This is a genomic window from Ancylobacter amanitiformis (assembly GCF_030814815.1).
Classification (GTDB): domain Bacteria; phylum Pseudomonadota; class Alphaproteobacteria; order Rhizobiales; family Xanthobacteraceae; genus Ancylobacter; species Ancylobacter amanitiformis.
The window spans coordinates 164,217-273,681 of sequence record NZ_JAUSVR010000004.1 but is presented as its reverse complement, the minus strand read 5'-3'; the positions used below and the strand labels follow the sequence as shown (position 1 = coordinate 273,681).

General features: G+C 67.8%; 115 protein-coding genes, 3 tRNA genes and 1 pseudogene (1 of these 119 running past the window's edge). 52 read left to right on the top strand and 67 right to left on the bottom strand.

Translation table 11 applies throughout. The features are described 5' to 3' along the window. From QOZ99_RS08815 to QOZ99_RS08720, 20 genes are all read left to right on the top strand, one after another. On the top strand, positions 1–386 hold the 3' portion of the coding sequence (locus QOZ99_RS08815; protein ID WP_306889591.1) for a phage tail protein I. The gene continues 274 nt to the left of window position 1, outside the view; only the last 386 of its 660 coding nucleotides appear in the window; its start codon lies beyond the left edge, outside the window; its stop codon occupies positions 384–386. A gap of 18 nt (positions 387–404) precedes the next feature. Next, positions 405–2,021 (top strand): phage tail-collar fiber domain-containing protein, encoded by a 1,617-nt coding sequence (locus QOZ99_RS08810; protein ID WP_306889590.1) that lies wholly within the window; start codon positions 405–407, stop codon positions 2,019–2,021. 140 nt (positions 2,022–2,161) lie between these two features. After that, entirely contained in the window at positions 2,162–2,623 is a 462-nt protein-coding gene (locus QOZ99_RS08805; protein ID WP_306889589.1) for a DUF4376 domain-containing protein, read from the top strand. 84 nt (positions 2,624–2,707) lie between these two features. After that, positions 2,708–4,141, top strand: coding sequence for a phage tail sheath subtilisin-like domain-containing protein (locus QOZ99_RS08800; RefSeq protein WP_306889588.1), 1,434 nt, complete (start codon positions 2,708–2,710; stop codon positions 4,139–4,141). A 63-nt stretch (positions 4,142–4,204) separates the two neighbouring features. Continuing rightward, complete coding sequence (locus QOZ99_RS08795) at positions 4,205–4,711, top strand: phage major tail tube protein (RefSeq protein ID WP_306889587.1); 507 nt, start codon at positions 4,205–4,207, stop codon at positions 4,709–4,711. 18 nt (positions 4,712–4,729) lie between these two features. After that, complete coding sequence (locus tag QOZ99_RS08790; protein WP_306889585.1) at positions 4,730–5,158, top strand: phage tail protein; 429 nt, start codon at positions 4,730–4,732, stop codon at positions 5,156–5,158. A 2-nt stretch (positions 5,159–5,160) separates the two neighbouring features. Next, on the top strand, positions 5,161–5,373 hold the full coding sequence (locus QOZ99_RS08785) for a tail protein X (protein WP_306889584.1): 213 nt from the start codon (positions 5,161–5,163) through the stop codon (positions 5,371–5,373). A 19-nt stretch (positions 5,374–5,392) separates the two neighbouring features. Beyond that, complete coding sequence (locus QOZ99_RS08780; protein ID WP_306889583.1) at positions 5,393–5,755, top strand: phage tail assembly protein; 363 nt, start codon at positions 5,393–5,395, stop codon at positions 5,753–5,755. Between the two features lie 151 nt (positions 5,756–5,906). Next, positions 5,907–8,891, top strand: a complete 2,985-nt coding sequence (locus QOZ99_RS08775) for a coiled-coil domain-containing protein (protein WP_306889582.1) — start codon at positions 5,907–5,909, stop codon at positions 8,889–8,891. Beyond that, positions 8,891–9,994 (top strand): phage late control D family protein, encoded by a 1,104-nt coding sequence (locus tag QOZ99_RS08770; protein ID WP_306889580.1) that lies wholly within the window; start codon positions 8,891–8,893, stop codon positions 9,992–9,994. The genes QOZ99_RS08775 and QOZ99_RS08770 overlap by 1 nt, the downstream gene beginning before the upstream one ends. Before the next feature lie 25 nt (positions 9,995–10,019). Next, entirely contained in the window at positions 10,020–10,205 is a 186-nt protein-coding gene (locus tag QOZ99_RS08765; RefSeq protein ID WP_306889579.1) for a hypothetical protein, read from the top strand. Then, complete coding sequence (locus QOZ99_RS08760) at positions 10,205–11,515, top strand: hypothetical protein (RefSeq protein WP_306889578.1); 1,311 nt, start codon at positions 10,205–10,207, stop codon at positions 11,513–11,515. Before QOZ99_RS08765 ends, QOZ99_RS08760 begins: the two co-directional genes overlap by 1 nt. A gap of 25 nt (positions 11,516–11,540) precedes the next feature. Further along, positions 11,541–11,738 (top strand): hypothetical protein, encoded by a 198-nt coding sequence (locus tag QOZ99_RS08755; RefSeq protein WP_306889577.1) that lies wholly within the window; start codon positions 11,541–11,543, stop codon positions 11,736–11,738. 30 nt (positions 11,739–11,768) lie between these two features. Then, on the top strand, positions 11,769–11,987 hold the full coding sequence (locus tag QOZ99_RS08750; protein WP_306889576.1) for a DUF7940 domain-containing protein: 219 nt from the start codon (positions 11,769–11,771) through the stop codon (positions 11,985–11,987). A gap of 1 nt (position 11,988) precedes the next feature. Continuing rightward, complete coding sequence (locus tag QOZ99_RS08745) at positions 11,989–12,582, top strand: lysozyme (protein WP_306889575.1); 594 nt, start codon at positions 11,989–11,991, stop codon at positions 12,580–12,582. Next, entirely contained in the window at positions 12,582–13,058 is a 477-nt protein-coding gene (locus QOZ99_RS08740) for a hypothetical protein (protein ID WP_306889574.1), read from the top strand. Before QOZ99_RS08745 ends, QOZ99_RS08740 begins: the two co-directional genes overlap by 1 nt. Positions 13,059–13,092: 34 nt before the next feature. Beyond that, on the top strand, positions 13,093–13,284 hold the full coding sequence (locus tag QOZ99_RS08735; RefSeq protein ID WP_306889573.1) for a hypothetical protein: 192 nt from the start codon (positions 13,093–13,095) through the stop codon (positions 13,282–13,284). 7 nt (positions 13,285–13,291) lie between these two features. After that, on the top strand, positions 13,292–13,660 hold the full coding sequence (locus QOZ99_RS08730; RefSeq protein WP_306889572.1) for a hypothetical protein: 369 nt from the start codon (positions 13,292–13,294) through the stop codon (positions 13,658–13,660). A gap of 210 nt (positions 13,661–13,870) precedes the next feature. Further along, positions 13,871–14,095 (top strand): hypothetical protein, encoded by a 225-nt coding sequence (locus QOZ99_RS08725; protein WP_306889571.1) that lies wholly within the window; start codon positions 13,871–13,873, stop codon positions 14,093–14,095. A 2-nt stretch (positions 14,096–14,097) separates the two neighbouring features. Continuing rightward, a complete protein-coding gene (locus tag QOZ99_RS08720; RefSeq protein ID WP_306889570.1) occupies positions 14,098–14,334 on the top strand; it encodes a hypothetical protein in 237 nt (78 codons plus the stop codon). A 65-nt stretch (positions 14,335–14,399) separates the two neighbouring features. Here QOZ99_RS08720 and QOZ99_RS08715 read toward each other — a convergent pair whose 3' ends face one another. From QOZ99_RS08715 to QOZ99_RS08700, 4 genes are all read right to left on the bottom strand, one after another. Then, positions 14,400–15,638 carry a tyrosine-type recombinase/integrase gene (locus QOZ99_RS08715; RefSeq protein ID WP_306889569.1) on the bottom strand — a complete coding sequence of 413 codons (1,239 nt, stop codon included), beginning with the start codon at positions 15,636–15,638 and terminating at the stop codon, positions 14,400–14,402. Positions 15,639–15,801: 163 nt separating this feature from the next. Continuing rightward, positions 15,802–15,891 (bottom strand) — tRNA-Ser (locus QOZ99_RS08710). An 84-nt stretch (positions 15,892–15,975) separates the two neighbouring features. Further along, the gene (locus QOZ99_RS08705; RefSeq protein WP_306889567.1) at positions 15,976–16,674 is read right to left on the bottom strand and encodes a hypothetical protein; all 699 of its coding nucleotides are present in this window, start codon (positions 16,672–16,674) and stop codon (positions 15,976–15,978) included. Between the two features lie 198 nt (positions 16,675–16,872). Next, positions 16,873–17,142 (bottom strand): hypothetical protein, encoded by a 270-nt coding sequence (locus QOZ99_RS08700; RefSeq protein WP_306889566.1) that lies wholly within the window; start codon positions 17,140–17,142, stop codon positions 16,873–16,875. A gap of 567 nt (positions 17,143–17,709) precedes the next feature. Between QOZ99_RS08700 and QOZ99_RS08695 the strand changes: the two genes are divergently transcribed. From QOZ99_RS08695 to rimO, 3 genes are all read left to right on the top strand, one after another. Next, positions 17,710–18,279 carry a hypothetical protein gene (locus QOZ99_RS08695; RefSeq protein WP_183191176.1) on the top strand — a complete coding sequence of 190 codons (570 nt, stop codon included), beginning with the start codon at positions 17,710–17,712 and terminating at the stop codon, positions 18,277–18,279. 211 nt (positions 18,280–18,490) lie between these two features. Then, a complete protein-coding gene (gene hmuQ, locus QOZ99_RS08690; protein WP_306889565.1) occupies positions 18,491–18,820 on the top strand; it encodes a heme-degrading protein HmuQ in 330 nt (109 codons plus the stop codon). A gap of 134 nt (positions 18,821–18,954) precedes the next feature. Beyond that, positions 18,955–20,313 (top strand): 30S ribosomal protein S12 methylthiotransferase RimO, encoded by a 1,359-nt coding sequence (gene rimO, locus QOZ99_RS08685; protein ID WP_306889564.1) that lies wholly within the window; start codon positions 18,955–18,957, stop codon positions 20,311–20,313. A 51-nt stretch (positions 20,314–20,364) separates the two neighbouring features. On the opposite strand, the gene QOZ99_RS08680 is transcribed toward rimO, so the two are convergent. The 9 genes from QOZ99_RS08680 to QOZ99_RS08640 form a co-directional block, all read right to left on the bottom strand. After that, entirely contained in the window at positions 20,365–21,129 is a 765-nt protein-coding gene (locus tag QOZ99_RS08680; protein WP_306889563.1) for a bestrophin-like domain, read from the bottom strand. 17 nt (positions 21,130–21,146) lie between these two features. Next, positions 21,147–22,364: an ArgE/DapE family deacylase gene (locus tag QOZ99_RS08675; protein ID WP_306889562.1), complete on the bottom strand. Its 1,218-nt coding sequence runs from the start codon at positions 22,362–22,364 to the stop codon at positions 21,147–21,149. Then, positions 22,361–23,641, bottom strand: coding sequence for an allantoate amidohydrolase (locus QOZ99_RS08670; protein WP_306889561.1), 1,281 nt, complete (start codon positions 23,639–23,641; stop codon positions 22,361–22,363). The genes QOZ99_RS08675 and QOZ99_RS08670 overlap by 4 nt, the downstream gene beginning before the upstream one ends. Before the next feature lie 241 nt (positions 23,642–23,882). Beyond that, positions 23,883–24,968 (bottom strand): BMP family ABC transporter substrate-binding protein, encoded by a 1,086-nt coding sequence (locus QOZ99_RS08665; RefSeq protein WP_306889560.1) that lies wholly within the window; start codon positions 24,966–24,968, stop codon positions 23,883–23,885. A 104-nt stretch (positions 24,969–25,072) separates the two neighbouring features. Continuing rightward, positions 25,073–25,996, bottom strand: a complete 924-nt coding sequence (locus tag QOZ99_RS08660) for an ABC transporter permease (protein WP_306889559.1) — start codon at positions 25,994–25,996, stop codon at positions 25,073–25,075. Then, complete coding sequence (locus QOZ99_RS08655; protein ID WP_306889558.1) at positions 25,989–27,065, bottom strand: ABC transporter permease; 1,077 nt, start codon at positions 27,063–27,065, stop codon at positions 25,989–25,991. Before QOZ99_RS08655 ends, QOZ99_RS08660 begins: the two co-directional genes overlap by 8 nt. Further along, complete coding sequence (locus QOZ99_RS08650; RefSeq protein WP_306889557.1) at positions 27,055–28,641, bottom strand: ABC transporter ATP-binding protein; 1,587 nt, start codon at positions 28,639–28,641, stop codon at positions 27,055–27,057. Before QOZ99_RS08650 ends, QOZ99_RS08655 begins: the two co-directional genes overlap by 11 nt. 204 nt (positions 28,642–28,845) lie before the next feature. Continuing rightward, positions 28,846–29,823 (bottom strand): quinone oxidoreductase family protein, encoded by a 978-nt coding sequence (locus QOZ99_RS08645; RefSeq protein ID WP_306889556.1) that lies wholly within the window; start codon positions 29,821–29,823, stop codon positions 28,846–28,848. Between the two features lie 61 nt (positions 29,824–29,884). Beyond that, positions 29,885–30,628 carry a CDP-alcohol phosphatidyltransferase family protein gene (locus tag QOZ99_RS08640; protein WP_306889555.1) on the bottom strand — a complete coding sequence of 248 codons (744 nt, stop codon included), beginning with the start codon at positions 30,626–30,628 and terminating at the stop codon, positions 29,885–29,887. Positions 30,629–30,823: 195 nt separating this feature from the next. Here QOZ99_RS08640 and QOZ99_RS08635 point away from each other — a divergent pair, with 195 nt between their 5' ends. After that, entirely contained in the window at positions 30,824–32,047 is a 1,224-nt protein-coding gene (locus tag QOZ99_RS08635) for a UbiH/UbiF family hydroxylase (protein ID WP_306889554.1), read from the top strand. 46 nt (positions 32,048–32,093) lie between these two features. Here QOZ99_RS08635 and QOZ99_RS08630 read toward each other — a convergent pair whose 3' ends face one another. Then, positions 32,094–33,053, bottom strand: a complete 960-nt coding sequence (locus QOZ99_RS08630; RefSeq protein ID WP_306889553.1) for an AEC family transporter — start codon at positions 33,051–33,053, stop codon at positions 32,094–32,096. A gap of 163 nt (positions 33,054–33,216) precedes the next feature. Between QOZ99_RS08630 and hspQ the strand changes: the two genes are divergently transcribed. After that, entirely contained in the window at positions 33,217–33,552 is a 336-nt protein-coding gene (hspQ, locus tag QOZ99_RS08625; RefSeq protein ID WP_306889552.1) for a heat shock protein HspQ, read from the top strand. A gap of 178 nt (positions 33,553–33,730) precedes the next feature. Here hspQ and QOZ99_RS08620 read toward each other — a convergent pair whose 3' ends face one another. Beyond that, positions 33,731–34,531 (bottom strand): invasion associated locus B family protein, encoded by an 801-nt coding sequence (locus QOZ99_RS08620; protein ID WP_306889551.1) that lies wholly within the window; start codon positions 34,529–34,531, stop codon positions 33,731–33,733. A gap of 332 nt (positions 34,532–34,863) precedes the next feature. Between QOZ99_RS08620 and QOZ99_RS08615 the strand changes: the two genes are divergently transcribed. Both QOZ99_RS08615 and QOZ99_RS08610 read left to right on the top strand, forming a co-directional pair. After that, positions 34,864–36,564, top strand: a complete 1,701-nt coding sequence (locus QOZ99_RS08615; RefSeq protein WP_370876824.1) for an extracellular solute-binding protein — start codon at positions 34,864–34,866, stop codon at positions 36,562–36,564. A gap of 201 nt (positions 36,565–36,765) precedes the next feature. After that, complete coding sequence (locus QOZ99_RS08610) at positions 36,766–37,098, top strand: hypothetical protein (protein ID WP_306889549.1); 333 nt, start codon at positions 36,766–36,768, stop codon at positions 37,096–37,098. A gap of 78 nt (positions 37,099–37,176) precedes the next feature. Here QOZ99_RS08610 and mfd read toward each other — a convergent pair whose 3' ends face one another. After that, the gene (gene mfd / locus QOZ99_RS08605; RefSeq protein ID WP_306889548.1) at positions 37,177–40,692 is read right to left on the bottom strand and encodes a transcription-repair coupling factor; all 3,516 of its coding nucleotides are present in this window, start codon (positions 40,690–40,692) and stop codon (positions 37,177–37,179) included. 13 nt (positions 40,693–40,705) lie between these two features. Next, a complete protein-coding gene (locus QOZ99_RS08600; protein WP_183191158.1) occupies positions 40,706–41,002 on the bottom strand; it encodes an FAD assembly factor SdhE in 297 nt (98 codons plus the stop codon). A 302-nt stretch (positions 41,003–41,304) separates the two neighbouring features. Between QOZ99_RS08600 and recG the strand changes: the two genes are divergently transcribed. The 3 genes from recG to mobA all read left to right on the top strand — a co-directional run bounded on the left by recG (position 41,305) and on the right by mobA (position 44,442). Continuing rightward, on the top strand, positions 41,305–43,386 hold the full coding sequence (gene recG / locus QOZ99_RS08595) for an ATP-dependent DNA helicase RecG (protein ID WP_306889547.1): 2,082 nt from the start codon (positions 41,305–41,307) through the stop codon (positions 43,384–43,386). 106 nt (positions 43,387–43,492) lie between these two features. Next, complete coding sequence (locus QOZ99_RS08590; RefSeq protein ID WP_306889546.1) at positions 43,493–43,834, top strand: YbaN family protein; 342 nt, start codon at positions 43,493–43,495, stop codon at positions 43,832–43,834. Then, positions 43,831–44,442, top strand: a complete 612-nt coding sequence (mobA, locus tag QOZ99_RS08585; RefSeq protein WP_306889545.1) for a molybdenum cofactor guanylyltransferase MobA — start codon at positions 43,831–43,833, stop codon at positions 44,440–44,442. The genes QOZ99_RS08590 and mobA overlap by 4 nt, the downstream gene beginning before the upstream one ends. Here mobA and mobB read toward each other — a convergent pair. Continuing rightward, complete coding sequence (mobB, locus tag QOZ99_RS08580) at positions 44,427–44,963, bottom strand: molybdopterin-guanine dinucleotide biosynthesis protein B (protein ID WP_306889544.1); 537 nt, start codon at positions 44,961–44,963, stop codon at positions 44,427–44,429. The two genes, mobA and mobB, sit on opposite strands and share 16 nt — an antisense overlap. A gap of 197 nt (positions 44,964–45,160) precedes the next feature. On the opposite strand from mobB, the gene QOZ99_RS08575 reads away from it, so the two are divergent. Then, the gene (locus QOZ99_RS08575; RefSeq protein WP_306889543.1) at positions 45,161–45,427 is read left to right on the top strand and encodes a sulfurtransferase TusA family protein; all 267 of its coding nucleotides are present in this window, start codon (positions 45,161–45,163) and stop codon (positions 45,425–45,427) included. A gap of 9 nt (positions 45,428–45,436) precedes the next feature. Here the strand turns inward: QOZ99_RS08575 and QOZ99_RS08570 are convergent, their stop codons facing one another. Next, the gene (locus tag QOZ99_RS08570; RefSeq protein ID WP_306889542.1) at positions 45,437–45,730 is read right to left on the bottom strand and encodes a DUF2218 domain-containing protein; all 294 of its coding nucleotides are present in this window, start codon (positions 45,728–45,730) and stop codon (positions 45,437–45,439) included. Between the two features lie 128 nt (positions 45,731–45,858). Here QOZ99_RS08570 and QOZ99_RS08565 point away from each other — a divergent pair, with 128 nt between their 5' ends. Next, positions 45,859–46,509 (top strand): alpha/beta fold hydrolase, encoded by a 651-nt coding sequence (locus QOZ99_RS08565; RefSeq protein ID WP_306889541.1) that lies wholly within the window; start codon positions 45,859–45,861, stop codon positions 46,507–46,509. Positions 46,510–46,520: 11 nt separating this feature from the next. Here the strand turns inward: QOZ99_RS08565 and QOZ99_RS08560 are convergent, their stop codons facing one another. Further along, the gene (locus QOZ99_RS08560) at positions 46,521–46,814 is read right to left on the bottom strand and encodes a hypothetical protein (protein ID WP_306889540.1); all 294 of its coding nucleotides are present in this window, start codon (positions 46,812–46,814) and stop codon (positions 46,521–46,523) included. Between the two features lie 132 nt (positions 46,815–46,946). Between QOZ99_RS08560 and QOZ99_RS08555 the strand changes: the two genes are divergently transcribed. Beyond that, positions 46,947–47,333 carry an A1S_2505 family phage non-structural protein gene (locus QOZ99_RS08555; RefSeq protein WP_306889539.1) on the top strand — a complete coding sequence of 129 codons (387 nt, stop codon included), beginning with the start codon at positions 46,947–46,949 and terminating at the stop codon, positions 47,331–47,333. Positions 47,334–47,558: 225 nt separating this feature from the next. On the opposite strand, the gene QOZ99_RS08550 is transcribed toward QOZ99_RS08555, so the two are convergent. The 3 genes from QOZ99_RS08550 to QOZ99_RS08540 all read right to left on the bottom strand — a co-directional run bounded on the left by QOZ99_RS08550 (position 47,559) and on the right by QOZ99_RS08540 (position 49,306). Next, a complete protein-coding gene (locus tag QOZ99_RS08550) occupies positions 47,559–47,741 on the bottom strand; it encodes a hypothetical protein (protein ID WP_306889538.1) in 183 nt (60 codons plus the stop codon). 467 nt (positions 47,742–48,208) lie between these two features. Next, entirely contained in the window at positions 48,209–48,685 is a 477-nt protein-coding gene (locus tag QOZ99_RS08545; protein WP_306889537.1) for a helix-turn-helix domain-containing protein, read from the bottom strand. A 545-nt stretch (positions 48,686–49,230) separates the two neighbouring features. Next, a tRNA-Lys gene (locus tag QOZ99_RS08540) sits at positions 49,231–49,306 on the bottom strand. A gap of 291 nt (positions 49,307–49,597) precedes the next feature. Here QOZ99_RS08540 and wrbA point away from each other — a divergent pair. Continuing rightward, the gene (gene wrbA / locus QOZ99_RS08535) at positions 49,598–50,197 is read left to right on the top strand and encodes an NAD(P)H:quinone oxidoreductase (RefSeq protein ID WP_306889536.1); all 600 of its coding nucleotides are present in this window, start codon (positions 49,598–49,600) and stop codon (positions 50,195–50,197) included. A gap of 92 nt (positions 50,198–50,289) precedes the next feature. Here the strand turns inward: wrbA and tgt are convergent, their stop codons facing one another. The 7 genes from tgt to gyrA all read right to left on the bottom strand — a co-directional run bounded on the left by tgt (position 50,290) and on the right by gyrA (position 57,951). Next, on the bottom strand, positions 50,290–51,435 hold the full coding sequence (gene tgt / locus QOZ99_RS08530) for a tRNA guanosine(34) transglycosylase Tgt (RefSeq protein WP_306889535.1): 1,146 nt from the start codon (positions 51,433–51,435) through the stop codon (positions 50,290–50,292). Then, positions 51,432–52,517, bottom strand: a complete 1,086-nt coding sequence (queA, locus tag QOZ99_RS08525) for a tRNA preQ1(34) S-adenosylmethionine ribosyltransferase-isomerase QueA (protein ID WP_306889534.1) — start codon at positions 52,515–52,517, stop codon at positions 51,432–51,434. The genes tgt and queA overlap by 4 nt, the downstream gene beginning before the upstream one ends. 78 nt (positions 52,518–52,595) lie before the next feature. Further along, entirely contained in the window at positions 52,596–53,057 is a 462-nt protein-coding gene (locus QOZ99_RS08520) for a peptidylprolyl isomerase (RefSeq protein WP_306889533.1), read from the bottom strand. A gap of 153 nt (positions 53,058–53,210) precedes the next feature. Next, positions 53,211–53,765 carry a peptidylprolyl isomerase gene (locus QOZ99_RS08515; protein ID WP_306889532.1) on the bottom strand — a complete coding sequence of 185 codons (555 nt, stop codon included), beginning with the start codon at positions 53,763–53,765 and terminating at the stop codon, positions 53,211–53,213. A gap of 41 nt (positions 53,766–53,806) precedes the next feature. Next, positions 53,807–54,316 (bottom strand): pantetheine-phosphate adenylyltransferase, encoded by a 510-nt coding sequence (gene coaD / locus QOZ99_RS08510; RefSeq protein WP_306889531.1) that lies wholly within the window; start codon positions 54,314–54,316, stop codon positions 53,807–53,809. A gap of 170 nt (positions 54,317–54,486) precedes the next feature. Further along, positions 54,487–55,068, bottom strand: coding sequence for an LOG family protein (locus tag QOZ99_RS08505; protein WP_306889530.1), 582 nt, complete (start codon positions 55,066–55,068; stop codon positions 54,487–54,489). A gap of 111 nt (positions 55,069–55,179) precedes the next feature. Continuing rightward, a complete protein-coding gene (gyrA, locus tag QOZ99_RS08500; RefSeq protein ID WP_306889529.1) occupies positions 55,180–57,951 on the bottom strand; it encodes a DNA gyrase subunit A in 2,772 nt (923 codons plus the stop codon). A 292-nt stretch (positions 57,952–58,243) separates the two neighbouring features. Between gyrA and QOZ99_RS08495 the strand changes: the two genes are divergently transcribed. Beyond that, the gene (locus QOZ99_RS08495) at positions 58,244–58,870 is read left to right on the top strand and encodes a MarC family protein (RefSeq protein ID WP_306889528.1); all 627 of its coding nucleotides are present in this window, start codon (positions 58,244–58,246) and stop codon (positions 58,868–58,870) included. Between the two features lie 335 nt (positions 58,871–59,205). On the opposite strand, the gene ssb is transcribed toward QOZ99_RS08495, so the two are convergent. Continuing rightward, entirely contained in the window at positions 59,206–59,787 is a 582-nt protein-coding gene (gene ssb / locus QOZ99_RS08490) for a single-stranded DNA-binding protein (RefSeq protein WP_306889527.1), read from the bottom strand. 286 nt (positions 59,788–60,073) lie between these two features. On the opposite strand from ssb, the gene QOZ99_RS08485 reads away from it, so the two are divergent. Further along, positions 60,074–60,232 (top strand): hypothetical protein, encoded by a 159-nt coding sequence (locus QOZ99_RS08485; RefSeq protein WP_306889526.1) that lies wholly within the window; start codon positions 60,074–60,076, stop codon positions 60,230–60,232. Between the two features lie 82 nt (positions 60,233–60,314). After that, positions 60,315–63,218 carry an excinuclease ABC subunit UvrA gene (gene uvrA / locus QOZ99_RS08480; protein ID WP_306889525.1) on the top strand — a complete coding sequence of 968 codons (2,904 nt, stop codon included), beginning with the start codon at positions 60,315–60,317 and terminating at the stop codon, positions 63,216–63,218. 798 nt (positions 63,219–64,016) lie between these two features. On the opposite strand, the gene QOZ99_RS08475 is transcribed toward uvrA, so the two are convergent. Continuing rightward, a complete protein-coding gene (locus QOZ99_RS08475; RefSeq protein WP_306889524.1) occupies positions 64,017–65,105 on the bottom strand; it encodes a COX15/CtaA family protein in 1,089 nt (362 codons plus the stop codon). Positions 65,106–65,327: 222 nt separating this feature from the next. On the opposite strand from QOZ99_RS08475, the gene QOZ99_RS08470 reads away from it, so the two are divergent. After that, positions 65,328–65,570 (top strand): DUF2842 domain-containing protein, encoded by a 243-nt coding sequence (locus QOZ99_RS08470; protein WP_306889523.1) that lies wholly within the window; start codon positions 65,328–65,330, stop codon positions 65,568–65,570. 20 nt (positions 65,571–65,590) lie between these two features. On the opposite strand, the gene QOZ99_RS08465 is transcribed toward QOZ99_RS08470, so the two are convergent. From QOZ99_RS08465 to QOZ99_RS08450, 4 genes are all read right to left on the bottom strand, one after another. Next, entirely contained in the window at positions 65,591–67,060 is a 1,470-nt protein-coding gene (locus QOZ99_RS08465; protein WP_306889522.1) for a tyrosine-protein kinase family protein, read from the bottom strand. A 284-nt stretch (positions 67,061–67,344) separates the two neighbouring features. Continuing rightward, positions 67,345–67,596, bottom strand: a complete 252-nt coding sequence (locus QOZ99_RS08460) for a GlsB/YeaQ/YmgE family stress response membrane protein (RefSeq protein ID WP_306889684.1) — start codon at positions 67,594–67,596, stop codon at positions 67,345–67,347. A gap of 131 nt (positions 67,597–67,727) precedes the next feature. Continuing rightward, positions 67,728–67,805 (bottom strand) — tRNA-Pro (locus QOZ99_RS08455). Between the two features lie 21 nt (positions 67,806–67,826). After that, a complete protein-coding gene (locus QOZ99_RS08450) occupies positions 67,827–68,357 on the bottom strand; it encodes a GNAT family acetyltransferase (RefSeq protein ID WP_306889521.1) in 531 nt (176 codons plus the stop codon). 110 nt (positions 68,358–68,467) lie between these two features. Here QOZ99_RS08450 and QOZ99_RS08445 point away from each other — a divergent pair, with 110 nt between their 5' ends. Further along, positions 68,468–69,184: a nitroreductase family protein gene (locus QOZ99_RS08445; RefSeq protein ID WP_306889520.1), complete on the top strand. Its 717-nt coding sequence runs from the start codon at positions 68,468–68,470 to the stop codon at positions 69,182–69,184. On the opposite strand, the gene amaB is transcribed toward QOZ99_RS08445, so the two are convergent. Continuing rightward, positions 69,154–70,704 (bottom strand): L-piperidine-6-carboxylate dehydrogenase, encoded by a 1,551-nt coding sequence (amaB, locus tag QOZ99_RS08440; RefSeq protein ID WP_306889519.1) that lies wholly within the window; start codon positions 70,702–70,704, stop codon positions 69,154–69,156. The genes QOZ99_RS08445 and amaB overlap by 31 nt on opposite strands. A 433-nt stretch (positions 70,705–71,137) precedes the next feature. Between amaB and QOZ99_RS08435 the strand changes: the two genes are divergently transcribed. Beyond that, positions 71,138–71,476, top strand: coding sequence for a septal ring lytic transglycosylase RlpA family protein (locus QOZ99_RS08435; RefSeq protein WP_183191131.1), 339 nt, complete (start codon positions 71,138–71,140; stop codon positions 71,474–71,476). Between the two features lie 932 nt (positions 71,477–72,408). Here the strand turns inward: QOZ99_RS08435 and QOZ99_RS08430 are convergent. From QOZ99_RS08430 to QOZ99_RS08405, 6 genes and pseudogenes are all read right to left on the bottom strand, one after another. Further along, positions 72,409–72,666 (bottom strand): annotated as a pseudogene (locus QOZ99_RS08430) (MerR family transcriptional regulator); the annotation flags it as partial. A gap of 23 nt (positions 72,667–72,689) precedes the next feature. After that, positions 72,690–73,001: an integration host factor subunit alpha gene (locus QOZ99_RS08425; RefSeq protein WP_306889518.1), complete on the bottom strand. Its 312-nt coding sequence runs from the start codon at positions 72,999–73,001 to the stop codon at positions 72,690–72,692. Between the two features lie 109 nt (positions 73,002–73,110). Next, entirely contained in the window at positions 73,111–74,085 is a 975-nt protein-coding gene (locus QOZ99_RS08420) for a beta-ketoacyl-ACP synthase III (RefSeq protein WP_306889517.1), read from the bottom strand. Further along, positions 74,082–75,161, bottom strand: a complete 1,080-nt coding sequence (gene plsX, locus QOZ99_RS08415; protein ID WP_306889516.1) for a phosphate acyltransferase PlsX — start codon at positions 75,159–75,161, stop codon at positions 74,082–74,084. Before plsX ends, QOZ99_RS08420 begins: the two co-directional genes overlap by 4 nt. Positions 75,162–75,293: 132 nt before the next feature. Next, positions 75,294–75,821, bottom strand: coding sequence for a YceD family protein (locus tag QOZ99_RS08410; protein ID WP_306889515.1), 528 nt, complete (start codon positions 75,819–75,821; stop codon positions 75,294–75,296). Further along, positions 75,818–76,381 (bottom strand): ubiquinol-cytochrome C chaperone family protein, encoded by a 564-nt coding sequence (locus tag QOZ99_RS08405; protein ID WP_306889514.1) that lies wholly within the window; start codon positions 76,379–76,381, stop codon positions 75,818–75,820. Before QOZ99_RS08405 ends, QOZ99_RS08410 begins: the two co-directional genes overlap by 4 nt. Positions 76,382–76,609: 228 nt before the next feature. Here QOZ99_RS08405 and QOZ99_RS08400 point away from each other — a divergent pair, with 228 nt between their 5' ends. Next, positions 76,610–77,107 carry an outer membrane protein assembly factor BamE gene (locus QOZ99_RS08400; protein ID WP_370876818.1) on the top strand — a complete coding sequence of 166 codons (498 nt, stop codon included), beginning with the start codon at positions 76,610–76,612 and terminating at the stop codon, positions 77,105–77,107. Between the two features lie 203 nt (positions 77,108–77,310). Here QOZ99_RS08400 and QOZ99_RS08395 read toward each other — a convergent pair whose 3' ends face one another. The 9 genes from QOZ99_RS08395 to glyA form a co-directional block, all read right to left on the bottom strand. Next, positions 77,311–78,549 (bottom strand): NAD(P)/FAD-dependent oxidoreductase, encoded by a 1,239-nt coding sequence (locus QOZ99_RS08395; protein ID WP_306889513.1) that lies wholly within the window; start codon positions 78,547–78,549, stop codon positions 77,311–77,313. Positions 78,550–78,618: 69 nt separating this feature from the next. Continuing rightward, positions 78,619–79,383 carry an ABC transporter substrate-binding protein gene (locus QOZ99_RS08390; RefSeq protein ID WP_306889512.1) on the bottom strand — a complete coding sequence of 255 codons (765 nt, stop codon included), beginning with the start codon at positions 79,381–79,383 and terminating at the stop codon, positions 78,619–78,621. 109 nt (positions 79,384–79,492) lie between these two features. Then, positions 79,493–80,524 carry a thiamine-phosphate kinase gene (gene thiL / locus QOZ99_RS08385; RefSeq protein WP_306889511.1) on the bottom strand — a complete coding sequence of 344 codons (1,032 nt, stop codon included), beginning with the start codon at positions 80,522–80,524 and terminating at the stop codon, positions 79,493–79,495. 10 nt (positions 80,525–80,534) lie between these two features. Further along, positions 80,535–81,047, bottom strand: a complete 513-nt coding sequence (gene nusB, locus QOZ99_RS08380) for a transcription antitermination factor NusB (RefSeq protein ID WP_306889510.1) — start codon at positions 81,045–81,047, stop codon at positions 80,535–80,537. Positions 81,048–81,054: 7 nt separating this feature from the next. Next, a complete protein-coding gene (gene ribH / locus QOZ99_RS08375) occupies positions 81,055–81,552 on the bottom strand; it encodes a 6,7-dimethyl-8-ribityllumazine synthase (RefSeq protein ID WP_306889509.1) in 498 nt (165 codons plus the stop codon). Between the two features lie 44 nt (positions 81,553–81,596). Next, the gene (locus QOZ99_RS08370; protein ID WP_306889508.1) at positions 81,597–82,187 is read right to left on the bottom strand and encodes a riboflavin synthase; all 591 of its coding nucleotides are present in this window, start codon (positions 82,185–82,187) and stop codon (positions 81,597–81,599) included. Further along, the gene (gene ribD / locus QOZ99_RS08365) at positions 82,188–83,288 is read right to left on the bottom strand and encodes a bifunctional diaminohydroxyphosphoribosylaminopyrimidine deaminase/5-amino-6-(5-phosphoribosylamino)uracil reductase RibD (protein ID WP_306889507.1); all 1,101 of its coding nucleotides are present in this window, start codon (positions 83,286–83,288) and stop codon (positions 82,188–82,190) included. 50 nt (positions 83,289–83,338) lie between these two features. Next, entirely contained in the window at positions 83,339–83,860 is a 522-nt protein-coding gene (gene nrdR, locus QOZ99_RS08360) for a transcriptional regulator NrdR (protein ID WP_370876817.1), read from the bottom strand. Positions 83,861–83,884: 24 nt separating this feature from the next. Beyond that, positions 83,885–85,192 (bottom strand): serine hydroxymethyltransferase, encoded by a 1,308-nt coding sequence (gene glyA / locus QOZ99_RS08355; RefSeq protein WP_306889506.1) that lies wholly within the window; start codon positions 85,190–85,192, stop codon positions 83,885–83,887. 245 nt (positions 85,193–85,437) lie between these two features. Between glyA and QOZ99_RS08350 the strand changes: the two genes are divergently transcribed. After that, positions 85,438–86,466: a histone deacetylase family protein gene (locus tag QOZ99_RS08350; protein WP_306889505.1), complete on the top strand. Its 1,029-nt coding sequence runs from the start codon at positions 85,438–85,440 to the stop codon at positions 86,464–86,466. A gap of 57 nt (positions 86,467–86,523) precedes the next feature. Here QOZ99_RS08350 and ldtR read toward each other — a convergent pair whose 3' ends face one another. From ldtR to QOZ99_RS08335, 3 genes are all read right to left on the bottom strand, one after another. Beyond that, complete coding sequence (gene ldtR / locus QOZ99_RS08345) at positions 86,524–87,096, bottom strand: transcriptional regulator LdtR (protein ID WP_306889504.1); 573 nt, start codon at positions 87,094–87,096, stop codon at positions 86,524–86,526. Positions 87,097–87,229: 133 nt separating this feature from the next. Next, on the bottom strand, positions 87,230–87,661 hold the full coding sequence (locus QOZ99_RS08340; RefSeq protein WP_183191115.1) for a DUF6163 family protein: 432 nt from the start codon (positions 87,659–87,661) through the stop codon (positions 87,230–87,232). Between the two features lie 25 nt (positions 87,662–87,686). Further along, entirely contained in the window at positions 87,687–88,748 is a 1,062-nt protein-coding gene (locus QOZ99_RS08335; protein WP_306889503.1) for an enoyl-CoA hydratase/isomerase family protein, read from the bottom strand. Positions 88,749–88,994: 246 nt separating this feature from the next. Here QOZ99_RS08335 and hemB point away from each other — a divergent pair, with 246 nt between their 5' ends. From hemB to QOZ99_RS08305, 6 genes are all read left to right on the top strand, one after another. After that, positions 88,995–90,056 (top strand): porphobilinogen synthase, encoded by a 1,062-nt coding sequence (gene hemB, locus QOZ99_RS08330; RefSeq protein WP_306889502.1) that lies wholly within the window; start codon positions 88,995–88,997, stop codon positions 90,054–90,056. A 167-nt stretch (positions 90,057–90,223) separates the two neighbouring features. Next, a complete protein-coding gene (locus QOZ99_RS08325; RefSeq protein ID WP_306889501.1) occupies positions 90,224–91,420 on the top strand; it encodes a branched-chain amino acid ABC transporter permease in 1,197 nt (398 codons plus the stop codon). A gap of 8 nt (positions 91,421–91,428) precedes the next feature. Beyond that, the gene (locus tag QOZ99_RS08320) at positions 91,429–92,655 is read left to right on the top strand and encodes a threonine ammonia-lyase (RefSeq protein WP_306889500.1); all 1,227 of its coding nucleotides are present in this window, start codon (positions 91,429–91,431) and stop codon (positions 92,653–92,655) included. A 94-nt stretch (positions 92,656–92,749) separates the two neighbouring features. Then, positions 92,750–93,268, top strand: a complete 519-nt coding sequence (locus QOZ99_RS08315; protein WP_306889499.1) for an RDD family protein — start codon at positions 92,750–92,752, stop codon at positions 93,266–93,268. A gap of 83 nt (positions 93,269–93,351) precedes the next feature. Continuing rightward, a complete protein-coding gene (locus QOZ99_RS08310; protein ID WP_306889498.1) occupies positions 93,352–94,101 on the top strand; it encodes an arginyltransferase in 750 nt (249 codons plus the stop codon). A 76-nt stretch (positions 94,102–94,177) separates the two neighbouring features. After that, on the top strand, positions 94,178–95,104 hold the full coding sequence (locus tag QOZ99_RS08305; RefSeq protein ID WP_306889497.1) for a hypothetical protein: 927 nt from the start codon (positions 94,178–94,180) through the stop codon (positions 95,102–95,104). Between the two features lie 25 nt (positions 95,105–95,129). On the opposite strand, the gene parC is transcribed toward QOZ99_RS08305, so the two are convergent. The 10 genes from parC to QOZ99_RS08255 form a co-directional block, all read right to left on the bottom strand. Next, entirely contained in the window at positions 95,130–97,361 is a 2,232-nt protein-coding gene (parC, locus tag QOZ99_RS08300; RefSeq protein WP_306889496.1) for a DNA topoisomerase IV subunit A, read from the bottom strand. A gap of 84 nt (positions 97,362–97,445) precedes the next feature. Then, entirely contained in the window at positions 97,446–98,195 is a 750-nt protein-coding gene (recO, locus tag QOZ99_RS08295) for a DNA repair protein RecO (protein ID WP_306889495.1), read from the bottom strand. 15 nt (positions 98,196–98,210) lie between these two features. Then, positions 98,211–99,125, bottom strand: a complete 915-nt coding sequence (era, locus tag QOZ99_RS08290) for a GTPase Era (protein ID WP_306889494.1) — start codon at positions 99,123–99,125, stop codon at positions 98,211–98,213. Next, positions 99,122–99,841, bottom strand: a complete 720-nt coding sequence (gene rnc / locus QOZ99_RS08285; RefSeq protein ID WP_370876823.1) for a ribonuclease III — start codon at positions 99,839–99,841, stop codon at positions 99,122–99,124. Before rnc ends, era begins: the two co-directional genes overlap by 4 nt. Continuing rightward, a complete protein-coding gene (lepB, locus tag QOZ99_RS08280) occupies positions 99,838–100,593 on the bottom strand; it encodes a signal peptidase I (protein ID WP_183191106.1) in 756 nt (251 codons plus the stop codon). Before lepB ends, rnc begins: the two co-directional genes overlap by 4 nt. Positions 100,594–100,709: 116 nt before the next feature. After that, on the bottom strand, positions 100,710–101,117 hold the full coding sequence (gene acpS, locus QOZ99_RS08275) for a holo-ACP synthase (protein WP_306889492.1): 408 nt from the start codon (positions 101,115–101,117) through the stop codon (positions 100,710–100,712). Next, positions 101,114–101,890: a pyridoxine 5'-phosphate synthase gene (locus QOZ99_RS08270; RefSeq protein WP_306889491.1), complete on the bottom strand. Its 777-nt coding sequence runs from the start codon at positions 101,888–101,890 to the stop codon at positions 101,114–101,116. Before QOZ99_RS08270 ends, acpS begins: the two co-directional genes overlap by 4 nt. Before the next feature lie 4 nt (positions 101,891–101,894). Continuing rightward, positions 101,895–102,488 carry an orotate phosphoribosyltransferase gene (pyrE, locus tag QOZ99_RS08265; RefSeq protein WP_306889489.1) on the bottom strand — a complete coding sequence of 198 codons (594 nt, stop codon included), beginning with the start codon at positions 102,486–102,488 and terminating at the stop codon, positions 101,895–101,897. Between the two features lie 78 nt (positions 102,489–102,566). Next, a complete protein-coding gene (locus QOZ99_RS08260) occupies positions 102,567–102,761 on the bottom strand; it encodes a CsbD family protein (RefSeq protein ID WP_306889488.1) in 195 nt (64 codons plus the stop codon). Positions 102,762–102,851: 90 nt separating this feature from the next. Continuing rightward, positions 102,852–105,056 carry a RelA/SpoT family protein gene (locus tag QOZ99_RS08255; protein ID WP_306889487.1) on the bottom strand — a complete coding sequence of 735 codons (2,205 nt, stop codon included), beginning with the start codon at positions 105,054–105,056 and terminating at the stop codon, positions 102,852–102,854. 212 nt (positions 105,057–105,268) lie between these two features. Here QOZ99_RS08255 and QOZ99_RS08250 point away from each other — a divergent pair, with 212 nt between their 5' ends. Beyond that, positions 105,269–105,514 (top strand): hypothetical protein, encoded by a 246-nt coding sequence (locus tag QOZ99_RS08250; protein WP_306889486.1) that lies wholly within the window; start codon positions 105,269–105,271, stop codon positions 105,512–105,514. 140 nt (positions 105,515–105,654) lie between these two features. On the opposite strand, the gene rpoZ is transcribed toward QOZ99_RS08250, so the two are convergent. Next, positions 105,655–106,044 (bottom strand): DNA-directed RNA polymerase subunit omega, encoded by a 390-nt coding sequence (rpoZ, locus tag QOZ99_RS08245; protein WP_183191099.1) that lies wholly within the window; start codon positions 106,042–106,044, stop codon positions 105,655–105,657. 261 nt (positions 106,045–106,305) lie between these two features. Between rpoZ and QOZ99_RS08240 the strand changes: the two genes are divergently transcribed. Next, positions 106,306–106,926, top strand: coding sequence for a LabA-like NYN domain-containing protein (locus tag QOZ99_RS08240; protein ID WP_370876816.1), 621 nt, complete (start codon positions 106,306–106,308; stop codon positions 106,924–106,926). Positions 106,927–106,960: 34 nt separating this feature from the next. Beyond that, the gene (locus QOZ99_RS08235) at positions 106,961–107,647 is read left to right on the top strand and encodes a uracil-DNA glycosylase (RefSeq protein WP_306889484.1); all 687 of its coding nucleotides are present in this window, start codon (positions 106,961–106,963) and stop codon (positions 107,645–107,647) included. 15 nt (positions 107,648–107,662) lie between these two features. Here QOZ99_RS08235 and epmA read toward each other — a convergent pair whose 3' ends face one another. Next, a complete protein-coding gene (gene epmA / locus QOZ99_RS08230) occupies positions 107,663–108,706 on the bottom strand; it encodes an EF-P lysine aminoacylase EpmA (RefSeq protein ID WP_306889483.1) in 1,044 nt (347 codons plus the stop codon). A gap of 125 nt (positions 108,707–108,831) precedes the next feature. On the opposite strand from epmA, the gene efp reads away from it, so the two are divergent. Beyond that, a complete protein-coding gene (efp, locus tag QOZ99_RS08225; protein ID WP_306889482.1) occupies positions 108,832–109,401 on the top strand; it encodes an elongation factor P in 570 nt (189 codons plus the stop codon). Positions 109,402–109,465: the final 64 nt, after the last annotated feature.

The window sequence follows — 109,465 nt, the reverse complement described above, 5'->3', positions numbered from 1 at the left end:
GGCTGAAGGGCACGCTCGGCGCGGTGCGCCGCGCGCTGGCAGCTTTCGATCTTGATGCCCGGGTTGTCGAGTGGTGGGAGGACGATTCCCGCCGGGGCACCTTCCGCGTCGAGATCACCTACCAGAACGGCAGCCCTGTCTTCGATCCGGTTGCCCAAGGCCAGGCGATTGAAGCCGTGCGGGCGGCCAAGCCGAAATCCCGGGTCTTCACGACCCGCGCCGTCCTCGGCGCCCGCGGCCCCGTCTATGTCGGCGCCCTCGCGCAATCCAGCCTTCTCGTGACCGCGCACCCGTTCGCGTTCACCCCGCCGACCGTGCGCGCCGCCGTCTACACGGCCGCGACGGCCGCGACCTTCGCCTCTGCGACGGCGCACCCCAAGACCTAGCGAACAACCGGGGACCAGATGGCCCAGACGTCTTTTGCTCTCCTGACCAACCTCGGTCGGGCGAAGGAGGCTGCCGCTTTGGCCGGCGGCACCGCTGTCGTCATCACCAATATCGCCATCGGCGACGGCGTCACGGTGCCGAGCGGCGGCGAGACCGCGCTCTATCACGAGGTCGCCCGCAAGGCGATCAGCGGCAGCGGCACGGTGGTCGGCTCTTCGAACGTCGCCTATTTCGACGCCTATCTCGCGGCCGGCGATGGCCCGTACACGATCCGCGAAGCCGGACTGATCGATTCCGCCGGCGATCTGATCGCGATCGCCTATTACGACCCCCCAATCAACAAGCCGGTCCCGTCTTCCGGCCAGACGGTCGAAGGCACGGTTCGCCTTGAGGTGGCGTTCTCCAACCTCGCGAACATTGCGATCACGATCGACCCGGCGATCAAGGTCGCTCTGCAGCGTCTTTCACGCCTGCCGTGGATCCCGATCCTGTCGATGACCACGACCGCGCCGCCGGGCTCCCCGGTGGTGGGCGACTGCTATCTCGTGCCAACGGGCGCGAGCGGATCTTGGTCGGGGCAGGCCGGCAAGGTCGCCGAATTCACCACAGCCGGTTGGGCTCTCCTGCCCCCGCCGGACGGCCACGGCGTCGGGCTGCCGGATGGCAGCGTCTACGTGCGCATCGGCGGCACCTATGTGAAGCGTGGGAAGGTCGAGCAGACGATCGTCAAGGCCGGCTTCACCTTCGCTGCCGCCAACCAGGATCAACTCGCGGTCGCGGTTCGATCGTTCGCTCTGAACTATGTCGCGGGTGGCGGGACAGCCAACGCCATCACAGCGACGCTCGACCCTCCGATCACGTCGTATAGCCAAATCCGGGCGCTATTCCTTGTCCCTGGATCCAGCAACAACGCCGGCTCCGTAACGATCAACGTCAACGGCATCGGCGCGATCCCGGTCAAGTCGCGCGGCGCGACCCTGCTCCCGGCCGCCACACTGCTCGCCGGCGTTCCGGTCGTTCTGCTCTTCGATGGCACGTCCGCACATCTTGACGGATATGTGCCGCAGAACGGCGAGGCCGCCTTCTATGTGAGCGGCAACTGGACGTGCCCTGTCGGGGTCGCCCAAGTCTATCAGATCGTGACCGGTGGCGGTGGCGGTGGTCTTGGATGCTCTGCGTCACAAGGCGGTGCCACGGGTGGCGGCGGTGGCACGGCAATGGGGTTCAAGCCCGTCACCCCGGGCTCGGTTTACCCAGCTGCAATCGGCGCCGGTGGAGCTGGTGGAGCCATCAATCTTGGCTCGAATGGCAGCGCCGGCGGAAGCACCACGTTCAATGGCATGCAGGGGAACGGTGGCGGAGGCGCGAATCTGTCCGGCATCGTCAATGGCGCCGGCGGTCTGGCATCTGGCGGCACGCTCAATATCTCGGGTAGCGACGGCATGGATGGTGTCACCGGCTCCAGCGACTGGGCCGGCAACGGCGGGGGTAGTTGGTGGGGAACCGGCCAATCGAGTGGCGTCACCACTGTTGGTCCCGCCGCAATCCCGGGCTCCGGCGGTGCCAGTGCCTATGGCACGACAGCGCGGGCGGGCGGCGCTGGTGCTGACGGCATCGTTTACCTGCGCTGGTGAGGAGCGTCATGGCTAAGACCATACAGATTTGCTCGGGCGGAGTGTCCGTAAACGCCCGTCGGGTTCCCGACGATGCCATCGTCGCGCCGGATAGATTGGAAGTGACGTGGCCGGGTGGCGGGCTTCCGGCCGAGGAGGGCGTGACCTATTGGGCGCAGGAAGGCGCGCAAATAGGCTGGCTCGTCAGCGGCAGCGAGCTTGTGGCGCCGCCTATACCCTTCTCGTTCCACCAGGCTCGTCGCGTGCGCGACGCAGATGCTCTGCGTGACGCACTCCTCGCGGCTGGCGCGCCGGCGGACGGTGAGCGCATCAAGGTCGATGACGGGGCTCGCGCCGACATAACCGCGATGGGCACGACGGCGCTCGGTGCCGCGGCGGGTACGATCCCGTGGCCCGCATCCTATGCGCTGGGCTGGATCACGATGTCCAACACAAGGATCGCACTGCCGACACCGGCGGCGGGGCTCGCTCTCGCGGCTGCCGTCGGCGCTTGGTACGCGGGCATCGTCCAGCACGCCCGCGATATCAAGGACGCGCTGCTGGCGGCCGAGGACGAAGCCGCGCTCGACGCCGTCGACATTGAGGCCGGCTGGCCGGACTGAAGTCCGCCCGAACTAGCACCAATCCCCACCGAATGGCCGCCCCGCAAGGGCGGCTTTTTTCGTTTGCGCACAAGGAGAGCCGAGATGGCTTCTGTGTCTTTCCACCATGGCACGCGCGTCTTCGAGAGCGCGGAGACGCCGCTGCTGGTGCGGATTGCGCGCACCGCCGTCATCGGCATCATCGGCACTGCGCCTGACGCGGATGAGACGGCCTTTCCGCTGAACATCCCGAAGCAGCTTCTTCGCGCCTCCGATGCGGCGCTGCTCGGCGTCGAGGGGACGCTTTCTCCGGCCATCGACAGCATCTTCGACCAGGTCGGCTGCCCGGTCATCGTCGTGCGCATCGAGGAGGGCAGCACGCCGGCCGAGACCTGGAGCAACGCGATCGGCTCTCAGGTCTCCTTCAGCGGCGTCCATGCCTTCCGCCGCGCGCAGCCGGACGGCCTCTACAAGCCGAAGCTGCTGCTGGCGCCCGGTCTCACCCAGACCTCGCCGGCCGACGGTATCCAGTCGATCGCGGTGACTGCTGGCGGCACGGGATACACGTCCGCGCCGACGGTCGCCATTGCCGGTTCCGGCGGGGCTGGCGCGACGGCTGTCGCCACCGTCGCCGGCGGCGTTGTGACGGCGATCACCGTGACCAACCCCGGCTTCGGCTATCCCACCTCCGGCCTCACGGTCACGCTGACGGGCGGTGGCGGCACCGGCGCGACCGCCACCGCGGCCCGTGGCTCGGTCATTAACCCGGTCGTCGCCGAACTGGCTGGCGTGGCCGACAAGCTCAAGGCGATTGTCTATGTCGACGGGCCCGACACGACCGACCAGGCGGCGGTCCAGTATCGCGCGCTGATCAATTCCGGCCGCATCTTCATTGCCGATCCGAAGACCCTGAAATGGGACACCGAGATCGACGCCTATGTGCCCCAGCCCTCTTCGCCGATCTGGGCGGCCTGCCAGGCAAAGATGGATCTGGAGCAGGGGTTCTGGGCGGCCGGCTCGAACATGGAGATCGCCGGGATCGGCGGCACGAACCGCCCGATCGAGTACGGCACGCAGGCAAACTACCTGAACGAAAACCGCATCAACACCATCGTCAACATCGACAACGACGGGTTCCGCCTCTGGGGTGTGTGGACCTGCGCCAGCGACCTGATGTGGCAGTTCGTGTCGGTCCGCCGGTGCGCCGACGCGATCAACGAGTCGCTCGAGAAGGCCTATATCGAGTTCAACGATCGCCCGTTCTCCAAGGCCAATCTGAAGTTCATGATCGAGGGAGGCCGGGCATTCCTCCGCCTCATGGAGAAGGAGGGAGCGATCCTTCCCGGGCACGACGTCTGGCTCCTCGACACGAACACGGAAGGGGAGATGGTGCAGGGCATCATCAAGCTCGGCGTCAAGTTCGAGCCGCCGGCGCCGATGGTCGATATCCGCATCACGGCCTACCGCAACATCGCCTCCTACACGCTGCTGCTGAACCAGGTCGCGCAGGAGATCAGCTCCGGGGCGCTGGCGGCCTGACGGCTGCCCTTCCCTGCTCGCCGGCCGGCCCGGCTTCCCCCTACCTTGTGAAGGAGATCGGCCATGTCCGATACGCCGAGCTATATCCTGCGCAACTGTGCGATCTTCGTGAACCGCGTATCGAAGATCGGACAGGCGAACGAGATCAACCTGCCGGTTCCCACCGAGAAGATGGAGGAGCTGCGCAACGCCGGCATGGTCATGCCGATCGATATCCCCCTGGGCTACGAGAAGCTGGAGGCGTCGTTCAAGCTGACGGCGTTCGATCCGCAGGTCATCACCCAGTTCGGCCTTGCCGTCGGCGTCGAGCGCGAATTCATGGTGACGGGCGCGCTCGCGCACGAAGACGGCACCATCTTGAACGCCACGGCCTACATTCGCGGCCGACTGACCCGGCCCGACCATGGCGGGTGGCGTCCCGGCGCGATGGCCGAGAACACCTTCTCGATCAGCATCCGCTACTACAAGCTCGAGGTGGCGGGCAGCGTACTGATCGAGATGGACCCGTTCAGCGTCTCGATCGGCGGCTCCTCGCAGACCGCCGCGATCCGTGCGGCGCTTCTCGCCTGATAGATCGGGAGCCGCACAATGCCGGTCCCCATGGCTCTCGGCCCCTTCATGTTCGAGAGCCTCAGCTTCGGCTTCAACGGCTTGAAGCGCGACCTCGACGTCCAGTGGGCGAGCAACCAGGTGCTCGGTAGCCTTGACCTCCTGCAATGGATGGGCGGCTCCGGCGATGCCGTCACCATCGAAGGCGTCATCTTCCCCGAGGAGTTCGGCGGGCTCGGCACCATGGAAGGCCTGCGCGCCATGTCCATCGGCGGCGCTGTCCTGCCCTTGGTCTCGCTCGCGGGCAACGTTTACGGGCTGCATGTCGTGACTTCGGTCGGCGAGGACCAGTCCTACCATGATCGATACGGCATGCCGCGCATGAACGTGTTCCGCATCGGCCTCCGGCGCTTTGCTGGCGGGAGCTTTTCGCCGGTGTCGATCGCGGGCGCGCTGTTCGGGGGCTGACGATGGCGAGCACCTACAAGACCCGGCAGGGCGAGATGATCGACATGATCTGCCGGCGCACCTACGGCGACGAGAGCACCTATGTCGAGGCTGTCCTCGAGGCCAATCCAGGACTCGCCGATCTGCCCTCGCCGCTACCGATGGGCACGACGATCACCCTCCCCGACCTCACCACCCAGACCACATCCAGAACAGTCGTCAGCCTCTGGGACTGACGGCACCCCGGAGATCCCTATGAGCGAAAAGAACACGCTGGAGCACCGCCCGGCGCCGCCCCGGTTGCTGGGCAACCGATCTGAACCCGTGCCGCTGGAGTTCCCCGTCGAATATGACGGGCGGACCTGGACCTCTATTACCGTGTCGCGGCTTTCCACCCCGCAGATCACGCAGTTCTTCGAGGCCGTTCTTGCCGATGACAAGACGGCCCGGCTGCCGATGTTCGATGCCCCGCCTGAAGTGATCGATGCGCTCGATCCCGACGATGCCGACAAGATCGAAGAGGTCGTTCAGCGTTTCTTGCCCCGCCGCTTGCGTCCGGCGGCAGGGCAGTCCCCGGAAGGTGGCGCGAGTACGTCACCTTCCTCCGAAGCATCCTGAACGCAAGCAAGGCCGAGCTGCTGCAGGAAGACTGGCTCGAGCTGCTGGCCGACTACAACGCGGCCTATGAGATCGAACGCAGCCGGGAAACTGCACGCGCCGAGCGCGTGCAGAAGGTCATCATCATGGTTCCGAAGAAGAGGTAGCGGCCGTGGCGCGCACGTACGAGGCCAACGTCATTCTTGGGCTGAAGGATCAGCTCTCGAAGGGCGCGCCGAAGGCTGCCGCCGCGGTCGATGCCCTCGGCAAGACCCTCGACCGTGCCGAGAAGAAGGCGCGGGAATTCGCCGCCACCGCCGGCAAGGCCCCGAACTGGGGCGGCGGCTTCCAGAAGCAGGTCGATCGTCTACGGCTGTCCGTGGCCGAGATGGAGCGCCTGAAGGCATCGTGGGTCTCCCTCAGCAAGGAGATCGGGGCCAACGGCAACAAGGCGTTCCAGACCGCCGCAGCGACCCGTTGGAAGAACGAGGCGCTCGCCAGCATTCTCTCGGTGCGCGAGGCGCAGCGGCAGCTATCCGAAGACGGGATCCGCGAAGCCAAGGCGCAGGCGGAGGCCGAAAAGAAGGCTGCAGCCGATGCAGCCAAAGAGCGCGCACGCTTAGCCAAGGATGAGGCGAAGGCGAGGGAGAAAGCCGCGCAGGATGCGGAGCGCGCAGCGAAGGATGCCGCGCGCGCGCAGGTCAAAGCAGCGAGGGAAACCGAGCGCGCGGCCAATGAAGCCGCGAAGGCCCAGGCGCGGGCAAGCCGAGAAGCTGCGAAGGAAGCGGCCAAGGCGGCAGCGGATGGCACCCGAGCGGCCCGCACGGCTTTTCAAGAGGCCACCCGAGCCGCGCGCGAATCCGCGAGAGAACAGGCGAGGCTCGCCCGCGAGACGACCAAGGCGCAGCGTGATGCCGCGAAAGAACAGGCTCGCATCGCTGAGGAGGCCGCGCGCGAGAAGGCGAAGCTCGCGCGAGACGCTGCCCGGATCGCCAAGGAGGAGGCGCGCCAGGCTTCCGCAGAGGCCAAGCGCCGTGATCGCGAGGCCTCTCATGCGCGCCGTGAACACCTACGCCAAGAGGCCCGCGAGCGTCGCCGGCTCGTCGGCTTCGGCAGCGATACCGTCCGCAACCTGGGCTATGCCGCCGGCCTCGGCGGTGGCACCTACCTTGCCGGTCGCGGCATCCGCGCCACGGCACTCTCCGCCGCGGAACTCGAGCGCGAGAAGGCGCGCGATTATCTCGGTGGCCTCTCGCCGAATGACACGGCCCGGATCCAGGCGCGGTCGTTCCAGACGTCCGCACAGGTCCGCGCCGTCGACGCGGCGACCATGCACAATCTGCTGCGCGAAACCTCGCTGACGAATGTGGGCGTCGATGGCGCGCTGAAGCTCGCGCCGGACCTCGCACGGGGCATGGCTGTCGTCAGCTCCATGAAGAGCCCGGACGAGGCCCTTTCTGCCCTCACACGCCTGCTTCGCGGCCTCGACACTCTGGGCAAGAACGTCGATATCGACGTCATCCGCACCCTGCTCGATGGCTTCATCCGCGCGCAGGGGGTCGAGGGCGCCGAGTTCAGCGTTGGCGATGTCTACACGACCGCCAAGCGCTCCAAGTCTGGAGGCTTCTCGCTCAACGACCGATTCCTGACGCGCATTCTCCCGGCCCTCATTTCCGACCTCGGACCGGACCAGGTCGGCACGGCGCTCGGTTCGAGCGTTTCGCAGGTCGTCGGCGGTCGCGCCACCAAGTCTTCGATGGCGGAGCAGCGTCGCTACGGGCTTCGCGGGAAGAACGGCGACTTCGTCAATCAGGATCTCTTCCTGAGCGATCCATTCGAATACACCGAGAAGGTGCTGATGCCGGCGCTGCGTAAGCAGGGCATCGATACCAACAACGACATGGCGGTCACGGCGGCCATGAGCAAGTTGTTCTCCAACCAGCGCGTCGCCGACCTGTTCGGCCGCATGGTGCTGCAGGCCGACCAGTATCTCAACAAAGAGAGGAAGATGAATCAGGCTCCCGGCTTGGCCGCCGGTGAGCAGATGTCGGAGAAGGACCCCTTCGTAGCCGGTGCCGGCGCGCTGGACCAGCTCAAGAACGCTGTCGGCGCCTTGGTCGAACCGATCACGCCAGCGGCTATCTCGGGGTTGAACGCGTTCGCTGATGTGCTTTCGCGCACTGCGGCGTGGCTCAAGGAAAGCGGCATGGCTGGCACCGTGCTGGGTGCGGGCGCGGGCGTGGCGGGCGTCGCGGGGGCCGGATATGGCGCCTACAAGATCTGGAGCACCCTGTCGGGTGGTTTCGGCCTGCAGTCCTCGGCCGTCGCCCTGAACGAGTCGGCCGCGGCTCTGACGGCTGCCGCCGCTCGTCTCGGCGGCGCTGGCGTATCGTCGGCAGCGACAACCGCCGCGGGGGCCGCTGCAGGCGGCAGCGCGGTTGCGGCTGGCGCGGTGGTCGGCGGCGTGATCGCGGGTGGTGCCGGTCTCGCCGCCGCAGCGACCAATATCGTCCAGCAGAACAGGGAGATGCTGGGCGCGATTCAGGACAACCCGATGCTGGGGGCCATGGACCCAGGCATGGGGCTTGCTGCAGCGGTCTATGGTCCGAACGGTCGGCAGGCCGCGCAGGACGCGGGTAGCGGCATCGGCAGCGACGTCGTCGCCGGGCTGAAGGCCCGCGCGCCCGAGATCGAGCAGGCGAGCCAGTCCATCTTCGACCGCATCCGGGCGATCTTCGGGTTCGGCGTGGACGTTCCGGTGCGCGTTCAGCCGTCCAGCATGGCGTTCCCGGGCGTCGGGATGAACCGCGCCGGCGCGCGCGGCCCGGAAGGTCTCGGCATTGATTCCGCCGGGCGCGCGACGGGCCCCGGACGCGCCTCCGGCGGTCACGTCTATGCCGGCGGGCTCTACATGATCAACGAACTGGGCCAAGAGGGCTTTGTGCCGGACCAGAGCGGCACCGTCGTGCCCGCCGACAAGATGGCCCGCATGGGACAGGGCGGGCGCGGCGCCGGCGCGCCGGCCGGCCAGGGCAGCCGCATCGGGCCCTTCACCTTCCACATCCACGGCTCTCGCGATGATGCGCAGGAGATCGCTGAAAAGATGACGCGGGAACTCGCCGGGGTATTCGGCGATTACGGGCTGGACTTCGCCTGATGTCGGCCTTCCCCGCCTTCAAAGTCGAAGTCAATGGCGTCGACTACACCTCGCGGTTTCGGCCTCTGGTCGTGAAAATCGATGTGACCGACCGGTCCGGCATCTCCACGGATAGCGCCTCTATCGTGCTGTCAGACCCCGAGGGATCGATCCTGCTGCCGCAGGAAGGGGCCCGGCTACGCATCCATCTGGGCCAGTCGGTCGCTGATGTCGCGCTGGTCTTCTCGGGCTTCGTTTCCGACGTCACCTCCACCGGCTCGAAGGGTGGCGGCCGGAATCTCGACATCGCGGCAAAGGGCATCGACCCAAAGTCGAACGCAAGGGACGCTCAGGGCGCTCATGTAGATGACGCTACATTTGAGGAAGCGGCCAAGCAGTTCGCTGACCTTGCCGGCATCGCTACCGTCACCATTGCCCCCGAACTCGCCAGTATCATCCGGCCGTATTGGGCAATGCAGTTTGAGTCCTTCCTGCACTGGGGAAAGCGCATCTCTGCGGAGATTGGAGCCACCTTTAAATTGCAGGACGGCAAGGCGATCTTCGTTCCCTCGAATGCCGGGAAGAGCGCCAGCGGCCAGGATCTGCCTGAGGTCGTGGCGACATGGGGCGTCAACCTCCTGAGTTGGTCGATCTCTCCCGTGTTCTCTCGTCCGCGCTTTCAGAAGGTGAGAGCGCGCTACTACGACGAATCGAAAGCCAAATGGCTGGAGAAAGACGTCGACGTTGATCAGGACGCGAGTGGGACCTTCGTCGATCGCTTCACCACCGGCGATGCTGAGCAGGCTGATCGCCGCGCGCAGGCCCTGAAATCCCGGGCCGAGCGCAACGGTGGCGAGGGCACGGTTACGATCGTCGGCACGCCGGCGGCGAAGGCTGGCGCTCCGATCAAGCTTTCCGGGGCGCGCCCGGGCATCGATGGCAGCTACATCATCGACAGCGTGCAGCACACGGTCTCGAAGCCCGGCGGTTACACGTCGACCTGCGAGGTGAAGAAGCCGGGCGACGGGGTCGGCAAGGACACGCGCACGCCGAATGCCACGACATCGCCGGTCTATGCCAGCAGTGCGCCGACGAATACCGGCCGGGCCGCGGGGCCGGTCTGACCCACCACACTCTCGGAGGCAGCCGATGTCTACGACCAGCAATATCGGCAGTCCTGCCGACATCGACTGGATGCCCACCAGCTATACCCGCGACGCCAACGGCAACGTCCTCACCGTTTCGAAGACGGACGGCATCAACACCTGGGTGCAGACCGTCACCCGCGACGCCAACGGCAACGTCCTGACGGTTTCGGCATGGGTGAGACAGTGATGAACGAAGTCGACATCGAGATTGCCGGCGGTGTCACGCGGCCGATGCTGCGCTCCCGGGCGCCCGGCCTTGTCGCCTACGGCCAGAGCCATGCTTACCCCTGGGAGATGTCAGCCTTTCTGGGCGCCAAGCCCCTCTTCGACATCGATCTTCGGGCGGGGCGAGCGCTTTGGTACGGCCGCAAGTTCTCCGCGGTTTCCAAGCTGCTCGACTACCTCGGCGTCGCGGCGACGGGCGGCAGCGGGGCGCGCGCCATTCTGGCCCTGCCGCTTCCAGCGGCCCTACCGGCAGCCTACACGTTGGTGGTGGAAGGCCGACACACCACGGCCAGCGTCGCCGCAGGCTCACGGCCCATGGTCTCGCTCGACGACGGCACGGCCAACAATCAGGTATTGTTCTTCAGGTCGGTCGGCTCGACGCAGCTCTCCACCATCATCAAGGTGGGCGGGACCACCTACGGCGGGGGGTCGACGACAACCTACGCGCCCGGAGCCTACGTCAAAGCTGCGGTCACGATCCAGTCCGGGTTCAATCGCACGGCCGGCATGGGGGTGAATTTGGGCAGCTCCGGCCCGGCTGCGGGCACGCCGGCCGTGACGCGGCTGGTCATCGGCTCGGGAGCCTCCGGCAGCCCCAACCCGAGCTATGACGACGATATCTACCGCGTGACGCTCTACCCTGTGGCCACGACGGATGCCACTGCGCTCGCCGACCTCTCGGTCCCGGCCTACAACGTGGTCGTCGTGGGCGACAGCTACGCGGCTCCGACCGGTGGCGTCGGGGTAGCCCCCAGCCTGTGTCAGTTGGGTTGGATACCGTACTTGGCGGCGATTGGCGGCTCTACGCTGACGCAGCAGCTCGGCTACCTCACGGCAGCTCCGGCGAGCGTCAAGGGGTTGGGGACAATCTGGTGGGACGGCGACAACAACGGAAACGGCGCGACGGCCGCCGACCTCGCCATCATCCAGAGCGCCATTTCTCAGCTGACGGGACCACTCGGGCCGGACGGATTGCCGCGCTTCCTCTGGATCCGCACAAATCGGCGCTATGGGTCGGCGGCTCCGGCGCTGGCGGCGATCGACGCGTTGGGCGCGGCTATCGGCGTGGCTTATCCCGGCCACGACTATGACCCCATGGGCAAGCTCAAGAGCATGGGCAACGGCGGTTCGGACGCCACTGCGGTCGCCGCGAATTGCTGCCCACCGAGCCTGCTGACCGATGGAGTGCACATGTTCCAGCCGCCCATGGATGGCGTCATCGCCGGCGCCTCCGACGTCATGGACGGCTGGGGCTGGCGTCTGGCGGCGTGATTGATCCCTCAACGGAGACAGAGGCATGACCACAACCCGCATGAAGGTAACCGCCATCGCTCTGGGAGACGCCAGCGCGACCGTCCAGCTCATGGCCGAGCGGAGCGATCCGCAGGCCGAGCCTGTCGACCTGACCGTGCTTTTCATGGGGCGCCTGGAGACTCTGGCGGCAATCGAACCCGGAGCCGAGATCGATGTGACCATCGCGCTGGTGCCGGCCTGACCTAACACCCCCGATAATCTGGAGACTTCCATGCGCCTTGTCCCGGACTGGCGGCGCGTGCTTCTGCGCGCGTGGTCCGTGCGTCTGCTCCTCCTCGCCGGGCTCCTGTCCGGCCTGGAGGCGGCGCTTCCGATCATCGGCGGGTACCTGCCGATCAGCCCCGGCGTGCTGGCCTCCGTCACCGTGCTGGTGGTGGCCGGCGCCTTCGTCGCGCGGATCGTCGCACAGCCTAAATCCCTTGGAGACTGACATGCCCATCAGCAAGCTCCGCCCCAGCAAGCGGGCAGCGGCGGCGGTCGCCGCCGTCGTCGCCATGTCGATCGGCGGCTACGCGATCATGCCCGGCACCGGCGAACGGGTGCCGGATGATGTCGTGCTCGCCGCGACCTATCTCGTGCGGCCGTGGGAGGGCCGCGAGTTGCGCGCCTATCCCGACCCGGCGACAGGCGGCGCGCCGTGGACGATTTGCGACGGCGACACCAAGGGTGTCCGCCCCGGCATGATGGAGACGCCGGCCGGCTGCGACAAGCGCCTGGTACGCCGGATGATGGAGTTCCGGGGCAAGCTGGTCGCCTGCATCCCCGGCTTTGGCGCGAAGCCGCTGTCGTGGCGCGCGATGATGAACGGGCTCACCTGGAATATCGGCCCCGAGAAGCCCCGCGGCTCGTGCGGCTCGACGGCAGCGCGGCTCGGCATCGCCGGCGACTACATCGGAAGCTGCAACGCCGCGACGGCCTTCAACAAGGCCGGCGGCAAGGTATGGGCCGGCCTCGTGAACCGCCGCGAAATGGGTGACGCCAGCCGCATCGGCGAAGGCGAGCTTTGCGTGACGGGGGTGCAGTGATGTTCCTCGGACATCTTTCCGAGTGGCTGCCTTTCGGCCTTCACATTCTCGGCGCCAGCGGGCTCGCCATCCTCGGCGCGGCGCTGCTGATCTATGCGGTGCTCCCGCTCTCCCGCTACGCGGCCGTCGCCCAGGTGCTCGGCATCGCCTCGCTTGGCGGCGCTGCCTACCTCGCCGCGCAGGCCTGGGGCGAAAGCCGCTACCTCGCTGGCGTCGCCGCCGAGCGCGCGGTCTGGACGCAGCAGCAGGCGATCACGCTGGCGCGCGAGGATGCGGCCCTTTCGGCCATCCAGTCCGTGGGCGACCAGATCGCCAGCCGCGTCACCGACACTATCGCCGCCCTGCCGGCATCCCTCGCCAAGGAGATCATCGATGCCGCGCGCACCGAGGACGACAAGCCGGTGCCTGACAATTGCCGGGATGTGTATCGCGGCCTTCCTCCTGCCGTCCTGCGCGGTCTCGACGCGATACGCTGATCCCGGCCGGCCGGCGGCGGTCCCGGCCGAGCTGATGCAGCCGGCGGAAGGGCCCGCGCCGGGATATGCTGCGGCCGTAGGCTCCGTCTCGAAACAGGCGGCCATTGCCGGCCATGACCGGCGCGAACTCGCCGTGTGCCGGGCGCGGCTGGACGGGCTGCAGGAGTTCGTGCGCACCGAGCGCGCGGTGCTGGAGCAGATCCGCGGGGGCGCCCTTGAGCGATAGCGACCCCATGCTCCTCAAGATCATGGAGAGCCTCGGCGCCTTGCGCGCCGACGTGCAGAACCTCAAGGACGACCAGGTGATCGAGCGGCAGACCGGCGCGGACTTCCGCCGGGAGGTGCGGGTTGAGATCGCCACGGTGAAGCAGAGCGTCTCGGGGATCGAGCACGCTATCAAGCCGGTCGCCGCTGCCGTCGAGCAGCATACCAAGACCATCGATAAGCATGCGCTGATGATCGCGGGATTTTCGCTTTTCCAGACCCGCCTTGGCACTATCGTCGGGCTGGGGGTAACCGGCTTCGGCTTCCTCTACTGGTTCGTCTCCCATTACTGGGCCGAAAGCCTGGCCTTCATCCGCAGCATTTTCACCAAGGCCTGAGACCACGTCCCCGACGACAGCGTGGGAGGGGCGACAGCCCCGCTTTCCTCTCTGGGACAACTGCCCCGCCCCTCCTTCGGGAGGCGGCGGGGCTCTTTTTTCGTTTCGGGCTTGAGGCGCGGCAATGCCCACCCTATTGGCCGCAGTCTCACCTCTTGTTCTTTTTTCGTTCTCATGGAATCAATCCATCAATCAAGAGGAGAGACGACCATGACGAGCGAGCAGCAGCCCGCCGAGCTGGAGACTATTGCCGTTTCGGAGGCCGATATTGACGAGGCAATCGAGGCCTGCGACGGCGACCTCAGGGCGACGATCAAGGCCCTGCTCGTCGGCCAGCAATATCTCGAGATCGCCCTGGAGATGTCCCGCCAAGAGGCCTCGTGGGGCTATGTGCGCGGCCGGCCAAGCCGGCGCATTCGAGTGCTGGAGGGTTGATCATGGTTCAGCGGACCAAGCGACACTTCACGCCATCCGATGCCGAGAACATGCAGAAGGACATCCGCGCATTCCACCACCTTGTTCGGACATGGGCGGGCCAGGTGCAGCCTGGCACAACGATCTATGCCCTCATCGAGGTGCTGAACGGCGACCTCATCGTTGCCGACGGCGTGCTCAACGCGACGATCCATCAGCAGGCATACGAATGGCCACTCGGGCGCGCGGGGTTGCCGTGAGCGTTTCGGCTACGCCGGCCGGTCGACGCAGCCATCCGTCGCGTTCTTAGACCGTGGCGCGACGCCTACCTTCGAGGTCCCGTGACAATGTCCTTCAGGGTCGCCTGCCCGTCCAGCAGGAGATCCGCCCATTCCTGCAGAAGCTCCCGCCGGCGGTCGAGATACAGCGCGCGGTTATAGGCTGCGGCGACCTTGTTCTCAGGGGTGTGAGCGAGGATCATCTCGATCACCGGCCGATCGGCGGGGTGGCGCTCATTCATAATCGTCGAGAACGTCGCGCGCCAGCCATGCGGGACATGGCGCTGGTGGAAGCCTGCCCTGTTCAACAGGTAGCCGAGGGCATTCTCGCTCATGTGGCGATGGTGAAAGCGCACGTTCGGGAAGACGAACGGCGAGCGATGGTTGTCTACCCGAAGAACCTTCAGGACATCCACCGCCTGCCCTGAGAGCGGAACCATATGGTCGCGGCTGTCGTCCCGTTTGAGGTGGCTCTTCAGCTTCATCCGCTCGGCCGACACGCGCCAGACCGGCAGATCCGACGACAGCACGGGCAAGACCTCTTCCCACGGCGTCGTGACGATCGTACCGGAGCGCACGACCGTCAGCGCGAGCAAGCGCAGAGCGAGCTTCGTGGTCGGATGGCCCGGGATCGCCTCGGCTGCGCGCAGCACCTCGCGCGCCTCGTCCAGGGTGACGACCGCCGGCTGCCGGCCGCGCCGGACCGGCTTGAGGGCCTTCCTCACCACGATCGCCGGATTGTCCTCCGCCAGCCCCATCCCCATAGCAAAGGCGAAGATCTCCTCGATCCGCTGGCGCAGCCGGTGCGCCGTCTCGACCGCCCCGCGCCGCTCGACACGCCGCAGGGCTTCGAGCACATCCCGCGGCCGGATCTCGTTCATGTCGATCTGGCCGATCTCGGGGATCACGTCGCGCTCAAGGCTGCTGATCACATCGTGGGCGTGGCGGTCGACCCATCCAGATTTGCGGCTCTCGTACCACTCCCGCGCCATGTGGGCGAAGGTGCTGTTCAGCTTCCGCTCGATCTGGCGCTTGCGCTCCAGGTTCGGATCCTTGCCTGATTTCAGTGCGGAGCGGGCCGCATCGCGCTCGCGGCGCGCCTCAGCGAGCCCGACCTGGGGGTACGCGCCAAGAGACAGCGCTCGGTCCTTGCCCCCATGCCGATACTTCCACCGCCACTGCCGCCCGCCCGTCGGTGATATCGCGAGATAGAGCCCGCCGGAATCGGTGAGCTTGAAAATCCTATCGCGCGGCTTCGTCCGACGGATCTCGATGTCCGTGAGCATGCGCCCTGGCCCCCATGTTGGTGATGACATGGGGAATATACGGCCCCCAAGGGGACGGCTTCAAGACGACGCAACACGACTGCAACCGATTAAAGTTGCATTTGCGCTGCATACTGCGCTTTTTGGTTAATCTAAGCGCTGCATATCTGTTGCATTTGTTGGTTGGCGGAAGAGGTGGGATTCGAACCCACGGTGGGCTTGCACCCACGGCGGTTTTCAAGACCGCTGCCTTAAACCACTCGGCCACCCTTCCGCGCTGCGTCGCGACGCCGGTTCTTGTTTCCCAAAATGGGCCGGTTTGGCAAGCGGCTCTTGATCCTGTCGCTATGCCAAACGCTCAGCCGCCGTTCGGCGACGTGTTGACGGATCCCCAATTCGGCATGGTCCAGCCGGGAACGCTCCACATCTGCGGCGTGGAGCGGGATGTCGAGGTTGCGGGCGCGGGCGAACGCGGGCTGCGCGCGCGCGTTCGGTCCGCCTCCGCCGTCGTCGCGGCCGGGGTGAGCGAGGTCGTCTTGCGGCGCTGGTTCATGAAGGCCTGGGTCTGCTCAAGAATGATGCCGCGCACGGCCGGCGTGGTCGGCAACTGGGCGTGGGTGGAGAATCGGGCGCCGGATGCCCAGGCGTCGATGTTCACGGCGCCGCGCACATTGGCGAAGCCCGGGCCATGAATATTCGTGCAGCGCGGCACGCTGCAGACCGGCGGAGTGGGCGCCGCGTCGATGGTGATGACCATCGGGGCCGGCCGGCCCTCGCGTGTGAGTTTGCGCGCGTAGCGCAGCGCTGTCTCCCCACCCATGGAGTGACCGATGATGATGTCCGGCACCACGCCGCTGGTGCGCGTCATCAGATGCGAATCGGTGAGCGTGCGGAACCCCTGCGACTGAAGCGGCCGTGCCAGCGAGGAAACGCCGATATAGTTGCTCTCGACATAGACCCCCAGCCCATCCAGCAGCAGCACCAGGGGTGGCGCGGCCGCGGCCTGAGCCTCGACGGATGTCTGGGCGCGCGCCGCGCTCGCCGCGGATAGTGCCAAGGTTGCCGCCATTGCGGCCACTGCCAGTCTCGCCAACGTCACGTGAAAATCGACGCCTCCTGCCTGCACGCGACCGCGCACGATCGCCGCCCCACCACGAACGAGACGGGAGGCATTTTCAAGGCAAAGGGCGGGTCACCTTCATGGAGACCCGCCCTTGACAGGGTGGAGAGCGGTGCCGCCGGGCGGCGGCGCGGCTCAGGCCGCGTGCTCCAGATCGCCATGATGCGGCTGAAGTCCGCAGGCGAGCGACCAGGTTTCAAAGGCGATCCAGGCATCGCGCCTCTGCTGCGGCGCCCTGGCCGCCTCCATCTGGGTGAGGAGCATTTCCGCGAAACGGCCGAGGCGGTCATGCCGCAGCGACCGTATGAGGTTGATCGCACAATCGAGCGAGGCGACCTCGATCTCCTCGCTGCCGATCCTGACGATCAAGGGCACGGGTTGGAAATTCACGCTTTCGTTCAGCATGCGTGCAGCCTCCCTGCTGTATCGGCTTGTTCTTGGGTGTCTCGCGCGACCGCGCCGTTCGGCTCGGCGATGACGATCATCATCGGCGCAAGTCATGGCGCCAAAATGACACTGTCAAATAAATACGTTGAATCGGCCCGGGAGGAAAGCGGGACGTGCCGATGGTCCACGGCATTCTCTGCAAAGCATGATGTGGCGCATGAAGAATATGGCGCATCGTACATGTAATTTGTAATGCCAGCGAACCCTTCGAGGCTTTCAACTGCGCCGCGAGGGCGCGAAAATCCACGATCTCATGTATTGATTACGTATTGACCATCCATCTCCGCCTCGTGTCATTTATTTTCGAACGGGCCTCATCCGACATATCGCAAAAGTCGGGACAGATGAATTGTTATGTGATTTTATTATTTCATTTTTGAATTCACGATATTTCATTTATCGCTATTGCGAATTGATACGATTTGTCGTGCTGCCTTGCAGCGACGAATACATATTGCGGATTCATAGATACATCATGTTACGTTACGGATGGGCGGCGCCAAGACCGCCCATGGAGGAAACGCCATGATTATCCGTTTGAAGGCCGCCGCGCTTGCCGCGGTGGTGAGCCTGGCCGTCGCGGCGCCGGCTTTCGCGCAGGAAGAGGCGGCGCACGTAAAGCCGGCGACCGCCTATGTGAAGCAGAACATCGAGGCCTGGCTCGGCGATCCCGTGATCGTCACCGCCGTGATCGAATCGAACAAGAAACATGCCCGCCTGATGCAGGAGGACATCGACAAGCTCGACAAGGCCTGGGTCGCCAAGGACCCCGCGCTGATCGATTCCATCCGCAAGAACAAGCTGTCCGAATTCCTCATCAAGAAAAAGGACGCCTCGGGCGGGGTGATCACCGAAGTGTTCGTCATGGACAATCGCGGGCTCAATGTCGGCCAGACCGACGGCACGTCGGATCTGTGGCAGGCGGATGAGGCCAAGTGGCAGAAGACCTATGCCGCCGGTCCCGGCACCATTTTCGTCGACAAGGTCGAGGAAGAGGACGGCAAGAAGATCGCACAGGTCAGCGTCACCGTTTCCGACAAGGATGGAGCCATCGGCGCCGCCACCTTCGGCATCGATGTCAGCAAGCTGAAATAACCCGCTTTCGATCGTCTCTCCCGGATCCTGGAGGGCGGCGCAAGCCGCCCTTCTTTTTGCCGCGCGCGGACCGGTACCGGCGCGGGCATCCGCAGGCGCCCAGGCTTTCAAGGAGTGGGCTTTTAATGTTTGAGCTTTTAAGGCTCGGGCTTGGGCTGACCGACCGCTTGGAGTAAGTGTCGCGGGCCGGAAGCCAACAGGAGATAGCCATATGTTTCTCGCCATGAACCGCTTCAAGGTAAAGCTGGGATCGGAGGCGGAGTTCGAGACCGTCTGGCGCGAGCGCGACAGCCATCTGAAGACCGTGCCGGGCTTCAAGGCCTTCAATCTTCTGCGTGGCCCCTCGAAGGAGGACTACACGCTCTATGCCTCGCACTCCGTGTGGGGCTCGCGCGAGGATTTCGAGGCGTGGACGCGCTCGGAGGCATTCCGCCTCGCCCATCGCAGCGCGGGGGGCAACAAGCCGCTCTATGTCGGGCATCCCGAGTTGGAGCTGTTCGACAGCGTCATTGCTCTCTCGGTGGGCGACGCGGCGGCCTGAGACGAGCCCCGAGGCGGCTGCCCTGGCCGATCACATGGATGTCACGCAGGGCTGCCGGGCGCGCGCCGCAGTTGACGGAAAGGGTCGCGTGCCGTAACCGCTCGCGATCCTGACATTCCGGGTCCCGATCGCTCATGGCCGACATTGCGGCGTCCGACGCCTTTTCTTCCGCGCGCACCGATGCGCCGCGCATCTCGTTCGTCTCGCTCGGCTGCCCCAAGGCGCTGGTGGATTCCGAGCGCATCATCACCAGCCTGCGCTCGGAAGGCTATGAGCTGTCGCGCCGCCATGAGGGCGCGGACCTCGTCATCGTCAACACGTGCGGCTTTCTCGACAGCGCCAAGGCCGAGAGCCTCGCCGCCATCGGCGATGCGCTGAAGGAGAATGGCAAGGTCATCGTCACCGGCTGCATGGGCGCCGAGCCCGAGCAGATCCGCGCCGTGCATCCGGGCGTGATGGCGATCTCCGGTCCGCAGCAATATGAGAGCGTGCTGGCCGCCGTACATCAGGCGGTGCCGCCGACGCATGATCCGTTTGTCGATCTCGTGCCGCCGCAGGGCATCAAGCTCACGCCGCGCCACTACGCCTATCTCAAGATTTCCGAGGGCTGCAACAATCGCTGCACCTTCTGCATCATCCCCAAGCTGCGCGGCGACCTGGTCAGCCGCCCCGCCGGCGACGTGCTGCGCGAGGCCGAACGGCTGGTGGCTGCGGGCGTGAAGGAACTGCTGGTGATCTCGCAGGACACCTCGGCCTATGGCGTCGACATGAAATACGCCGCCAGCCAGTGGAAGGACCGGGAGGTGCGCACGCGCTTTCTCGATCTCGCCCGCGAGCTTGGCACGCTCGGCGCCTGGGTGCGCATGCACTATGTCTACCCCTACCCCCATGTCGACGAAGTGATCCAGCTGATGTCGGACGGGGTGATCCTTCCCTATCTCGACATTCCCTTCCAGCATTCCTCGCCCACCGTGCTGAAGCGCATGAAGCGCCCGGCGGCGCAGGAGAAGACGCTCGCCCGCATCCTGTCCTGGCGCGCCGCCTGTCCCGAACTGACGCTGCGCTCCACCTTCATCGTCGGCTTCCCCGGCGAGACCGATGCGGAATTCGAGGAGCTGATTTCCTTCCTCGACGAGGCCGAACTGGACCGCGTCGGCTGCTTCAAATACGAGCCCGTCGCCGGTGCCCCGGCCAATGACCTTGGCGTGGCGATCCCCGACGAGGTGAAGCAGGCGCGGTGGGAACGCTTCATGGAAGCGCAGCAGCGCATCAGCGCCCGGCGCCTCAAGCGCAAGGTCGGCACGCGCCAGCAGGTGATCATCGATTCGGTCGGCCCCACCGTCGCGATCGGCCGCTCCAAGGCCGACGCGCCGGAGATTGACGGCGTGGTGCACGTCGCCTCGCGCCGGCCGCTGCGGGTCGGCGAGATCGCCACGGTCAAGATCGAGCGCGCCGACGCCTACGACCTGCACGGCACCGCGGTCGGCTTCTGAGCACGCCGGCTTCGACGTGGGCGAACGGACCGGCCTCGGCCGCGTCGGCGCTCATTCGAGGATCCGGCGCAGTTCCTCGGAGGGGATGATGCTCTCGTCCACCGTCGGCCAGGCGAGCGCCACGGTGTAGGCGAGCGTCACCGCGAAGGCGAGCGAGAACGTCACCATGCCCAGCACCAGTTGCGGCCGCTTGCCGACATGCAGCGCCGCTAGGCCGACCTGCGACAGCACGCCGAGGATCAGTACGATGATCCAGCGGTGTGGCGCCAGATCGGTGTGGAGGATGAAGTAGCGGTCGGTCCGCAGGCGCCGCAGATCGATCTGCCCGCTGAGCAGTGCGCTGCGCATGTGGCTGGCCACGCTCGTATCGGCTTCGGCGGCGGCGATGGAGGCAATCAGGCCGTCGAAAGCCTTCGAGACCTGCGTCTCGGGATAGACCCAGCCTTCATCCCACTCGTATTTCGAGAGCGCTCGCGCATAGACGTTCACCGCCTCGTCCACCGGCGCGCAGGTTGGCCCGCACACACGCGCGATGTCGAGCATGGCGTCCAGCTTCTGCACTTCCTGCAGCACCGTCTGGGCATAGCGCGTCTCGCGGCCCCAGATATCCGTCACCATGAAGGCGAGGAACAGCGCGAAGGGCAGCGTCAGCGCCCCGAGATAGGAGGTCTGCAGATCCTTCGGGTGGAACACCGCGACGGCACGCGGGCGCATCGCCGCCCAGTAACAGAGCCATCCCGTCAACAGGGGAATAATGCCGATGAGGACGACAAAGACCGAGAAGAAGTCACCTGTGATGATACGCGACCAGCTCACCGCTGCGCCCCCTGCCCTCAGGCCTTGAGTAGGTCGCGCAATGTCGCCTCGATAACCCGGGTGGCGGCGGCAAGGTCGCTGATGCGCACATGCTCGTCGGCGGCGTGGGCATTGGCTTCGAGGATCGAGCGCGGCCCGGCGCCGTACAGCACCGTGGGAATGCCGGCGGCCGTATAGTGGCGCGCATCGGTATAGAGCGGCACGGCGGTTGCCGGCGGCACGGCGCCGAGCACCTCGGCGGCATGCTTCTGAATGGTCTCGACCAGCTTTTCCGTGCCCGGCAGGGTGCGCAGCGGCTCGGCGAGGATGATGCGCCGGCACTCGATCTCGATGCCGGGCCAGCCGGCCACCGCCTGCTCGATCCGCGCGGTGAGTTCGGCCTCGACATTGACCCCGTCCTCTTCGGGCGTGAGGCGACGGTCGACGCGCATGACGATGCGGTCCGGCACGACATTGGTGTTGATGCCGCCCGAGATGAGCCCGACCGTGATCTTCGGCGAGCCGATGCCGGGGGTCGCGCTGGTGATGCCATAGAGGCGCGCGCGTTCGGCATAGATCGCGGTCAGGATGGCATTGGCCGCCTCCAGCGCGTCGGCGCCGGTTTCCGGCATCGCCGCGTGCGCCTGCTTGCCGCGCACCACGATTTCAAGGTGCAGCGCCCCGTTATGGGCGATGACGACGGCATAGGAGAAGCCGGCCGAGATGGCGAGATCGGGCTTGGTAAGGTCCTGCTCGATCAGCCATTTCGGCCCGACAAAGCCTCCGGCCTCCTCGTCATAGGTGAAGTGCAGCTCCACCGTGCCGTTGAGCCCTTCCGGCTGCTCCTTGAGGGCCAGCAGGGCGAAAGCATAGGTCGCGAAATCGGATTTCGACACGGCGGCGCCGCGGCCATAGATGGCCCCGCCCTTCTCTTCCGCGCCATAGGGATCGAACGTCCAGCCCTCGCCCGGCGGCACGACATCGCCATGGGCGTTGAGCGCGACGACCGGGCCGCCCGTACCGAACCGCTCGCGCACCACGAGATTGACCACCGACTTCATGCCATAGGTCTTCACGAAGGGCTCGGGCACCGGGTGGCGCTCCACGGTGAAGCCGAGTTCCTCCAGCAGCCGACCGGCGACCTCCGCATGCGGGGCGCAATCGCCCGGCGGATTGTCGCTCGGCACGCGCACCAGCGCCTTGAGGAACTCGACCTCAAGGGCGAGCCGCGCTTTATCGTCAGCAGCAAAGGTCACGTCTGTACTCCGCCCGTGGCGTCGGTGAGTTGCGGAAGCTGGAAGCGCTCGATGAAGCGCACCAGCGCGGCGGCGGCAAGTCCCATATCGTCGGGGGAGGCATATTCCGCCGGATTGTGGCTGATGCCGCCCCGACAGCGAACGAACAGCATGCCGACCGGGCAGAGCTTCGACATGGCCTGCCCGTCATGGCCGGCGCCGGACGGCATGGAAGGCGCGGAATGGCCGAGATCGGCGACGGCATTGCGCAGGCGCAGCTGCAGGTCGCGGTAGCATGGCACGGTCGCCACCTCGTGAAAGGCGGAGATCACCACGCCGAGCCCGCGCAGATCGGCGATGCGGTGCGCCTCGCGCTCGAAGCGCTCCAGCGCCTCGCGGCGGGACACGTCCGACCCCGAACGCAGGTCGAGCGTGAAGACCACGCGCGAGGGAATGACGTTGATCGAACCGGGCTCGATATGCATGCGCCCGACGGTCGCCACCATGCCGTGGCGGTCCGCCTTGGCGATCTTTTCCGCCGCCAGCGCCATTTCAGCGGCCCCGAGCAGCGCGTCGTGGCGCATGCGCATCGGCACCGTGCCGGCATGGCCCGCCTCGCCCGTCACCGTGATCGACAGGCGCGAAGCCCCGGCAATGGCGGTAACGACGCCGAGCGGCTCGCCATCGGCTTCCAGCACCGGCCCCTGCTCGATATGCGCCTCGACATAGGCGATGACCTTGTTCGGGTCATAGGCGGCGGCGGGGATGTCGTCGGGGTTCTTGCCATAGGCGATCAGGGCGTCGCGATAGCTCACGCCATCGGCGTCGCGCATGGCGAGACTGGCCGGCGCGAAGATTCCGGCGACGGCGGCGGAAGCCGAAAGCGTGGTGGGAAAGCGCGTGCCCTCCTCATCGCCGAAGGCCAGCACGTCGATGCCATAGGGCCGGGACAGGCCGGCCTTGCTGATGATGCCAAGCGCGAGGATGCCCAGCACGACGCCCATGGCGCCGTCATATTTTCCGGCCTCGGCCACGGTGTCGATATGCGAGCCGATCAGCAGGCGCGGCGCGGCGGGCCCGGCGGGATGCCAGTGGCCGCGCACCGTGCCAAGCGCATCCTCGCTGACATCAAGGCCCGCCTCACGCATCCAGGTGGCCACCAGGTCGGCGGCGCGGCGGTGCTGCGGCGTGAGGAAGAAGCGGGTGAGGTGATCCGGGCTCTCGGAGATGGCGCCGAGTTCCTCGATCATCGCCGCCGCGCGGGCTCCCAGCGCGGCGATGTCCAGCGGAACGCTCATGGTCTCGTGTCGACGCCTCCGGCCCTGCGAAGCCGGCCCATCCGTCGCCCCGCGCCACCTTTGCTGCGCAATGGCACATGAGCGCCGCTTTGGCAACGATGGCCCGGCGGCACTGCCCCGCCAGACCGCCCCGCCGCGCGCCATCGGGCGCGCTGCGGGGCGGCGTTACGGGCAAGGCCATCACGGATCCGGCCTGCCCCGCGCGCCTGCCTGTCCGACCTGCCCGCCCTACTTGCCCGCCCTACTTGCCGGGCACCTTGTCGTCGATGCCCTTCACGTACCAGTTCATGGAGAGGATGCCCTTGTCCGGCAGCACTTCGCCCTCCTTCACCACCAGCTTGCCGGTCTGGTCGTAGATCGGGCCCTTGAACGGATTCAACTCGCCGGACTTGATCTTGGCTTCGGTCGCCTGCGCCATCGCCTTCACGTCGTCGGGCATGTTGGTATACGGCGCCATGACGACCTCGCCGTCCTTCATGCCGCTCCAGGTGTCGGTCGACTTCCAGGTGCCGTCCATGACCTCCTTGACGCGCTCGATATAGTAGGGCGCCCAGTTGTCGACGATCGAGGTCAGCTGCGCATGCGGGCCGAAATTGATCATGTCCGAGGCCTGGCCGAACGCCTTGACGCCGCGCTGCTCGGCGGCCTGCATGGCGGCGGGGCTGTCGGTGTGCTGGGAGATCACGTCGGCGCCCTGGTCGATCAGCGCCTTGGCGGCGTCCGCCTCCTTGGCCGGGTCGAACCAGGAATTCGCCCACACGATCTTCACCTTGATATCAGGGTTGACCGACTGCGCGCCGAGCATCAGCGCGTTGATGCCGGAGATGACTTCCGGGATCGGGAAGGAAGCGATGTAGCCGATCGTGCCGGTCTTCGACGTCTTCGCCGCGATCTGGCCGAGGATGTAGCGGCCTTCGTGGAACTTGGAATTGTAGGTCGAGACGTTCTTGTCGCGCTTGTAGCCGGTGGCGTGCTCGAAGAACACTTTCGGGTTGCGCTTGGCCACCTTCAGCGTCGGCTCCATATAGCCGAAGGAGGTGGTGAAGATCAGCTTGTTGCCGGCGCGGGCGAGTTGCTCGATCACGCGCTCGGCGTCCGGGCCCTCCGGCACGTTCTCGACATAGGTCGTCTCGACCTTGTCGCCGAATTCCTTCTCCACCGCCTTGCGGCCCTGGTCGTGCTGGTAGGTCCAGCCGAAATCGCCGACCGGGCCGATATAGACCCACGCCACCTTGAGCTTCTCGGCGGCCAGCGCCCCGGTGGCCGCGGCGCCGGCAAGGCCGAGGCCCGCGGCGATGGCGACCGCCATTGAGAGAATCTTGCGCATGAACGTCTCCGCTCCATCATTCCGCGGCCGAAATCCTGTCACCGGCAGCGCGCGGCCGCACCACGCGCCGGGCGGCCGCCAGCGCGGCCGGTCGGGCAGCCCGCTCAGCGATCGGGCACGAAGGGCACGCCAAGCGAGGCCGGAGCCCCCTGCCCGCGTTTCAGCGCCGATATCGCGACCAGCGCCGCGATCGTCGCGAGATAGGGCAGTGCCGAGAGCAGTTGCGAGGGAATGCCGAGGCCGAAGCCCTGCACATGCAGCTGCAAGATCGATACCGCGCCGAACAGATAAGCGCCGGCGAGCAGCCAGAGCGGCTTCCACGCGGAGAACACCACCAGCGCCAGCGCGATCCAGCCGCGCCCGGCGGTCATGTCGCTGGCCCAGAACGGGGTATAGGCGAGCGAGAGATGCGCCCCCGCCAGCCCCGCGCAGGCCCCGCCGAACATCACGGCCAGCGTGCGGATGCGCCGCACCGGGTGGCCCAGCGCATGCGCCGCGGCATGGCTCTCGCCCACCGCGCGCAGCACGAGACCGATCCGCGTGCGGGCGAGGCCGTAGGTGACGGCGGCGAGCAGGGCCAGCGAGGCGTAGACGAACGCATCCTGCCCGAAGAGCATCTGCCCGATCACCGGCAGGTCGGTGAGGCCGGGCACCTTGAGCGCCGGCGCGCCATCCAGCCGGGTGCCGACGAAGGGCGCGCCGATCAGCCCGGCGACGCCGAGGCCGAGTATGGTGGTGGCGAGGCCCGAGGCCACCTGGTTGGTGGCGAGCCAGATGGCGAGGCCGGCGAAGACCAGCGAGATCGCCATGCCGGCCAGGATGGCGGCGAGCGTGCCGAGCAGAAGGCTTCCCGTGCCGTAGGCCGTGGCGTAGCCGACCGCCGCGCCGACGATCATCATGCCCTCGACGCCCAGGTTGAGCGTGCCGGCGCGTTCCGCCACCAGTTCGCCCAGCGAGGCGAGGAGCAGCGTCGTCGCTGCCGCCACGATGCTGGCGAGCACGGCGCCGAGGATGGCGGCATCAAGCATGGCTCGTTCCCTCAACCCGGCGCACGCGATAGCGCACCATCACATCGGCGGCGAGAATGGCGATCAGCAGCGTGCCCTGGAACACGCGGGTCACGTCGAACGGCAGGCGCATGGATATCTGCGCCGCCTCGCCGCCGATATAGGTCAGCGCCAGCACGAGGCTCGCCACCACGATGCCGACCGGGTGCAGCCGGCCGAGCATGGCGGCGATGATCGCGGTGAAGCCGTAGCCCGGCGAGATGGATGGTTGGAGATTGCCGATCGGTCCCGCCACCTCGATGATGCCGGCAAGGCCCGCCAGCGCGCCCGACACCGCGAACACGCCATAGGTCACGCGCCGCTCGTCAAAGCCGGCAAAGGCGGCCGCGCGCGGAGCCGAGCCGCCCAGTTCGATGGAATAGCCCACCAGCGTGCGCCCGAGCACGAAGGTCGCCACGACAACGGCGACGAGCGCGAGAATGATGCCGCCATGCAGGCGCCCCTCGTCCATCAGCAGCGGCATCACGGCATTGGCGTCGAACGTCACGCTCTGGGGGAAATTGAAGCCGTCCGGGTCCTTCCACGGGCCGCGCACGAGATAGTCGAGGCCGAGCTGGGCGACATAGACCAGCATCAGCGAGGTCAGGATTTCGCTGGAGCCGAAGCGCACGCGCAGGAAGGCCGGGATGAGCCCCCACAGCGCGCCGCCCAGCGCGCCCATGACCAGCATGGCCGGCAGCACCCAGGGGCCGGCATCGGTTCCGTGGGTGACGAGCGCCAGCCAGGAGCCGACCACGGCGCCGGCCACATATTGCCCCTCCGCGCCGATGTTCCAGCGATTGGCGCGGTAGCAGAAGGCGAGGCCGGTGCCGATCATCAGCAGCGGCCCGGCCTTCACCACCAGTTCCTGCAGCGTGTACGTATCGAGCAGCGGCCCGACGAAATAGATGCCGAAGGCGCGGATCGGGTCGTGGCCGAGTGCCACAAACATCACCGCGCCGACGATGAGGGTGAATACCAGCGCCAGCAGCGGCGCCAGTGCCAGCCTGAGGCCGGAGACGTTTTCCTGCCGTTCGAGCCTAAGCGGCATGGGCGCCCTCCCCGGAAGCATGCGCCCCGCCCGTCTGCGCCCCGCCCGTCTCTGCCCCGCCCATGGCGAGGCCGATCGCCTCGCGCGAGGTCTCCGCCACCGGCACCGGCGCGGTGAGCCGGCCCTCGCTCATCACGGCGATGCGGTCGGTGAATTCGAGCAGTTCGTCAAGATCCTGGCTGATCACCAGCACGGCGCAGCCTTCCGCCGCCTTTTCCCGCAAGGTGGTGCGGATGAACGCCGCCGCCGCCGCGTCGACGCCCCAGGTCGGCTGATCGACGACGATCAGCACCGGCTCGCGTAGCACCTCGCGGCCGATGACGAATTTCTGCAGGTTGCCGCCGGACAGTCGCCGCGCCTTCGGGTCCTTGCCGCCGAAGCGCACGTCGAAGCGCCGGACGATTTCCTGGAACCGCGCCAGCAGAGCGGAGCGGTGGATGATGCCGAGGCGCACGATCGCGCCGTCGCCATGGGTGGTCAGCAGCACGTTGTCGGACAGGCGCATGTCCGGCGCGGCGGCGTGGCCGAGCCGCTCCTCCGGCACGAAGCCGGCCTTGAGCGCGCGCCGTTCGGTCGGCCCGAGGCCGCCAGCCGCGACCTTGTCGATGATGATGGCCTCTTGGTCCGCCACCGGCTTCTCGCCGGACAGCGCCTCGAACAGCGTGGTCTGGCCATTGCCGGCGACACCGGCAATGCCGACGATCTCGCCGGCGCGGATCTCGAGATTGATGTCGTGCAGTGCCGAGCCGCGCGAGCCGTCGCCGGCCACGTTGAGCTTGTTGACCAGCAGCCGCGGCTCGCCAAGCTGGTGCGTCACGGTGCGCGGCGTGCGCGGCACCTCGGCACCAACCATCAGCCGGGCGAGGCTGGAGGCGGTCTCGGTCTTGGGATCCACCTCGGCGATGAACTTGCCGCCCCGCAGCACGGTCGCGCGGTGGCAGAGGCGGCGCACCTCGTCGAGCTTGTGGCTGATGAACAGCACCGCCCGGCCCTCGCCGGTCAGCAGGTCGACGGTGCGGAACAGGCTCTCCGATTCATCGGGCGTGAGCACCGAGGTCGGCTCGTCCAGAATGAGCACGCGCGGGTCGCCGAGCAGGCAGCGCACGATCTCGACCCGCTGGCGCTCACCCACCGAGAGTTCGCCGACCCGCCGGTAGGGCTCGACGGACAGGCCGTAGCGATGCACGCAATCCTCGATCCGCGCCGCGAGCGTCGCCAGCGGCTCGTGACCGGCCAGCCCGAGTGCCACATTCTCGACCACGGTGAGCGCGTCGAACAGCGCGAAATGCTGGAACACCACGCCCACCCCCCGGGCGCGGGACGTGGCGGGGTCCGGGAAGACGATCGGCGCGCCGTCATAGAGCAATTCGCCCGAATCGGGCTGCAGCAGCCCGCACATCATCTTCACCAGCGTCGACTTGCCGGCGCCGTTCTCGCCCAGCAGCGCGTGCGTCTCGCCCGCGCGGATGGCGAGGCTGACGTGATCATTGGCGACAAGGGCACCGAACCGCTTGGTGAGGCCGACCGCTTCCAGAAGCGAGGCCGGCAGCGCGTTCGCCGGGGCGTTCTCAGCCATGCGCGGCATCCCGGAAAGCGCGGCAGGGCGAAGGGCTCAGTCGGGGCGACTTGCCTGAAATGGCGTGCGGCGCGCTGCTCATGCGGTCTCAGGGTACGGAGGGACACGCGGAAAGCATGGCACGCTCCGTTGCCGGAGCAAGCCTAAAGTCTGGTCCGTCCGGTCCGATTTCTGACGCGTTTTTCGCCAGAAGCCACATGTGGCTCAGGGCAGCAGAACCGTCGAGCCCGTGGTGCGCCGCCCTTCCAGGTCGCGATGCGCCTCGGCCGCGTCGGCTAGCCGGTAGCGCTGCTCGATGGTGATCTTCACCACGCCCGAACCCACCGCCTCGAACAGGTCATTGGCATTGGCGAGCAGCGCCTGCCGCGTCGCCACATGGGTGGCGAGGGTCGGCCGCGTCGCGTAGAGCGAGCCCTTCTGCGACAGCGTGAGCAGGCTGAAATTCTCGATCGCGCCCGAGGCGTTGCCGAAGCTCGCGAACAGGCCACGCGGGCGCAGGCAATCGAGCGAGGCGGGATAGGTCGCCTGCCCCACGCCATCATAGACCACGTCGCACAGGCCGCCCTCGGTGATCTCCTTCACGCGGGCGGCGAAATCCTCCTCGCGGTAGTTGATCACATAGGCAGCCCCATTGGCGCGGGCGAGTTCGCCCTTCTCGGCCGAGCCTACCGTGCCGATGACCGTGGCGCCCAGATGCGCCGCCCACTGGCAGAGGATGAGACCGACGCCGCCGGCGGCCGCGTGAACGAGAATGGTATCGCCGGCCTTCACCGGGTGGGTCTGGCGCAGCAGGTAGCGGGCGGTCATGCCCTTGAGCATCATTGCCGCCGCCGTCTCGTCGGAAATGGTCTTCGGCAGCTTGAGGATCTGCGCGGCGGAGACGAGGCGCTCGGTGCTGTAGGCGCCGAAAGCGGTGCCATAGGCGACGCGGTCGCCCGGCACGAAGTCGCTCACGCCCTCCCCGACCTCCAGCACGACGCCCGCCGCCTCGCTGCCGGGGATGAAGGGCAGCCCGTTCGGGGCCTTGTAGAGGCCGCTGCGGAAATAGGTGTCGACGAAGTTGAGCCCGATGGCGGTGTGGCGCAGCTTCACCTCGCCGGGCCCCGGCGCGCCGACGGTGATGTCCTCGAAGCTCAGAACCTCGGGGCCGCCGATCTGGTGAACACGTATCGCTGCAGGCATCGTCACTCTCCGGATGGTCCGGTCGGGATGGGATAAGGCGAGCGGCCGGCCGCACGGGCTGTCAGGTCGACGCCTTGCGACGGAAGGGAATGAGGCCGAACAGCAGGAAATAAACGGCGCACAGGCCCAGACCCACCGTCACCCAGACCGGCGGCTTCAGCCCTTCCACAACAGCAGTAACGCCGAGCACGGCCCACAGCGCCAGCAGCGCGATGGTGACGAAGCGCAGCCGTACCACCCGGAAGGGATGCACGAACTTGATCGGCAGGAAGGTGGCCACCGACAGCCCGGCGATGATGAGGGCGATGACCCAGGAGTTCATCGGAATGAGGAAGAAATAGAACACGACGAGGTTCCACACGGCCGGAAAGCCCTGGAAATACAGGTCGTCGGTCTTCATCTCGGTGTCGGCGAAATAGAGCGCGCTGGTCAGCAGGATCGCCGCGCTGGCGGGCACCGCCATCCAGGCCGGCATCAGCCCGCCCATGGCGACGGCGAAGGCCGGCACCAGCACATAGGTGAGATAGTCGACGACGAGATCGAGCGTCTCGCCGGACCAGCGCGGCAGCACTTCTCCCACCCGCGCCTTGCGGGCCATGCTGCCGTCGATGCCATCGACGAACAGGGCCGCGCCGAGCCAGGCGAACATCAACGCCCAGTTGCCTTCGACCGCCGCGATCAGCGCCAGCAGCCCGCACACCGCGCCCGAGGCGGTGAACAGATGCACGGCAAAAGCGACCGTCTGCCGACGGGTCGGACGCTCGGCCAGCGCCTTGTCCACCAGCGATTTGGTCGTTACCGCCATGGCATCTCCTCCCGCGGCCGGTCGCTTGCTCCGGTCGTCATTGCTTGGTTCATCGTCCTGCATATAGCACGTGCCCGCATTGATCCGCATTGCCAGACCATGCGGCCCTGCTTATCCCACACTTCGGCCTATGCTTATAACCAGTTTTGGTCCGGGGCGAAGGTGGAGCGCGTAACGATGATACGGAGCGGCGCAATGACATCAGCAAACCCAGCCGGGGATACCGGCATCGGTAGCGTTGCCGTCATCGGCGCGGGGGCGAGCGGGCTCGTTGCCGCCCTCGCCTTTGCGGCCGCCGGCCTGAATGTCATGCTGGTGGCGCCGCGCCGCGCGCCGGACCCGCGAGCGACCGCGCTGATGGACGGCTCGGTGATGGCGCTGCGCACCCTGGGCGTGTGGGACCGGCTGCGCCCGGATGCCGCCCCGCTGCGGGTGATGCGGCTCATCGATGCAACACAGCGCCTGCTGCGCGCGCCCGAGGTGGATTTCCGCGCCGGCGAGCTGGGGCTCGAAGCTTTCGCGTGGAACCTGGAGAATGAAACGCTGCTCGCCGCGCTCGACGCGGCGGTGGCCGACGTGCCCGCCATCGCGCGGCTGGAGGCGAGCCTCCTGCGCATCACCGATGCGGGCGATGCCGTGCGGCTCGAACTCGATGACGGGCGCGAGGTGGCGGTGGCGCTGGTGGCTGCCGCGGACGGGCGCAATTCACCCTGCCGGCAGGCCGCGGGCATCGAGCTGCGCGCGCATGATTACCCGCAGGTGGCCGTCACCGCCACGCTCGCCCATACGCGCGCCCATGGCGAGGTCTCGACCGAGTTCCACACCGAAACCGGCCCGTTCACGCTGGTGCCGCTGCCGGGCAACCGTTCCAGCATCGTCTGCGTGGTGTCGCCGCGCGAGGCGAAGGAACTGATGGCGCTTGACGAACCGGGCTTCGCGCGGGTGATGGAGCGCAAGGCGCGCTCGGTTCTCGGCGCCATGCGACTCGATTCGCCACGCGGCGCCTTTCCCCTCAGTGCACGTACCGCCAAGAGCTTCGCCAGGGGCCGCATCGCGCTCATCGGCGAGGCGGCGCATATCATCCCGCCGATCGGTGCGCAGGGGCTCAATCTCGGCATACGCGACGCGGCGACGCTGGCCGAACTGGCCGGCGCCGCGGCGAAGGCGGGCGAGGATATTGGCGGACCGGGTGTGAGCGAGGCCTATGAGCGCCGCCGCCGCGCGGATGTGGAGAGCCGCAGCTTCGCCGTCGACCTGTTCAACCGCTCGCTGCTGACCGGCTTCCTGCCCGTCGCCGGCATGCGCGGGCTCGGCTTGTGGTTGCTCGGCCGCTCGCCCGTCCTGCGCCGCGCGGTGATGCGACAGGGCGTGGGCCCGACGCGCGACCTGCCGCGCCTCGTGGCAGGCAAGCCGCTCTAACGCGCGTTCCGCGAAAGGCGCTGAACTTTCGCGATTGGAAAGCGCGTCAGCGCAGGGCCAGCGGCAGCATGTCGTGCTGGAGCACATAGAGCATCAGCGTCACGGTCAGCACCGAGACGACGGTGCCGATGAGCACGCCGCCGGAAGCGCCCTCGACATAGGTATCGTACTGCTTGGACATGATGAAGGCGTTGAGCGCGGGCGGCAGGCAGGCCATCAGCACCGCCGTGGCGATCCACACGGGATCGAAGCCGCCGACCGTCGTCAGCACCAGCCAGACCAGCCCGGGATGCACCACGAGCTTGATGAAGAGCAGCGCCGGCACCTCGCTCGCCATGCGGTTCATCGGCCGTAGCGCCACCGAGACGCCGAGCGTGAACAGCGCGCAGGGCGCAGCGGCGTTGCGCAGGAATTCCAGCGTCTTCTCGATCGCCGCCGGCGGGTGGAACTCGATATAGGCGGCGAACACGCCGAGAAAGGTGGCCACATTGAACGGGTGCGTCACCACCCGGCGGACCACAAGCCACGCGGTCGCCCCCAGGCTGTGCCGGTCGCGCCCGCCGATCGCCATCAGGATCGGCACGATGGTGAAGAAGAACAGGCTGTCGAACACGAAGATCAGCGCGGTGGGCACCGACGCGCCCGCGCCCAGCGCGCCGAGCGTCAGGCCGGGGCCCATGTAGCCGACATTGGCATAGGAGCCCAGAATCGCGGCGATCGTCGCCTCGGGCAGGTTGCCGCGCCGGAGCCACAGGCCGACGGCGAGCGAGAGCGCGAAGCAGGTCGCCGTCGAGAGCGTGGTGGCGGCGATGAAGCGGCCATTGGTCAGTTCGTGGAACGGCGTGCGCGCCACCAGGGAAAAGAACAGCGCCGGCAGGGCGACATAGATGATGAAAAAGCTCAGCCAGGCGAGCCCGCTCTCGGGGATGCGCGCGAACCGGCCGCAGCCGAGGCCGAGGAAAATGACTCCGAAAAACGGAAGCGCTAGCGCCAGGACGTCGGCCATGGCGCTTGGCTACCGAGTTACCCCGGAACGGTCAATTGCTGTTTGAAAGGCGGTGCAGGGCACGCTCGTTGCATGATCATTGGGCATGGGCGCAGAACGGGCTGCCCGGTTGACAGGCCCCCACACGACCCGTACGGGTCGCGCCACAGGAAAGGCGGACGGGATGATGAAGGAGCGGCAGGCGAAATATCGTATCGGACAGGTTGTCCGCCATCGCCACTATTCCTTCCGCGGCGTGGTGTTCGACGTCGATCCCGAATTCTCGAACACCGATGAGTGGTGGGATTCGATCCCCGAAAACATCCGCCCGTCCACCAAGGACCAGCCCTTCTACCATCTGCTCGCCGAGAACGCGGAGACGGAATACGTCGCCTATGTCTCCGAGCAGAATCTCGAACTCGACACCTCGGGCGAGCCGGTGCGCCATCCGCAGGTCGAGGAGATGCTGGTGGCGGATGGCGATGGCGGCTGGCGGGTGCGCAGCGAACGGCTGCAATAGCCCGCCCGGCACGGCCGCCCGGGCGCGGGTGGCTGGCCCGAAATGGGAATCGACTGCCGCAAAATGAAAACGCCCGGCCAGCTGGCCGGGCGTTCATGTTCGTGAACCCGGGAAGCGCCCCTTTGGGAGCGCCCCTTTGGAAGCGCTCCTTGGGGAGCCACCTCGGGGAGCGCGAAGCTCACTGCGCGGGCTGGGCGCCCTTGAGCTTCTCGGCGCCGAGCTTCTCGAGGCCGGCCTTGGTCTGCTGCTCGCGGGCCTCGGCTTCGGACTTCACCTGGTCCTGGCGGGCCTTGACCTGGTCCTGGATCTTCTTGACCTGCTCGTCGAACACCTTCGGGTCGGTCTGCGGGCCGTCATAGATCTTGGCGAAGTCACCGAGACCGATCGGGTAGCTGATGATGCGGCCGACCGCGTTGGCGACCTGCAGCGTCAGGCCGGGCGCCTTCTTCATGCGGTCGATGAAGCCCTGGTCGACCTGGATGTCGCCGCGGCAAACCTGCTGGTCGCACATGATGAAGGTGCCGAGCACGGGCTGCTCATTGGCGAGCGCGACGCGGAAGCCGTTGCGCAGCAGGAGGCCGGTCGGGAAGGAGACGATGAACGCCTTCTTCGGGTCGTCCTTGATCTCGAAAATGCCGAAGCGGACGAGGAACTGCCCGGTATCGGTGATGATGGTCTGCTCCATGTTGCAGACCTCCTTCTTGATCGACGGCTCTTCCTGGCAGCGCTTCACCCACGGGATCGGGATCGCCGGGATCTGCGGCGCAGCGGCCTGCTGCTGGCCGGCGGGGGCCGCCGGCTGGGCCTGGGCGGGCGCCGGGGCATTGGCGGCCGGCTTGGTCTGCGCGGTTTTCGCCGGAGCAGCGGGTTTCGCGGGCTGGGCGGGCTGCTGAGACTGGGCGTAGGCGGCGGTGCCGGTGAGCGCCAGCACCAGAACGGCGCCAGCCACATTGCGCGCGAGTGTCGAGCGTTTGATCATATCTTATTCCTGTCGTTCGGCCCGCAACGGGATTGAGGTTGACGGACGTCTCGACGCCAGCGTGGGGACACGGGGTGTCTCGGGCCCAATTGAGGCGAGACAGTGACCCGTGGCCATGTGCGGACATCCGTTCGTGCTAGACATGCTGACGTAAGCGCGAGTCGAATCTGTGGTGGCCAAGGAGCGGAAGCGTGTCCGATATCACCCGACGCGCCTTCCTGCGCAATGGTTCAATTGCCGGCGCGGGCGTGCTCATGAGCGGTTCCGCGCGCGCGCAGGTTGTCGCGACATCCCGGCCCGCACCTCTCGCGGGCCCGCAGCACGGCCTTGCGATGCACGGGGCGCCGCTCTACCCGCCCGGGTTCGCCCATTATGCCAGCGTCAACCCGCAGGCGCCACAGGGCGGGCGGCTGGTTCAGGGCGTGGTCGGCGGCTTCGACAGCCTGAACCCCTTCATCGTGCGCGGCACGGTTCCGCCCATTGTCGGCTGGAACGTGGTCGAGGCCCTCATGGCGCGCTCGCCGGACGAGGCGTTCACCTGCTACGGCCTGATCGCCCGCACGGTGGAGACCGACGAGGCCCGGCGCTATGTCGCCTTCACCCTCGATCCGCGCGCGCGTTTTTCCGACGGAGCCCCGGTGACGGCGGAGGACGTACTGTTCTCCTTCCACCTGCTGCGCAGCAAGGGCCGGCCCAACCATCGCAGCTTTTACGGCAAGGTGGCGCGGGCCGAAGTGACGGGACCGCTGTCGATCCGCTTCGATTTCACAGGGGAGGACCGCGAACTGCCGCTCATCCTCGCGCTGATGCCCGTGCTGGCCCGCCACGCGACCGACGAGGCGAGGTTCGACCAGACCAGCTTCACGCCACCGCTCGGCAGCGGGCCCTATACCGCCGTGGAGGTGAAGCCGGGCGAAAGCGTGACGCTGGCGCGCAACCCCGCCTATTGGGGCCGCGACCTGCCGGTCAATCGCGGTAATTTCAATGTCGACACGCTGCGCTATGATTTCTACCGCGATGTGAACGGCCAGTTCGAGGCGTTCAAGCGCGGGCTCTACGATATCCGCTTCGAGACCGACCCCGGCCGCTGGAAGACCGGTTATGACATTCCCGGCGTGCGCGACGGGCGGATCGTCACCGAGGAGGTCGGCAACGGGCGGCCGAAGGCCTATTCGGCGCTGCTGTTCAACATGCGGCGCGAGATGTTCACGGACGTGCGGGTGCGCGCGGCGATGGTGGAACTGTTCGATGCCGAATGGGCCAACCAGAACCTCTATTTCGGCCTCTTCCGGCGCAATGGCAGCTTCTATGACGCTTCCGAGCTTTCCGCGCTGGGCCGGCCGGCGGAGCCGCGCGAGCGCGAGCTGCTTGCCCCGTTCCCGGATGCGGTGCTGCCCGCCGTGATGGACGGCACGTGGCGCCCGCCGGCCTCCGACGGTTCGGGGCGCGACCGGGGGCAGCTCAAGCGGGCGCTGGATCTCTTTGCCGAGGCGGGCTGGCAGTTGCGCCGGGGCACGCTGCTGGATCCGCGCGGCCGGCCGTTCGCGCCGGAGGTTCTGGTCGGCACCAAGGACCAGGAGCGCCTCGCCATCGCCTATCAGAGCATGCTGCGGCGGGCCGGCGTCGGGCTGAACATCCGGCTGGTCGACAATGTGCAGTTCGAGAGCCGCAAGCGCAGTTACGATTATGACATGGTGCCCTATATCTGGAGCCAGTCGCTTTCGCCCGGCAACGAGCAGGCCTTCTATTTCGGCTCGGAGGCCGCCGACACGCCGGGCACCCGCAATTTCATGGGACTGAAGAGCCCCGCCGCGGACGCGATGATCGCGGCGCTGCTGGCGGAGCGCGAGCGCGACGGTTTCGTCGCGGCGGTGCGCGCGCTCGACCGGGTGCTGATCTCCGCCCGCTTCTCGCTGCCGCTGTTCTACACGCCGGGCGACTGGATCGCCCGCTGGCGGCGGATCGAGCGGCCGAAGGATGTTTCGCTCAACGGCACGCTGGCGGAAAGCTGGTGGCGCATGCCGGGCAGCTGAGCCCCAAATTGCGCGTGCGGCATGACCCGAGGGGATGGGAGGGATGAGGAAAGCGGGCCACGGCGCGCCGGTTTCGTTGACCCTCTTGCCATGAAGGGCTGGACAGCCTCGCCGGAAAAGGTTCCTTAAGGGCGGCTGCAGCACGCCCGCCGCAAGGCAAGGGCGGCATCGGCCAGCCTCGCGATGATGTGGAGTTCGCCCATGCGTTACGCTGCGCTTTTCGTGATCGGGCTCTGCGCCGCCGGCGCGGTTCCCGCGAGCGCCCAGCAGTCGATCACCGTCCATCCCCATGCCCAGCCGCAGCCCGGTGGCGAGGGCGGGGTGGAGATCAAGATCCCGACGATCAACAACCCGAACTATCTCGATTACGGCCCGCTGCCGGACAAGCCCGGCTCCGACAAGAGCCAGGACTACATGAACCAGGCCGGCGGCGACACGCCCGACTTTTCCGGGCCCGGCTCGGACAATGACGCGGACATCCTGCCCGACAGCGACGGCGCCTATGACGGGCCAATCTCCGGCACGCCGTTCTGAGGCCTCCCGCGCGTCCTTGCGCGAGCGATCCCGGATCGGCCTGCCGGCCGTCCGGGACGACGCCACGGCGTCAAGACATCAGGCGGCCCGGGCGCCCTGCTCGGCGATTTTCGCCAGCTCCCGCAGGATCTGCGTCGTTCCCTTGAGGCGCGCATTGGCGTCCGGCCAGTCTTCCGAGAACACGACCTTGCCGTCCGGCCGCATCTTCGCCACCACATGCGGCTTGCCGACATAGGCGATGAAGCCCGCCGGGTTGGGGAAGCGCCCGTCGCGGAAGGTGAGCACCGCCCCGCGCGGGCCGGCATCGACCTTCTCCACATTGGCGCGGCGGCAGAACGCCTTGATCCGCACCAGCTTGAGCAATTGGTCGACCTCCTCGGGCGAGGGCCCGAAGCGGTCCACCAGCTCGGCGCCGATCGACTCGATCTCCGCCTCGGTCTCCAGATCCGCCAGCCGGCGGTAGAGGCTGAGCCGCACATGCAGGTCGGCGACATAGTCTTCCGGGATCAGCACCGGCGTGCCGATGGAAATCTGCGGCGACCACTTGTCGGCCACCGGCGCGGTGATGCCCGCCTTGAGGTTGGCGATCGCCTCCTCCAGCATCTCCTGGTAAAGCTCGTAGCCGACTTCCTTGATGTGGCCCGACTGCTCGTCGCCGAGCAGGTTGCCGGCGCCGCGAATGTCGAGATCGTGGCTGGCCAGCTGGAAGCCGGCGCCCAGCGTATCGAGCGACTGCAGCACCTTGAGGCGGCGCTCGGCCTGCGTGGTCAGCGCCTTCTCGGTGGGCAGGGTGAAGATGGCGTAGGCGCGCGTCTTCGAGCGGCCGACGCGCCCGCGCAGCTGGTAGAGCTGGGCGAGGCCGAACATGTCGGCGCGGTGGATGATCAGCGTGTTGGCGGTCGGGATATCGAGGCCCGATTCCACGATGGTGGTGGAGAGCAGCACGTCGAACTGCCCGTCATAGAAGGCGGACATGATCTCTTCCAGCTGCGACGCCGCCATCTGGCCGTGCGCCACCGCCACCTTCACCTCGGGCACCTGCTTGTCGAGGAAGTCCTTCACCTCGCCGAGGTCCTCGATGCGCGGGCACACATAGAAGCTCTGCCCGCCGCGATAGCGCTCGCGCAGCAGCGCCTCGCGCACGATCAAGGGATCGAACGGGGTGACGAAGCTGCGCACCGCCAGCCGGTCGACCGGGGGCGACGCGATGATGGACAGCTCGCGCACGCCCGTCATGGCCAGTTGCAGCGTGCGCGGGATCGGGGTGGCGGTAAGGGTGAGCACGTGCACATCGGCGCGCAGCTGCTTCAGCTTCTCCTTGTGGGCGACGCCGAAATGCTGCTCCTCGTCGACGATGACGAGGCCGAGATCCTTGAACGCGATCGACTTGCCGAGCAGCGCATGGGTGCCGACCACGATGTCGACCGTGCCGTCCGCCAGCCCCTTCTTGGTGTCGGAAAGCTCCTTGCCCGTCACCAGCCGCGAGGCCTGCCGCACCACGACGGGCAGCTCCTTGAAGCGCGCGGAGAAGGTGCGGAAGTGCTGGCGCGCGAGCAGCGTGGTGGGCACCACCACGGCCACCTGCTTGCCGTTCAGCGCCACCGCGAAGGCGGCGCGCAGGGCCACCTCGGTCTTGCCGAAGCCGACATCGCCGCACACCAGCCGGTCCATCGGGTGGCCGGAGCCGAGATCCTCGAACACCGCCTCGATGGCAGCTTCCTGGTCTTCGGTCTCCTCATAGGGGAAGCGGGCGCGGAATTCGTCATAGATGCCGGTCGCGGGCACGAGGCGCGGCGCCTCGTGCAGCTGACGCTGCGCGGCGATCTTGATCAGTTCGGCCGCCATCTCGCGGATGCGGCTCTTCATCCGCGCCTTGCGCGCCTGCCAGCCGCCGCCGCCCAGCCGGTCCAGTTGCGCCTCGGTGTCCTCCGAGCCGTAGCGCGACAGCAGTTCGAGGTTCTCCACCGGCAGGAAGAGCTTGGAGCCCTCCGCATAGTGGATTTCGAGGCAGTCGTGCGGCGCGCCCATCGCCTCGATGGTCTTCAGCCCGACGAAGCGGCCGATACCGTGGTCGACATGCACGACGAGATCGCCCGCGGTGAGCGAGGTGAGTTCGGCGATGACATCCTGCGGCCGGCGCGCCTTGCGCTTGGGGCGCACGAGGCGGTCGCCGAGAATGTCCTGCTCGCCGATCACCGCCAGCTGGTCGGTCTCGAAGCCGCTCTCGATGCCCAGCACGCCGAGGGCGATGACGCCCTTGGGCAGGGCCTCCGCGGCGTCGCGCGTGCCCACCGTCTGCGTGCCCTTCAGCCCGTGGTCGGCCAGCACCGTGGCGAGGCGATCGCGCGAACCGTCCGACCACGCGGCGAGAATGGTGCGCTTCTTCCGGGCCGTGTCGCGCAGATAGTCGGCGGCGATCTGGAACAGCGCGGCGTCGGGATCCGCCCGCTCGGGCGCGAAGGAGCGCGCGGGGCGGCCGTCGAGGTCGAGCACGTCCTTCGATTCGGGCAGCGCGAAGGCGCTCAGCGCGATGTTGGCCGCCGCCCCACGCCGGCGCTCCCATTCCTCGGCGGTGAGGTAGAGCGCGTTGGGCGGCAGCGGCTTGTAGGGCGAGGCGCCGCCGCCGTGCTCCAGCCCGTGGCGGCGGGCGTCGTAATAGTCGGCGATCTGGTCGAGCCGGGAGGTGGCCGCCTCCCCGCCCTGCGCTTCCATGACGATGGGCGCATCGGGCGCGTAGTCGAACAGCGTGTCGAGCCCCTCATGGAACAGCGGCAGCCAGTGTTCCATGCCGGGATAGCGCCGGCCCTCGCTCACGGCTTCATAGAGCAGGTCGCCGCGCTGGGCCGCGCCGAACTGGGCGATATAGGCCATGCGGAAGCGGCGCATGGTCTCGGTGGTGAGCTGCAATTCGCTCATCGGCACCAGATCGAGCGCGCGCAGTTGCATCGCCGTGCGCTGGGTCTCGGGGTCGAAGGAGCGGATCGATTCCAGCGTGTCGCCGAAGAAGTCCAGCCGCACCGGCGCCGCCAGTCCCGGCGGGAACAGGTCGACAATGCCGCCGCGCACGGCATATTCGCCGGTGTCGCGCACGGTCGAATTGCGCATGAAGCCGTTCACCTCGGCCCAGGCCACCACCTCGTCGAGCGAGAGCGCATTGCCCGGCGCCGCCGAGAAAGACTGCGTCGCCACCATCTGGCGCCGCGGCACGCGCTGCAGTACCGCGTTGACCGTGGTCAGCACGATGGAGCCGGCCGCACGGCCCTTCACGCGGGCAAGGCGGGCCAGCGTCGTCATGCGGCGGGCGACGATGTCGCCATGCGGCGAGGCGCGATCATAGGGCTGGCAGTCCCAGGCCGGGAATGGCAGCACCTCGACGCCGGGCGCGAAGAAGGACAGCGCGCGCTCCAGTTCGCCCATGCGCTCGCCATCGCGGCAGATGACGATGAGCGTCGGCCAAGGGGCATCCTCGCGGGCGGCCAACGCGCGCGCGAGGTCGGCCACGACCAGCCCTTCCATGCCGCCCGGCACATTGGCGAGCGTGAGGGTGCGGCCCGGCGCGAGGCGGGTGGAGAGGGTGGAGAGCGGCGTCTTCATGCGTGCGGGGTCTTCATATCTCGGGAACGCCCTCACCCGACAGGTGGAACTGCCGGAAGCGGTGGAAAACGGGTGTGTCGAAACCGGGCTCCGGCGTGCCGCTGCCGAGCCAGCCGAACAGGTCCGGGTCCTCCACCTCGATCAGCAATTCGAAGTCGGCGACGTCCGGCTCGCTGAGCGTGGGCAGGTGCGCGTCGGCGAAACGCCCCATCAGCAGATCCATCTCGCGCGTGCCGCGATGCCAGGCGCGAAACAGGATGCGGCGGCGGCGGGGATCCAGCCCCGCGCTGGAAAGGGTGGTTCCGGTCATCTGTGCTCGCTGCTCGTGCCTCAAGGCCGGGAAAGGGCGAGTGTTTAGCGCGCCCTGCCCGCTCTGTCAGGTAGGCATTGGGCGAGGACCTGCATTCATCTGACCACGGCAATGCAAAAGGGTTTCCGCTGGATCCCGGATCGACGCGCCGCCTGCGGCGTCGCGTGTCCGGGAAATGGGGTCCTCTGCTTCCCGGACAAGCCGTACGCGCCCCGCATCGATGCGGAATTCCGCGCAGGATTCCTCACGCCGTTCCCCCGCCGCATTGCACCGGGCGCCGCCTTCGTCCACCTTCCCCGATCATGCGGCCGGACATTCTCAATTCCTATTTCGCCCCGATCACCGGCCTGCCGGGCATCGGCCCGAAGCTCGCCAAGTCGTTCAACCGCCTGCTCGGGCGGGAGGAGGGCGCGCGGGTGCTCGACCTGCTCATGCATCTGCCGGCCTCCACCATCGACCGGCGGGCCCGCCCCACACTTGCCGAGGTGGTGCCCGATACGGTGGTGACGCTGGAAATCCATGTGGACCGCCACGCCCCGACCCCGCCCGGCTCGCGCGCGCCTTATCGCGTCTATGCCCATGACGCGACGGGTGACATCGTGCTGGCCTTCTTCAAGGCCGATCGCAGCTGGATGGAGCGCCTGCTGCCGGTCGGCGAGACGCGCTGGATATCGGGCACCGTCACGCTTTATGACGGCATGATGCAGATGACCCATCCCGACCGGGTGGTGGATGCCGCCGGGCTGGCCAAGCTGCCGCCGATCGAGCCGGTCTATCCGCTGGTGGAGGGGCTCGGCCACGGCCATGTGCGCCGCGCCGTCGAGGCGGCGCTGGCGCACACGGGCGACCTGCCGGAATGGCAGGCAGCCGAGCCGGCCTACGGCTTCCACGCCGCGCTCGCCAAGGTGCACCAGCCGCACGATTCGCAGGACGCCGCGCCCGAGGGCCCGGCCTGGCGCCGCCTCGCCTATGACGAGCTGCTCGCCGGGCAATTGGCGCTGGCGCTGGTGCGGGCACGCACCACAAGGCAGGTCGGCCGTCCCAGCCTCGGCGATGGCCGGCTGGCGCGCGCCATTCTGACCGCCCTGCCCTTCTCGCTCACCGGATCGCAGAGCGAGGCGCTGGCGGCGATCCGCGCCGATCTCGCCTCGAATGACCGCATGCTGCGCCTGCTGCAGGGCGATGTCGGCTCCGGCAAGACCGTGGTGGCGCTGCTCGCGGCCACCACGGTGATCGAGGCCGGCCGGCAGGCGGCCTTGATGGCGCCGACGGAAATTCTTGCCCGCCAGCACATGAAGACCATCGCCCCGCTGGCGCAGGCCGCCGGGCTCACGGTCGCGCTGCTGACCGGGCGGGAGAAGGGGCGCAGCCGCGACGCCCTTCTCGCGGCGCTGGCGCAGGGCGAGGTCGATCTCGTCATCGGCACGCATGCGCTGTTCCAGGAGGGGGTGCGATTCCGCGATCTCGCGCTGGCCATTGTCGACGAGCAGCACCGGTTCGGCGTGCACCAGCGACTGGCGCTGGCCTCCAAGGGGGAGGCAGTCGACGTGCTGGTGATGACGGCGACGCCGATCCCGCGCACGCTGGTGCTCACCTATTTCGGTGACATGGATTCCAGCGAGCTGCGCGAGAAGCCGGCGGGGCGAAAGCCGATCGACACCCGCGCCATTCCTTCCGACCGGATCGACGACGTGGTCGCCCGGCTGGGCGTCGCGCTGGCCGAAGGGCGGCGGGCCTACTGGATCTGCCCGTTGGTGGAGGAATCGGAGACTTCCGATCTCGCCGCCGCGGAGGCGCGCTTTGCCGAACTGGCCATGCATTTCGGCGACAAGGTCGGCCTCGTGCACGGCAAGATGAAGGGCGCCGGGAAGGATGCCGCCATGGCCGCCTTCGCGGCCGGCGAGACCCAGCTTTTGGTGGCGACCACCGTGGTCGAGGTCGGGGTCGATGTGCCGGAGGCCAGCATCATCGTCATCGAGCATGCCGAGCGTTTCGGCCTTGCCCAGCTGCACCAGCTGCGCGGGCGGGTCGGGCGGGGCGATGCCGCCTCGACCTGCCTGCTGCTCTACCGCCGCCCGCTCGGCGAAATCGCCCGCCAGCGGCTGGAGGCGCTGCGCCATTCCGAGGACGGCTTCTTCCTGGCCGAGGAGGATCTGCGGCTGCGCGGCGAGGGCGACGTGCTGGGCACCCGGCAGAGCGGCTTCCCCGGCTTCCGCCTCGCCCGGCTCGATGTCCATGGCGATCTTCTCACCCGCGCCCGCGAAGACGCGGCAGACGTGGTTCGGAATGATTCCGATCTAGTCGGCGAGCGTGGAGCCGCGCTCCGAGTTTTGCTACACATCTTTGAGCGTGATGTCGCCGTGAAGCTTCTCGGTGCCGGCTGATGAGTGTGAGACAACGATGGAAGGACTTGCGCGCACGGCTCAGATGGATCCCCGCGATGACAAAAAGCAGAATGAATATTCCGTAACGTCACCCATGCGCTGGGCGATGTTTGCGCTTGGCTGGGTGTGCGTTGGCGTCGGCATTCTCGGCATCATCCTGCCGGGCCTGCCGGGCACCGTGTTCCTCATCCTCGCCGCCTGGCTGTTCTCGCGCTCCTCGCCGCGCTTCGAGAACTGGTTGCTGACCCATCCGCGCCTCGGCCCTTCCGTCGTCGCCTGGCGGGAGAACGGCGCGGTGCCGCGCTGGGCGCAATTCGTGGCCACGGGGAGCATGGCGGCGAGCTTCGGCGTCCTGCTGCTGCTCGGCCTGTCGACCCCGGTGCTCGGCATGATCGGCGCGACCTTCGTCGCGGTGTCCGCCTTTCTGCTCACCCGGCCGACCCGGTGACATCAGGACCGGTCGGCCTCATCCTCGCCGGCGGCCTGTCGCGGCGCATGGGCGGCGGCGACAAGACGCTGCGCCCGCTCGGCGGCGCCACGGTTCTGGCCCGAATCCACCGCCGCATCGGCCCGCAGGTGGATGCGCTGCTGCTCAACGCCAATGGCCCGGCGGCGCGCTTCGGCCTCGATCTGCCGCTGGTGCCGGACAGCCTGCCGGATACGCCCGGGCCCCTGGCCGGCATCCTCGCCGGGCTCGACCATGTGGCCGAGCATATGCCGCAGGCGCGTTACCTGCTCACCGTGCCGGCCGACTGCCCGTTTCTCCCCGCCGACCTCGTAGCGCGGCTGGCGGCGGCGGCCGCTGACGGAGCGGCCTGCGCGACGTCCGGCGGGCGGGCGCATGGCGTGATCGGGCTGTGGAATATCGCGGCGCGCGGGGCGTTGCGCCACCTTCTGGTCGAGCAGGGCATCCGCCGGGTGGATGCCTGGCTGGCGCGCGCGGGGGCCGTGGCCGTCGACTGGCCCGTCATGCCCTATGATCCGTTTCTCAACCTCAACACGCCGGAGGATTTCGCGGCGGCCGAGCAGATCCTGCAAGCTTATCCCGCCGCGTGATCGGCGACACGCCATGCGATGCTGTCGAGCGTCACGGCGTGATGCTCGACAGCATCGGCCACCGCCTCGGCATCGTTCAGATCGAGCACGGGCAGCGCCGCCTCCGGCAGCGGGCTGTCCGAGGCGATGGCCACGATATGGGGGTCGTCGGGGTGAATGAACGGCTTGCCGATTTCGGCGCGGTGGATCTCGATCTTGGGATGATGGTCGCGCTTGAAGCCCTCCACCAGCACGAGATCGACCGGGGCGAGGTGGGCCAGCAGGTCCGGCAGCTCCGGCTCCGGCGCGCCGCGCAGTTCGTGCATCAGCGCCCAGCGATTGGCGGAGGCGACCAGCACCTCGCGGGCGCCGACGACGCGGTGGGTGTGGGAATCCTTTCCCGGCGTATCGACATCGAAATTGTGATGCGCGTGCTTGATGGTGGAAACGGTGAGCCCCCGCGCCACCAGCACCGGGATCAGCCGCGCCAGCAGCGTGGTCTTGCCGGCGCCACTCCAGCCCGCAAAGCCGATCAGCCGCATGTCATTCTCCCCGTGTCTCCCGCGCCAGCGTCTCTCCCGCCAGTTCCTGCGCCGGCGCCACCAAGTCAAGGCGTGGATCGCCATGACGCCATCGGCACGGTCGATGAAGCCTCGACGCCGCGCCCCTTCTTTGCGGTTGCCGAACGCGCGGACATGCCCGACATCGATATCGGCCGCAGCGAGAAACGGGGAGCGGAATGAGCGAGAGCAGCGCGGAACGGCCGGCCCTGCCCGGCGACATCGTCCGGCTGGACCTGCGGGGGCTGAAATGCCCCCTGCCCGCGCTGCACACGGGCCGGGCGCTGGAACGCGCCGCGGCGGGAACCCGTATTCGTGTCGAATGCACCGACCCCATGGCGGTGATCGACATTCCCCATCTGGTGCACACGACCGGCCATGTGCTCGAAGCGCAGGAAACCGCCGCGCTGCCGCTGGTCTTCCATATCCGCAAGGCCGGCCCGTAGGCCGATGGTTCACGCCCCGTCGCGCCAGTCGAACGGCAGCGGCGCCTCGCGGAAGGCGAAGCGGTCGAGATGGCGGGCGACGACATCCTTCATCCGCTCCAGCACCGGCCCGTCCGGCGCCTCGATGCGCAGGTCCAGCGCACCGGGCAGCGCCCGCATGTGCACCCGCGCGCCCTCCGGCAGCGTCACCTGCCCCTGTTCGGGCGTGAACGCGACCTCCAGCTTGTGCGCCCAGTGTTTGCACAATTGCTGCAGGTAGCGGCTGGCATGAAGAGTGGGCACCTCGGCCTGTGTGATGGGCATGGGAATTCCTCGAAGCAATGCCCTGGGGCGGGCGCGGGAAGGTAGCCCGGCGCGCGGGGGATGGTGGACAAAATCCCGTGCGCACGGCCACATGGTGGCAAAATGGATATCGCGCCTCGGGGAGCGGAATGAAACCGTCACGCCGTGCCTTTGCCCTCGCCCTGCTGATCGCCGCTGCCGGCCTCGCCTCCCCGGCCGAGGCCCAGCCGAGCCTGACGCGCCCGCCCTGGGCCGGTGCCCCGCCCACCGCGAAGGGCAACGCGCCGCTGCCGACCCGCGCCGATACCCATGTCTATCTCCTGCGCGGTCTGTTCGGCGTGTTCTCGCTCGGCATGGACAAGCTCGCGCAGGAACTCGCCGCGCGCGGCTATACCGTGGAAATCCAAAACTGGGACGAAGCCGAAACGGTGATCCAGCAGGTCGCCGCACGGGCGTCGGGCGGGCACACCGGCCCGGTGGTCCTCATCGGCCATTCGCTCGGCGCCAACGCGGTCATCGAGGTGGCAACCGCGATGCGCGCGCGCGGGGTGCCCATCGTGCTCGGCGTGACCTTCGATGCCACCGAACCGGGGCCGGTGCCGGACAATGTCGCGGTGTTCATCAACTTCTGGGCCAAGGACGGTTTCGGCCGCCCGGTCCAGGCGGTGCCGGGCTATGGCGGCCAGCTGGAGAATTTCGATCTCTCCGACGTGCCGGACATCAGCCACACCAGCATCGACACGATGGACAGGTTCCACCAGTTCGTCATCACGACGCTGGATTCGATGACGCGACACTGAGCGGACAGTGATCAGCGCCTGGCGCGTGCGGGGCCCATGATCAGCGGCGTGCCGCAACTGGGTGGGGAGCAGTCGGGTAGCATGACCTGCGCCGCCGCGCCCTGCGGCGCCGGGCCGGGGGGCGGCTGGCGAACGCCGGTACGGGGCACGGGGCGCGAGGGCGCGGTCGACGTGCCCGCCGAGAGATCGGGGGTGGAGCCACCCGCCCCGGTGGAACCGCCCGCATTCTGGGCGAGCCCGGCGCCGGATGCCAGCACCATCACCATCGCGCCCGCCCACAGCCCAGCCACAATCCTGGCATTCATGGCCCCCTCCACCGCTGCTTGCTCTAACGCCGCAGCGGCCCGAAAAGTTTCCCGCTGGCCTTGCCCCGCCAACGGCCAACCCTTGAGCCCGGCCCCTGCCACGGGGCTCAGCTAGACTGACGGAGGCAGACGATGGCGCGGCCGGTTTTTGTATTCGGATCGAATCTCTCGGGGATTCATGCCAGCGGCGCGGCGCGCTGGGCCTATGAGAATCGCGATGCCGAATGGGGCGCGGCCTTTGGCCTCACCGGCACCAGCTTCGCCATTCCGGTCATGGATTGGGACATCCAGCGGCTGCCACTCAAGGAGATCCGCAAATATGTACGCCGCTTCCTTACCTTCGTCGCGGCGCGGCCCGACCTCACCTTCGAACTGACGCCGATCGGCTGCGCACCCGGCGGCTATACGCCGGCAGAGATCGCGCCGTTGTTCCGCGACGCGCCGGCCAATATCGCCCTGCCCGAGGAATTCCGCACCATCCTCGCCCCGTCCCCCGCTGCCGATCCGGCGCGGACTTAAGGCCGGCCCGTATAGGGGGCCCGTTCATTTGGCAGTAGAGAGCGCCAGCGCAGAGGCGACGGAAACCATTGAGGCGCAAGGGTGCGCGCGACAATCCCCATAGGGTGCACCTTTGGCAGCGACGGCGCCAAATCCGATCAAAAATGACAGAACCTTTGGCAGTGGACCGTCAGAATGGCCGGCGGGCGACCATCCAGCGACCGAAATGGCCGTGATCGTGATCGCTTATGGCGTCAAAGCCTTGAGATAGACGTAGCCGAGGCGGCGATTGTGGGGTTCGCCGGGCGCGGAGCCGGCGCCAGCGAAGATCGTGGCCGAGTGCAGGCCGGGACAGGTGCCATTCCAGCCGAAACTGTCGACGGCGGCGGTGATCTTGTTGGTGTCGACAGGGCAATCGAGGCCGAGCATCGTCAGCGCGGCGGGATAGAAGCCGACGCCGGCCGGATCGTTGTAGGTGATCCAGTCCGCGCGACCGTCGATTTAGACAATCTCCACTTGGCCGCCGCGATACTGGCACTTTTCGCCGTATTTTCCCTTTGCGCAGGACTTCGGGGCGCCGAGAACCTTTGCAACGTCCTGTTTGGGCTTGAGAATGATGCGGGGCAGAAAACGCTCTGCCGGCGCGCGCTACGGCATTGCCTCTGCCGCAGACTGAGGTCGGATCACGCCATCAGCGCCCATTACACCCATGTCCTCAGCGGCGATCGGCAGTGAAGAGCCGGCGAAGAACAGTGTGGCAGCAAAAGCAGCAAGCCTCATGGGCGGTTTCCTTTTCGCACGATCAAGCGGGCCTATCTAATGCATAGGCAGTGGGCATTTAAACCAACAGGATACCATCGCTCTCGTAATGGTTGACTGCTGGGCAATGATCAATCTCAGGCCAAGCGTTTGCCGGTGCCGGGTTCGGATGTCGTGAGCTCGTTGCGCAGCTGAACGCCGACCAGCTTGACCATTGTAAAGCGCTCGGCCGCGTCTTCCGTCGCCTCGGTGATAACGGCGTATTTCTGCGCGGTCATGCGGCCGAGATCGACCGGCGCCAGCGGAATGTTGAGGTCACGATAGGTCCGGACGATCATGTCGGTGATGCGCCCGAACAACTCGGCGTCGGGGGAAAAACGCTGCCACGGTTCCGGCCGATCATCGGTCGACCCCCGAACGCCCGTCAGCAGCCAAGCCGCATCGCATCCAAGCCGAACGAGGGCTTGAAGGAACTCGGCGTCAGGCTGTCTCGCGCCCCGCTCATAGCGCCCAAGTGTCTGCGTCGAGATATCAATATCCAAACGGTCGGCGAGATCGGCGAGCGTGAGCTTCTGCCCCTCTCGCCACGCCCTGATTCGCGCTCCAACCGTCACGGGCGGTCCCTTCGCATAAAAAACACCGTTCTGCAAAGTACGCGAGGCGATTTCGCCTCATATTTCGCAAAGGCAAAATGCTGAACGTAATCAAAAGCTTGATGAGGCATTGGTCGCGATAGACCGTTCAGTCGTTTTGCGAAGCGACTGAACATCATTGACACGACCAAATGGTCACGGCAAGGAAGTAGGAGACGGCATCGCCCGCCATCCGCCGCGCGCGCTCGGGGTCCTCAGGTACCGTCTTGTTTGCCTCGCTCACCGTACCCTCCGGCCGTTGGGTCATTATTGTTATGTGCATGACGTTACGTCTGGCAACCGCCTGTGCGCGGCGGGTTACAAGATTCGGAGCGCACCCCGTCGCCATTGGCCTTTGGGACACTACGCGGCGCTGCATGACACTTCAAAAAATGCCGGCACGCCATACCGGCGCGCTATAGCCACTGCCAAAGGTACCGGCGATCACTGCCAAAGGCGCCGGCTCGCTATAGCCCGCCAGGACGAGGGCGCTCCTGTTCGACGGGAGATATTCGGCGGGCAAAACGTGGTGAGCCCGTCGGGATTCGAACCCGAGACCCCATGATTAAAAGTCACGTGCTCTACCGGCTGAGCTACGGGCTCCCACGCACAGGGGGCTTAAGGGTTTCCCCGGCGGATGGCAAGCCGGGCGAGGCGCGGCTTTGTCGCAACGCACAGGCGAGCACGAGGCCCGGCCCGCCGACGGGCGGCGGCGGGCCCGGAGTAGGCGCGTCTGCCCGCACTTTTCGCAATTGCATTATCGCAAGGATGTCCTGTCGGACATACCGCTTCCGGTATGCCTGCAGCGCGGCTAGCTTTCGGCCATCGAATTTGGCGGGGCCACGGCCAATATCCCGTAACCCGATCCCCGCGACCCGATCCAGGAGCTGCAAAATGGCTAAAGTCCTCGTCCTTTATTACTCGTCCTATGGTCACATCGAAACGCTGGCCCATGCGGTGGCCGAGGGTGCGCGCGAGGCGGGCGCCACGGTCGACGTGAAGCGCGTGCCCGAGACCGTGCCGGAAGAGGTCGCCAAGGCGAGCCACTTCAAGCTCGACCAGGCCGCCCCGATCGCCACGGTCGACGACCTGAAGAATTACGACGCCATCATCTTCGGCTCGGGCACCCGTTTCGGCACGGTGACCTCGCAGCTGCGCAGCTTCATCGACCAGACGGGCGGGCTGTGGTTCACCGGTGCGCTGGTCGGCAAGGTCGGGTCGGTGTTCACCTCTTCGGCCACCCAGCATGGCGGCCAGGAATCCACCATCCTCGGCTTTATCCCCACCCTGCTGCATCACGGCATGGTCGTGGTCGGCCTGCCCTACGCCTTCCAGGGCCAGATGGGCCTGGATGAAATCAAGGGCGGCTCGCCCTACGGCGCCGCGACCATCACCGATGGCGACGGTTCGCGCCAGCCCTCGCAGATCGAACTCGACGGGGCCCGCTTCCAGGGCAAGCATGTCGCCACCATTGCCGGCAAGCTGCACGGCTGATCGGCCTCAGGCCTATCGGCCTGAAACCTTCGGGCTGAGTGACATCCAGGAATGGCCGGGCCCTGCGCCCGGCCATTTTCGTTGAGGCGGGCTCAGCGGGCGGGAATATCGCCGCTCGCCCAGCCTTCCTTCACCTGCGCCTTGAAGGCCTCGAACCGGCCTTCGGCAATCGCCGCGCGAATGCCCTTCATCAGGCTCTGGTAATAGGCGAGGTTCACCCAGGTCAGCAGCATGGAGCCCAGCATCTCGTCGCAGCGGATGAGGTGGTGGAGATAGGCGCGGGAATAGTCGCGCGCGGCCGGGCAGTCGCTTTCCTCGTCCAGCGGGCGCGGGTCGCTGGCGTGGCGCGCATTCTTCAGGTTGATCTTGCCGAAGCGGGTGAAGGCCTGCGCGTGACGGCCGGCACGGGTCGGCATCACGCAGTCGAACATGTCGACGCCGCGCGCCACGCTCTCGATAATGTCGTCGGGCGTGCCCACGCCCATGAGGTAGCGCGGCTTGTCGCTCGGCAGGATCGGCGCCACCGCCTCGATCATGGCCAGCATGACCTCCTGCGGCTCGCCGACCGCGAGGCCGCCGATGGAATAGCCGGGAAAGCCGATATCGATGAGCCCGCGCGCGGATTCCTCGCGCAGCGCCGGCACGTCGCCGCCCTGCACGATGCCGAACAGCGCCCGGCCCTTCGGCTGGCTCTCGAACGCCTTCTTGGAGCGCTCGGCCCAGCGCAGCGACAGTTGCAGCGCGCGGGCGATTTCCTCCCGGCTGGCGGGCAGCCGCACGCACTCGTCCAGCTGCATCTGGATGTCCGAGCCGAGCAGGCCCTGGATCTCGACCGAACGCTCGGGGGACAGTTCGTGATAGCTGCCGTCAATATGCGAGCGAAAGGTGACGCCCTTCTCGTTCATCTTCCGCAGGCTGGCCAGCGACATGATCTGGAAGCCGCCGGAATCGGTGAGGATCGGGTGCGGCCAGCGCATGAAGGCATGCAGCCCGCCAAGTTCGGCGATCCGCTCGGCGGTGGGGCGCAGCATCAGGTGATAGGTGTTGCCGAGCACGATGTCGGCGCCAAGCTCGCGCACCTGTGCGGGATACATGCCCTTGACGGTGGCGGCGGTGCCGACCGGCATGAAGGCCGGCGTGTGGACGATGCCGCGCGGCGTCACGACCTCGCCGAGGCGCGCCGCGCCGTCGGTGGCATTCAGGCGGTAATGGAATTCAGTTGGAACAAGGTTGGTCATGAGCGGGCTTGTGGCAGCAAAAGGCAGGCGTCGCCATAGGAATAGAAACGGTAGCCGGTGCGGATGGCGTGGGCATAGGCGCGCTTCTGGGGGCCGTGGCCGATGAAGGCGGCGACCAGCATCACCAGCGTCGAGCGCGGCAGGTGGAAATTGGTCAGCATCCCCTCGACATAGCGGAAGCGGTAGCCCGGCGTGATGAAGATGTCGGTCTCGCCGCGCCAGGGTGCCAGCGTGCCATCCTCCGCGGCCGCGCTTTCCAGAAGGCGCGTCGCTGTCGTGCCGACCGTGACGACCCGCCCGCCCCGCGCCTTCACGGCGTTCAGCGCATCGGCGGTCTCAAGCGAGACCTCGCCCCATTCGGCATGCATGCGGTGACCGCCGGTGTCGTCCGCCTTCACGGGCAGGAAGGTGCCGGCGCCCACATGCAGGGTCACGCGGTGGGTGGCAATGCCGCGCTCCTCAAGCCGGCGGACCAGTTCCGGCGTGAAGTGCAGGCCGGCGGTGGGCGCGGCGACCGAGCCCTCCTGGCTGGCGAACATGGTCTGGTAATCGGCGCGGTCGCGCGCATCGTCGGGGCGCTTGGCGGCGATATAGGGCGGCAGCGGAATATGGCCGATGGCGGCGATGGCGGCGTCGAGCGCCACGCCGGCCAGCGCGAAGCGCAGCGTGACCTCCCCGCCCTCGCCCTTGGCCTCCACGTTGGCCACCAGCCGCTGCACCCCTTGCGGCGGTGCAAACTCGATGACGTCGCCGACCGCGAGGCGCTTGCCCGGGCGGGCCAGCGCCAGCCACAGATCCGGGCCGAGGCGCTTGTGCAGCATCGCTTCCACCTGCACGCCCTCGCCCTGCGAAGTGGCGCGCCGGCGGATGCCGTCGAGCCGCGCGGGGACGACGCGGGTGTCGTTCACCACAAGCGCGTCGCCGGGGGCCAGCAGGTCCGGCAGGTCGCGCACCTGCGCGTCCGTCAGCTCGGGCTCGGCGCCGGGGCGCACCACCAGCAGCCGCGCCGCATCGCGCGGCGCAGCGGGGCGCAGCGCGATGCAGTCGGGCGGCAGCTCGAAATCGAACAGGTCGACGCGCATGATCCGGCAGTTCCAGAAACAGCGATCCCGGAGCACGCTCGCGCGTGTCCGGGATGACGCAACGGCGGAGGGGCGCGATCAGGCGGCCGAGACGCTCGCCGTGACGATCTTGTCCGGGTTCGACACCGGCTCGCCGCGCTTGATCTTGTCGACATTCTCCATGCCTTCGACCACTTCGCCCCACACGGTGTACTGGCCGTCGAGGAACGAGGCATCGCCGAAGCAGATGAAGAACTGGCTGTCGCCGGAATCGGGGTTCTGCGCGCGCGCCATCGAGGCGGTGCCGCGCACATGCCGGCCCTTGTTGAACTCGGCCTTGAGCTTCTTGCCCGAGCCGCCGGTGCCGTTGCCGAACTGGCCGTCGCCGGTCTGGGCCATGAAGCCCTCGATCACGCGGTGGAACGGCACGTTGTTGTAGAAGCCTTCAGTGGCGAGCTCGGCGATGCGGGCCACGTGGTTGGGGGCGAGATCCGGACGGAAGCGGATCTTGACCGGGCCCTGCGTCGTCTCAAGCAGCAGGAAGTTCGCGGTATCGGACATGTGTCTCTCCTTGGAAATTCGGGCACGTCGGGCGCACGAGGCCCCCTTCGCGCGGTAAAGGGAAAAAGCCGGGCGCCGGCGCGCCCGTCAGCTGGGAAGCGGGACGCTGGCCCCCCTCGGCGGGAAGGCGAGCCTGCCGGGCGCAGGCGCCCGTCACTTGGCGTCGGCGGCGACCTTCATCGAGATGATCTTGTCCGGGTTGGAGACCGGCTCGCCGCGCTTGAGCTTGTCCACATTCTCCATGCCGGAGACCACCTGCCCGATCACGGTGTACTGGCCGTTGAGGAAGGAGGCATCGCCGAAAGTGATGAAGAACTGCGAATTGGCGCTGTTCGGGCTGGAGGCGCGCGCCATGCCGACGGTGCCGCGCGTGAACGGCACCTTGGAGAATTCCGCCGGCAGGTTCGGGTAGCGCGAGCCCCCGGTGCCGTTGCCGAACTGGCCGTCACCGGTCTGGGCCATGAAGCCCTCGATCACGCGGTGGAACGGCACGTTGTTGTAGAAGCCCTCGCGCGCCAGCGTCTTGATACGCTCGGCATGCTGGGGGGCGAGGTCGGGGCGCAGCACGAAGATCACGGGACCCTTGGTGGTCTCCATGATGATCGCGTTCTGCGGATCGACATTCGGCGGCAGCTTCGGCGCCTGCGCGGCCGCCGGCAGGGCGAGCGCGAAGGTCAGGGCCAGAGCGGCGAAAAGGCTGCGGATCATGCGGGAAACTCCGTTGAGCGGGTCGCGGGCGGCGCCCGCCGCTAGTCGGCGCGCGCGAAGCGCACCTTGAGCCGGGCAAGGACGGCGGGCGGCACGAAGGCGGAAACATCCCCACCCATGGCGGCGATCTGCCTGACCAGAGTGGCGGTGATGGGGCGGGCCATGGGCGACGCGGGAAGGAAGACGGTCTGCACGCTCGGCTTCAGCGTCGCGTTCATGCCGGCCATCTGCATCTCATAGTCGAGATCGGTGCCGTCGCGCAGGCCGCGGATCAGCAGATGCGCGCCATGCGCCTGCGCGGCGTCCACCACCAGATTGCCGAAGGTCACGCAGTCGAGAGCGGCGCCTTCCTCTGCGGCGATCGGAGCGAACACCTCGCGCAGCATGTCCAGCCGCTCGGCCGCGCTGAACAGCGGCGTCTTGCCGGGATGGATGCCTACGCCAATGACCAGCCGGTCGGCCAGGCGCGCGGCGGCGCGGGCGACTTCCAGATGGCCGTTGGTCGGCGGGTCGAACGAGCCGGGATAGAAGGCGATGCGCGTCGCGCTCATGAGCGATCTCTCATTGCGCGGCCAGCGTTAGCCGCCTCCGGCGCCGGACGCAAGTCACGGACGCACGTCACGGGCAACAGACGCGCGCAACAGACGCGCGCGGAAGGCGGATGCGGAAGGCGGATGCGGAAGAGGCGGGCGGAAGACGTGTGCGCGTGGCCGCGCAGCCCTCAGCGCTCGCCGTGCGCGATCCATTTGACCACATTCGGCGCGCGGTAGTCGCGCATGCGGGCGATCAACTGCTCGGGCGTCTGCGCGACCAGCAGCATGTCGCGATGCGCCCCGCGCATGAACCCCTCGTCCACCACGTGATCGACGAAGGACAGCAGCCGATCGTAATAGCCGTCGATATTGAGCAGCGCGCACGGCTTGCCGTGGCTGCCGAGCTGGGCCCAGGTCCACACCTCGAACAATTCCTCCAGCGTGCCGATGCCACCCGGCAGGGCGACGAAACCATCCGCCAGTTCGGCCATCAGTGCCTTGCGCTCATGCATGGAGCCGACCACGCGCAGGTCCGAGAGGCCCTTGTGCGCGATCTCCTTCTCGACCAGCCGCTGGGGAATGATGCCGATGACCTCGCCGCCGGCCTCCACCGCCGCGTTGGCCAGCGCGCCCATCAGCCCTACCGAGGCGCCGCCATAGACAAGGCCGATTCCCTCGCGCGCCAGCAACCCGCCGAGCGCCGTCGCGGCATCGAAATAGGCCGGGCGGCGGCCCGCGTTGGAACCGAGAAAGACGCAGATGCGACGCATGTCAGGCTTCCCGAAATTGTGCCAGGGATGGCTTTGAAACGGCAACGGCGCCGTGGGGCGCCGCTGCGTGATACCCCTCAGGGCGGGAAGACGGCGTGGCGGGACGGGCGATCAGCCCTCCGCCCCCTCGCCTTCCTCGCCCTCTTCCTCGGTCACGTGCTCGACCGACACGACCTTCTCGTCCTCGGCGGTGTCGAACACGATGACGCCCTGGCTGCCGCGCCCGACGATGCGGATTCCGTTCACCGGGCAGCGGATCAGCTGGCCGCCATCGGTCACCAGCATGATCTGGTCCGCCTCCTCCACCGGGAAGGACGCGATCAGCGGGCCATTGCGATCGTTCACCGCCATGGCGACGATGCCCTTGCCGCCGCGGCGCGTGGTCCGGTACTCGAAGGACGAGGTACGCTTGCCGTAGCCATTCTCGGACAGGGTGAGGATGAACTGCTCGGCCGCGCCCATGGCCACGTAGCGCGCCTGGTCGATCTCGGCGGGCGCCGCCGGCTCCTCACCCGAAGCTCCCTCGCCCGGCGCCTCCTCGGCATCGAGGATCGCCTCGCCTTCCTCGCCCGCGCCGTCAACGCCGTTCTGCGCGCGGCGCAGCGCGTTGGCCAGCTTGATATAGGCGGTGCGTTCCTCGGAACTGGCCTCGATATGATGGATGATGGCCATGGAGATGAGCTTGTCGCCCTCCTCCAGCTGGATGCCGCGCACGCCCATGGAATCGCGGCCCTTGAACACGCGCACCTCCGTCACCGGGAAGCGGATGCACTGGCCCTTCGCGCTGGTCAGCAGCACGTCGTCCTGCTCGGTGCAGAGCTGGACGTCGGCAATCGCCTCGCCTTCCTCCAGCTTCATGGCGATCTTGCCGTTGCGATTCACATTGGTGAAATCGGACAGCTCGTTGCGCCGCACCGTGCCGCCGGTGGTGGCGAACAGGATCTGTAGCCGGCTCCACGTCTCCTCGTCAGGCAGGGCCATGATCGAGGTTATGCGCTCGCCTTCGGTGAGAGGCAGGATGTTCACCAGCGCCTTGCCGCGCGCCTGCGGCGCCGAGATTGGCAGGCGCCACACCTTGAGCTTGTAGACCTGGCCCTTGGAGGAGAAGAACAGCACCGGCGCATGGGTGGAAGCGACGAACAGCCGGGTGACGAAATCCTCGTCGCGCGTCTGCATGGCCGAGCGGCCCTTGCCGCCGCGCCGCTGCGCCCGGTAGGTCGAGAGCGGCACCCGCTTGACATAGCCCGCATGCGACACGGTAACGACCATGTCCTCGCGGGCAATGAGGTCCTCGTCCTCGAAATCACCTTCGGCCTCGACGATCTCGGTCTTCCGGGGCGTGCCGAATTCCGCTTTCACAGCAAGGAGTTCGTCCTTGACGATGGTACGGATGCGCTCGCGGCTGGCGAGGATGTCGAGATATTCGCGGATCTCCACCGCGATCTTGTCGAGTTCGTCGGCCACCTCGTCGCGCCCCAGCGCGGTGAGGCGCTGCAGGCGCAGTTCGAGAATGGCGCGGGCCTGTTCGGCGGAGAGCCGGTAGGTGCCGTCCTCGGCCAGCTTGTGGCGCGGGTCGTCGATCAACTCGATGAGCGGGGCGACGTCCATCGCCGGCCAGTGCCGCGTCATCAGCGCCTCGCGCGCGGTCGCGGGGTCGGGCGAGGTGCGGATGGTGTGGATGATCTCGTCAATATTGGCGACCGCGATGGCGAGGCCGACCAACACATGCGCCCGGTCGCGCGCCTTGCGCAGCAGGAATTTCGTGCGCCGGCTAACAACCTCCTCGCGGAAGGCGACGAAGGCGGTGAGCAGGTCCAGCAGCGTCATCAGCGCCGGCCGGCCGCCGTTCAGCGCCACCATGTTGGCGCCGAACGAGGTCTGCAGCGCGCTCATGCGGTACAGGTTGTTCAGCACGACATCCGCCTGGGCGTCGCGCTTGATCTCGAACACGACCCGCATGCCCTCGCGCGAACTCTCGTCGCGCATCTCGGCGATGCCTTCCAGCCGCTTCTCGCGCACCAGTTCGGCGATGCGCTCGATCATCGTCGCCTTGTTCACCTGGTAGGGAATCTCGGTGACGATGATGGCGTCTCGGTCCTTGCGCAGTTCCTCGATCGTGGCGCGCGAGCGCATGACGATGGAGCCGCGGCCGGTGAGATAGGCTTGCCGGATGCCGCTGCGGCCGAGGATCAGCGCGCCGGTGGGAAAATCAGGTCCCTGAATGAAGTCCAGCAGTCGCTCGATATCGATCTCGGGATCGTCGATCAGCGCGACGCAGGCATCCACCACCTCGCCCAGATTGTGCGGCGGAATGTTCGTCGCCATGCCGACAGCGATACCGCCGGCACCATTGACCAGCAGGTTGGGGAAGCGGGCGGGGAGCACGGTCGGCTCCTGCTCGCGCCCGTCATAATTCTCCTGGAAGTCGACCGTGTCCTTGTCGAGGTCGTCGAGCAGGTTCATGGCCGGCTTGGCGAGGCGCACCTCGGTGTAGCGCTCGGCCGCCGGGGGATCGCCGTCGACGGAGCCGAAATTGCCCTGCCCGTCGATCAGCGTCACGCGCATGGAAAAATCCTGCGCGAGCCGCACCAAGGCGTCGTAGATCGCCTGATTGCCGTGCGGATGGTACTTGCCCATCGTGTCGCCGGTAACGCGGGCGGATTTGTTGTAGGGCCGGTCCGGCGTGTAATTATTCTCGCGCATCGAGAACAGGATGCGCCGATGCACCGGCTTCAGCCCGTCGCGCACATCGGGCAGAGCGCGCGACACGATGACGCTCATCGCATAGTCGAGATAGCTGCGCGAGAGCTCCTCGGTGATGGAAACGGGCCGGATATCCGAAGGGCCGCCGCCCTCCGGCTTGATGGTATCGGAATCGGACAAGGAACCACTTTCCGTAGTTGCCGAACAGGTTCAACTGTCTAGCCGATTCCGCGCCCGCGCGCCAGCATAGACGACATTTTGCGGTCGCGAAATCACTCGATAACTCAATATGTTACAAGTTTTTTCCTGCCGTCGCGGCCGATCATGGCGGAAGCGTGGCGCGAGATGCCGCCGGGCGCTGCCCGCGCGACGTCAAATGAGGTGTCATGATACGCCTGACCGCGAGGCTGAGCGGGTGCTTGCGCGGCGATCCGGGGCATGTGCAGATGCGCTGGGGTGGGGGGATTGCGCGATGCTCGACTACGTATTCTCGGCTGCCGTCACCATGCTCGTCGTGATCGACCCGATCGGCCTTGCGCCGCTCTTCCTGGGAGTGACGGTCGATCTGTCGGCGCAGGAGCGGCGGCTGGTGGCCTGGCGCTCCTGCGCCATCGCGCTCGCCATCCTGGTGCTGTTCGGCGCGGTGGGGGCGCCGCTGCTCGGCGCGCTGGGCATTACCCTGCCGGCCTTCCGCATCGCGGGCGGCCTGCTGCTCTTCGCCATCTCGTTCGAGATGGTTTTCGGGCGGCGCACCGAGCGTAAATTCGACGTGACGGATGGTGAGATGCGCGCGCAGGTGCTGCGCACGCTATCCGTGTTTCCGCTGGCCATCCCGCTGATGGCGGGGCCGGGCGCGATCACCGCCATGCTGCTGCTCGCCGGCGAGGCCCGGCACGACCCCGCCAGGCTGGCGGCGCTGTTTGCCATCACCGTTCTGGTGATCGCCAGCTGCCTCGTCGTCTATCTCGCGGCCGAGCGGGTGAACCGCTGGCTGGGCGTGACCGGCAACGCCATTCTCTCGCGCCTGCTCGGCGTGCTGCTGACAGCGCTTGCCGTGCAGTTCGTCATCGACGGCATCCGCGCCTCGTTCCCCGGCTGACCGGCCGCGGAAGGGCTCAGCCGGGTGGAAGGACTCGGCCGGGTGGAAGGGCTCGGCCGGCAGTCCGTGACCGAATCCGCACTCGGTGCCGGCGCCGGCACGAACGAACCCGCCGACGATCCTCACCACCCCTCGCCGCAGAGAGAACCCGACAGGCGGGCCAGCCCCCCGTCCGGCGTGGCTGGCATCCCCCATCGACGACACCCGGTGAGCGACAATCCGCCGCCCACCGCCTGCCGCCCACCGCCTGCCGCCTGCCGCCACGCGCGGCAGCCACGGAGCCGGCATTCTCCGCGCGCCTGTACCGGGAGCTGTTCGACCGATACCAAGCCGCGTCAGAACGGGATTTCGTCGTCGAGGTCGCCGCCCCCGCTGCTGCCGCCACCGCCGCCGAATTTTCCGCCGCCGCCGCCGCCGCTCGCCGGCGCCGGCCGACGCTCGCCGCCGAAGGAGCGCCCGCCCGAGCCGCCACCGCCCGCACCACCGCCGCCGGAATAGCCGCCGCCGGAACCGAAATCGCTGCTCCCGGAACTGAAATCTTCCCCGCCCTCGCCGCCGCCACTGCCGCGGCTGTCGAGAATGGTCAGTTCACCGCGGAAGGGCCGCAGCACCACTTCGGTGAAATAGCGCTCGCCGCCCGACTGGTCGGTCGCCTTGCGGGTTTCCAGCTGGCCTTCGATATAGACCTTGCTGCCCTTGCGCAGATATTGCTCGGCGACCCGCAGCAGGTTCTCGTTGAAGATCACCACGCTGTGCCACTCGGTGCGCTCCTTGCGCTCGCTGGTGGCCTTGTCGCGCCAGGTCTCAGAGGTGGCGATGCGCAGGTTGCACACCCGCCCGCCATTCTGGAACGTGCGCACTTCCGGATCGCGGCCGAGATTGCCGATCAGGATCACCTTGTTGACGCTGCCCGCCATCATCTCCTCCGAAGTCCGGCGCCCACCGCGGTGCGCGCCCTGCCAAAACCAGCCATTACCAAAACGCGTATTCTATAGCCCAGCTCGCCACCGCCGCGCGCCCTGCCCGCGCCCTGCCCGCGCCTTGTCCACACATTGCCGCGCCCGCCCCGCGACATCAGCAGCAAACTGTTCTTGTTATGTTCCTAGCATTATGATTAACTCGATGCAACATACGGAGTCACCGGATTGCGCGGCGCGGGATGCGCACTATGTTCTCCTCGTGAAGCAACCAGAGCGTCGTGCCATGATGAACGATCCGCGCAACCGTCGCCGTGCCCAGCCCCGTGTTTTGGCGATCCGTATGGAGGACCTGCGTCAGGCGATGATCCGCCGGGCGTTCATGGCCGTATCCGCCGGACTTGCCGTGGCTGCAGGTCTTGCCGTGGTGTGGCACGGTTTCTGAGCTTCGTCGGGACGGGCGGCCGCCCCGCGATAGGTTTGCGTCCAGCCGCCCGTTTTAGTTGACCCGGCAAGAAGAGCTCGGAATGAAGGAACGCGCGATTTCTCCGCGTCGCGATGCGCGATCGATTACCATTCGTGGCGCGCGCGAGCATAATCTGAAGAATGTCGACCTCGAGATCCCGCGCGACAGCCTTGTCGTGTTCACGGGCCTGTCGGGTTCCGGCAAGTCGTCGCTTGCCTTCGACACGATCTATGCCGAGGGTCAGCGGCGCTATGTCGAGAGCCTCTCGGCCTATGCGCGCCAGTTCCTCGAAATGATGCAGAAGCCGGACGTCGACCAGATCGACGGCCTGTCGCCGGCCATTTCCATCGAGCAGAAGACCACCTCGAAGAATCCGCGATCGACGGTCGGCACCGTCACCGAGATCTACGACTACATGCGCCTTCTCTGGGCGCGGGTGGGCGTGCCCTATTCCCCCGCCACCGGCCTGCCGATCGAGAGCCAGACCGTCAGCCAGATGGTCGATCGCACGCTCGCCCTGCCCGAGAAGACCCGGCTGTTCCTGCTGGCGCCGGTGGTGCGCGGGCGCAAAGGCGAATATCGCAAGGAACTCGCCGAGTTCCAGAAGAAGGGCTTCCAGCGCGTCAAGATCGACGGCGAGTTCCACGAGATCGCCGACGCGCCCGCGCTCGACAAGAAGTTCAAGCATGACATCGACGTGGTGGTCGACCGGCTGGTGGTGCGGGGCGATATCGCCGGGCGCCTCGCGGATTCGCTGGAGACCGCGCTCGGCCTCGCCGACGGCATCGCCGTGCTGGAATTCGCCGACGAGAAAGAAGAGAACGGCGAGGCGCGCCGCATCCTGTTCTCGGAGAAGTTCGCCTGCCCGGTCTCCGGCTTCACGATTTCCGAGATCGAGCCGCGGCTGTTCTCCTTCAACAACCCGTTCGGCGCCTGCCCGGTCTGCGACGGGCTCGGCCATGAGAGCAAGATCGACCCGGACCTCGTGGTGCCGGACAAGACGCGCTCGCTGAAACAGGGCGCTCTGGCTCCATGGGCCAAGTCCTCGTCGCCCTATTACGGCCAGACGCTCGATGCGCTGGCCCGCCATTACGGCTTCAAGCTGAGCGTGCCGTGGGCGGATCTTCCGGCCAAGGCGCAGCAGGTGATTCTCCACGGTTCCGGCGCGGAGGCGATCCGCTTCGTCTATGATGATGGCATGCGCGCCTACGAGACCTCGAAGACCTTCGAGGGCATCATCACCAATCTCGAACGGCGCTGGCGGGAGACCGAGAGCGACTGGGCGCGCGAGGAGATCGGCAAGTATTTCTCCGCCGTGCCCTGCGCCGCCTGCCATGGCTTCCGGCTGAAGCCCGAGGCGCTGGCGGTGAAGATCGCCGGCCATCACATCGGCCAGTCGGCGCAGCTTTCCGTGCGCCACGCGCTGGCGTGGTTCACCGATCTGCCGGCCCGGCTGACCGACAAGCAGAACGAGATCGCCGTCCGCATCCTCAAGGAAATTCGCGAGCGCCTCGCCTTCCTGCTCGATGTCGGGCTGGATTACCTCACCCTCGCCCGCGCCTCCGGCACGCTGTCCGGCGGCGAGAGCCAGCGCATCCGCCTTGCCTCGCAGATCGGATCGGGGCTCACCGGTGTGCTCTATGTGCTGGACGAACCCTCGATCGGCCTGCACCAGCGCGACAATGAGCGCCTGCTCGGCACGCTCAAGCGCCTGCGCGACCTCGGCAACACGGTGCTCGTGGTCGAGCATGACGAGGACGCGATTCTCGCCGCCGACTATGTCGTGGATGTCGGGCCCGGCGCGGGCGTGCATGGCGGGCGCATCGTCGCCCAGGGAACGCCGCAGGAGATCCTCGCCAACCCGAATTCGCTCACCGGCAAATACCTGACGGGCGAACTCACCGTGCCGGTGCCCAAGCGCCGCAAGCCGAACCCCAAGCGGATGCTGCGCGTGGTGAATGCGCGCGGCAACAATCTGAAGAATGTCACGGCCTCGATTCCGCTCGGCCTGTTCACCGCCGTCACCGGCGTGTCGGGCGGCGGCAAGTCGACGCTGCTGGTCGACACGCTCTACAAGGCGGTGGCGCGGCGGCTGAACGGCGCGTCCGAGCCGCCCGCGCCACTTGACGGGCTGGAGGGGCTGGAACATCTCGACAAGGTGATCGACATCGACCAGTCGCCGATCGGCCGCACGCCGCGCTCGAATCCGGCGACCTATACCGGCGCCTTCACGCCGATCCGCGAGTGGTTCGCCGGCCTGCCCGAAGCCAAGGCGCGCGGCTACGGGCCGGGCCGCTTCTCGTTCAACGTGAAGGGCGGGCGCTGCGAGGCGTGCCAGGGCGACGGCGTCATCAAGATCGAGATGCACTTCCTGCCGGATGTCTACGTCACCTGCGACGTCTGCAAGGGCAAGCGCTATAATCGCGAGACGCTGGAAGTCGCCTTCAAGAACAAGTCCATCGCCGATGTGCTCGACATGACGGTCGAGGAAGGGGCGGAGTTCTTCAAGGCGGTGCCGGCGGTGCGCGAGAAGCTGGAAACGCTGGCGCGCGTCGGGCTCGACTATATCAAGGTCGGCCAGCAGGCGAACACGCTCTCGGGCGGCGAGGCGCAGCGCGTGAAGCTTTCCAAGGAACTGTCGCGCCGGGCCACCGGGCGCACGCTCTATATTCTCGACGAGCCGACCACCGGCCTGCATTTCGCCGATGTCGCCAAGTTGCTGGAAGTGCTGCACGAACTGGTCGAGCAGGGCAACACGGTGGTTGTGATCGAGCATAATCTCGAGGTCATCAAGACCGCCGACTGGGTGATCGACCTCGGTCCCGAGGGCGGCGATGGCGGCGGCGAGATCGTCGCGGCCGGCCCGCCGGAAGTCATCGCCACGACCGAGCGCAGCCATACCGGGCGATTCCTCGCCGATGTGCTGGCACGCCGGCCGATGAAGCCGCGCACCGCGGCGGAATAGCCGGGCGAGGAGCGGGCGACGCCGGGTGGGGCAGCGTTTCGGCGTTCCCCCGCGCCGAGGCGGGCACGTTCGTGGCTAGCGGTACGGAGGCTGACGCGATTGCCGCCGAGATGGGACATCGGACGGTCGAACGGTCCGAGCGCGGCGGCTGAAGTCGCATTTTTTCGGGAATCGGGGGGTGGTCGCCGGCGCGGCAACCTGACGTGGCTTGCCGATCCGCCGTTTCCCGGCAGTTCCGTTGAGCGGCGAGCCGATGGCGGGGCAATGGGAGCGGCGGGCGCTGATAGCCTCGCACGCGGCTGAATGAGAGCGTTTCGAGCGAGATGGCTGTCGGTTGGCGTGCAACAATGCGTCGAGACAAACATCCTGCGAGCCTCGTTTCGAGGCTCCTCCACGCGCGTCATCCCGGAAGCAGCGCAGGCCATCCCAGCGCCGACCATGTCAGCGCAGGCCATATCCAGGATCGTGACGCGGGGTTCTGGCGGAGGATCCCGGCTCTCCGTCTCCACCCGCGGCCGGGGTGACGGTTGCCTGAAGGCTTTTGTCAGACAGGCTTGCAACTCGCGGCAGCCGAGAGGCAGCCGAGGGGGTGGGCATGGGGTGGGCATGGGGTAGCCGCGCTGCGCGGAACGGCCGACACCCTGGATGCCAAGTCCCGAAGACGGCGCCGATCTCGCGGATTCCGGGATGCCGGATCAAGCGCCGCCCGGCTCGGGGGAGCGGACCCGTTCAACCCCACGGTCTCGCGCCCGCCGGAGGCGAACGCTCCATCCCGCCGCCTTCGCTTCGGTCCGGCCCTCAGCGCGCCTCGCCGAGCCGCACGATGTTCACCGTCGCGACGATCAGCACAAGCGTCGCGCCGAACTGGTGGGCGAGAGCGAGGTCGAGCGGCACCTGACGGAGCAGCGTCAGGATGCCCAGGCACCCCTGCGCCGCCACCAGGGCGAGGAGCAACAACGCCCGCCGGCCCACCGCGCCGCCGACACGCCGCGCGCTGAGCCACTGCCCGATGGCCAGCGCGAACAGCAGATAGGCCACCATGCGGTGATTGAACTGCACGGTGAGAACGTTTTCGAACAGATTCCGCCAGGCCGGCTGCTGGATGAACAGATTGCCGATCGGGGGAACGATATGCCCGTCCATCAGCGGCCAGGTCGTGTAGGTCAGGCCGGCATCGAGCCCGGCGACCAGCCCGCCGAGAAAGATCTGCAGCAGCACCACGGCGAAGAACAGCCGGCCATAGCTGCGCAGCCAGTCCGGCGCGGCGCGGGTGTCGCGCGGCGGCTTCAGCGAGACGGCGACCGCCACCGTGGCGGACAGGATGATGCAGGCGAGCGTGAGATGCGTGGCCAGCCGGTACTGGCTGACATCGACCCGGTTGACCAGGCCGGACGCCACCATCCACCAGCCGACCGCGCCCTGCAGCCCACCGAGGGCGAACAGCCCGGCCAGTTTCCAGCCGAGCGCCCGGTCGATCCGCCCGCGCCACAGGAAGAACAGGAACGGCAGCAGGAAGACGAAGCCGATCAACCGACCGAGCAGCCGGTGCCCCCATTCCCACCAGAAAATATACTGGAACGCCGAAAGGCTCATCCCCTGGTTGAGTTCGCGATATTGCGGAATCTGCTGGTATTTCTCGAACTCGGCCTGCCATGCGGCCGTGCCGAGCGGCGGCAGGATGCCCGTCACCGGCTTCCACTCGGTGATGGAGAGGCCCGATTCGGTCAGCCGCGTCGCGCCGCCGACCACCACCATGAGCACGATCATCGCCGCCACGAGGTAGAGCCAGCCCCGCACCGGGCGCAGCCGGTCAGCCCGCGCGCCGGCACCGGCCGGGGCGATCTGCTGCGTGGAGCGTTGATCGAGTGTGGTGTGATCCGAGGCCATGCCTGCACTCCTTGCGACGGCGCGCGCCGGCGCGGCGGCGATCGCCTGCCGCGTTTGCGCCGGTCATTCGCTTCCCGCGCGCCGCGCTGACGCGTTATCCGCCGGGCCGCTTTCCCCCCGGCGCGGCCAGCGATATAGAGGCCGCATCGCGCGCGCAACGGGACTCTTTGTCCCGTCCCGCCGCGTCCCGTTCGACCCCATCCGTCCGCCGGAGACCCGCACATGGCCGATCACGGTTCCCGCCTGCCGCCCCGCCTGCGCAAGTTCATCGGCACGGTGGCGTTGGTGGTTCTCGTCGTGACATGGGCACTCGGCGCCATGGCGCTGGCCCAGGGACGCGTCACCACCCTGCCCGGCTTCTGGCAGTTCGTCGCCTATGTCATTCTCGGGACCGGATGGGTGCTGCCGGCCGGATGGCTGATCGGCTGGATGCTGAAATATGACCGGCGGCCGGAGAGCCTGTAGACGGAAAGCCTGTAGGCGGCTCACGCTGCCCGCTGCAGGTGCGACACCGGCACGGCGAATGTCACCATGGCGATCTCGCCGAAGCCCTGTTCGGCAAGCTCGTCAAAGGCCTGTACCGCGTCGGTGGCCGCCCCGCCCGGCCGGGTCACGAGGATGACGGTCGGCTTCAGCGCGGCGATGCGCTGCGCACCCTCGCACGGCCCCAGCGGCGGGGCGGCGACCACCACATGGTCATAGGTCTGTTCCAGCGCGCGCAGGATGAGCACCAGCCGGTCGGCTGCCACCAGGCCATCGGCTTCACGGGCGCCCCGACCGGGCGGAATCACATGACAACGCGAGGTCGGCTCGCGATGGATGGCGTCCGAGAAGCTGGCGACGCCGAACAGCAGATCGGTGAGCCCTGGCGCGCGCGGATCATCCGTCAGTTCGTCGAGCGGCGACGCGGCGACATCCAGGCACACGATCACCACCCGCCGCTCGGTCGAGGCGAGGGCGCGGCCGAGCGCCAGCGCGCAGCGGGCGATGCCGTCATCGGGCGCGGCGCCCGTCACCACCACGAGACGCGCGGCCTCCCCGCGCAGTTCGACCAGGCGGGCGAGATCCGCCAGTTCGCCATCGCGCGAAAGGCGACGGCGCGGCACCGGCTCCTCGCCATCATCGAAATCGAGCGTTTCGCCACCGATCCACGGCAGGTGCTGCACGAGGCCCGACGCGGGAAGCTCGGGCGCGCTCAGCTGCGGGGCGGGCCGGGCAATGACCGCGCGGCGGCGGCGCAGCAGGGCCTCGCCGGCCAGCGTCACGCCGAACCCCGCGAGGGCCGCCAGAAGCGTGGCCGCGCCGCGCGTGGGCGGCAGGGCCGAGGCGAGTTCGGCCCGCGCCGCCAGCCGGGGACCGGTCGATATCGGGCCGCCCGGCTCCATGTTGAAGGCGGCCTTGGCCTGACGCAGCCGCACATAGCCATCCGCGAACGCATTGGCCACATCGGTGGCGAGCGCGGCGTCGCTGGCCACGAAGGACACCGCCGTCGTCCCGTCGCGGCGATCGGTGACGGTGAGGCCCTGCTCCACCGCGCGCAGGGCCGCGGCATCGGAGGAGCCCGCCGCGCCATCCACCATGCCGGCCAAATTGGCGAGGCGCACGGTCAGCGCGTTGTCGCTCAGGATCTGCCGGGCGAATTCGCGTGAGGAGATGATCTGCGAGCGGCTGCCGAGTCCGTCGGCCGGGCGGATATCCGCCGAGAGCAGGGTCTGCGCGAGATAACGCGGCGTCATCAGCAAGAGACACGCGCCACCCGCCAGCAGGCCGATGAGCGCCGGCAGCACGAGATGGCGGCGCCAGCCGGCATGCGCGGGGCGCGAGGGCGCAAGCGCCACTGTATCGCCATTCCCGGAAGGAAGCGGCGCGCGGGCGGCCGGCGGCGCGGCGGCGAGCACCTGCGCCGGCGTGCCCTCGGCCGCCGCCTCTTCCGCCTTGTTGCCCTCATGCATCATGAGGCCATTAGGCGGTCATTGTGGTTTCCACCGTGTTAAGAGGCGCCCCGCGTCCCCATCCCCACAGGCAGGCCGAAGGAGCGTGATTGCGGGAAGGCGGCTACCGCTGGCCGGGCCGGGGCGCGGGAGAACGCGCCTTTCGCGCTTCACCGAGGCGGGCGGTTCACCGCAAAGCCGAAAGCCGGACGCGATCCGGTTGAACCTACCTGATCGGATCCGGCGTTAGACGATTGATGGAGAAGGCGCGACCCGACCGGATCGGCCTGCGATCACACCGACGCGCTCTAGCCGCGTATGGCCCGTACCAGCCAGATGAGGATGCAGGCGCCGATCACGCCGGCGATGAGATAGCCGAACCAGCCGCCGAATCCCACGCCGAGAAAGCCGAACAGGAAGCTCGCGACGGAGGCACCGATGATGCCGAGAACGATGTTGAGTAAAATGCCGGTGCCGGTTTTCATGATCGAGGAGGCGATCCACCCGGCGAGGCCACCGATGATAATGGCGGCGATCCAACCAATCTGCGCGTCTTCCATGGCTAACTCCCAGCTATCGAGCCGCCATCTTAACGAGATTATCGGGATTTGGTTCCTGCCGATACCACCGGCCCAGGGCGGGCGGCGCTCTTTGCCGCTTTCCGCCAAGGCCATGCTCGGTTTGGAAAAAATGGTCGGAGCGAGAGGATTTGAACCTCCGACCCCTAGTCCCCCAGACTAGTGCGCTAACCGGACTGCGCTACGCTCCGATGCCCGAAGGCGTCGCCTGTCTAGCCATTTGCGCCGCGTGACGCAAGCGGGCGCTTGGTGGAAGCCTGTGGGGAACCCTCCGCGACCTCCTCTTCCGGCTCGGGACCGACCTCTTTCTCGGTCGCGGCGCTCAGGCGCTGGAACAGGCCGAGCGCCAGCAGCGTGGCGCAGGCGGCAGCGACCAGCAGCACGGGATAGACCATATGCGTGGGATCCTCGCGCGCCGTCTCGAACACCAGAACCAGCGCCTCAAGGAACAGGGCGATGACGATGGTGGAGAGAAACTTGGTCAGGCCGCGCCGGGTGTCGGAGGGCGTGCGCTTCTCGCGCCCGGCGGGCACCTCCTCCTCGAAGAAATATTTGGCGACATCGAACAGCGCGATGGCGACGATGAGATAGCCGACCACCTCCAGCAGCGGCGTGTGCAGCGGCGTGCCCTCGGCCAGGGCATGGGTGATGACGCTATAGGGCGCATAGGTCATGAGCACCGCCGCCACCGCCATGAGGGCGCAGGCGGCGATGGCGAAGACGGCGCGGATGAAAAGGCTCATGGCGGGTACTCTGTGGCGGTGCGCCGGTAACTAGGCCCCGCCACGCCGCCGGCAAGGGTGCGCACCTCTGGCGCACGCCGATATAATGGCGGCACGCCAAGGAGACGCCGATGCCCTCGCATGCTCACACTCACCACGCGGCACAAGGCCCGGAGGCCGGTGCGGAATCGGTTGCCGAACCGCTTATGCTCCCCCCGGCGCAGGAGATGCTCGCCCGGCTGGAGCAGCGCCGCTCGGCGCCGCTGCGCGGGCTCGCCGAGCCGGGGCCGACGCGGGAAGAATTGGTGCGCCTCGTCGCTCTCGCCGCCCGCGTGCCCGATCACGGCCGGCTGGCGCCATGGCGTTTCATCCTCATCGAGGGGGATGCGCGGCAGGCGCTCGGCGCGCAGCTGGACGCGCTCTATGCCCGGCAGAATCCGGAACTGCCGGCGGCCAAGGCCGACATGTGGACGCTGTACCTGTCGCGCGCGCCGCTCACCGTGGTGCTGGTGAGCCGGCCGGATGCGGGCGCCAAGGTGCCGGAATGGAATCAGGTCCTGTCTGCCGGCGCGGCCGGCATGGCGCTGACCGTGGCGGCGACCGCGCTGGGCTTTGCCACGCAATGGCTGCTGAAATGGCCGGGCCGCGACCCGGAGGCCGCGGCGCTGGTCGGCATCACGCCGGGCGAGCGCATTGCTGGCTTCATCCATGTCGGCCGGCCGGTCCGCCTCGGCGAGGACCGGCCGCGCCCGGCGCTGGAGCAGGTGGCGAGCTTCTGGACGCCCGCCACCGTCGTCCCCGCGTCAGGCGTGAACGATCAGCCTTCGACGTCGAAGGAGACGCCCTGAGCCAGCGGCAGCTGGCGCGAGTAGTTGATGGTGTTGGTGGCGCGCCGCATATAGGCCTTCCACGCATCCGAGCCGGACTCGCGCCCGCCGCCGGTTTCCTTCTCGCCGCCGAACGCGCCGCCGATCTCGGCGCCGGACGGGCCGATATTCACGTTGGCGATGCCGCAATCCGAGCCCTCCGCCGAGACGAAGGTCTCGGCCTCGCGCAGGTCGCTGGTGAAGATCGACGAGGAAAGGCCCTGCGGCACGTCATTGTGCAGCTTGATCGCCTCCGGCAGGCCGCCGACCCGCAGCACGTAGAGAATCGGCGCGAAGGTCTCATGCTTGACCACGTCGATCTGCGCGTCGAGTTCCACGATGGCCGGGCGCACATAATAGGCGTCCGCCGCCGCGTCCGCCCTCACCCGCTCGCCGCCATGGATGCGGCCGCCGGCCGCGCGGGCCGTCTCCAGCGCCTTCTGCATGCCCTCATAGGCCTCGGCGTCGATCAGCGGGCCGATCAGCGTGCCGGCGTCGCGCGGATCGCCGATGCTGACCGAGGCGTAGGCCTTGGCGAGGCGCGGCACCAGCGTGTCGTAGACGCTCTCGTTCACGATGAGCCGGCGCAGGCTGGTGCAGCGCTGCCCGGCCGTGCCCATCGCCGCGAAGGCGATGCCGCGCAGCGTGAGGTCGAGGTCGGCCGAGGGGCAGACGATGGCGGCGTTGTTGCCGCCGAGTTCGAGTATCGAGCGGCCGAAGCGACGCGCCACGCGCTCGCCGACGATGCGGCCCATGCGGGTGGAGCCGGTGGCGGAGATGACCGGCACGCGGACATCGTCGGTGAGCGCGGCGCCCACCTCGGCACCGCCGATCAGCAGTTGCGAGAGCCCTTCCGGCGCCCCGCCGAACGCGGCCACGGCGCGCTCGAACAGCGCCTGCACGGCGAGCGCGGTGAGCGGGGTCTTCTCGGAGGGCTTCCACAGCACGCTGTTGCCGCACACCAGCGCGAGCGCGGCATTCCACGACCACACCGCCACGGGGAAGTTGAACGCGGTGATGATGCCGACCGGCCCGACCGGATGCCAGGTTTCCATCATGCGATGGCCCGGCCGTTCGGAGGCGATGGTGAGACCATAGAGCTGGCGCGACAGGCCGACGGCGAAATCGCAGATGTCGATCATCTCCTGGACCTCGCCGAGGCCCTCGGAGACGATCTTGCCCGCCTCCAGCGTCACCAGCCGGCCGAGCGCGCCCTTGTGGGCGCGCAGTTCCTCGCCGAGCAGGCGCACCAGCTCGCCGCGGCGCGGCGCGGGCACGGTGCGCCAGGCCTCGAAGGCGGCCACCGAGCGGGCCACCGCGCCGGACACGGCGCTCGCCTCGGCTTCCACGACATGCGCCGTGATCTCGCCGGTGATGGGCGAGCGCGCCGCGCGCGTGCCGCCGTGCCAGGACGCCGGGGGAACGCCGAGGGACTGCAGGAGGTCGGCCACCTCCTGCGCGACCGGCTTGTGGACAATCCCCGCTTCGCTCTTCGTCGCCATCGAACTTCACTCCTTGGCCGACCTCGTCGGCAGATCTTCCAGCGCGGCTCCATAGCACCGCGCGGCGGCGAAAATCCATCGGGGCTTTCGTCCGATCGGCGCGCGCGCTTCCTCTCGCGGAAACCGTCGCATCATTTGCGAACGATAGTGATGGCACGCTTCGTACAGTATTGATTCGCTCACGTATAAGTAACTTGCGGGTGTGAATATCTGTCGCCAATGCTTGCAGATGAGGCTGGAATCGGGCACTCTGTGCATCACGTGTTGCTTATGAATTATGCCAACTATCCATCGATATTGCCCAGATCCGGCCACTTCATCGTGATGCCCCTGCCACATTTCCTTTCCATCCAGATTCGCATTGTGAAACTGGAGAAGGAACGAGGTATTGACGGCTTGGGGATCGGGACGGATTGCCACCGCGGCTTTCGCGATGGGGATCATCTTCGCCGCCGGCGGCAAACCTGCGCACGCTGATCAGAAGAAGACTTTTGCGACGTCCGGAATGGCGTCGTACTACGGTTATGGCGGCCGCACCGCCAATGGCGAGCAGCACAATGCGCGGGGCCTGACGGCCGCGCATCGCTCATTGCCCTTCGGCACCAAACTGCGCGTCACCAATCAGGCCAATGGCCGCTCCGTGGTGGTGCGCATCAATGACCGCGGCCCCTTCGTGCGCGGTCGCATCGTCGATGTATCGACCGCCGCCGCGGAGAGCCTCGGCTTCCGCTCGCGGGGTGTCGCCAAGGTACAGATCGCCGTGGTGGAGTGACGCCACGTCCGGACTCTGGATGACCAGAGACGGCAAGACCGGAGATCGGGAAAACGAGCGCGCGGGTCGAGAGGGCCCGCGCCTCCCCTCTGGCGCCTTCAGCGCCCCCAGCGCCCCTCGGAGCCCGCCTGGGAGCCCGCCTGACGGCAGGGAGCCTGCGCCGAGGGTCAGTTGCCCTCGTCCTCGGAAGTGCCGCTCTCGGCGCGCGCTGCCTGCAGGATGCGGCGGCACTCCCTCAGTTCCTGGAAGGTCAGGAGCAGGCGCCGTATATCATCCGCCGCCAGTTGGGTGCGCGGTGCCGCCAGACGTGGCTCCGCCGCGTGAAGCGCCGGCTCGCCCCGCGCCGGAGGGGGCGCATCGTCGTCATCCTCATCATGATCGGCTTCGCGGTCGATTCCGGGACGCGCGGGCTGCTCATCGTCGCTCTCATCGTCCATCCCGGGCTCGCGCTCGGGTGCCAGCGGCCGAAACGCGAAGCTCGGCCGGTTCTCACCGAGCGGCATCGGGCCGACCTGCGGCTCCGCGCGCCGCCCCTCGGGCGGGCCCGGCGGATGCAGATGCGGTTCTTGAAGATGCGGCTCATACAGGCTGGGCTGGCGCCGGCCGGGCTCGTGACGATGCGGCTCCTCGCGCGGCGCGATCTCCGGCAGCAGGGGCAGTTCGGGGAATTCCGGCTCGTCATCCAGCGGGTGACGGCCGACCCGCCTCACGGTGACGCCTTCCTCGGCCGTGCCGCCGTGCTGGCGCGAGGGCAGAAGGTTCAGCAGCCCGCTCAGCGCACCGCCCCGCGCGGGGGCAGCCCCCTCGCGTCCGCGCGCGCGCCCTCCCGCCTCAGGGAGGTCGTCATCGGCGATGTCGTCGGTGCGGCCGTCGTCATCGGCCCGCGCCGTGCCTCCACTCGCCGCGCCCTCACCCTCGATGGCCTGCCAGATGGCCTGCACATGGCGTGGCCCATCTTCCTTGAGGATGCGTTGGACACCCCGAATGGTGTAGCCCTCGGCATAGAGCAGGTGCCGGATGCCGCGCAGCAGTTCCACGTCGTCCGGGCGATAATAGCGCCGCCCCCCGCCCCGCTTCAGCGGGCGAATCTGCGGGAAGCGCGTCTCCCAGAACCGCAGCACATGCTGCGGCAGGTCGAGATCCTCGGCCACCTCGCTGATCGTGCGGAAGGCGTCGGGGCCCTTCTCCACGCTCGGCTACTCCTCGCGGTGGCTCACGAGCCGGCCTCGGCATCGTTGCCGTTGATCTGCTGCTTGAGGATGTTGGACGGCTTGAACACCATGACCCGGCGCGGGGCGATCGGCACTTCCTCGCCGGTCTTGGGATTGCGCCCCACGCGCTCGCCCTTCTGGCGCACCACGAAGGAGCCGAAGGATGAGAGTTTCACCGTCTCGCCGCGGGCGACGCAATCGGCAATCTCCGAGAGCACGGTCTCCACGAGCGCGGCCGATTCGGTCCGCGACAGGCCCACGCGCTGGTAGACGGCTTCGCCCAGATCTGCACGCGTGATGGTTCGACCGGCCATGCTACGCCTCCTTTATTGTTGGACTTTTCTAAATGGAGCCCGCAGCCTAGGCGCCCGAGAGGTGCGCGGTCAACGGCGAGATGCAGCAAGGGTTGCCCGACCGGCAGCCCTACCAGCGGATCAGCGCCGATCCCCAGGTGAAGCCGCCGCCCATCGCTTCCAGCAGCACGAGGTCGCCGGTCTTGATCCGCCCGTCCGCGTGGGCCGTGGCCAGTGCGAGGGGGATCGAGGCGGCGGAGGTGTTGCCATGCCTGTCGACCGTGACGACCACCTTCTCCGACGCGATGCCGAGCTTCGCGGCGCTGGCGTCGATGATGCGCCGGTTGGCCTGGTGCGGCACGAACCAGTCGATCGTCTGCGCGCTCTCGCCGGTCGCCTCGAAGGCATCGACGATCACATCGGTGATCATGCCCACGGCATGGCGGAACACTTCCCGCCCTTCCATGCGCAGGAAGCCGACGGTCTTGGTCGAGGAGACGCCGCCATCGACATAGAGCTTGTTCTTGTGCCGCCCGTCCGAACGCAGATGCGTGGTGAGCACACCGCGGCCGCCCGCGTCCTGGGCGGCGACGCCTTCCAGTACCAGCGCGCCCGCGCCATCGCCGAACAGCACGCAGGTGGTGCGGTCCGACCAGTCGAGGATGCGCGAGAAGGTTTCCGCGCCGATCACCAGCGCGCGCTTGAAGGCGCCCGACTTCAGGAAGCTGTCGGCGGTCGCCACCGCGAAGACGAAGCCCGAGCACACCGCCTGCAGGTCGAAGGCGGCACCCCGGGTGATGCCGAGCCCGGCCTGCACGCTCACCGCCGTCGCCGGGAACGTGTTGTCGGGCGTGGAGGTGGCGAGCACGATGAGGTCGATGTCGCCCGCGTCCATCCCCGCGTCGGCCAACGCCGCGCGGGCGGCGTGCAGCGCGAGATCGGAGGTCAGTTCATTGTCGGCGGCGATGTGGCGCTCGCGTATGCCGGTGCGCTGGACGATCCATTCGTCCGACGTATCCACGATCTGGGCGAGATCGGCATTGGTAAGCGCGCGTGCGGGCAAGTACGAGCCAACGCCGCGCACGACGGAACGAATGTCAGTCACGATGAAACCTGTAATTCGGCCGAAGCGGGAGCCGCCGCACCGGCGCGCGCACCAACCCGGGGACGATCGTTCATTCCCGCGGCGATGCGGGAAAGCAGCTGGTAGCGGACCATGTCGTAGCCGATGTCGACCGCCGATGCGAAGCCTTCCGCATCGGTGCCGCCATGGCTCTTGATCACCACGCCGTTGAGCCCGAGGAACACGCCGCCATTGGATTTGCGCGGATCGAGCTTCTCGCGCAGCGCGTTGAAGGCGCCCCGGGCGAGGAGATAGCCGATCTTCGCCAGCAGGCTGCGATTGATGGCGGCGCGCAGATAATCCGCCACCTGCTTGGCGGTGCCTTCGGCGGTCTTGAGCGCGATATTGCCCGAGAAGCCCTCGGTGACGACCACGTCCACCGTGCCGCGCCCGATATCGTCGCCCTCGACGAAGCCGTGATAGGCAAGGCCGGGATGGCTGCTCTCGCGCAGCGCCGTGCCGGCCTCCTTCACTTCCTCGACGCCCTTGATTTCCTCGACGCCGACATTGAGCAGCCCCACGGTCGGGCGCTCGATGTCGAACACGATGCGCGCCATGGCCGCGCCCATCACCGCCATGTCGACCAGATGCTGCCCGCTGGCGCCGATCGAGGCGCCGACATCGAGCACCACGCTCTCGCCGCGCATGGTCGGCCACAGGCAGGCGATGGCGGGGCGATCGATCCCGGCCATGGTCTTCAGGTTCACCTTCGCCATCGCCATCAGCGCGCCGGTATTGCCGGCGGAAACGGCACAATCGGCCTCATGCAGGCGCACGGCGTCGATCGCCTTCCACATGGAGGAGACGCGCCGGCCGTGGCGCAGGGCCTGGCTCGGCTTGTCGTCCATGCGGACCACGACATCGGTGTGGATGATCTGGCTCGCCTTCGCGAGGCGCGGATGCGCGGCGAGCAAGGGGCGAATGCGCGCCTCGTCTCCGAACAGGAGGTAGCGAATGTCCGGGTGGCGGACGAGCGCGATCTCCGCACCCGGCAGCACGACGTCCGGACCATGGTCGCCGCCCATCACGTCGAGCGCTATGCGGACGGTCGAAGACATCTAGCGGTGAGGTCTCTCAGATCGGGTACGCGCGGCCCGGAGGGAACCGCGGAGGCGATGAGGGCATGCCTCAGTTGGGCCGACATGACAATAGCGTCAGGCCATTTAGACCCAAAATGCCGCGCCTTGGCCCTACTTGTCCTCGTCGCGCAGGCGCGCCAGCGCGGCGAAGGGGGAAGCTTCCGCATCGCTCAGTTCCTCCACGCCGGAGAACGCCACGCCCGGCTTGCGCGGATAGGGATCGAGCCCGAGCGCGAGAAATTCCGCCACCACGCCGCCGACATCCACCGTGCCGTTGACCAGCGGATCGGGCAGATTGAGTTCGGTGACGTCGATTTCCGCCCCCGGCTTCACCTCCGGCAGCTTTTCGGCCGGCGCGAAATGCATGTCGATGTCTTCCGACACCGGCCCGTCGAAATTCTCCAGCGTGACGACGCAGGTCTGCGTCACCACGGCGTCGAGGTGCCCCGTGACCCGCACGCTGCCCCCGCTTCCGGGAACGAGGGTGACGGTGGCGGTCAGGACGGAAATGCCCGGAATGCCGAAATCGGCGGCAAGCGCCGCGCGCGTGGCGGCATCCGGCGCGAGCTTGACGGTGGTGCCCGTGTCGGGAAGGCTCGCCACCACTACCGGATGGCTCATCGGCAACGCATCGGTCATGACGGCGTGACCTCCTTGAAGTTGATGTCGGTGGCGGGCGGCATGGGCAGTTCGCCCGCCGCGAAGGTTTCGAAAGGCACCGCCGCGAGCGCGGTGACGGCGCGGCGCATATACAGCGCCAGGGCTTGCGCCTCGGCGAGGCGGGCGCCATCGTCCGCATAAACGTTGCGGTGGACGGCGTCCGCGAGGGATGCGTCGTCCGGCTCGGCCAGCGCCGCGTCATAGACGCTCACGCGGCCGTAGAAGGCCTCGGCGACGCGCTTCATCTTCTTCGGCACGGTGAGATCGCCCACGCCCATTTCCCGCAGATTGGCATCCATGTCGACACAGAAAGCGTCGAACACTCTCTGGGCGAATTCACGGCGCCCGGCGCTTTCGTCCTTCAGCCGGTGAAACAGCAGGAAGGCGTGCACGAGGATCATCTCGAACCGCCCTTCGATCGTGTCGGGCACACCATAAGCGGTATAGAATGCCGGATCGCGCGAGTGTGCCACGATCGCGCCATAGAGCCGCTGAATGGTCTCGCGTCCGTCGTTCCGGCGGAAGAAGCGCAGAATCATGACCGGCTCCCTGCCTCGCGCCGCCCGCCTCTGGCCGGCGGATGGTCGATGTGGGGGTTAGCGCGGGTCGGTGCCAGTGGCAACCCCGGACGGGTGCCCCGGGCCCGGCCGGCGCGGGGCAAGGTTGCGTCGATGGCGCCGCCTGTGCTTTCTGCGCAGCGCGCGTGCCGTGATTGGCGGCTGCGCGCTTTGCGACGGCGCGATGTGGCGGCGGATGGAGATGTGGTGATGGCAGTGACGCGCGTAACGCTCCTTGCGACCGCGATGGCGGCTCTCGGGATGGCCGGATGCGCCCCCGGCGATCTCAGCATGCCGGCCTCGACAATGGGCTTGCCGCGCACGCCGACGGGCTTCGTCTCCGAGCAGCAGCGCGGCTATGTGGCGACGCCCGGCGCGCTGGAGCAGATCCCGGTGGGGTCGAGCCAGGAGCAGGTGCTGCTCGTGCTGGGCACGCCCTCCACTGTCGCCACCGTGGATGGCGAGGTGTTCTACTACATCTCGCAGAAGGCCAAAAAGGTGATGTTCCTGCGGCCCGAGATCATCGACCAGCGCGTTCTCGCGGTCTATTTCGACCCCAAGGACAAGCGCGTGACCCGCATCGCCGACTATGGCCTGAAGGACGGCAAGGTGTTCGACTTCGTGTCGCGGACCACGCCGACCGGCGGACAGGAACTGTCAATTCTCGGCCAGTTCCTCAACGCGACCCAGTTCAACCCGACGCTCTGAGCCACCCGACGGCCGACGCGGGGCGCCGGCTGTCGTCAATCGCGCTTTCGCAACTTCGCGGGATCGATTCGCCTGGAGCATTTCGGGGAACTCCGGTTCGCCGAAGATGCTCCAGGTTCCCGGCTTGAGGTTCTTGGCTCCAGGTTCTTGGGCTCGACGCGTTTTCGTCACGCGATCCGGCATCCACCCCGCTCGAAAACGCTCTAGAAGCGCGTGGCGGCGAACGGGGCGGGATCGACCACCGGCGTCACCCCGTCCATCATGTCGGCGAGCAGGCGCCCGGTTATCGGGCCGAGCGTGAAGCCCAGATGCTGGTGGCCGATCGCCAGCCACAGGCCCTTCTGTCCCGGCGCGGCGCCGATCACCGGCAACATGTCCGGGAAGGCGGGGCGCGAGCCCATCCATGGCTCCGCTTCGGCCCGCGGGCCGAGCGGAAACAGGCCGCGCGCCAGAATTTCCGTCTGGTCGAGCTGGACAGGACTGCGGGGCGCATCGCGGCCGGCGAATTCCACACCCGTGGTCAGGCGGATGCCACCCTGCATCGGCGTGATGACATAGCCGCCCTCCTCGTCCAGAATCGGCCGCGCAAGGCTGGCATTGCCCTCGGGCCGGTAGTGCATGTGATAGCCGCGCTTGACCTGCAGCGGCAGATTGACGCCGAACGGCCGCAGCACGTCCATCGCCCATGGTCCCAGCGCCACCACCACGTTCGGCGCCTCGACGGCCCCCTCCTCGGTCTTCACCGACCAGCCCGCGCAGAACCTTGCCAGCGTGCGCGCGTCCCCGCGCAGCACCCGGCCACCAAGCTGCGGCAGGTGGGCCGCATAGGTCTGCGTCACGCCGCCGGGGCTGGAGACGGAGTGCGGGTCCGACCACAGCACGGCACCGGTGAAGACCGGCCGCAGCGAGGGCTCCAGTTCCAGCGCCTCGTGGATCGACACCTCGCGGGCGGTCAGCCCGTAATGGCGCGCGAGGGGGAACTCGGCGCGCTCGCTGGCGAGTCCGCCCTCGGTGCGGTAGAGCTTGAGCCAGCCGCCCTCGCGGAAGAAATGCCCGGCGCCGCTGGCCGCGCTGAGGCGCTGGTGCTCGGTGACGGTGTGCACCAACAGCGAATCCATGACGCGGGCATAGTCGAGTATGCGGGCCGGCGCCGAGGCGCGCCAATAGGCGAACATCCAGGGAATGAGGCCGGGAAGCGCGCTCCAGTGATAGCTCGCGCCGGGATTGCGGCGCAGCGCCACGTCGAGCAGCGCCTTCACGCTGCGCGGAAACGCGGTCGGGTAGATGGAAGCGCGCTCCACCAGGCCGGCATTGCCATAGGAGGTTTCCTCGCCCGGGCCACGCCGGTCGACGAGGACGACCGAGCGGCCGCGCTCGGCGAGATTGAGCGCAATCGACGTGCCGACAATGCCGGCGCCGAGCACGATCGTATCGGTTTTCATGGGAAGTCGTCCTAAGGCAGAGGCGGCGGAGCGGGCCCGAGAGCCACGCCCCGCCACACCGGCCCCGAGTCAGTTGATCGGGAAGGGGAAGTATTTCGCGTTGATCTTCTGATAGGTGCCGTCGGCCTGGATGTCCTTGATGGCCTTGTTCAGCATCTCGCGCAGTTCATTGTCTTCCTTGCGCACGGCGATGCCGGTCCCATCGGGGTTCATGTCGGCGAGGTCCGGGCCGATGAACTTGCAGCACTTGCCGGCATCGGTCTTCTCCAGCCATTCGTAGAGCACGAACTTGTCGGCCGCCACCGCATCGAGGCGGCCGGCGGCGAGGTCGGCATTGGCCTCGTCCTGGGTCGGGTAGAGCTTGACCTCCGAACCCTTGTACTTGTCCTCGAGATAGGTTGCCCCGGTCGTGGAGGACTGCGCGCCAAGCACCTTGCCCTTCAGCGCCTCGGGGGTGATCGCGGTGAGCGTCGTATCCTTGGGGGCGATGAAATTGCCCGGCGTCAGGTAGTAGGGAACGGTGAAGGCCACCTTCTCCTTGCGCTCGTCGGTGATCGACATTGAGGCGACGATGGCGTCGTATTTCTTGGCGAGCAGCGCGGGGATGATGCCATCCCAATCCTGCGCCACGAAGGTGCATTCAACCTTCATCTTCTCGCAGAGCGCATTGGCGATATCGATGTCGAAGCCGACCAGCTTGCCGGCCGAATCCACCGAGTTGAAGGGAGGATAGGCACCTTCGGTGCCGATGCGCACCTTCTTGATTTCCGCATGCGCGGCCCCGGCAGCGAGCGACATGGCCGCAGCCGCGGCCAGTATCCTGACGAATTTCATATCGTGGTTCCCAATCTCGCTGCCGTACACGGGCAGCTTGCCCGAAGGCTAGGCCCTGCCCCACCGCGAGGCAATGCGCGCTTCGCCTAACCTTTAGGCCATCCCGCCCTCAGAAATGGCTGAAGCTGCTCCGCGCGAAGGCGATCGGCGCGCCCCCCTCGTCCCGCACCACCAGCCCCTGCCCCGGATATGTGCGGCCGATCACCGCCGCGCCGATGCCCGCCGCGGTGGCGCGCGCATGAAAGGCATCGAGATGGGCGTCGGCCATCACGGCGAGAAGCTCGTAGTCGTCGCCGCCGGTCAGCGCCGTCTCCAGCAGCGCCGGCTCGGCGGTGATGGCGGCGCGGGCGGCATCGCTCAGCGGCACCCGGGCGGCGTCGATGGCGCCGGCCACATGAGAGGCCGCGAGCAGCTTGGCGAGATCGCCGACCAGACCGTCGGAAACGTCCATCGCGGCAAGGGCATGCGCGCGAAGGCTGGCCGCGAGCGCGAGGCGCGGGCGCGGATGCAGATAGCGCTCCGCCAGGAAGGCGCGCTGCGCGCCATCCAGCGCCGCGAAGCCGGGGCGGCCGGGATCGAGGCGCAATTGCAGGCCGAGCGCCGCGTCGCCGATCGTGCCGGTCACGACGATCGCCGCGCCCGGCGGGGCGCTGGTGCGCCGGACCATCTCACCCATCGGCACCGAGCCGAGCGCGGTGATGGAGACGGTGAAGGGCCCCGGCGTGCGCACCGTGTCGCCGCCCAGCAGCGGCGCGCCGTAGCGATCCGCATCCTCGCCGAGGCCGCGCGCGAAATCTTCCAGCGCGTCGGCCGACATGTCGGGCGGGATGGCGATGGCGAGCAGTACGCCGAGCGGCACGGCCCCCTTGGCCGCGAGGTCGGAGAGGTTCACCCGCATCGCCTTGCGGGCGATGGAGGCCGGCGGGTCATCGGCAAAGAAGTGAACGCCGGCGACCAGCGCGTCCTTGGTCAGCACCAGCTGGTGGCCGGGCGGCAGGTCGAGGAAAGCGGCGTCGTCCTTCAGCCCGAGCGCGCCGGGATGCCGGGCGAGCGGCTCGAACAGCCGCGCGATCAGGCGATCCTCGCCGGAGCCCGGATCCTTGCCGGGATTGCCTGCCGCGCCGGAACCGCCCGCGCTCATGTCCTCGCCCTCAGCCCGGGAACTCGGCGGGGCGCCGCTCGCGGGCGATGCCGTCCAGCACCGCATTCACCATGCCGGTCTCCTCGCGGTCGAGGAAAGCGGCGGCGACGTTCACATATTCGGCAACCACGACGCGGGCGGGAATGTCCGGCCGGGCAGCGAGTTCATAGGCGCCCGCGCGCAGCACGGCGCGCAGCACCACCTCGATGCGCTTGAGCGGCCAGCCATTCACCAGCGCGGCATCGAGAACGGGATCAACCACCCGCTGCTCGCGCACCACGCCGCCGACAATGTCGCGGAACAGGTTGAGGTCGGCGCCGGCAATCTCGTCGCCCTCGATCTCCTGGCCGATCCAGTGGCTTTCGAACTGGGCGAGGATCTCGGGCAGCGGGGTCGCCGCCACATCCATCTGGTAGAGCGCCTGCACCGCATTGAGGCGGGCGGCGCTCTTGCGCAGCGGCTTGTGGTTGACCGGCTTGGAGGTCGCGGGTTTGGCGGTTACGGGTTTGGGGGTCGCGGTCATGATCGCCTCACGCCTGCCCGACGCGGCGCTTGAGGCGCAGCAGGGTGAGCGCCGCCTCGACCGCGCCACCGCCCTTGTTGCCCTCGCTCACGCGGGCACGGACCCATGCCTGCTCGTCAGTCTCGACCGTGAGAATGCCGTTGCCGAACGGCAGCTGGCGCGCCACGGCGAGGTCCATCAGCGCGCGGGAGGATTCACCCGCGACGATCTCGAAATGATAGGTCTCGCCACGCACGACGCAGCCGAGTGCGACGGCCGCGTCATAGGGCGTGCCGGCAGCGGCGGCGGCATCGAGCGCGATGGCGATGGCGGTCGGGATCTCCAGCGCGCCGGGCATCGAGATGACCTCCGCGCTGGCGCCGGCGGCGGTGACGGCTCCCATCGCGCCGGCGAGCAGTTCGTCGGCGATGTCGTCATAGAACCGGGCCTCGACGATGAGCACGCGCGCGCCGTGGAGCGGCGTGAGGTCGGCATCGGAAGCGCGCGGCGGGCGTGGGCTCGCCATGATTGGAACCTCATGAAACTGGACGGGCCGACGAGGTAGACCCGTCAGCGGAACTCCGCAAGCCGCGCCGCGTAGCGGGCCATCATGTCGACTTCGATATTGACAGCGCCGCCCGGCTGGACATCGCCCCACGTCGTATGCGCCAGCGTATGCGGTATGAGCAGGCAGGAAAAGCGCAGACCGTCTACCTCGTTCACCGTGAGCGAGGTGCCGTCGAGCGTGACCGAGCCCTTCGCCGCGATGAACGGGGCGAGCGCGGCCGGCACCTCGAACACGAAGCGCGTCGTCTCGCCCAGATCCTCGCGCGCCACCACGGTGGCGACGCCATCGACATGGCCCTGCACGATATGGCCGCCCAGTTCGTCGCCGATCTTGAGCGCGCGTTCGAGATTGAGCCGCCCGCCCACCTGCCAGTCCCGCGCGGTCGTCACCGACAGCGTCTCCGGCGCGGCCTCGACCTCGAAGGCGTCGGGCTGCACCGCCACCACGGTGAGGCACACGCCCGAGCAGGCGATCGAGGCGCCGAGCGCGATGGTGGACGTGTCGTAGACGGTGCCGATGGTCAGCCGGCGCACGTCATTGCGCGGCGCGACCTCGCGGACGGTGCCGATATCGGTGACGATTCCCGTGAACATCTAGCGACGCCTCATGATGGTGAGCCGATCCGCGCCGTGCCGCTCGGTCTCTGTCACCGACAGATAGGTATCCAGTTGCGAAAGCGGCAGTCCCTCCAGCGCATCGAGCCCATCATGGCCCAGTTCGCGCGGCGCCTCGAAGATATCCGCCTCGTCGACCAGCCGGCTCTGCACGAAGGCGGCGGCGACGCGCGGGCCGGCCTCGACCATCAGCCGGGTGATGCCGCGCAGCGCCAGCAGCTTCACCGCCTCGTCGAGATCGAGCCCGCCCCCGGCGCGGCGGCGCACGCGCATCACCTCCGCCCCGAGACCGACGATCAGCGCCTCGCGCTCCGCCGGCGCATCCTCGGCCGCGAGAATCCAAAGCGGCGCGGTCGCGATGCTGCGGGCCAGCGCGCTGGTGGCCGGCAGCCGCAGATCGCTGTCGAGCACGATGCGCACCGGCGAGCGATCGAGCATGCCCGGCAGGCGGCAGGTCAGCAGCGGGTCGTCCGCCAGCACTGTGCCGATGCCGGTGAGCACGGCGTCGAAGGTGGCGCGCAGCATGTGCACCCGCCCGCGCGCCACCTCACCGGTGATCGCGGCGGGGCGGCGACCGGCGAGCCCGACCTTGCCATCGGCCGAGACGGCCAGCTTGAGCATGACATGCGGGCGGCCTTCCGTGACGCGGCGGATATGGCCGGCATGGGCGATCCGCGCCTCCGCCGCGCCGGGCCCGACAATCACCTCGATCCCGGCCTCGCGCAGGATGGCGAAGCCGCGGCCGGCGACGCGGAAATCCGGGTCTTCCACCGCCGCCACCACCCGCCGGAGGCCGGCGGCGCGGATCGAATCGACGCAGGGCGGCGTCTGGCCATGGTGCGAACAGGGCTCCAGCGTCACATAGAGCGTCGCCCCGTGCGCCGCCGCGCCCGCCTGCGCGATCGCCTGCGGCTCGGCATGGGGACGGCCGCCCTTGGACGTCCAGCCGCGCCCGAGCACGACCGGGCCGGCGGGCGTCTCGCGCACCACCACCGCGCCGACGGCGGGATTGGGCCAGGTCTGGCCGAGTTCGCGCCGGCCAACGCTGAGCGCGGCGGCCATGAGGGCTTCGTCTTGCATGTCAGGCTTCATCATAAGGGAGCGACGGCTGGCGGCGATGTTCGGCCGCATCAATCGTCGGCAAGGTTGGGGCGGCGGCGGGCCGGGGCGGCGGGGTCTTCGCCATCCCCGCCCTCACCCGGGCGCGGCTCCAGCTCGCCAAGCACGGCCTCGAAATCCTTGGCCTCGCGGAAATTGCGGTAGACGGAGGCGAAGCGGACATAGGCGACGTCGTCGAGCTGTTTCAGGCTCTCCATCACCAGCTCGCCAATGGTCTCGGAGGTGATTTCGCTTTCGCCCATGCTTTCCAGCCGGCGCACCAGGCCGGACACCAGCCGCTCGATCCGCTCGGGATCGACGGGGCGCTTGCGCAGCGCCACCTCGACCGAGCGCGCCAGCTTGTCGCGGTCGAACGGCACGCGCCGTCCCGAGCGCTTGAGCACGGTAAGCTCGCGCAGCTGCACGCGCTCGAACGTGGTGAAGCGGCCGCCGCAATCGGGGCAGATGCGGCGGCGGCGGATGGCGGCGCTGTCCTCGGTCGGACGGGAGTCCTTCACCTGCGTTTCGAGACTTCCGCAATAAGGACAGCGCATCGGTTCACCTGGGTTCCGGGGGCCTCAGCCGTAGATCGGGAAACGCGCGAGCAGTTCGGCCACCTTGCCGCGAACCGCCGCCTCGACCAGGCTGTCCTCGTCGGTGCCCTTCTGCGACAGCACGTCCAGCACCTCGGCGATCATGTCGCCGATCTGCTGGAACTCGCCCACGCCGAAGCCGCGCGTCGTGCCGGCCGGGGTGCCAAGGCGCACGCCGGACGTGACGAAGGGCTTCTCGGGATCGAACGGGATGCCGTTCTTGTTGGTGGTGATGTGGGCGCGCCCGAGCGCGATCTCCGACACCTTGCCGGTGAGCTTCTTCGGCCGCAGGTCGACCAGCATCAAATGCGTGTCGGTGCCGCCGGAGACGATCTCGAAGCCGTGGCCCTTGAGGTTTTCCGCCAGCGCCTGCGCATTCTCGACCACGTTCTTCGCGTAGATCTTGAACTCCGGCTGCAGCGCCTCGCCGAAGGCCACCGCCTTGGCGGCGATGACGTGCATCAGCGGGCCGCCCTGGATGCCGGGGAAGATCGCCGAGTTGAACTTCTTGGCGAGGTCCTCGTCATTTGTCAGGATCATGCCGCCGCGCGGACCGCGCAGGGTCTTGTGCGTCGTGGTGGTCACGACATGGGCATGGGGCACCGGGTTGGGATGCACGCCGCCCGCCACCAGCCCGGCGAAATGGGCCATGTCGACCATGAGATAGGCGCCGACCGAATCGGCGATGGCGCGCATCTTCGCGAAGTCGATATGGCGCGGATAGGCCGAGCCGCCGGCGATGAGCACCTTCGGCTTGTGCTCGTCGGCGAGCCTGGCGACTTCCTCGTAATCGATGCGCTGGTCGTCGCGGCGCACATTATAGGGCACCGGCTTGAACCACTTGCCCGACAGGCTCACCGGCGCGCCATGCGTGAGGTGGCCACCGGCGGCGAGGTTGAGGCCGAGGAAGGCATCGCCCGGCTGCATCAGCGCGAAGAACACGGCGGTGTTGGCCTGGGCGCCCGAATGGGGCTGCACATTGGCGAAGCCGGCGCCGAACAGCTGCTTGGCGCGGTCGATGGCAAGCTGCTCCGCCACGTCGACGAACTGGCAGCCGCCATAATAGCGCCGGCCGGGATAGCCTTCCGCGTATTTGTTGGTCAGCACCGAACCCTGGGCTTCCAGCACGGCGCGCGAGACGATGTTCTCGGACGCGATCAGCTCGATCTCGTCGCGCTGGCGACCAAGCTCGGCGGAGATGGCGCCGGCGAGCTCGGGATCGGTCTCGCCGAGCGTCGCTTCGAAGAAGCGGCTGATGGAGCTGGTGGATGAAGCGTGGGCTTCGGACGACATATTCCGGCCTCCCTGGCACGGGGCGGTGGCGACGCCTTCGGGCCGACCTCGCGTCGGCCCTTCGGAAATCAAGGCGGGTCGCTTAGCACAGCCCCTGCGGCGTTTCAAAGCACGCTCCCGGCAGGACGCCTTGCATCGACGCGGCGGCGCGTGCCGAGCGGCGCGACACGGGCCGGCCGGGATGACAGGACAAGCGCCGCTCGCCTATCGTCGGGGCCCCTTCCCCCGCGAATCCGGGACCCGCGATGAAGATCATCCACACGCCGCGCCATCTCGGCCATTCCGGCCATGTCGAGCTCAATAACGGGCAGATCGTGCCCGCCTTCGAGAAGCCCGAGCGGGTGGCGATGATTCTCGACGCCATCGGCGCGCGCGGCCTCGGTCCGCTCGTCGAGCCCACCGCGCACGGGCTCGACCCGCTGCTTGCGGTGCACGATCCCGCCTATGTCCGCTTCCTCGCGCAGGCCTGGGAATTGTGGACCGCCGAGGGGCGCGACACGCCAGCGTTGCCGAGCTTCTGGCGCGCGCCGGGCATGCGCTTCATCGAGCCGGACGCCATTGACGGCAAGCTGGGGCATTTCTCGTTCGATGCCGGCTGCTGCATCGTCGCGGGCACCTGGGATGCCGTGCAGGCGGGCGCCGATGCCGCGCTGACCGGAGTCGATCTGCTGTCCGGCGGCGAGCGGGCGGCCTTCGCGCTGTGCCGCCCGCCCGGCCACCACGCCCATGCGGGAACCATGGGCGGCTACTGCTTCATCAACAACGCGGCGGTGGCGGCGCAGGGCCTGCGCGACCGGGGCGCGGCCCGCGTGGCCATTCTCGATGTCGACTATCACCACGGCAACGGCACGCAGGCCATTTTCTACGAGCGCGGCGACGTGCTGGTGTGCAACATCCACGCCGACCCGATGCAGGAATTCCCCTATTTCCTCGGCTATGCCGATGAGACGGGCGCGGGCGCGGGTGAAGGCTTCAACGCCAATTTCCCGCTGCCCTGGGGCACGGACTACGAGGGCTGGAGCGCGGCGCTGGAGGCGGCCTGCGGGCGCGTGAACGCCTTCGCGCCGGACGCACTCATCGTGTCGCTCGGCGTCGACACCTACAAGCACGACCCGATCTCGCAGTTCCGGCTCGACAGCCCGGACTATGTCGGGATCGGGCGACGCATCGCCGCGCTGGGCCTGCCGACGCTGTTCGTCATGGAGGGCGGCTATGCGGTGGAGGCGATCGGCGTCAACGTCGCCAACACGCTGGAAGGCTTCGAACAGGCGTGACGAATGGGGAGGCGAGGGCCTGCGGGGAGGCGAGGGCCTGGAGCGCCCTCGCCTGCCTCACAGCCGGTAGAGGATCTGGTCGGTCCAGAAGCGCTCCAGCCGCTGCAGCGCCTTGTTGATCACCTGGAAGTCCTCGCGCCCGATGCCGCCGATCTGCTCGATCGTGGTGATGTGCTTGCTGTACAGCGCCTCGACGATGGCGCGCACTTCCTCGCCCTTGGGCGTCAGCTTGATGCGCACGACGCGGCGGTCGATGCGCGAGCGCTGGTGGTCGAGATAGCCGGCCTCGACCAGCTTCTTCAGATTGTAGGATACGTTGGCGCCGAGATAATAGCCCCGCGTGCGCAGTTCCGCGGCGGTGAGCTCGGCATCGCCGATATTGAACAGCAGCAGCGCCTGGATGGCGTTCACGTCCTCGCGGTCGCGGCGGGCGAATTCGTCATTGACCACGTCGATCAGCCGGCGATGCAGGCGCTCCAGCAGCGACAGCGCCTCCTGATAGAGCGGCGCGATCTCGTCCTGCGCCGCTTGCGCGGCCTCCTGACGCGCAAGCTCGCCCCGCTGCTCGCCCCGCGCTTCACCCCGCTTGCCGAATGCCACCACGCTCGTTGCCTGAGCTGTCGCCTTCATCTGCACACCCCGATCCGACCTGGGGATTATCTCCCTCTCATCCGCCGGAGTGTGGGGCGCGCGCTCTAAGGACGGCTTAAGCGAGAGCCTGAATCGTTAGTGAAAACTTATCCTTTACGGGGCGTTAGCGGGATCAGTCCTCGCTTTCGCGGGCCGCCTTGTAGGTCAGGAACGCGTAGATCGCGACCAGCACCGTCTCCACCGCCGCGACGATGAACAGCCGCCCCACGCCCTCGGGCGCCGAGGCGTTGATGAGGATCTGCACCATCGCCGTCACCAGCCACAGCACGACGCCCCAGGAGGCGCCGAGCCACAGGCCGACCGCCGCCACCGGGTTCATGATCGCCGCCCAGATCACCGCCGCCTGCGCGGCCAGCGAGAGCATCTCGAACCGGCTGGTCGTACCGTCCCACACGCCGCAGATCAGGGTCCAGCTGTAGATCGTCTTCAGCAGCAGGAAGCCGGCCAGCACACGCAGATACAGCACCACGCGGCGCTGCCAGGGCGGCAGTTCGGCGCCGGCCAGGCCTATGGTGGTATCGATGGGGTCATAGGGTGAACTCATCCCGCCTGAATACCCGAATTCGCGCTCAGGTCAGCAGCAATTCGTCGGGCAGCGGCTCATCCATGAGCGCGGCAATGGCGCGGGGATCGACCTCGTCCAGCCGCGACGGCCGCCAGAGCGGCGTCTGGTCCTTGTCGATCAGCACGGCCCGCACGCCCTCATAGAAGTCCGGGCCGTCCAGCAGGCGGGTGACGACACGGAACTCCAGCGCGAGGCATCCGGCCAGATCCAGGCCGAGGCCACGCTGCATCTGCTGGAAGGCGATGTGCACGCTGGTCGGCGAGGCGCGCCGGAGCGTGTCGCGCTGGGCGAGGGCGAAATCGGCCACCTCGCCCGCGCCCGCGCCCGCATGATCGAGCGCGGCGAGGATCGCATCGACGCTGCCGCCGGCGAAGATGCGGTCGATGACCGGGTACAGTCGCAGCAAGGCCGGCGCGGGCGCGTCGGCCTTCAGCGTGGCGAGGCTGCGCTCCACCGGCTCGCCGGCGGCCAGGGCCTCGATCAGCGCCGGCCAGCGGGCGGTGGGGACAAAGTGGGTGTAGAGGCCGAGCGCCACGGCGTCCGGCATGCCGATGCGCGCGCCGGTCATGGCCAGCCAGGTGCCGGCCCAGCCCGGCAGGCGCGGCAGAACGAAGGTCGCGCCGACATCGGGAAACAGGCCGATCGCCACTTCCGGCATGGCAAAGCCCAGATTTTCGCCGGCCACGCGATGGCGGGCATGACCCGACACGCCGAAACCGCCGCCGAAGCACAGTCCGTCGACCAGCGCGATGAACGGCTTGGGGTAGCGGGCGATGGCAAGGTCCAGCGCATATTCGTCGCGCCAGTAGTCGCGCGCCGCTTCCTTCCGGCCGGAACGCCCCAGCTCCACCATGTGCCGCACGTCGCCGCCGGCGCAGAAGGCGCGCTCATGCGCCGAGCGCAGCAGCACATGCGCGACAGCGGGGTCCTCCGCCCAGCGCGCCAGCTGCGCGTGCATGGCCCGCACCATCGCGTGGTCGAGCGCGTTCAGCGCCCGCGGCCGGTCCAGCGTGATGATGCCGGCCGCGCCGCGGACCTCGAATCGAATGCCGATGTTCTCGCTCACGCCGCCTGCCCTTCCGGATGCCCATGCTCGCCGTCGCACAGGCAATAGGGCCTCGCGGCGCCGGGGAAAAGACGGCGCGCGGCACGAGCGGGCGCGCCGAAGCTGCATTCGGGCCTGCCCGCGACGGCGGGGCGGGCCGGCCTGCGACGCTTTGGCGGGCAAGTACGCAATCGCCCCGCTCTACATATCGCGCTGACAGCTGTATGACGTTATAAGTATTCGAAACTGGTCGATGCGAGCGTGTCCATGACGATCCCCTTCGCCCGTCCCCGCCCCGCCTTTCTCGAGCCCTCGGGCCGACAGGATGCGTCGTCGCGGCTCGATCTGGCCCAGCGCCCGCGGCGCAACCGGAAATCCGAGTGGACGCGCCGGCTGGTGCGGGAAAACACGCTCACCGCCGCCGATCTCATCTGGCCGATTTTCGTGATGGATGGCAGCGAAGCGCGCACGCCGGTCTCCTCCATGCCGGGGGTGGAGCGCTTGACCGTCGACGAGGCGGTGCGCGAGGCCGAACGCGCCGCCGGCCTCGGCATCCCCGCCATCGCGCTGTTTCCCTATACCGACCCTGTCCTGCGCTCCGCCGACGGGCGCGAGGCGCTCAACCGCGACAATCTCGTCTGCCGCACGCTGCGGGCGATCAAGGCCGCGGTTCCCCATATCGGCCTCATCACCGACGTCGCGCTCGATCCCTATACGAGCCACGGCCATGATGGCCTGCTGGACGTCGACGGGCGCATCCTCAACGACGATACGGTGGCGGTGCTGGTGGAGCAGGCGCTGGTGCAGGCCGATGCCGGCGCCGACGTCATCGCCCCCTCCGACATGATGGACGGCCGGGTCGGCGCGATCCGCCGCGCGCTCGACGCGGCGGGCCATATCGACGCGCAGATCCTCGCCTACAGCGCCAAATATGCGTCCGCCTTCTATGGCCCGTTCCGCGACGCGGTCGGCTCCAATGGCTGCCTCAAGGGCGACAAGCGCACCTATCAGATGGACCCCGCCAACGGCATCGAGGCGCTGCGCGAAGCCGCGCTCGACATCGAGGAAGGCGCGGACATGCTGATGGTGAAGCCCGGCCTGCCCTATCTCGACATCGTCTACCGGCTGAAGGAGACCTTCGGCCTGCCGACCTTCGCCTATCAGGTGTCGGGCGAATACGCGATGATCGAGGCCGCCGCCCGCAATGGCTGGCTCGACGGCGAAAAGGCGATGATGGAGAGCCTGATGGCCTTCAAGCGCGCCGGTGCCGACGGCATCCTCACCTATTTCGCTCCCCGCGTCGCCGAGAAGCTGGCCCGCGAGGGCTGACGGCGCGCGAGGGCGAGGGCAGGACGCGGGAGACCGGCATCGCCCGCTTCACGGCCGCCCTTCTCCTGCTGCTGACCGCCCTCGCGCTTGGCGCCTGCGGCGCGATCATCGACGCCGACCAGGCGCGGATCTGCCGCTCCGCCGCACCGGCGCTGCACGACGCGAGCGTGGAGATCGTCGAGACCGCTCTCAACCCCGTGCCGGGCGCACCGAACGCGCTCAAACTCTCCTACCGCGCGCGCCGCGACGGCTTCGCCAGCGCGCACTGGATCATCTGCACCTTCGCGGCACAGACGGGAATCGGGCGCTTCGAACTGACCGCCATCGACACGGATCGCGGCGCGCTCAGCGACATCAAGCTCTATATCCTGCAACGCTGGGGCCTCGACGATCACCCGCCTGCGCTGGCGCGGCGCCCCCTGCTCCGGCTCGATGCACGCACCGCCTACTGGCTGCAGCAGACGCTGAACGGCATCGTCATGGCCGGCGTCTACGGGCTCATCGCCACCGGTTTCTCGCTGGTCTACGGCCTTATCGGGCGGATCAACCTCGCCTTCGGCGAAATCGCCGTGCTGGCGGGTACCAACATGCTGGTCGCGGTGGGGGTGGCGAGCCAGTTCGGGCGGCTGGGGCCGATGGCGCTCACCCTATCCCTGCTCACGGGGGCGGCGGCCGGCGCGCTGGCCAGCTGGGTGATCGGCCGCCTGGTGGTGCTGCCGGTGAGCCAGCGCGCGACCTCGCCGCAAGCCGTGCTCATCGCCACGGCGGCCGTCGCCATCGTGCTGGCCGAACTGCTGCGGATCACCGCGCCGGATCGCGTCAACTGGCTGCCGGCGCTGCTGAACCGGCCGATCTACATTGCCGGCACCCGCGGCTTCATCGCCACCGCCACCCCGGCGCAGCTTCTGGCGGCGGCGCTGAGCCTGTTCGGCGCGGCGGTGCTGCTCGGCCTCATCGGGCTGTCGCGCTTCGGCCGCGCCTGGCGCGCACATGCGCAGGATCCGCTCATGGCGGCCATGCTCGGAGTGCCGGTGCCGGCCCTTCGCTCCGCCACGTTTCTCGTCTCCGGCGCGGCCAGCGGGCTGGCGGGAACCATCGTCGTGCTGGCCTATGGGACGATTTCGCCCGGCGATGGGCTGGCCATTACGCTCAAAGCCTTGATTTCGGCGGTTATTGGCGGCATTGGCTCGGTGCCGGGCGCTTTTCTCGGCGCCGCCCTCGTCGCCGGCGTCGAAACCGTGTGGTCCTCGGCCTTTGATATCGCCTATCGCGACGTCGTGACCTATTCGCTCCTGGCCGGGTTTCTCATCCTGCGGCCAGGCGGTCTCTTCAATCGTGCGGCTCCTTCGCCGCGAGAATTCTGAGTATCTCGATGACCTTGCCCGTCACTCCCGCCGATGTCGCCGCTGCCCGCGAAGTGCTGGCCGGCGCGGTGCTGCGCACGCCCACGCTGCCGGCGCCGCGCCTGTCGGCGATTACCGGGGCGCATGTGTTCATCAAGTACGAGAATCTTCAGGTCACCGCCTCGTTCAAGGAGCGCGGCGCGCTGACCAAGCTGGCCAGCCTTTCCCCGGCCGAGCGCGCCGCCGGCGTGGTCGCCATGTCGGCCGGCAACCACGCGCAGGCGGTGGCCTACCACGCCGCCCGGCTGGGCATTCGCGCCACCATCGTCATGCCCATGCACACGCCCATCGTGAAGGTGGCGGCGACCGAGGCGCATGGCGCGCGCGTGGTACTGCACGGCGAATCGGTGGGTGACGCCAGCGAGGAGGCGGACCGCATCGCCCGCGCGGAAAGCCTCGTCTGGGTGCACCCCTATGACGATCGCTTCGTGATCGCCGGCCAGGGCTCCGTCGCGTCCGAAATGCTGGAAGACGCGCCCGAGCTGGAGGCGCTGCTGGTGCCGGTGGGCGGCGGCGGGCTCATTTCCGGCATGGCGGTGGCGGCGCGCGAGAAGCGGCCGGACATCGAGATCGTCGGCGTCGAGACCTCGCGCTATCCCTCCATGTGGAATGCGCTGCACCAGCAGAGCCTGCCCTGCGAGGGCACCACGCTGGCCGAGGGCATCGCGGTGAAGCAGGCCGGCGTGCTGACCCGCGAAATCGTCTCCGCGCTGGTCTCCGACGTGGTGCTGGTGGAGGAGCCGATCATCGAGCGGGCGGTCAACCTGTTCCTCACCCAGCAGAAGACGCTCGCCGAGGGCGCCGGTGCGGCCGGCCTCGCGGCGCTTCTCGCCGAGCCGGAGCGCTATCGCGGCCGCAATGTCGGCCTGGTCGTCTCTGGCGGCAATATCGACCCGCGCATCGTCGCGTCCATCATGATGCGGGAACTGGAGCGCGAGGAGCGCATCGTCAGCTTCCGCTTCTCCATGATGGACCGGCCCGGCGAACTCGGCATCATCTCGACGATGCTGGGCCAGCTCGGCGCCAACATCCTCGAGGTCGAGCACAAGCGCCACTTCCTCGACGTGCACGCCAAGGGCGCGCGGCTCGACGTGACGGTGGAGACGCGGGACCGCACCCATGCCGATCAGGTCTACATCGCGCTGATCGAGAACGGCATGGATGTCGCCCGCATCGACTGGCGCACCGGCAACTGACGGCCGGCGCGGGAAGGACGGCGCCGACGCGAGGCCAGCCGCCTTGCCGCCGGCGCTCGCCCTTCCCACCTGATGGGCGAGGAGGAACACCGCCATGAGCGACGCCAATTATTACGGGGCCCCCCGGCCCTACGCCTTCGACCCCCTCGCCGATCCGGAATATTTCCAGGGCGTGCTCGCGCGGCGCAGCCTCGCCTGTCTGATCGACGCGGTGATGATCTGCGCGCCGATCGGCCTGGCGGCGGTGTTCATCTTCGTGTTCGGTTTCATCACGCTGGGCCTGGGCTGGTTTCTCTACGGCCTGCTGAGCCCGGCCTTCGTGATCTGGGCGCTGGTCTATGCCGGCCTCACGCTCGGCGGACCGCGATCGGCCACCATCGGCATGCGGGCCATGGGGATCGAGATGCGCCTGTGGCATGGTGCGCCGATGTCGCCGCTGCTGGCGGTGCTCAGCCTCGTGCTGTTCTGGGTGTCGCTCAGCGTGCTGACGCCCTTCGTGCTGCTGGTCGGCCTGTTCAACGCGCGCCGGCGCCTGCTGCACGACATGATCCTGGGCACGGTCGTCACCAATAATGAAGAGCGCGCCGCTCAATTGCGGCCCCGCTGGCGCTGATCCCGGCGCGGACGACGCATCGAGTGCTTTGACCTCGCCGCGGTCTCTGGCAATCTCTGATTCCCCCTGACTGCGAACCACCCGTGACAGAACATCCGCGCGACACACCGCAGTTCTACCTGACCGCCCCATCCCCCTGCCCCTATCTACCGGGCCGGGAGGAGCGGAAGGTGTTTACCCATCTGGTCGGCGAGCGGGCCACCCAGCTCAACGACGTGCTGACCCATGGCGGTTTTCGCCGCAGCCAGTCGATTGCCTACCGCCCCGCCTGCGAACATTGCCGGGCCTGCGTCTCGGTGCGAATCTGCGTCAACGAGTTCATCGAATCGCGCTCCTTCCGCCGGGTGCGGCAGGCCAATGACGACCTTGTCGGCGACATGCGCTCGGCGGTGCCGACGGCCGAGCAATATTCGCTGTTCCGCGCCTATCTCGACAGCCGCCATGGCGATGGCGGCATGGCCGACATGAGCGTGCTCGACTACGCGATGATGGTCGAGGACAGCCATGTGCGCACCCGCCTGATCGAATATCGCCGGCGCGGGCCGGACACCGCCATCAACGGGCGCGGCCACGGCGCGCTGCATGGCGTGGCGCTGAGCGACGTGCTCGCCGACGGGCTGTCCATGGTCTATTCCTTCTACGAGCCCGACGCGCCCGCCCGCTCGCTCGGCACGTTCATGATCCTCGATCACGTGACCAAGGCCCGGGCCATGGGTCTGCCCTATGTCTATCTCGGCTACTGGGTCAACGGCTCGGCCAAGATGGACTACAAGCGCCGCTTCCTGCCGCAGGAGCGGCTCATGCCGGCCGGCTGGGAGCGGGTGGAGGGGTAGCCACGGGCGGTTGCCACTTTCAACTTGAGATTGCACATCCACGCAGGCATCATCCTCACGTTAGGGGGAGGTGCTGATGCCATTCACCATGATCAAGGGGACCTTTCACGTCGTCGGCTATTCTCCCGACGGGGACTCCATCCGGTTCAAGGCGGATGATCCGGTCCATTGGGCTCGTCTGTCGGGGCCGCCCGCGCGGCTGAACGCGCGTGGCCACGCGCAGCTTCGCATCGAAGCGATCGACACGCTCGAAACCCATTATTCGCCGCCATCAAGTGGGTCGGCGCTGCACCAGCCGCTCGATCTGGCCGAGGCCGCCGCCGACGCGCTGCTAAGCTTCGCCGGAATCCGCAATGTCGTGTGGAACGCGAATCGCACATTGGTAGCGTCAGCCTCGGACGGCACACGCGGCTACATACTCGCCCGAGCGGTCGAGAAGAACCGGCGCCCGGTGGCGTTCGTCTTCGCCGGCGATCCGCCGGAAGCCGATGGCAGCGACGCCTTTCTCGATCCGGAGCGGCTGACGGCCTCCTACAACTTTCACGCTGTCCAGGCGGGGCTTGCCTACGGTACCTTTTACACCGGCCTGTTTGCCGATCTGCGCGCAACGCTGATCGATGCCACCACGCAGGCCCGAGCGGCCAAACGGGGCCTGTATCTCGCTGACGTCGGCACAACCCCCTTTACCGTCGACGGGTTGAGCGACCTGACTGACAATCTGGTGGTCATGCCGAAGCTCTTCCGTCGCCTGGCTGAATATATCGGCTTCAATGGCAGCGTTCTCGGCTTTAAGGACAAGCTGGAAAGTTACGCTGAACCGGTGCTCGATTTGGCGACGAGCAATTTTACCCATTTCGACACGTTCATCGAGCAGGAACCGGGAAGCCTTGCCATCCGTATGACGCGCCTTCCTGAGCAGCTTGTGTTCGACGAAATGCCCACGCGTCCCATCAATGCATTCAGCACGTTGCTCGAGGAGCAGGAAGACCGATCCTTGCTCTGACGGCGCATGCCGCGCGGCAATGTCCTCAGAACCGGTTGTTGCGCGGAAAACCCTTGGGCGGGAGGCGGCCGGCGCTGGCGCGCTCGCCGCGCCATTCGGTGAGGTCGCTCACGGTCCAGGTACGCCCGGACGTGTCCCGCCAGGTGAGGCCGTCGGCGGCGCTGAACACCTTCACGTCGGACATGGCGCCGTCCTTGTAGCGCTGTAGCCGCACGCCGCGCCCGCGCGTCATTTCCGGAATCTGGCTGAGCGGGAAGACCAGCAGCTTGCGGTTCTCGCCGATCACCGCCACCGTGTCGCCCACGGCCGGCATCACCTTGCAGGCTTCCTGCGCGTCGACGCCGAGCACCTGCTTGCCCTTGCGGGTATTGGCGACGCATTCGTCCTCGGCCACGAGGAAGCCCCTGCCCTCCTTGGCCGTGACCAGCAGCTTGCGCCCGCCCTGATAGGGCAGGACGTCGACAATGTCGGCCTCCTGCTCAAGGTCGATCGACAGTCGCAGCGGCTCGCCATGGCCGCGCCCGCCGGGCAGCTTGGACGCGTCCAGCGTGTAGAAGCGGCCATTGGTGGCGAAGACCAGCAGCTTCGAGGTCGTCTCGGTGAAGAAGGACAGCTTGAGCTGGTCGTCGCCCTTGAAGGCGAGCGCGGAGAGGTCCGCCACATGGCCCTTGAGCGCGCGGATCCAGCCCTTTTCCGAGACGACGACGGTGATCGGCTCGCGCTCCACCAGCGCCTCGCTCACCGCATCCGCGCCATGGGCGGCCGCCTCGCCGAAGCTGGTGCGCCGCCGCCCGAGCGGGGTGTCCGGCCCGAACGCCTTGCGCGTCTCCCCGAGCTGCCAGGCGACCGTCTTCCACTGCCGCGCCTCCGAGCCGAGCAACGCCTCGATCTCGCCCTTCTCCGCGGTCAGCGCGTCGTGCTCCTTGCGGATCTCGAATTCCTCAAGCTTGCGCAGCGAGCGCAGGCGCATGTTGAGGATGGCTTCCGCCTGCACGTCGGTCAGTTCGAAGGTCCGCATCAGCTCAACCTTCGGCTCATCCTCCTCGCGGATGATGCGGATCACCTCGTCGAGGTTGAGATAGGCGATGAGGTAGCCGCCCAGCACCTCCAGCCGGTGGCCGATCTCGGCGAGCCGATGGCGGGAGCGGCGCAGCAGAACCTCGCGCCGGTGGTCGACCCACTCGCGCAGCGCCTCGGTGAGGCTGACGACCTTCGGGACCTGCCCGCCGACCAGCACGTTCATGTTCAGCGGGAAGCGGATTTCCAGCTCGGTGAGCCGGAACAGGCTCTCCATCATCAGCTCGGCATCGACATTCCGCGCGCGCGGCTCCAGCACGAGGCGCACATCCTCGGCCGATTCGTCGCGCACGTCGGCGAGCAGCGGCAGCTTCTTCTCGTTGAGGAGGTCGGCGATCTTCTCGACCAGCCGCGACTTCGGCACGCCATAGGGAATCTCGGTGACGACGACCGTATAGGAGCCGCGCCCGCTCTCCTCCTTGTGCCAGCGGGCCCGGAGGCGAAAGCCGCCGCGCCCGGTGGCGTAGGCATCGGCGATCGAGGCCGGCGATTCGATGATGACGCCGCCGGTGGGGAAATCCGGCCCCTTGACGAATTTGAGGAGGTCGTCGGTCGTCGCGTGCGGATGGGCGATCAGGTGCAGGCTGGCATCGATCAGTTCGGCCGCGTTGTGCGGCGGGATCGAGGTCGCCATGCCCACGGCGATGCCGGTCGAGCCATTGGCGAGGAGGTTCGGGAAGGCGCCCGGCATGACGACGGGTTCTTCCGTCGTCCCGTCATAGTTCGGGCGGAAGTCGACCGCGTCCTCGTCGATACCGTCGAGGATGAGGCGGGCGACCTCGGTCAGCCGCGCCTCGGTGTAGCGCTCGGCCGCCGCGTTGTCGCCGTCGATATTGCCGAAATTGCCCTGCCCGTCGACCAGCGGGTAGCGCTGCGCGAAATCCTGCGCGAGGCGCACCATGGCGTCGTAGATCGCCGCATTGCCGTGCGGATGGAACGAGCCCATCACATCGCCGACGATCTTCGCGCTCTTGCGGAAGCCCCCGCCCGGGTCGAGCCGCAACAGCCGCATGCCATAGAGAATGCGGCGATGCACGGGCTTCAGCCCGTCCCGCGCGTCCGGCAGGGCCCGGTGCATGATGGTGGACAGCGCATAGGCGAGGTAGCGCTCTTCCAGCGCCGCCTTCAGCCCGATCGGCTCGACCGAGCCCTGATCCTTCGGAATCGGTCCCTCTCCCATGGGTCTTGGCTACAGCGAATCAATCAAAGGAACAAGACGAGAACGCTGCTTATCCGCCCGCTATTCACCGCGAATCTGCGCCGCTCAGAGCCGGGCCGGCGGCAGGCGCGATGCGGCGCGGTCGAGCGCCGTGAACAGCGACTGGCGGGCATCGGGCAGGGTGAGCCCGCGCGGCGCGAACACGCGCTGGGCGAGGAAATGCCCGGTCAGCGCGAAGGCGGTGCGGATCTCCTCCGGCGGCGGGGGCTCGGCCACCTCGCTGATGAGGAAGAAGGGCAGGCCCAGCAGCCTGTCGCGCCACGGCTCGCCGGCATCGCGGCTCACCGCCCGGCCGGTCCTGGGCGAGACATAGAGCAGGTCATTGCGCCCGCCGGTCGCCGCGCAGCTGGAAAGATCGAGCCCGAAGCCGAGCTCGGACAGCATCATCAGCTCGAACCGCGCCACCATCATGCCGGTGAGGCGCGGTTCGGCCAGATGCTCGACCATGGTCTCGACGATGAGATGCAACCCGGGATGCGGGTCGCGCTCCGGCAGCAGGCGCAGCAGCGCGCCCACATGGGAGAGCGCGAAGGCCGAGTGCGCCTCGCCCATCAGCCGCCCGGCCCGCGCGCGCGTGACTTCCAGCGTGAAGGCGCCCAGATGCTCGTCGAGCCGCGCCCGCCAGCTCGCGCGCACGCTGTTTCCCGGCTGCAGTGCCGCCGCCTGCCGGCGCGAGCCGCCGCCGCGCACCAGGCCGAGATGGCGCCCATGCGCCACGGTGAGCAGTTCGACAATGGCATTGGCCTCGCCGTGGCGGCGAAGCCCGACGATGATGCCGTCATCGACCCATTCCATGGGCGTTCCGCCCCGTCAGTCCGACGACGGGAATTCGAGGCCCATCTCGCGGTAACGCTCGGGATCATCCGCCCAGTTCTCGCGCACCTTGACGAACAGGAACAGGTGGACCGGCTGTTCCAGAATCTCCACCAGCTCCTTGCGGGCGGAGGTGGAGATCGCCTTGATGGTTTCGCCGCCCTTGCCCAGCACGATCTTGCGCTGGCTTTCGCGCTCCACGAAAATGGTCTGCTCGATGCGCACCGAGCCGTCCGGGCGCTCCTGCCAGCTGTCGGTCTCGACGGTGGAGCGGTAGGGCAGTTCCTCGTGCAGGCGGTGGAACAGCTTCTCGCGGGTGATTTCAGCCGCCAGCGTGCGCATCGGGGCGTCGGAAATCTGGTCCTCGGGGTAGAGCCACGGCCCGAAGGGCAGCAGATCCCGCAACCATTCGCGCAGCTCGACAAGACCGCTTCCCGACAGCGCCGACACCATGAACAGCCGGTCGAAGGTGATGCGCTCGGCGATCTTGGCGGCGAGCTCCAGAAGGTTCTCGCGCTTCACCAGGTCGATCTTGTTGAGCAGGATGGCGCGGGGCCGGCGCACATCGACAAGGCCGCGGATGATCGCCTCCACATCCTCGGTCAGGCCGATGCGGGCGTCGATCAGCAGCACCACGGCATCGGCATCTCCCGCCCCGCTCCAGGCCGAGCGGACCATCGCCTTTTCCAGCCGCCGCTTGGGCGCGAAAATGCCGGGCGTGTCGACCAGGATGATCTGCGTCGCGCCTTCCAGCGCGATGCCGCGCAGCAGCGAGCGCGTCGTCTGCACCTTGTGCGAGACGATGGACACCTTGGTGCCGACCAGGGCGTTGGTGAGTGTCGACTTGCCGGCATTCGGCGCCCCGATCAGGGCGACGAAACCACAGCGAGTCGGAACGGCGACATCATTCATGCATGGACCTGTTCGAGAAAGGCGGCCGCGGCCGCCTTCTGCGCGTTCTGCTTCGAGGGACCGTCGGCCTCCACGGAGGCGAATCCGGGCACCTCGACGGCGATGCGGAAGAGTGGACTATGATCCGGTCCGGAGCGTTCCACCAGCCTGTAACCGGGCGGCGGCAGGCCACGGGCCTGCGCCCATTCCTGCAGCGCCGTCTTGGGGTCGCGGGCAGAGCCGCCCGCCAGCCGCAGGCGCGGGCGCCAGAAGCGCTCCACCAGCGCCTCGGCGGCGGGGAAACCGGCGTCGAGATAGACCGCGGCGAGCACCGATTCGGCGATATCGGCCAGGATCGCCGGCCGGTCTCGCCCGCCGGAGCGATCCTCGCCCGCGCCGAGCCGGATATAGGCGCCGACACCCATGGCGCGCGCCACCTCGGCGCAGCTATCCTCGCAGACGAGATCGGCCAGCCGTCGCGACAGCTCGCCCTCCTCGGCGCTGGTATAGGCGCGGTAGAGCATGTCGGAAACGACAAGCCCGAGCACATGGTCGCCGAGAAACTCCAGCCGCTGATAGGACCGCACCCGCGCCCGGCTGCCCTGCACGCCGGTAACGGCGCTGATATGGGTCAGCGCCAGCGCGAGATGCGCGCGATCCTTGAAGCGGTGTCCAAGGGCCTCCTCCAGCGAGGCGAGGCCGGCTTCATCGAGGGAAGCACGCGCGCCGCGCGTCATCGCACGAAGGAGAGCAGGCGGTCCCAGCGCACCGACCAGGGCCATTTCCAGAACTGCCAGGCGGCATCGCCTTCCTTCACCGAGAAGAAGATCACCTGCGCGCGGCCGATCAGGTTCTCGTAGGGCACATAGCCCACCTGGCTCAGAACGCGGCTGTCGGTGGAATTGTCGCGGTTGTCGCCCATCATGAAATAGTGCTCGGGCGGCACCTTGTAGACCGGGGTGTTGTCGTAGAAGCCGTTCTCCACGAGGTCGAGCGTGTAGTAGCTCACGCCGTTCGGCAGGGTTTCGGTCCAGCGCTTGACCCGCTGCACCTGCCCGTCGCCCTCGTCGTCCATCCAGTAGCCGGCATCCTCGCGCTTCACCGGCACGCCGTTGATGTGCAGCACGCCGCCGATCATCTGGATCTCGTCGCCGGGTAGCCCGATCACGCGCTTGATGTAGTCGGTCGTCTCGTCGCGCGGCAGCTTGAACACCACCACGTCGCCCCGGTTCGGCGTCGAGCCGAGCAGCCGGCCGCTGAACAGCGGCGGCGAGAAGGGCAGCGAGAAGCGGCTATAGCCGTAGCTGAACTTCGAAACGAAGAGATAGTCGCCGACCAGCAGCGTCTCCTTCATCGACCCGGAGGGGATGTTGAAGGGCTGGAACAGGAAGGTGCGGATCACGATGGCGATCAGGAACGCCTGGAAGATCACCTTGGCGGTCTCGCCGAGCCCGCCTTCCTTCTTTTTCGGTTCAGTCTTCGACGTCATATCGCCTTCCGCTGTACGCCGCGGATGTCATCGCCCGCCGGGGTGAGCGCTCCTATACCCGCTCGGGGGCCCTGCGGCAACGCGCCGTGGTCACGATTGCTCGACGTGACGGCACGTCACGCGCCATCTTTCGCAACCGCGCTGATGATGACGAAAGCCTGCGCGATCGGGCCGTCATCGGTAATGGTCAGATCGATGCGGGCATCGAAGCCCGGCGGGGTGATCGCTTCGAGCCGGGCCAGCGCGCCGCCGGTGAGTTCCATGGTCGGCCGGCCGGAGGGCTGGTTCACCACGCCCATGTCCTTCCAGAACACGCCCTGCGCGAGCCCGGTGCCGAGCGCCTTGGCGCAGGCCTCCTTGGCGGCGAAGCGCTTGGCGTAGCTCTCCGCGCGGCGCACCCGGCGCTCGGACTTGGCGCGCTCGATCGGCGTGAACACGCGTTCGAGGAAACGCTCGCCATGGCGCTCCAGCACCTCCGCCACGCGCCGCGCATCCGTGATATCCGAACCGATGCCGATGATCATGCCGCTGTCCCCGTGCCGATGGCGGCGCGCCCCTGCGCCATCGCGTGGCGCATCTGCCGGATGGCGCCCTCCAGCCCGGCAAAGATGGCCTCGCCGATCAGGAAATGCCCGATATTCAGCTCACGCACCGGCTCCAGCGCGGCGATGATCCCGGCCGTCGCACAGTCGAGCCCGTGGCCGGCATGGATCTCAAGGCCCAGCGCCGCGCCCTGCCGGGCGGCGTTCGCCAGCCGGGCGAATTCCGCCCCGGCCCTGGCGGTCTCGCCGGCGGCGACGAATTCGCACCACGCGCCGGTGTGAAGTTCCACCACCGCCGCACCGATATCGGCGGCGCGGGCGATCTGGTCCTCGTCGGGCGCGATGAACAGCGAGACGCGGATGCCGGCGGCGCCGAGGCGCTCCACCTTGCGGGCGAGGTCGATGCCGCCGCCCAGCACGTCGAGCCCGCCCTCGGTGGTGCGCTCCTCGCGCCGCTCGGGCACGAGGCAGCAGGCATGCGGGGCAAGATCGATCGCCAGCGCCACCATCTCGTCGGTCGCCGCCATCTCGAAATTCAGCGGCACGAGCAGCACGTCCTTGAGACGGCGCATGTCGGCATCGCTGATGTGCCGGCGGTCTTCGCGCAGATGCGCGGTGATGCCATCCGCCCCCGCCGCGCAGGCGAGTTGCGCCGCCCGCACAGGATCGGGCAACACGCCGCCCCGCGCGTTGCGCAGCGTGGCCACGTGGTCGACATTCACGCCCAGGCGGAGCGGCGGCACGATGCGCGTCATCGCCTCAGCCTTTCGCGCCCTGGATACTGCGGCTGCCCGGCTTGATCGCCGGCAGGGCGGCAAGTTCGGGCGGCAGCGCATCGGCGGGATAGGTGGGGATGTCGAGCTTGGCCAGCGCGATGAAGGGCACGCCAAGGTTTGCCTTGCCATTGGAACGATCGATCAGGCAGGCGGCGCCGACCACGTTCGAACTGTGCTCGGCAATGGCCGCGAGGCATTCGCGCGAGGAGAGGCCCGTGGTGACGATATCCTCCACCATCAGCACGCGGGCGTCGGGCGCGATGGTGAAGCCGCGGCGCAGCTGGAACGCGCCGTCCTCGCGCTCGACGAAGATGGCCTTGGCGCCGAGGTGCCGGGCCGTCTCATAACCCGGCACGATGCCGCCAATGGCGGGCGACACGACCACGTCGATCTTGCCGAAGGCTGCTTCCGCCTTCTCCGCCAGCGCCTTGCACAGGCGCGCCGTGCGCACCGGATCCTGAAAGATGAACATCTTCTGCAGGAAGACGGGGCTGCGCAGGCCGGACGACAGGATGAAATGGCCTTCCATCAATGCGCCAGCCGCACGAAATTCGGCCACGACCTCGTCTTGTGTCATCTCGATGCCCGGAAATTGTTGCGAAACGGCTTGAGCTGATAGCCGATCCGCCGGGCCGCGTCACGGCTGTTCGCGCCGTCAGCGGCCGGCGGCGGGCAAATGCGATGCCGTCCGCAGGCCACGCGCCCGCGCGCAGGCCAGCATCGCCTCGCCCGCCAGCTGCTCGACACGCCCGTGCGCCGCCATCGCGCCATCCCCGAGCAGGTGCCCGCAGACGGTCCGCGCGGCGCCGGTGAGGATGCGAAACGTTCCCTTGATCTGCTCGGTGGGCATTGGCGTCTCCCTCGCGTTGATGGGCGGCCGGATACCGCCGCGGGAATAACCCGCCGGCCGGCGACGGGTTCCCCTTCCCCGCGTTCCCGATCAGCCGTTCACCCGCTCCACGCTGGACACGACAGGGCGCGCCCGCAGGTCCGCAAGGATGCCGTTGAGATGGCGCAGGTCATACACGCCGATATCGATCACCATGCGGGTGAAATCGGCCGAGCGGGAGGACATGCGCAGGTTCTCGATATTGCCGTCGCGCTCGCCGATCACCTGGGCGATCTGGGCGAGCGAGCCGGGCTCGTTGGTCGCCACCACGACGATCTGCACGGGGAAACGCTGCGGGTCGTCCTCGTCCACGTCCCAGCGCACATCCAGCCAGCGCTCCGGCTCTTCCTCGAACTCCTGCAGCGCGGGCGACTGGATGGGGTAGACGGTGATGCCCTCGCCCGGCGTGAGGATGCCGACGATGCGATCGCCCGGCACCGCGCCGCCATTGGGCGCGAAATGCACGGGAAGCTCGCGGTTGATGCCGCGAATTGGGATGGCGGTCTTGGGGTCCGGATCGCTCTCGATGCCGGGAATCTTGAACTTGAGGCTCTGGCCGCGCTCAAGCTCGAACCAGCCTTCGCCATGCGGGGCGCCGCGCTCCTCGACGCGCGGACCGGCCCATTCCGGGTAGATCGCCTTGACCACGTCGTCGGCGCGCATCTCGCCGCGCCCCACGGCGGCATAGACATCGTCCAGCGAGCTGCGGGCGAGGCGCGGCACAACGCCGGCGAGGCGCTCCTCGGAAAACACCTTGCCCGCCCGCGCCACCGACCGCTCGACGATGCGCTTGCCGAGGCCGGCATATTGCGCGCGCACCGCGGCGCGGGTGGCGCGCCGGATGGCGGCCCTCGCCTTGCCGGTGGCGACGATCGATTCCCACGCTGCCGGCGGGGTCTGCCCCTCGGCGGTGATGATCTCGACCTCATCGCCATTATGCAGTTCGGAGACCAGCGGGGAGACCTTGCCGTTCACCTTGGAGCCGACCGCGCGGTCGCCCACGCCGGTATGCACGGCATAGGCGAAGTCGATCGGCGTCGCCCGGCGCGGCAGGATGATCAGCCGGCCCTTGGGGGTGAAACAGAACACCTGGTCGTGGAACAGCTCCAGCTTGGTGTGCTCGAGGAACTCCTCGGGGCTGGAGCCCTCGGCCAGCAGTTCGATGGTGCGGCGCAGCCAGGCATAGGCATTGGATTCGCGGTTGCCCGGCGCGGCCACGCCCGGCGCATCCTTGTAGAGCGCATGGGCGGCGATGCCGTATTCGGCGATGTCGTGCATTTCGCGCGTGCGGATCTGCAGTTCGACGCGCTGGCGGCCCGGACCGACCACGGTGGTGTGAATAGAGCGGTAATCGTTCTGCTTGGGCGTCGAGATGTAGTCCTTGAAGCGGCCGGGGACGAGCGGCCACTTGGTGTGCACCACGCCGAGCGCGGCGTAGCAGTCCTCCATGCGGTCGACCAGGATGCGGAAGCCGTAAATGTCCGAGAGCTGCTCGAAGGCGATCGATTTCAGCTCCATCTTGCGCCAGATCGAATAGGGCCGCTTCTCCCGCCCCCTCACCACCGCGACGATGCCCTTGTTGGCGATCGCGTCCGACAGCTCGCGCTCGATGGCGGCGACCAGCTCGCCATTGTGCTCCTTCAGCGCCTGCAGGCGGCTGCGGATGGATTCATACGCTTCGGCCGACAACTGGCGGAAGGACAGGTCCTCCAGCTCCTCGCGCATGTCGTGCATGCCCATGCGGCCGGCGAGCGGGGCGTAGATATCCAGCGTTTCCTGGGCGACGCGGTTGCGCTTTTCCTCCGGCACCCATTTCAGGGTGCGCATGTTGTGCAGCCGGTCGGCGAGCTTGACCAGCAGCACGCGCACGTCGTCGGCGATGGCGAGCAGCAGCTTGCGCAGGTTTTCCGCCTGCTTGGCCTGTTTGGAGACGAGGTCGAGCTTCTTGATCTTGGTGAGGCCCTCGACCAGCGCGCCGATCTGCGCGCCGAAGATGCGGTCGATCTCATCGCGGGTGGCGTCGGTATCCTCGATCGTATCGTGCAGCAGCGCCGCGACAATGGTCGCGTCGTCGAGCTTGAGATCCGTCAGGATGGCCGCGACTTCGAGGGGATGCGAGAAATAGGGATCGCCCGAGGCCCGTTTCTGGGTCCCGTGGGCGCGCATCGCATAGACATAAGCGCGGTCGAGCAGCGATTCGTCGGTGTTGGGATTGTACCGGCGGACGCGCTCGACGAGCTCGTACTGCCGCATCATGACAGATCAACCCGTGAGAGCCCGACTCGTCTCGCGCCGGGTTCAGCGAATATCGTCATGGTTCCGATCCGGTGCAAGTTGCGCGACAGCTGCAAAATCGAGGGCCCGGCCTGACAACAGGACAAAAGGCCCAGGCAGCCTTCGCAATCCAGATTTGAATTGCTCCGAAATTGCAACTATCGTTGGCCTATTCCTTGGGGGAAATATCGATCATGGAATGGCTGCCGTGGCTCGGATATCTCGCCCTCTATGTCGGCGGCGGCTTCGCGGGCTTCCTGGCGGCAGCCCTTTCACGCGCGGCTTCGAAAAGCTCACTCATGGACGAACTGGATCGGCTGCGGGAGCGCAACGATGAACTCGAGGCGCAGCAGGCCGACACGGCCGGCGAGCCGGTTTTCAGATCCAATCGCACGAACCGTCTACAACGCAACCGGCTGATCCGCGTCGTCAAAGGCTGATACCGGGTCCGAGGCTGATACCGGGTCCGAAAACGGCGACGCCGGCTTTCGCCGGCGCCGGGTGTCGTTCTGGATGCCATGCCGCGACGGGCATGAAGACCCTCGTCGTGAGGGTCCTCGGCGTGAGAGGCCTTGGCCGCTCAGCCTTCGTCGTCGTCGCTCGGCTCGGGGGGAACCAGTCCCTGCAGGCCGGCGAGCAGCTCTTCCTCGGTCATGCGGTCGAGCATGACGTCGGAATCGTCCGCGCCCTGCGAAGCGGACGACGCGATCATCGGAACCGTCTCGGGCTCGGGCTCGTCGACTTCCGTGAACTTCTGCAGCGAATGGATCAGTTCCTCGCGCAGATCGTCCGGCGAGACGGTCTCTTCGGCGATCTCGCGCAGGGCGACGACCGGGTTCTTGTCGTTGTCGCGATCGATGGTGATCGGTGAGCCGGACGCGATCGTGCGCGCGCGGTGCCCGGCGAGCAGAACGAGTTCGAAGCGATTGTCGACCTTGTCGATGCAGTCCTCGACGGTGACGCGAGCCATGCCTCGGCACTCCTGACGGTGTAATCGGAAAGCGCACGCCATAAACCAATGCGTGCTTCAGGGCAAGCCTTTCACCCCGATGCGCCCTCCCCGCCCTTGGGCGCGGTCAAAAAATGCTGCCGATAAACACAGGAAACACCACGCGGGCCGTCCCGCCGCCGCCACAATTGCGCTATGTCTAGGACCATTGGGGGGTCAGCTCGCTGCGCCGCGTCGCGGACAAGCGGGAATTGTTGTTCTTATTTCAGGTGTTTACCCATAATGACCCACGGCATGGAAAAGATCGCCTTATTCATCGATGGCGCCAATCTCTATTCGGCCACCAAGGCACTGAATTTCGATATCGACTACAAGCGGCTCCTCAAGGAGTTCCAGACCCGCGGCTACGTGCTCCGGGCCTTCTATTATACGACGCTGGTCGAAGACACCGAATATTCCTCGATCCGCCCGCTGCTCGACTGGCTCGATTATAATGGCTATTCGGTCGTCACCAAGCCGGCGCGCGAATTCACCGACAGCCAGGGCCGCCGCCGGATCCGCGGCAACATGGATATCGAGCTGGCGGTGAACGCCATGGAGCTCGCCGCCCATGTTGACCACATCGTGATCTTCTCCGGCGACGGTGATTTCCGCTCGCTGGTGGAGTCGGTACAGCGCAAGGGCGTGCGCGTGAGTGTGGTGTCGAGCGTGCACACCCAGCCGCCGATGATCGCCGACGAACTGCGCCGCCAGGCGGATGTGTTCATCGATCTGGTCGATCTCCAGGCCCGCATCGGCCGCGACCCGGCGGAACGGTCCAGCCGCATGCACGAGCCGCCGCGCTTCCTCGAACGCCGCGCTCCGGCGCCGGCCGCCGATGATGACGAGATGTCCGAGCCCTGAACCTGGATCCCCGAGCCCGGTGCGCGCGCCGACCATGAAGGTTTCGTCGAAGGTTTCGTCGATCCCTGCCCCCGCTGGCCACGCGGGGCCCGAGCCGGCGCGCGATTGCCCGCGCTGCCCGCGCCTCGTCGCGTTTCGCGAGCATTGGCGGGCGCAGGAGCCGGCATGGCACAACGCGCCCGTGCCCTCCTTCGGGCCGGAGGACGGGCGCCTGCTCATTGTCGGCCTCGCGCCCGGCCTGCGCGGCGCCAACCGCACGGGACGGCCCTTCACCGGCGATTATGCCGGCGAGCTGCTCTATTCCACGCTGATCAGGTTCGGCTTCGCCACCGGTGTGTTCGAGGCGCGGCCGGATGATTCGCTGCGCCTGCGCGACGCGCGGCTGACCAATGCGGTGCGCTGCGTGCCGCCGGAAAACAAGCCGACCACCGACGAGATCCGCAACTGCCGGCCCTTCTTCGCCGCCACGATCGGCCTGCTGCCGGCGCTGAGCGCCATCGTCGCGCTGGGCAAGATCGCCCATGACCAGGTGCTCGCCGCGCATGGCGAGACCCTGTCGCATCACAAGTTCGCCCATGGCGCGGTGCACCGGCTGGGCGATGTGGTGCTGTTCGACAGCTATCATTGCTCCCGCTACAACACGAATACCGGCGTGCTGACGACGGACATGTTCCACGCGGTGTTCGCCCGGGTGCGCGCGCATATCGACACGCTCGGCTGAGCCGGGCGCCGCGCTTCAGGGCGCGACCGGGGCCCACAGCACATCCTCGATGCGTGGCGCGCCTGCCGCCAGCATCACCAGCCGGTCGAAGCCGAGCGCAATGCCCGAGGCTTCCGGCATTTGCGCCAGCGCGGCGAGGAAATCCTCGTCGATCGGGTAGCGCTCGCCATAGATGCGCTCCTTCTCATCCATCCACGCATTGAAGCGCCGCCGCTGCTCCCCGGCATCGGTCAGTTCGCCGAAGGCATTGGCCAGTTCCACCGCGCAGACATAAAGCTCGAAGCGTTCGGCCACGCGCGGATCGCCGGGCTTGGTCCGGGCAAGCGCGGCTTCCGATGCCGGGTATTCACACAGGATGGTGGGCTGGCCGAGGCCGAGGAAGGGTTCCACCTTCTCCACCATGACGCGGCTGAACACATCCGCCCAGCTGTCATCCTCGGCGACGCGGATACCCGCCGCGCGGGCGCCATGCCACAGGCCATCGCGATCATTGCCCTCCGCTCCCACGCTGGCCATCAGGTCGATGCCCGCGAAACGGGTGAACGCCTCCGCGACGGTGAGCCGCTCGGGCGTGCGCCCGACATCGCAGCGCCGGCCGCCGAAGTGGAAGACCTGCGCGCCCACGGCTTCCGCAGTCGCGGCCAGCAGCGCGGAGCCATCGCGCATCAGCGCCTCATAGCCCTCGTAAGCGCGATACCATTCCAGCATGGTGAATTCGGGATGATGCAGCGCGCTGCGCTCGCCATTGCGGAACACACGGGCGAAGGTGAACAGCCGCTCCTCGCCGGCGGCCAGCAGCTTCTTGGCGGTGAATTCCGGCGAGGTGTGCAGATAGCGCGGTGTACGCGAGCCGTCCGGGCGCTCCAGTTCGGTGGCGAACGCCTTCAGATGCACCTCGTTGCCCGGCGAGACCTGCAGAATGGGCGTCTCGATCTCGATGAAACGCCGCGCGCCGAAAAAGCCGCGCAGGGCGCCCTGGATGCGCTGGCGCGCCAGCAGGAAGGGGCGCCGGTCGGCATGGCGCTGCGCCGACCACCAGGGCGAGAGGGAAAGCGGCATGGAACGGCTCCTCCAGCAACGCGGCCGGGGTTGGCGGATGGCGGGCGCGCGAGTATAGGAGGCGCCCAAAGGAATCCCCCGGTGCCTCCGCGCGATGCGGCGCACCCAACAGCCAGAGGACCTCTATGGTCAAGGTCATCGCCAGCACGCTGCGCAAGGGCAACGTGGTCGACGTGGACGGCAAGCTCTACGTGGTTCTCACGGCCGACAACATCCACCCCGGCAAGGGCACGCCCGTGACCCAGCTCGACATGCGCCGGATTTCCGACGGCGTGAAGATTTCCGAGCGCTACCGCACCACCGAGCAGGTGGAGCGCGCCTTGGTCGAGGATCGCCCCTACACCTTCCTCTATTCGGATGGCGAAGGCTTCCACTTCATGAACCCGGAGAATTACGACCAGGTGGCCGTCTCAAAGGACGTGGTCGGCGACCAGGCGGCCTATCTCCAGGAGAACATGCAGGTCATGCTGTCGGTTCACGAGGGCAACGCCATCGCCATCGAGCTGCCGCAGCGCGTGACGCTCGAAGTGGTCGAGACCGAGCCGGCGATGAAGGGGCAGACCGCCTCCTCCTCCTACAAGCCGGCCATGCTGTCGAATGGCGTGCGCTCGGCCGTGCCCCCGCATATCGCGGTCGGCACCCGCATTGTCGTGATGACGGCCGACGGCTCCTATGTCGAGCGCGCCAAGGACTGAGCGCGGCTTTCGACCCGGAATCAAAAAACCCGGCCAAGTGCCGGGTTTTTCTTTATTATCGGCC

Excerpts from the sequence above, each read along its gene's own strand:
- QOZ99_RS08255 (WP_306889487.1), bottom strand. The coding sequence starts at position 105,056 with ATGATGCGGCAGTACGAGCTCGTCGAGCGCGTCCGCCGGTACAATCCC.
- QOZ99_RS08235 (WP_306889484.1), top strand. The coding sequence starts at position 106,961 with ATGAAGGTTTCGTCGAAGGTTTCGTCGATCCCTGCCCCCGCTGGCCAC.
- QOZ99_RS08770 (WP_306889580.1), top strand. The coding sequence starts at position 8,891 with ATGTCGGCCTTCCCCGCCTTCAAAGTCGAAGTCAATGGCGTCGACTAC.
- QOZ99_RS08745 (WP_306889575.1), top strand. The coding sequence starts at position 11,989 with ATGCCCATCAGCAAGCTCCGCCCCAGCAAGCGGGCAGCGGCGGCGGTC.
- QOZ99_RS08320 (WP_306889500.1), top strand. The coding sequence starts at position 91,429 with ATGACCTTGCCCGTCACTCCCGCCGATGTCGCCGCTGCCCGCGAAGTG.
- QOZ99_RS08630 (WP_306889553.1), bottom strand. The coding sequence starts at position 33,053 with ATGGCCGACGTCCTGGCGCTAGCGCTTCCGTTTTTCGGAGTCATTTTC.
- QOZ99_RS08495 (WP_306889528.1), top strand. The coding sequence starts at position 58,244 with ATGCTCGACTACGTATTCTCGGCTGCCGTCACCATGCTCGTCGTGATC.
- amaB (WP_306889519.1), bottom strand. The coding sequence starts at position 70,704 with ATGGCGACGAAGAGCGAAGCGGGGATTGTCCACAAGCCGGTCGCGCAG.
- QOZ99_RS08390 (WP_306889512.1), bottom strand. The coding sequence starts at position 79,383 with ATGAAATTCGTCAGGATACTGGCCGCGGCTGCGGCCATGTCGCTCGCT.
- QOZ99_RS08240 (WP_370876816.1), top strand. The coding sequence starts at position 106,306 with ATGACCCACGGCATGGAAAAGATCGCCTTATTCATCGATGGCGCCAAT.
- QOZ99_RS08520 (WP_306889533.1), bottom strand. The coding sequence starts at position 53,057 with ATGTCCGATACCGCGAACTTCCTGCTGCTTGAGACGACGCAGGGCCCG.
- nrdR (WP_370876817.1), bottom strand. The coding sequence starts at position 83,860 with ATGCGCTGTCCTTATTGCGGAAGTCTCGAAACGCAGGTGAAGGACTCC.
- QOZ99_RS08425 (WP_306889518.1), bottom strand. The coding sequence starts at position 73,001 with ATGGCCGGTCGAACCATCACGCGTGCAGATCTGGGCGAAGCCGTCTAC.
- pyrE (WP_306889489.1), bottom strand. The coding sequence starts at position 102,488 with ATGACACAAGACGAGGTCGTGGCCGAATTTCGTGCGGCTGGCGCATTG.
- QOZ99_RS08555 (WP_306889539.1), top strand. The coding sequence starts at position 46,947 with ATGGCGCGGCCGGTTTTTGTATTCGGATCGAATCTCTCGGGGATTCAT.
- QOZ99_RS08720 (WP_306889570.1), top strand. The coding sequence starts at position 14,098 with ATGGTTCAGCGGACCAAGCGACACTTCACGCCATCCGATGCCGAGAAC.
- hemB (WP_306889502.1), top strand. The coding sequence starts at position 88,995 with ATGACGATCCCCTTCGCCCGTCCCCGCCCCGCCTTTCTCGAGCCCTCG.
- QOZ99_RS08315 (WP_306889499.1), top strand. The coding sequence starts at position 92,750 with ATGAGCGACGCCAATTATTACGGGGCCCCCCGGCCCTACGCCTTCGAC.
- lepB (WP_183191106.1), bottom strand. The coding sequence starts at position 100,593 with ATGACGTCGAAGACTGAACCGAAAAAGAAGGAAGGCGGGCTCGGCGAG.
- QOZ99_RS08460 (WP_306889684.1), bottom strand. The coding sequence starts at position 67,596 with ATGGAAGACGCGCAGATTGGTTGGATCGCCGCCATTATCATCGGTGGC.
- QOZ99_RS08615 (WP_370876824.1), top strand. The coding sequence starts at position 34,864 with ATGCACGGGGCGCCGCTCTACCCGCCCGGGTTCGCCCATTATGCCAGC.
- QOZ99_RS08485 (WP_306889526.1), top strand. The coding sequence starts at position 60,074 with ATGATGAACGATCCGCGCAACCGTCGCCGTGCCCAGCCCCGTGTTTTG.
- QOZ99_RS08470 (WP_306889523.1), top strand. The coding sequence starts at position 65,328 with ATGGCCGATCACGGTTCCCGCCTGCCGCCCCGCCTGCGCAAGTTCATC.
- QOZ99_RS08270 (WP_306889491.1), bottom strand. The coding sequence starts at position 101,890 with ATGACGCGCATCGTGCCGCCGCTCCGCCTGGGCGTGAATGTCGACCAC.
- QOZ99_RS08400 (WP_370876818.1), top strand. The coding sequence starts at position 76,610 with ATGGCAGTGACGCGCGTAACGCTCCTTGCGACCGCGATGGCGGCTCTC.
- QOZ99_RS08735 (WP_306889573.1), top strand. The coding sequence starts at position 13,093 with ATGCAGCCGGCGGAAGGGCCCGCGCCGGGATATGCTGCGGCCGTAGGC.
- QOZ99_RS08645 (WP_306889556.1), bottom strand. The coding sequence starts at position 29,823 with ATGCCTGCAGCGATACGTGTTCACCAGATCGGCGGCCCCGAGGTTCTG.
- hspQ (WP_306889552.1), top strand. The coding sequence starts at position 33,217 with ATGATGAAGGAGCGGCAGGCGAAATATCGTATCGGACAGGTTGTCCGC.
- recG (WP_306889547.1), top strand. The coding sequence starts at position 41,305 with ATGCGGCCGGACATTCTCAATTCCTATTTCGCCCCGATCACCGGCCTG.
- QOZ99_RS08610 (WP_306889549.1), top strand. The coding sequence starts at position 36,766 with ATGCGTTACGCTGCGCTTTTCGTGATCGGGCTCTGCGCCGCCGGCGCG.
- epmA (WP_306889483.1), bottom strand. The coding sequence starts at position 108,706 with ATGCCGCTTTCCCTCTCGCCCTGGTGGTCGGCGCAGCGCCATGCCGAC.
- QOZ99_RS08670 (WP_306889561.1), bottom strand. The coding sequence starts at position 23,641 with ATGAGCGTTCCGCTGGACATCGCCGCGCTGGGAGCCCGCGCGGCGGCG.
- QOZ99_RS08790 (WP_306889585.1), top strand. The coding sequence starts at position 4,730 with ATGCCGGTCCCCATGGCTCTCGGCCCCTTCATGTTCGAGAGCCTCAGC.
- QOZ99_RS08305 (WP_306889497.1), top strand. The coding sequence starts at position 94,178 with ATGCCATTCACCATGATCAAGGGGACCTTTCACGTCGTCGGCTATTCT.
- QOZ99_RS08785 (WP_306889584.1), top strand. The coding sequence starts at position 5,161 with ATGGCGAGCACCTACAAGACCCGGCAGGGCGAGATGATCGACATGATC.
- queA (WP_306889534.1), bottom strand. The coding sequence starts at position 52,517 with ATGCGCGTCGACCTGTTCGATTTCGAGCTGCCGCCCGACTGCATCGCG.
- QOZ99_RS08655 (WP_306889558.1), bottom strand. The coding sequence starts at position 27,065 with ATGCCGCTTAGGCTCGAACGGCAGGAAAACGTCTCCGGCCTCAGGCTG.
- QOZ99_RS08755 (WP_306889577.1), top strand. The coding sequence starts at position 11,541 with ATGACCACAACCCGCATGAAGGTAACCGCCATCGCTCTGGGAGACGCC.
- coaD (WP_306889531.1), bottom strand. The coding sequence starts at position 54,316 with ATGAGCGCGACGCGCATCGCCTTCTATCCCGGCTCGTTCGACCCGCCG.
- QOZ99_RS08640 (WP_306889555.1), bottom strand. The coding sequence starts at position 30,628 with ATGGCGGTAACGACCAAATCGCTGGTGGACAAGGCGCTGGCCGAGCGT.
- nusB (WP_306889510.1), bottom strand. The coding sequence starts at position 81,047 with ATGACCGCGACCCCCAAACCCGTAACCGCCAAACCCGCGACCTCCAAG.
- QOZ99_RS08795 (WP_306889587.1), top strand. The coding sequence starts at position 4,205 with ATGTCCGATACGCCGAGCTATATCCTGCGCAACTGTGCGATCTTCGTG.
- QOZ99_RS08660 (WP_306889559.1), bottom strand. The coding sequence starts at position 25,996 with ATGCTTGATGCCGCCATCCTCGGCGCCGTGCTCGCCAGCATCGTGGCG.
- rnc (WP_370876823.1), bottom strand. The coding sequence starts at position 99,841 with ATGACGCGCGGCGCGCGTGCTTCCCTCGATGAAGCCGGCCTCGCCTCG.
- QOZ99_RS08565 (WP_306889541.1), top strand. The coding sequence starts at position 45,859 with ATGAAACCGTCACGCCGTGCCTTTGCCCTCGCCCTGCTGATCGCCGCT.
- acpS (WP_306889492.1), bottom strand. The coding sequence starts at position 101,117 with ATGATCATCGGCATCGGTTCGGATATCACGGATGCGCGGCGCGTGGCG.
- ssb (WP_306889527.1), bottom strand. The coding sequence starts at position 59,787 with ATGGCGGGCAGCGTCAACAAGGTGATCCTGATCGGCAATCTCGGCCGC.
- uvrA (WP_306889525.1), top strand. The coding sequence starts at position 60,315 with ATGAAGGAACGCGCGATTTCTCCGCGTCGCGATGCGCGATCGATTACC.
- QOZ99_RS08600 (WP_183191158.1), bottom strand. The coding sequence starts at position 41,002 with ATGACCGGAACCACCCTTTCCAGCGCGGGGCTGGATCCCCGCCGCCGC.
- QOZ99_RS08395 (WP_306889513.1), bottom strand. The coding sequence starts at position 78,549 with ATGAAAACCGATACGATCGTGCTCGGCGCCGGCATTGTCGGCACGTCG.
- QOZ99_RS08515 (WP_306889532.1), bottom strand. The coding sequence starts at position 53,765 with ATGATCCGCAGCCTTTTCGCCGCTCTGGCCCTGACCTTCGCGCTCGCC.
- QOZ99_RS08560 (WP_306889540.1), bottom strand. The coding sequence starts at position 46,814 with ATGAATGCCAGGATTGTGGCTGGGCTGTGGGCGGGCGCGATGGTGATG.
- recO (WP_306889495.1), bottom strand. The coding sequence starts at position 98,195 with ATGGAATGGGTCGATGACGGCATCATCGTCGGGCTTCGCCGCCACGGC.
- QOZ99_RS08765 (WP_306889579.1), top strand. The coding sequence starts at position 10,020 with ATGTCTACGACCAGCAATATCGGCAGTCCTGCCGACATCGACTGGATG.
- QOZ99_RS08635 (WP_306889554.1), top strand. The coding sequence starts at position 30,824 with ATGACATCAGCAAACCCAGCCGGGGATACCGGCATCGGTAGCGTTGCC.
- QOZ99_RS08250 (WP_306889486.1), top strand. The coding sequence starts at position 105,269 with ATGGAATGGCTGCCGTGGCTCGGATATCTCGCCCTCTATGTCGGCGGC.
- rimO (WP_306889564.1), top strand. The coding sequence starts at position 18,955 with ATGGCCGACATTGCGGCGTCCGACGCCTTTTCTTCCGCGCGCACCGAT.
- QOZ99_RS08340 (WP_183191115.1), bottom strand. The coding sequence starts at position 87,661 with ATGAGTTCACCCTATGACCCCATCGATACCACCATAGGCCTGGCCGGC.
- QOZ99_RS08730 (WP_306889572.1), top strand. The coding sequence starts at position 13,292 with ATGCTCCTCAAGATCATGGAGAGCCTCGGCGCCTTGCGCGCCGACGTG.
- parC (WP_306889496.1), bottom strand. The coding sequence starts at position 97,361 with ATGGGAGAGGGACCGATTCCGAAGGATCAGGGCTCGGTCGAGCCGATC.
- QOZ99_RS08550 (WP_306889538.1), bottom strand. The coding sequence starts at position 47,741 with ATGCTCGGCCTCGATTGCCCTGTCGACACCAACAAGATCACCGCCGCC.
- mfd (WP_306889548.1), bottom strand. The coding sequence starts at position 40,692 with ATGAAGACGCCGCTCTCCACCCTCTCCACCCGCCTCGCGCCGGGCCGC.
- ribD (WP_306889507.1), bottom strand. The coding sequence starts at position 83,288 with ATGCAAGACGAAGCCCTCATGGCCGCCGCGCTCAGCGTTGGCCGGCGC.
- QOZ99_RS08410 (WP_306889515.1), bottom strand. The coding sequence starts at position 75,821 with ATGACCGATGCGTTGCCGATGAGCCATCCGGTAGTGGTGGCGAGCCTT.
- QOZ99_RS08445 (WP_306889520.1), top strand. The coding sequence starts at position 68,468 with ATGCCCTCGCATGCTCACACTCACCACGCGGCACAAGGCCCGGAGGCC.
- QOZ99_RS08450 (WP_306889521.1), bottom strand. The coding sequence starts at position 68,357 with ATGAGCCTTTTCATCCGCGCCGTCTTCGCCATCGCCGCCTGCGCCCTC.
- QOZ99_RS08435 (WP_183191131.1), top strand. The coding sequence starts at position 71,138 with ATGGGGATCATCTTCGCCGCCGGCGGCAAACCTGCGCACGCTGATCAG.
- QOZ99_RS08810 (WP_306889590.1), top strand. The coding sequence starts at position 405 with ATGGCCCAGACGTCTTTTGCTCTCCTGACCAACCTCGGTCGGGCGAAG.
- QOZ99_RS08465 (WP_306889522.1), bottom strand. The coding sequence starts at position 67,060 with ATGATGCATGAGGGCAACAAGGCGGAAGAGGCGGCGGCCGAGGGCACG.
- QOZ99_RS08570 (WP_306889542.1), bottom strand. The coding sequence starts at position 45,730 with ATGCCCATCACACAGGCCGAGGTGCCCACTCTTCATGCCAGCCGCTAC.
- QOZ99_RS08650 (WP_306889557.1), bottom strand. The coding sequence starts at position 28,641 with ATGGCTGAGAACGCCCCGGCGAACGCGCTGCCGGCCTCGCTTCTGGAA.
- QOZ99_RS08475 (WP_306889524.1), bottom strand. The coding sequence starts at position 65,105 with ATGGCCTCGGATCACACCACACTCGATCAACGCTCCACGCAGCAGATC.
- wrbA (WP_306889536.1), top strand. The coding sequence starts at position 49,598 with ATGGCTAAAGTCCTCGTCCTTTATTACTCGTCCTATGGTCACATCGAA.
- mobB (WP_306889544.1), bottom strand. The coding sequence starts at position 44,963 with ATGCGGCTGATCGGCTTTGCGGGCTGGAGTGGCGCCGGCAAGACCACG.
- rpoZ (WP_183191099.1), bottom strand. The coding sequence starts at position 106,044 with ATGGCTCGCGTCACCGTCGAGGACTGCATCGACAAGGTCGACAATCGC.
- QOZ99_RS08620 (WP_306889551.1), bottom strand. The coding sequence starts at position 34,531 with ATGATCAAACGCTCGACACTCGCGCGCAATGTGGCTGGCGCCGTTCTG.
- QOZ99_RS08750 (WP_306889576.1), top strand. The coding sequence starts at position 11,769 with ATGCGCCTTGTCCCGGACTGGCGGCGCGTGCTTCTGCGCGCGTGGTCC.
- QOZ99_RS08740 (WP_306889574.1), top strand. The coding sequence starts at position 12,582 with ATGTTCCTCGGACATCTTTCCGAGTGGCTGCCTTTCGGCCTTCACATT.
- QOZ99_RS08700 (WP_306889566.1), bottom strand. The coding sequence starts at position 17,142 with ATGCTGAACGAAAGCGTGAATTTCCAACCCGTGCCCTTGATCGTCAGG.
- era (WP_306889494.1), bottom strand. The coding sequence starts at position 99,125 with ATGAATGATGTCGCCGTTCCGACTCGCTGTGGTTTCGTCGCCCTGATC.
- QOZ99_RS08800 (WP_306889588.1), top strand. The coding sequence starts at position 2,708 with ATGGCTTCTGTGTCTTTCCACCATGGCACGCGCGTCTTCGAGAGCGCG.
- QOZ99_RS08260 (WP_306889488.1), bottom strand. The coding sequence starts at position 102,761 with ATGCCCACCGAGCAGATCAAGGGAACGTTTCGCATCCTCACCGGCGCC.
- QOZ99_RS08780 (WP_306889583.1), top strand. The coding sequence starts at position 5,393 with ATGAGCGAAAAGAACACGCTGGAGCACCGCCCGGCGCCGCCCCGGTTG.
- tgt (WP_306889535.1), bottom strand. The coding sequence starts at position 51,435 with ATGACCAACCTTGTTCCAACTGAATTCCATTACCGCCTGAATGCCACC.
- ribH (WP_306889509.1), bottom strand. The coding sequence starts at position 81,552 with ATGGCGAGCCCACGCCCGCCGCGCGCTTCCGATGCCGACCTCACGCCG.
- QOZ99_RS08715 (WP_306889569.1), bottom strand. The coding sequence starts at position 15,638 with ATGCTCACGGACATCGAGATCCGTCGGACGAAGCCGCGCGATAGGATT.
- QOZ99_RS08505 (WP_306889530.1), bottom strand. The coding sequence starts at position 55,068 with ATGCGTCGCATCTGCGTCTTTCTCGGTTCCAACGCGGGCCGCCGCCCG.
- efp (WP_306889482.1), top strand. The coding sequence starts at position 108,832 with ATGGTCAAGGTCATCGCCAGCACGCTGCGCAAGGGCAACGTGGTCGAC.
- QOZ99_RS08665 (WP_306889560.1), bottom strand. The coding sequence starts at position 24,968 with ATGCGCAAGATTCTCTCAATGGCGGTCGCCATCGCCGCGGGCCTCGGC.
- glyA (WP_306889506.1), bottom strand. The coding sequence starts at position 85,192 with ATGTCGTCCGAAGCCCACGCTTCATCCACCAGCTCCATCAGCCGCTTC.
- QOZ99_RS08405 (WP_306889514.1), bottom strand. The coding sequence starts at position 76,381 with ATGATTCTGCGCTTCTTCCGCCGGAACGACGGACGCGAGACCATTCAG.
- thiL (WP_306889511.1), bottom strand. The coding sequence starts at position 80,524 with ATGAGCGCGGGCGGTTCCGGCGCGGCAGGCAATCCCGGCAAGGATCCG.
- QOZ99_RS08695 (WP_183191176.1), top strand. The coding sequence starts at position 17,710 with ATGATTATCCGTTTGAAGGCCGCCGCGCTTGCCGCGGTGGTGAGCCTG.
- QOZ99_RS08760 (WP_306889578.1), top strand. The coding sequence starts at position 10,205 with ATGAACGAAGTCGACATCGAGATTGCCGGCGGTGTCACGCGGCCGATG.
- QOZ99_RS08350 (WP_306889505.1), top strand. The coding sequence starts at position 85,438 with ATGAAGATCATCCACACGCCGCGCCATCTCGGCCATTCCGGCCATGTC.
- QOZ99_RS08590 (WP_306889546.1), top strand. The coding sequence starts at position 43,493 with ATGTTTGCGCTTGGCTGGGTGTGCGTTGGCGTCGGCATTCTCGGCATC.
- hmuQ (WP_306889565.1), top strand. The coding sequence starts at position 18,491 with ATGTTTCTCGCCATGAACCGCTTCAAGGTAAAGCTGGGATCGGAGGCG.
- ldtR (WP_306889504.1), bottom strand. The coding sequence starts at position 87,096 with ATGAAGGCGACAGCTCAGGCAACGAGCGTGGTGGCATTCGGCAAGCGG.
- plsX (WP_306889516.1), bottom strand. The coding sequence starts at position 75,161 with ATGTCTTCGACCGTCCGCATAGCGCTCGACGTGATGGGCGGCGACCAT.
- QOZ99_RS08575 (WP_306889543.1), top strand. The coding sequence starts at position 45,161 with ATGAGCGAGAGCAGCGCGGAACGGCCGGCCCTGCCCGGCGACATCGTC.
- QOZ99_RS08370 (WP_306889508.1), bottom strand. The coding sequence starts at position 82,187 with ATGTTCACGGGAATCGTCACCGATATCGGCACCGTCCGCGAGGTCGCG.
- QOZ99_RS08725 (WP_306889571.1), top strand. The coding sequence starts at position 13,871 with ATGACGAGCGAGCAGCAGCCCGCCGAGCTGGAGACTATTGCCGTTTCG.